At 61.9% G+C, this 115,343-nt stretch carries 90 protein-coding genes and 1 other RNA gene (2 of these 91 cut by a window edge); 42 read left to right on the forward strand and 49 right to left on the reverse strand.

The genetic code is table 11. The features are described from left to right. A protein-coding gene (locus ACY8D3_RS20590; RefSeq protein WP_462380697.1) for an alpha/beta hydrolase crosses the window boundary here: on the forward strand, positions 1-263 show its final stretch. 664 nt of this gene lie to the left of the window's left edge; only the last 263 of its 927 coding nucleotides appear in the window; its start codon lies beyond the left edge, outside the window; the stop codon is at positions 261-263. 7 nt (positions 264-270) lie between these two features. On the opposite strand, the gene ACY8D3_RS20595 is transcribed toward ACY8D3_RS20590, so the two are convergent. Further along, the gene (locus ACY8D3_RS20595; RefSeq protein ID WP_462380698.1) at positions 271-1,023 is read right to left on the reverse strand and encodes a hypothetical protein; all 753 of its coding nucleotides are present in this window, start codon (positions 1,021-1,023) and stop codon (positions 271-273) included. A 212-nt stretch (positions 1,024-1,235) separates the two neighbouring features. Here ACY8D3_RS20595 and ACY8D3_RS20600 point away from each other — a divergent pair, with 212 nt between their 5' ends. Together ACY8D3_RS20600 and ACY8D3_RS20605 are read left to right on the forward strand one after the other, a co-directional pair. Beyond that, on the forward strand, positions 1,236-1,859 hold the full coding sequence (locus ACY8D3_RS20600) for a 2OG-Fe(II) oxygenase (RefSeq protein ID WP_462384477.1): 624 nt from the start codon (positions 1,236-1,238) through the stop codon (positions 1,857-1,859). 5 nt (positions 1,860-1,864) lie between these two features. Further along, complete coding sequence (locus ACY8D3_RS20605; protein ID WP_462380699.1) at positions 1,865-2,365, forward strand: 2-thiouracil desulfurase family protein; 501 nt, start codon at positions 1,865-1,867, stop codon at positions 2,363-2,365. A 34-nt stretch (positions 2,366-2,399) separates the two neighbouring features. Here the strand turns inward: ACY8D3_RS20605 and ppx are convergent, their stop codons facing one another. Next, positions 2,400-3,905, reverse strand: a complete 1,506-nt coding sequence (ppx, locus tag ACY8D3_RS20610; protein ID WP_462380701.1) for an exopolyphosphatase — start codon at positions 3,903-3,905, stop codon at positions 2,400-2,402. Between the two features lie 255 nt (positions 3,906-4,160). On the opposite strand from ppx, the gene trxA reads away from it, so the two are divergent. From trxA to ACY8D3_RS20635, 5 genes are all read left to right on the forward strand, one after another. Then, positions 4,161-4,487 (forward strand): thioredoxin TrxA, encoded by a 327-nt coding sequence (trxA, locus tag ACY8D3_RS20615; RefSeq protein WP_462380702.1) that lies wholly within the window; start codon positions 4,161-4,163, stop codon positions 4,485-4,487. 228 nt (positions 4,488-4,715) lie between these two features. Then, positions 4,716-5,978 carry a transcription termination factor Rho gene (gene rho, locus ACY8D3_RS20620; protein WP_462380704.1) on the forward strand — a complete coding sequence of 421 codons (1,263 nt, stop codon included), beginning with the start codon at positions 4,716-4,718 and terminating at the stop codon, positions 5,976-5,978. A 130-nt stretch (positions 5,979-6,108) separates the two neighbouring features. Next, positions 6,109-7,575, forward strand: a complete 1,467-nt coding sequence (gene ubiD / locus ACY8D3_RS20625) for a 4-hydroxy-3-polyprenylbenzoate decarboxylase (RefSeq protein WP_462380705.1) — start codon at positions 6,109-6,111, stop codon at positions 7,573-7,575. Positions 7,576-7,608: 33 nt separating this feature from the next. After that, complete coding sequence (locus ACY8D3_RS20630) at positions 7,609-8,577, forward strand: CDP-6-deoxy-delta-3,4-glucoseen reductase (RefSeq protein WP_462380707.1); 969 nt, start codon at positions 7,609-7,611, stop codon at positions 8,575-8,577. A 67-nt stretch (positions 8,578-8,644) separates the two neighbouring features. After that, complete coding sequence (locus ACY8D3_RS20635; RefSeq protein ID WP_462380709.1) at positions 8,645-9,565, forward strand: LysR family transcriptional regulator; 921 nt, start codon at positions 8,645-8,647, stop codon at positions 9,563-9,565. Here ACY8D3_RS20635 and ACY8D3_RS20640 read toward each other — a convergent pair whose 3' ends face one another. The 10 genes from ACY8D3_RS20640 to mdcA all read right to left on the reverse strand — a co-directional run bounded on the left by ACY8D3_RS20640 (position 9,566) and on the right by mdcA (position 18,414). After that, positions 9,566-11,002, reverse strand: a complete 1,437-nt coding sequence (locus ACY8D3_RS20640) for a sodium:proton antiporter (protein WP_462380710.1) — start codon at positions 11,000-11,002, stop codon at positions 9,566-9,568. Positions 11,003-11,110: 108 nt separating this feature from the next. Further along, on the reverse strand, positions 11,111-11,875 hold the full coding sequence (gene madM / locus ACY8D3_RS20645; RefSeq protein WP_462380712.1) for a malonate transporter subunit MadM: 765 nt from the start codon (positions 11,873-11,875) through the stop codon (positions 11,111-11,113). A gap of 5 nt (positions 11,876-11,880) precedes the next feature. Beyond that, the gene (gene madL / locus ACY8D3_RS20650; protein WP_462380713.1) at positions 11,881-12,294 is read right to left on the reverse strand and encodes a malonate transporter subunit MadL; all 414 of its coding nucleotides are present in this window, start codon (positions 12,292-12,294) and stop codon (positions 11,881-11,883) included. A 97-nt stretch (positions 12,295-12,391) separates the two neighbouring features. Further along, positions 12,392-13,324 carry a malonate decarboxylase subunit epsilon gene (mdcH, locus tag ACY8D3_RS20655; RefSeq protein ID WP_462380714.1) on the reverse strand — a complete coding sequence of 311 codons (933 nt, stop codon included), beginning with the start codon at positions 13,322-13,324 and terminating at the stop codon, positions 12,392-12,394. Then, positions 13,321-13,944, reverse strand: coding sequence for a malonate decarboxylase holo-ACP synthase (locus ACY8D3_RS20660; RefSeq protein WP_462380715.1), 624 nt, complete (start codon positions 13,942-13,944; stop codon positions 13,321-13,323). Before ACY8D3_RS20660 ends, mdcH begins: the two co-directional genes overlap by 4 nt. An 18-nt stretch (positions 13,945-13,962) precedes the next feature. Further along, positions 13,963-14,748 (reverse strand): biotin-independent malonate decarboxylase subunit gamma, encoded by a 786-nt coding sequence (gene mdcE / locus ACY8D3_RS20665; RefSeq protein WP_462380716.1) that lies wholly within the window; start codon positions 14,746-14,748, stop codon positions 13,963-13,965. Then, positions 14,745-15,599 carry a biotin-independent malonate decarboxylase subunit beta gene (locus ACY8D3_RS20670; protein ID WP_462380718.1) on the reverse strand — a complete coding sequence of 285 codons (855 nt, stop codon included), beginning with the start codon at positions 15,597-15,599 and terminating at the stop codon, positions 14,745-14,747. Before ACY8D3_RS20670 ends, mdcE begins: the two co-directional genes overlap by 4 nt. Beyond that, the gene (locus ACY8D3_RS20675) at positions 15,592-15,891 is read right to left on the reverse strand and encodes a malonate decarboxylase subunit delta (RefSeq protein ID WP_462380720.1); all 300 of its coding nucleotides are present in this window, start codon (positions 15,889-15,891) and stop codon (positions 15,592-15,594) included. Before ACY8D3_RS20675 ends, ACY8D3_RS20670 begins: the two co-directional genes overlap by 8 nt. Before the next feature lie 4 nt (positions 15,892-15,895). Further along, positions 15,896-16,762 (reverse strand): triphosphoribosyl-dephospho-CoA synthase, encoded by an 867-nt coding sequence (locus tag ACY8D3_RS20680; RefSeq protein WP_462380721.1) that lies wholly within the window; start codon positions 16,760-16,762, stop codon positions 15,896-15,898. Continuing rightward, a complete protein-coding gene (gene mdcA, locus ACY8D3_RS20685) occupies positions 16,762-18,414 on the reverse strand; it encodes a malonate decarboxylase subunit alpha (protein ID WP_462380722.1) in 1,653 nt (550 codons plus the stop codon). The genes ACY8D3_RS20680 and mdcA overlap by 1 nt, the downstream gene beginning before the upstream one ends. A 192-nt stretch (positions 18,415-18,606) precedes the next feature. Between mdcA and ACY8D3_RS20690 the strand changes: the two genes are divergently transcribed. Beyond that, positions 18,607-19,032: a flagellar basal body-associated protein FliL gene (locus ACY8D3_RS20690; protein WP_462380723.1), complete on the forward strand. Its 426-nt coding sequence runs from the start codon at positions 18,607-18,609 to the stop codon at positions 19,030-19,032. A gap of 41 nt (positions 19,033-19,073) precedes the next feature. Here the strand turns inward: ACY8D3_RS20690 and ACY8D3_RS20695 are convergent, their stop codons facing one another. After that, positions 19,074-19,526 (reverse strand): EVE domain-containing protein, encoded by a 453-nt coding sequence (locus ACY8D3_RS20695; protein ID WP_462380724.1) that lies wholly within the window; start codon positions 19,524-19,526, stop codon positions 19,074-19,076. Between the two features lie 172 nt (positions 19,527-19,698). Here ACY8D3_RS20695 and ACY8D3_RS20700 point away from each other — a divergent pair, with 172 nt between their 5' ends. Beyond that, entirely contained in the window at positions 19,699-19,851 is a 153-nt protein-coding gene (locus tag ACY8D3_RS20700) for a hypothetical protein (protein ID WP_462380725.1), read from the forward strand. A 56-nt stretch (positions 19,852-19,907) separates the two neighbouring features. On the opposite strand, the gene ACY8D3_RS20705 is transcribed toward ACY8D3_RS20700, so the two are convergent. From ACY8D3_RS20705 to ACY8D3_RS20720, 4 genes are all read right to left on the reverse strand, one after another. Next, entirely contained in the window at positions 19,908-20,543 is a 636-nt protein-coding gene (locus ACY8D3_RS20705) for a 5-formyltetrahydrofolate cyclo-ligase (protein WP_462380726.1), read from the reverse strand. A 55-nt stretch (positions 20,544-20,598) separates the two neighbouring features. Beyond that, a non-coding RNA gene (ssrS, locus tag ACY8D3_RS20710) (6S RNA) lies at positions 20,599-20,776 on the reverse strand. Positions 20,777-20,810: 34 nt separating this feature from the next. Then, entirely contained in the window at positions 20,811-21,125 is a 315-nt protein-coding gene (locus ACY8D3_RS20715; protein ID WP_462380727.1) for a cell division protein ZapA, read from the reverse strand. Further along, a complete protein-coding gene (locus tag ACY8D3_RS20720; protein WP_462380728.1) occupies positions 21,122-21,331 on the reverse strand; it encodes a TIGR02449 family protein in 210 nt (69 codons plus the stop codon). Before ACY8D3_RS20720 ends, ACY8D3_RS20715 begins: the two co-directional genes overlap by 4 nt. Before the next feature lie 188 nt (positions 21,332-21,519). On the opposite strand from ACY8D3_RS20720, the gene ACY8D3_RS20725 reads away from it, so the two are divergent. The 9 genes from ACY8D3_RS20725 to ACY8D3_RS20765 all read left to right on the forward strand — a co-directional run bounded on the left by ACY8D3_RS20725 (position 21,520) and on the right by ACY8D3_RS20765 (position 32,194). Beyond that, positions 21,520-22,077: a YecA/YgfB family protein gene (locus tag ACY8D3_RS20725; RefSeq protein ID WP_462380729.1), complete on the forward strand. Its 558-nt coding sequence runs from the start codon at positions 21,520-21,522 to the stop codon at positions 22,075-22,077. A 42-nt stretch (positions 22,078-22,119) separates the two neighbouring features. Continuing rightward, positions 22,120-23,454 (forward strand): Xaa-Pro aminopeptidase, encoded by a 1,335-nt coding sequence (gene pepP / locus ACY8D3_RS20730; RefSeq protein ID WP_462380730.1) that lies wholly within the window; start codon positions 22,120-22,122, stop codon positions 23,452-23,454. A gap of 4 nt (positions 23,455-23,458) precedes the next feature. Continuing rightward, entirely contained in the window at positions 23,459-24,637 is a 1,179-nt protein-coding gene (gene ubiH, locus ACY8D3_RS20735; protein WP_462380731.1) for a 2-octaprenyl-6-methoxyphenyl hydroxylase, read from the forward strand. Between the two features lie 35 nt (positions 24,638-24,672). Beyond that, on the forward strand, positions 24,673-25,899 hold the full coding sequence (locus ACY8D3_RS20740; RefSeq protein WP_462380732.1) for a 2-octaprenyl-3-methyl-6-methoxy-1,4-benzoquinol hydroxylase: 1,227 nt from the start codon (positions 24,673-24,675) through the stop codon (positions 25,897-25,899). A 158-nt stretch (positions 25,900-26,057) separates the two neighbouring features. Beyond that, complete coding sequence (locus ACY8D3_RS20745) at positions 26,058-27,053, forward strand: Fe(3+) ABC transporter substrate-binding protein (RefSeq protein WP_462380733.1); 996 nt, start codon at positions 26,058-26,060, stop codon at positions 27,051-27,053. Positions 27,054-27,120: 67 nt separating this feature from the next. After that, positions 27,121-28,734 carry an ABC transporter permease gene (locus ACY8D3_RS20750; protein WP_462380734.1) on the forward strand — a complete coding sequence of 538 codons (1,614 nt, stop codon included), beginning with the start codon at positions 27,121-27,123 and terminating at the stop codon, positions 28,732-28,734. Between the two features lie 224 nt (positions 28,735-28,958). Continuing rightward, positions 28,959-30,041: a glycine cleavage system aminomethyltransferase GcvT gene (gene gcvT / locus ACY8D3_RS20755; protein WP_462380735.1), complete on the forward strand. Its 1,083-nt coding sequence runs from the start codon at positions 28,959-28,961 to the stop codon at positions 30,039-30,041. A 119-nt stretch (positions 30,042-30,160) separates the two neighbouring features. After that, positions 30,161-30,544 (forward strand): glycine cleavage system protein GcvH, encoded by a 384-nt coding sequence (gene gcvH / locus ACY8D3_RS20760; protein WP_462380736.1) that lies wholly within the window; start codon positions 30,161-30,163, stop codon positions 30,542-30,544. Between the two features lie 183 nt (positions 30,545-30,727). Next, the gene (locus ACY8D3_RS20765; RefSeq protein ID WP_462380737.1) at positions 30,728-32,194 is read left to right on the forward strand and encodes an inorganic phosphate transporter; all 1,467 of its coding nucleotides are present in this window, start codon (positions 30,728-30,730) and stop codon (positions 32,192-32,194) included. A 44-nt stretch (positions 32,195-32,238) separates the two neighbouring features. Here ACY8D3_RS20765 and ACY8D3_RS20770 read toward each other — a convergent pair whose 3' ends face one another. Both ACY8D3_RS20770 and ACY8D3_RS20775 read right to left on the reverse strand, forming a co-directional pair. After that, on the reverse strand, positions 32,239-32,541 hold the full coding sequence (locus tag ACY8D3_RS20770) for a DUF2388 domain-containing protein (RefSeq protein WP_462380738.1): 303 nt from the start codon (positions 32,539-32,541) through the stop codon (positions 32,239-32,241). 55 nt (positions 32,542-32,596) lie between these two features. Next, the gene (locus ACY8D3_RS20775; RefSeq protein WP_462380739.1) at positions 32,597-32,911 is read right to left on the reverse strand and encodes a DUF2388 domain-containing protein; all 315 of its coding nucleotides are present in this window, start codon (positions 32,909-32,911) and stop codon (positions 32,597-32,599) included. 195 nt (positions 32,912-33,106) lie between these two features. On the opposite strand from ACY8D3_RS20775, the gene ACY8D3_RS20780 reads away from it, so the two are divergent. The 3 genes from ACY8D3_RS20780 to ACY8D3_RS20790 all read left to right on the forward strand — a co-directional run bounded on the left by ACY8D3_RS20780 (position 33,107) and on the right by ACY8D3_RS20790 (position 35,320). Beyond that, the gene (locus ACY8D3_RS20780; protein ID WP_462380740.1) at positions 33,107-33,973 is read left to right on the forward strand and encodes an HDOD domain-containing protein; all 867 of its coding nucleotides are present in this window, start codon (positions 33,107-33,109) and stop codon (positions 33,971-33,973) included. A 95-nt stretch (positions 33,974-34,068) separates the two neighbouring features. Continuing rightward, complete coding sequence (gene mutM, locus ACY8D3_RS20785; RefSeq protein WP_462380741.1) at positions 34,069-34,881, forward strand: bifunctional DNA-formamidopyrimidine glycosylase/DNA-(apurinic or apyrimidinic site) lyase; 813 nt, start codon at positions 34,069-34,071, stop codon at positions 34,879-34,881. Between the two features lie 94 nt (positions 34,882-34,975). Further along, the gene (locus tag ACY8D3_RS20790) at positions 34,976-35,320 is read left to right on the forward strand and encodes a multidrug transporter (protein ID WP_462380742.1); all 345 of its coding nucleotides are present in this window, start codon (positions 34,976-34,978) and stop codon (positions 35,318-35,320) included. 18 nt (positions 35,321-35,338) lie between these two features. On the opposite strand, the gene ggt is transcribed toward ACY8D3_RS20790, so the two are convergent. The 7 genes from ggt to ACY8D3_RS20825 all read right to left on the reverse strand — a co-directional run bounded on the left by ggt (position 35,339) and on the right by ACY8D3_RS20825 (position 42,783). Next, on the reverse strand, positions 35,339-37,021 hold the full coding sequence (ggt, locus tag ACY8D3_RS20795; protein WP_462380743.1) for a gamma-glutamyltransferase: 1,683 nt from the start codon (positions 37,019-37,021) through the stop codon (positions 35,339-35,341). A gap of 73 nt (positions 37,022-37,094) precedes the next feature. Then, complete coding sequence (locus ACY8D3_RS20800) at positions 37,095-37,346, reverse strand: YfhL family 4Fe-4S dicluster ferredoxin (protein WP_462380744.1); 252 nt, start codon at positions 37,344-37,346, stop codon at positions 37,095-37,097. Between the two features lie 270 nt (positions 37,347-37,616). Then, positions 37,617-38,099, reverse strand: coding sequence for a pantetheine-phosphate adenylyltransferase (gene coaD, locus ACY8D3_RS20805; RefSeq protein ID WP_462380745.1), 483 nt, complete (start codon positions 38,097-38,099; stop codon positions 37,617-37,619). Positions 38,100-38,209: 110 nt separating this feature from the next. Beyond that, positions 38,210-39,214, reverse strand: coding sequence for a hydrolase (locus ACY8D3_RS20810; protein ID WP_462380746.1), 1,005 nt, complete (start codon positions 39,212-39,214; stop codon positions 38,210-38,212). Positions 39,215-39,220: 6 nt separating this feature from the next. Then, positions 39,221-39,835, reverse strand: a complete 615-nt coding sequence (rsmD, locus tag ACY8D3_RS20815; protein WP_462380747.1) for a 16S rRNA (guanine(966)-N(2))-methyltransferase RsmD — start codon at positions 39,833-39,835, stop codon at positions 39,221-39,223. A 79-nt stretch (positions 39,836-39,914) separates the two neighbouring features. Then, positions 39,915-41,438 carry a M16 family metallopeptidase gene (locus tag ACY8D3_RS20820; protein WP_462380748.1) on the reverse strand — a complete coding sequence of 508 codons (1,524 nt, stop codon included), beginning with the start codon at positions 41,436-41,438 and terminating at the stop codon, positions 39,915-39,917. Next, the gene (locus ACY8D3_RS20825) at positions 41,431-42,783 is read right to left on the reverse strand and encodes a M16 family metallopeptidase (protein ID WP_462380749.1); all 1,353 of its coding nucleotides are present in this window, start codon (positions 42,781-42,783) and stop codon (positions 41,431-41,433) included. The genes ACY8D3_RS20820 and ACY8D3_RS20825 overlap by 8 nt, the downstream gene beginning before the upstream one ends. 134 nt (positions 42,784-42,917) lie before the next feature. Here ACY8D3_RS20825 and ftsY point away from each other — a divergent pair, with 134 nt between their 5' ends. The 4 genes from ftsY to rpoH all read left to right on the forward strand — a co-directional run bounded on the left by ftsY (position 42,918) and on the right by rpoH (position 46,887). Next, positions 42,918-44,222, forward strand: coding sequence for a signal recognition particle-docking protein FtsY (ftsY, locus tag ACY8D3_RS20830; RefSeq protein WP_462380750.1), 1,305 nt, complete (start codon positions 42,918-42,920; stop codon positions 44,220-44,222). Beyond that, positions 44,219-44,887 carry a cell division ATP-binding protein FtsE gene (gene ftsE / locus ACY8D3_RS20835; protein ID WP_462380752.1) on the forward strand — a complete coding sequence of 223 codons (669 nt, stop codon included), beginning with the start codon at positions 44,219-44,221 and terminating at the stop codon, positions 44,885-44,887. The genes ftsY and ftsE overlap by 4 nt, the downstream gene beginning before the upstream one ends. After that, on the forward strand, positions 44,887-45,897 hold the full coding sequence (gene ftsX / locus ACY8D3_RS20840; RefSeq protein ID WP_462380753.1) for a permease-like cell division protein FtsX: 1,011 nt from the start codon (positions 44,887-44,889) through the stop codon (positions 45,895-45,897). Before ftsE ends, ftsX begins: the two co-directional genes overlap by 1 nt. A gap of 135 nt (positions 45,898-46,032) precedes the next feature. Then, entirely contained in the window at positions 46,033-46,887 is an 855-nt protein-coding gene (gene rpoH, locus ACY8D3_RS20845) for an RNA polymerase sigma factor RpoH (protein ID WP_462380754.1), read from the forward strand. Between the two features lie 50 nt (positions 46,888-46,937). On the opposite strand, the gene mtgA is transcribed toward rpoH, so the two are convergent. Continuing rightward, positions 46,938-47,663: a monofunctional biosynthetic peptidoglycan transglycosylase gene (gene mtgA, locus ACY8D3_RS20850; protein ID WP_462380755.1), complete on the reverse strand. Its 726-nt coding sequence runs from the start codon at positions 47,661-47,663 to the stop codon at positions 46,938-46,940. A gap of 36 nt (positions 47,664-47,699) precedes the next feature. Between mtgA and ACY8D3_RS20855 the strand changes: the two genes are divergently transcribed. From ACY8D3_RS20855 to trmB, 4 genes are all read left to right on the forward strand, one after another. Next, entirely contained in the window at positions 47,700-48,071 is a 372-nt protein-coding gene (locus tag ACY8D3_RS20855) for a DUF423 domain-containing protein (protein WP_462380756.1), read from the forward strand. Positions 48,072-48,145: 74 nt separating this feature from the next. Further along, complete coding sequence (gene thiS, locus ACY8D3_RS20860; RefSeq protein WP_462380757.1) at positions 48,146-48,346, forward strand: sulfur carrier protein ThiS; 201 nt, start codon at positions 48,146-48,148, stop codon at positions 48,344-48,346. A gap of 100 nt (positions 48,347-48,446) precedes the next feature. Further along, positions 48,447-49,241, forward strand: a complete 795-nt coding sequence (locus ACY8D3_RS20865) for a thiazole synthase (RefSeq protein WP_462380758.1) — start codon at positions 48,447-48,449, stop codon at positions 49,239-49,241. Positions 49,242-49,406: 165 nt separating this feature from the next. Next, positions 49,407-50,078 carry a tRNA (guanosine(46)-N7)-methyltransferase TrmB gene (trmB, locus tag ACY8D3_RS20870; RefSeq protein ID WP_462384479.1) on the forward strand — a complete coding sequence of 224 codons (672 nt, stop codon included), beginning with the start codon at positions 49,407-49,409 and terminating at the stop codon, positions 50,076-50,078. An 18-nt stretch (positions 50,079-50,096) separates the two neighbouring features. Here the strand turns inward: trmB and ACY8D3_RS20875 are convergent, their stop codons facing one another. The 10 genes from ACY8D3_RS20875 to ACY8D3_RS20920 all read right to left on the reverse strand — a co-directional run bounded on the left by ACY8D3_RS20875 (position 50,097) and on the right by ACY8D3_RS20920 (position 58,346). Further along, positions 50,097-50,420, reverse strand: a complete 324-nt coding sequence (locus ACY8D3_RS20875) for a DUF3392 domain-containing protein (protein ID WP_462380759.1) — start codon at positions 50,418-50,420, stop codon at positions 50,097-50,099. A gap of 15 nt (positions 50,421-50,435) precedes the next feature. Next, positions 50,436-51,587 (reverse strand): GGDEF domain-containing protein, encoded by a 1,152-nt coding sequence (locus ACY8D3_RS20880; protein ID WP_462380760.1) that lies wholly within the window; start codon positions 51,585-51,587, stop codon positions 50,436-50,438. A gap of 90 nt (positions 51,588-51,677) precedes the next feature. Beyond that, complete coding sequence (gene hemW, locus ACY8D3_RS20885; protein ID WP_462380761.1) at positions 51,678-52,835, reverse strand: radical SAM family heme chaperone HemW; 1,158 nt, start codon at positions 52,833-52,835, stop codon at positions 51,678-51,680. A 14-nt stretch (positions 52,836-52,849) separates the two neighbouring features. Continuing rightward, positions 52,850-53,443, reverse strand: a complete 594-nt coding sequence (gene rdgB, locus ACY8D3_RS20890; protein WP_462380762.1) for an RdgB/HAM1 family non-canonical purine NTP pyrophosphatase — start codon at positions 53,441-53,443, stop codon at positions 52,850-52,852. Positions 53,444-53,461: 18 nt separating this feature from the next. Next, positions 53,462-54,082: a methionine biosynthesis protein MetW gene (gene metW / locus ACY8D3_RS20895; protein WP_462380763.1), complete on the reverse strand. Its 621-nt coding sequence runs from the start codon at positions 54,080-54,082 to the stop codon at positions 53,462-53,464. 2 nt (positions 54,083-54,084) lie between these two features. Beyond that, positions 54,085-55,224 (reverse strand): homoserine O-succinyltransferase MetX, encoded by a 1,140-nt coding sequence (gene metX / locus ACY8D3_RS20900; RefSeq protein WP_462380764.1) that lies wholly within the window; start codon positions 55,222-55,224, stop codon positions 54,085-54,087. 136 nt (positions 55,225-55,360) lie between these two features. Then, positions 55,361-55,879 (reverse strand): Hcp family type VI secretion system effector, encoded by a 519-nt coding sequence (locus tag ACY8D3_RS20905; RefSeq protein WP_462380765.1) that lies wholly within the window; start codon positions 55,877-55,879, stop codon positions 55,361-55,363. Positions 55,880-56,203: 324 nt separating this feature from the next. Continuing rightward, complete coding sequence (locus tag ACY8D3_RS20910) at positions 56,204-56,800, reverse strand: YggT family protein (RefSeq protein ID WP_462380766.1); 597 nt, start codon at positions 56,798-56,800, stop codon at positions 56,204-56,206. Positions 56,801-56,809: 9 nt separating this feature from the next. Continuing rightward, positions 56,810-57,643: a pyrroline-5-carboxylate reductase gene (gene proC, locus ACY8D3_RS20915; RefSeq protein ID WP_462380767.1), complete on the reverse strand. Its 834-nt coding sequence runs from the start codon at positions 57,641-57,643 to the stop codon at positions 56,810-56,812. A gap of 10 nt (positions 57,644-57,653) precedes the next feature. Then, positions 57,654-58,346, reverse strand: a complete 693-nt coding sequence (locus ACY8D3_RS20920; protein ID WP_462380768.1) for a YggS family pyridoxal phosphate-dependent enzyme — start codon at positions 58,344-58,346, stop codon at positions 57,654-57,656. 136 nt (positions 58,347-58,482) lie between these two features. On the opposite strand from ACY8D3_RS20920, the gene pilT reads away from it, so the two are divergent. Further along, on the forward strand, positions 58,483-59,517 hold the full coding sequence (gene pilT / locus ACY8D3_RS20925) for a type IV pilus twitching motility protein PilT (RefSeq protein ID WP_462380769.1): 1,035 nt from the start codon (positions 58,483-58,485) through the stop codon (positions 59,515-59,517). A 171-nt stretch (positions 59,518-59,688) separates the two neighbouring features. Continuing rightward, a complete protein-coding gene (locus tag ACY8D3_RS20930) occupies positions 59,689-60,834 on the forward strand; it encodes a PilT/PilU family type 4a pilus ATPase (RefSeq protein ID WP_462380771.1) in 1,146 nt (381 codons plus the stop codon). Here the strand turns inward: ACY8D3_RS20930 and ACY8D3_RS20935 are convergent. After that, positions 60,831-62,285: a UdgX family uracil-DNA binding protein gene (locus tag ACY8D3_RS20935; RefSeq protein WP_462380773.1), complete on the reverse strand. Its 1,455-nt coding sequence runs from the start codon at positions 62,283-62,285 to the stop codon at positions 60,831-60,833. The two genes, ACY8D3_RS20930 and ACY8D3_RS20935, sit on opposite strands and share 4 nt — an antisense overlap. A gap of 2 nt (positions 62,286-62,287) precedes the next feature. Then, positions 62,288-63,496 (reverse strand): putative DNA modification/repair radical SAM protein, encoded by a 1,209-nt coding sequence (locus tag ACY8D3_RS20940; protein ID WP_462380774.1) that lies wholly within the window; start codon positions 63,494-63,496, stop codon positions 62,288-62,290. Between the two features lie 168 nt (positions 63,497-63,664). Here ACY8D3_RS20940 and ACY8D3_RS20945 point away from each other — a divergent pair, with 168 nt between their 5' ends. Then, on the forward strand, positions 63,665-64,072 hold the full coding sequence (locus ACY8D3_RS20945) for an NINE protein (RefSeq protein WP_462380775.1): 408 nt from the start codon (positions 63,665-63,667) through the stop codon (positions 64,070-64,072). Between the two features lie 8 nt (positions 64,073-64,080). On the opposite strand, the gene ACY8D3_RS20950 is transcribed toward ACY8D3_RS20945, so the two are convergent. After that, the gene (locus ACY8D3_RS20950; RefSeq protein ID WP_462380776.1) at positions 64,081-65,124 is read right to left on the reverse strand and encodes a LacI family DNA-binding transcriptional regulator; all 1,044 of its coding nucleotides are present in this window, start codon (positions 65,122-65,124) and stop codon (positions 64,081-64,083) included. 224 nt (positions 65,125-65,348) lie between these two features. On the opposite strand from ACY8D3_RS20950, the gene ACY8D3_RS20955 reads away from it, so the two are divergent. After that, positions 65,349-66,488, forward strand: coding sequence for an L-talarate/galactarate dehydratase (locus ACY8D3_RS20955; protein WP_462384481.1), 1,140 nt, complete (start codon positions 65,349-65,351; stop codon positions 66,486-66,488). A gap of 43 nt (positions 66,489-66,531) precedes the next feature. Here the strand turns inward: ACY8D3_RS20955 and ACY8D3_RS20960 are convergent, their stop codons facing one another. From ACY8D3_RS20960 to gshB, 7 genes are all read right to left on the reverse strand, one after another. Then, the gene (locus ACY8D3_RS20960; RefSeq protein WP_462380777.1) at positions 66,532-67,812 is read right to left on the reverse strand and encodes a dihydroorotase; all 1,281 of its coding nucleotides are present in this window, start codon (positions 67,810-67,812) and stop codon (positions 66,532-66,534) included. Continuing rightward, entirely contained in the window at positions 67,812-68,819 is a 1,008-nt protein-coding gene (locus ACY8D3_RS20965; protein ID WP_462380778.1) for an aspartate carbamoyltransferase catalytic subunit, read from the reverse strand. Before ACY8D3_RS20965 ends, ACY8D3_RS20960 begins: the two co-directional genes overlap by 1 nt. Positions 68,820-68,836: 17 nt before the next feature. After that, the gene (gene pyrR / locus ACY8D3_RS20970; protein ID WP_462380779.1) at positions 68,837-69,346 is read right to left on the reverse strand and encodes a bifunctional pyr operon transcriptional regulator/uracil phosphoribosyltransferase PyrR; all 510 of its coding nucleotides are present in this window, start codon (positions 69,344-69,346) and stop codon (positions 68,837-68,839) included. A 54-nt stretch (positions 69,347-69,400) separates the two neighbouring features. Further along, a complete protein-coding gene (ruvX, locus tag ACY8D3_RS20975; protein ID WP_462380780.1) occupies positions 69,401-69,832 on the reverse strand; it encodes a Holliday junction resolvase RuvX in 432 nt (143 codons plus the stop codon). Further along, positions 69,829-70,398: a YqgE/AlgH family protein gene (locus ACY8D3_RS20980; RefSeq protein ID WP_462380781.1), complete on the reverse strand. Its 570-nt coding sequence runs from the start codon at positions 70,396-70,398 to the stop codon at positions 69,829-69,831. The genes ruvX and ACY8D3_RS20980 overlap by 4 nt, the downstream gene beginning before the upstream one ends. Positions 70,399-70,469: 71 nt before the next feature. Continuing rightward, a complete protein-coding gene (locus ACY8D3_RS20985; RefSeq protein WP_462384483.1) occupies positions 70,470-71,360 on the reverse strand; it encodes an energy transducer TonB in 891 nt (296 codons plus the stop codon). 97 nt (positions 71,361-71,457) lie between these two features. Next, positions 71,458-72,408 carry a glutathione synthase gene (gene gshB, locus ACY8D3_RS20990; RefSeq protein WP_462380782.1) on the reverse strand — a complete coding sequence of 317 codons (951 nt, stop codon included), beginning with the start codon at positions 72,406-72,408 and terminating at the stop codon, positions 71,458-71,460. A gap of 221 nt (positions 72,409-72,629) precedes the next feature. On the opposite strand from gshB, the gene pilG reads away from it, so the two are divergent. The 7 genes from pilG (at position 72,630) to ACY8D3_RS21025 (ending at position 84,722) form a co-directional block, all read left to right on the forward strand. Beyond that, positions 72,630-73,037, forward strand: a complete 408-nt coding sequence (gene pilG / locus ACY8D3_RS20995) for a twitching motility response regulator PilG (RefSeq protein ID WP_462380783.1) — start codon at positions 72,630-72,632, stop codon at positions 73,035-73,037. 45 nt (positions 73,038-73,082) lie between these two features. After that, a complete protein-coding gene (gene pilH, locus ACY8D3_RS21000; protein ID WP_462380784.1) occupies positions 73,083-73,448 on the forward strand; it encodes a twitching motility response regulator PilH in 366 nt (121 codons plus the stop codon). 33 nt (positions 73,449-73,481) lie between these two features. Continuing rightward, entirely contained in the window at positions 73,482-74,021 is a 540-nt protein-coding gene (locus tag ACY8D3_RS21005; RefSeq protein WP_462380785.1) for a chemotaxis protein CheW, read from the forward strand. A 120-nt stretch (positions 74,022-74,141) separates the two neighbouring features. Continuing rightward, entirely contained in the window at positions 74,142-76,190 is a 2,049-nt protein-coding gene (locus ACY8D3_RS21010; protein ID WP_462380786.1) for a methyl-accepting chemotaxis protein, read from the forward strand. 179 nt (positions 76,191-76,369) lie between these two features. Then, positions 76,370-83,221: a hybrid sensor histidine kinase/response regulator gene (locus ACY8D3_RS21015; RefSeq protein ID WP_462380788.1), complete on the forward strand. Its 6,852-nt coding sequence runs from the start codon at positions 76,370-76,372 to the stop codon at positions 83,219-83,221. Positions 83,222-83,223: 2 nt separating this feature from the next. Beyond that, complete coding sequence (locus ACY8D3_RS21020) at positions 83,224-84,258, forward strand: chemotaxis protein CheB (RefSeq protein WP_462380789.1); 1,035 nt, start codon at positions 83,224-83,226, stop codon at positions 84,256-84,258. Then, complete coding sequence (locus ACY8D3_RS21025) at positions 84,255-84,722, forward strand: chemotaxis protein CheW (protein ID WP_462380790.1); 468 nt, start codon at positions 84,255-84,257, stop codon at positions 84,720-84,722. The genes ACY8D3_RS21020 and ACY8D3_RS21025 overlap by 4 nt, the downstream gene beginning before the upstream one ends. 37 nt (positions 84,723-84,759) lie before the next feature. On the opposite strand, the gene ACY8D3_RS21030 is transcribed toward ACY8D3_RS21025, so the two are convergent. Together ACY8D3_RS21030 and ACY8D3_RS21035 are read right to left on the reverse strand one after the other, a co-directional pair. Beyond that, positions 84,760-85,098: a tryptophan synthase subunit beta gene (locus ACY8D3_RS21030; protein WP_462380791.1), complete on the reverse strand. Its 339-nt coding sequence runs from the start codon at positions 85,096-85,098 to the stop codon at positions 84,760-84,762. Positions 85,099-85,152: 54 nt separating this feature from the next. Then, the gene (locus ACY8D3_RS21035; RefSeq protein ID WP_462380792.1) at positions 85,153-113,991 is read right to left on the reverse strand and encodes a VCBS domain-containing protein; all 28,839 of its coding nucleotides are present in this window, start codon (positions 113,989-113,991) and stop codon (positions 85,153-85,155) included. Positions 113,992-114,290: 299 nt separating this feature from the next. Between ACY8D3_RS21035 and ACY8D3_RS21040 the strand changes: the two genes are divergently transcribed. Continuing rightward, on the forward strand, positions 114,291-115,343 hold the 5' portion of the coding sequence (locus tag ACY8D3_RS21040; protein WP_462380793.1) for a TolC family outer membrane protein. The gene runs 294 nt beyond the window's last position; only the first 1,053 of its 1,347 coding nucleotides appear in the window; the start codon lies at positions 114,291-114,293; its stop codon lies off the right edge, out of view.

The raw sequence follows: 115,343 nt of genomic DNA on the forward strand, positions 1-115,343 counted from the left end.
TACTGCCGTCCGCCTGGGTCGGTGCGCTGGCGCGCTGGATTCCGCAGATCGAATCATCGGCGCCTTCACCGCGTCGGCCAATCGTCGTCCAGGGTGATGCGGATTTGACCGTGGATTGGCGCTACAACCTGAAGGTCCTGAAACAGAAATTCGATACGCCACAGACGCTGCTCATACCCGGGGCCCGGCATCACCTCGCCAATGAGCGACGGGAAACGCGGCAGCAGTATCTGGATTTCCTGAAGGTCCAGCTGGAAGAGTGAGATGGCGTCAGGTCGAGGTGCCTGACCCCCTGCTGGACGGGTTCAACGCAGCGCGCAACGCGGCAAGCGCGGCGTCGTAGTATTGCTTGCCCTCCGGCGACTGCACGAATTCGACGAACTCGGCGAGCTCCGCATCGGAGAGGTTGCGGTAGACATGCATCAGGGTGTTGTCGAGGTCTTCATTGATCTGCTCGACGATGCGCTGGCGTTGGCCTTCGACGAGACCCAGTGCGGGGTTCGCTTCGCCGAAGAGCCCCGGCAACATTGAACTCAGGCTGTCGGCCGCAACACCGGCAAGTGCCAGGCTGACCTCGGCGCCGGCCTGGCCCGCCGGTAGCGACTGGGCCAAATGCCGGATCAACAGGCGGCGAGTCGCCTCCGCCTGAGTCCGGGGCAGGCCGTCTGCATACTTGGCCAGTTGCGCAGGCGAGGTCGCCAGTGTTTCCGCCGTTACGATCTTGCGGCCTACGTCGGTCTGGAAAAATTGCAGCGGTGCGCGGGCATCCGCCAGCCGCGACCGCAGCACACCTTGTGCGCGCTGATCCATCGCATCGGGCGCGAAACGGCGGTTGCTGTTCTGTACAAGGGATTGGTAAACCGCCGGCGGCAAGGTGTTCTGATAGCGCTTCTGTGCGGCCGCCAATGCGGCGCCAAAGTGTTCACGCTGGGTGGGCCAACCCGCTGCCTGATAGAGCGCCGTGTAGTCATCCGCCAGGGACGGCAGGGGAAGCAGCAGGAGCAGGGCCAACAGCAGACGCATCTAACACTCCGGACAGGTGGAGGGCGGCGCGTCGGAGGCGCCGGGAGCAATGCGCTATTGTCGGTGGCGCGCGGCAGGCTGTCGAGGCACATGCCGTCGGAAATCGTAAGACGAAAAGGCGCTGTTTCAGCCAGCATGACCTCAGTATCCTGCAAGGTTTCAAGCACATGCCAGATGCCACCGATCTGGCGGTTCGCACAGGACGACTTCTGATGCTTTCGCTCGCGCCCGCTGACCTCACGCTTCAACGCATTGCCGACGATCTGGCCGAGCAGGGCTGGTCCGAGCAACCGGCCTTCCTGCCAGGAAGCCTCATGCATGAACTGGCAGTGGAATGTCGCCAGCGGGCTCGGGCTGGCGAGCTGGCGCCGGCTGCGATCGGGCGGGGCGCTGGCCAGCAGGTTCGCGAAGGCGTTCGCGGGGATCGGATCCTTTGGGTGGAACCCGGGCAGAGTTCGGCCTGTGATCGCTATCTGGATACGCTTGAAGGGTTGCGTGTGGTGCTCAACCAGTCGCTGTTTCTGGGGCTGGAGGACTTCGAAGGGCACTTCGCGTTGTATCCGCCGGGCGCCTTCTACGCACGCCACGTCGACCGATTCAATGACGATGATCGCCGGACGGTCTCGGTGGTGTTCTATTTAAACGAAGAGTGGCAGTCCGAAGACGGCGGTGCGCTACGTCTGCATCAGGGGGACGGCTGGCGCGATATTCCGCCCCTGGGCGGAACGCTGATGGTATTCCTCTCCGCCGGAATGTTGCATGAGGTATTGCCCGCGGCGCGTGATCGGCTGTCGTTGACCGGCTGGTTCCGTCGTCGCGCCGCGCTGCCGCTATGAGCACCATGCTCGCGAAAATACTGGTCAGCCGCTGCCTGCTGGGACAGCGTGTGCGTTACGACGGCGGCGCGCATGGTCCCTTCGATCTGCTGGCGCAGTGGCATGGACAAGGCCGCGTCGTCCCGCTTTGCCCGGAAGTATTCGGTGGCTTGCCGACGCCTCGCGCGCCAGCGGAAATCCCGGGTGGGCAAGGCGCTGACGTACTCGATGGCAAGCGGCCGGTGTTGACGGACGTGGGCGATGATGTGACCGGCGCTTTTGTCCGTGGCGCCAACGAGGCGCTGCAGTTGGTCGAGCAGTACGGGATTCGCATCGCGTTACTCAAGGCCCGCAGTCCGTCCTGTGGCAATGACGAGAATTACGACGGGACGTTCAGTGGGACACGCGTGGCCGGAGAGGGCGTGACCGCGGCTGCGTTGAAGCGTCAGGGTGTCGTCGTATTCAACGAGTCGCAGTTTGCCGAGGCGGCAGCTCTGTTGGCCCAGCTCGACAACGAGGACAGGTAGTGCCGGGCTACCTGTCCAGGCGGGGCGCCCGCACTCAGCGCGCCGTCAGGGTATAGCCGACCCGCTCGAGCCACTGGGCTTCTTGCTCGAAATCGGCTTGGGTCAGCGGGTTGGCTGCGAGCCAGCCGTCCGGGAATACCAGTTCAAGGCTGCGTGGCCCAGCCTTGAGTTGTACGCGTGGCATGTCCTGTGCGCCCCGAATGTGATGGAAGAGAATGGCGAACCGCAGGAGGATGCACAGGCGAACCAGGCGCTCGCTTTCTTCCTCGCTGAACTCGGTGAACTTGTCGAGCGGGATATTGCGACGGTGGCCGCGCACCAGCAGCGCCAGCATCTGCTGGTCCTGGCGCGAGAAGCCGGAAAGATCGGAATGCTCGATCAGGTAGGCGCCATGCTTGTGATAGTGGTAGTGCGCGATATCGAGCCCTATCTCGTGAACACGAGCGCCCCAGGTCAGCAGATCACGTTGCCATTCCTCTTCGAGCTGCCATTCGCGGGCCACCTGCGACAACGCTGACAGCGCCTTGCGCTCGACACGCGCGGCCTGCTCGGTGTCGACGTGGTAGCGTTCCATCAGCGCGCTCAAGGTGCGCTCGCGAACGTCCTCATGCTGATGGCGACCCAGCAGGTCATACAGCACGCCCTCACGCAACGCGCCATCGCAATGGGTCATTTCCTTTACATCAAACGCGTCGAAGATCGCCTCTAGAATCGCGACGCCCGCCGGGAAAATGCTACGGCGGTCTGGCTTGATCCCTTCGAAATCGATCCGAGTAATGTCGCCGAGCTTGAACAGCTTGCGCTTGAGCCATACCAGCCCTTCGTGGTTGACCTCGCCATTGCTGCGGCGCGCGCCTTTCAGCGCAAGGCCCACGGCGCGGATCGTGCCGGACGAACCGATCGCCTCGTCCCAGCCCAGTCGACAGATCGCTGTTTCGATGCCCATCAATTCAAGCCTTGCCGCCGTGTAGGCCTGGGCGTAGCGGGTCTGCGTGATCTTGCCATCACGGAAATAGCGCTGGGTGTAGCTCACGCAGCCCATCTGCAGGCTTTCGCGCAGGAGAGGTTCGAACATCTGGCCGACGATGAACTCGGTACTGCCGCCGCCGATATCGGCAACCAGGCGGCGACCGCTGGTAGCAGGCAGGGTATGTGAGACGCCCAGGTAGATCAGGCGTGCTTCCTCTCGCCCGGAAATGACATCGACTGGATGGCCGAGCAGCGCCTCGGCGCGGCGCAGGAAAACAGCACGGTTGCGCGCCTCGCGCAGGGCATTGGTGCCGACGATCCGGACCGCGCCCTGGGGCAGGCCCGCGACCAGCGGCGCGAAGCGGCGAAGGCAGTCCAGGCCGCGCTGCATGGCTTCTTCGCTCAATTGGCGGTGCTCATCGAGCCCGGCCGCGAGTTGAACCTTTTCGCCAAGGCGTTCGAGGATGCGAATTTCGCCGTGGTCCGCCTTGGCGATAACCATATGGAAACTGTTCGAGCCCAGATCGATGGCAGCGATCAGGGGAAAGGTCTCGGTCAGCTGGGCGGGCATGGAAAGCGTCTCGACTGAAAAACGTCGCCATCGTGCCACGTTAGGTAAATGACGGAAAGCTGCGCTATGCGAGAGATACACGCGGAGCCGGCCGGAAGGGTCGCTTGCCCGGCGGTTTGAACCCTCGACGTAAGCAGGAATCGATTGATAACACTAATCAACGTCATCAGCCGGACATGGGCGGCCAGCGCTTTCAGAGGGCGGCCGACCGGGCTATGATGGCGGCACTTTTGTTTCCGCTTCCGGAGAAACTCAATGAGCGAATTCATCACCCAAGTCAGCGACGCCAGCTTCGAGAAGGACGTCCTTCAAGCGGACGGTCCTGTGCTGGTCGACTACTGGGCCGAATGGTGCGGTCCGTGCAAGATGATTGCGCCGGTGCTGGACGAAGTGGCCAAGGACTATCAGGGCAAGCTTAAGATTTGCAAGCTGAACATTGACGAGAACGCCGACACTCCTCCGAAGTACGGCGTGCGCGGTATCCCGACCCTGATGCTGTTCAAGGGCGGCAATGTCGAAGCGACCAAGGTCGGCGCACTGTCAAAGTCGCAACTGATGGCGTTCCTCGACAGCAATATCTGATCGAGGTCACCGTCTGAAATAAACCCCGCCGCTCGCGGGGTTTTTTTATGGCTGGGTGCTGGACTCGCCTGGGGCTCGGTGTTACATTCGGGCTCCTGCTGCCTCCCCGGCAGCCTTTCCGCACCGCCGCCGCCAACTCATTCGAAGAATTCAGCGCATCTGTCGCTCTCCGCGGCGCGGCCATCCAAGCTATACGCTTCCATACCTTCTCTAATTACGTCCATTCCTATGAATTTGACTGAACTCAAGCAAAAGCCGATCGCCGAACTGCTGGACATGGCGGAGCAAATGGGGCTGGAGAACATGGCCCGCTCCCGCAAGCAGGACGTGATCTTCTCCCTTCTGAAAAAACATGCGAAAAGCGGTGAGGAGATCTCGGGCGACGGCGTGCTGGAGATTCTCCAGGACGGCTTCGGCTTCCTTCGTTCGGCGGATTCCTCCTACCTGGCCGGCCCCGACGACATCTATGTTTCCCCCAGCCAGATCCGCCGCTTCAACTTGCGCACCGGCGACACCATCGTCGGCAAGATCCGCCCTCCCAAGGAAGGCGAGCGCTATTTTGCGCTGCTCAAGGTCGACACGATCAATTTTGATCGTCCGGAAAACGCCAAGAGCAAGATCCTGTTCGAAAACCTGACACCGCTGTTCCCGACCAAGCGCCTGACGATGGAAGCCGGTAACGGTTCCACCGAAGACCTCACCGGCCGCGTGATCGACCTCTGCGCACCTATCGGCAAGGGCCAGCGCGCCCTGATCGTCGCACCGCCAAAGGCGGGCAAGACGATCATGCTGCAGAACATCGCCAGCAACATCACCCGTAACAACCCCGAGTGCTACCTCATCGTGTTGCTCATCGATGAGCGCCCCGAGGAAGTGACCGAGATGCAGCGCACTGTGCGCGGTGAAGTGGTTGCGTCGACGTTCGACGAGCCGCCCGTACGCCACGTGCAGGTCGCCGAGATGGTGATCGAGAAGGCCAAGCGGCTGGTCGAGCACAAGAAGGACGTGGTCATCCTGCTGGATTCCATCACCCGCCTGGCCCGTGCCTACAACACCGTCATCCCGAGCTCCGGCAAGGTACTGACCGGTGGTGTCGACGCCCATGCTCTGGAGAAGCCCAAGCGTTTCTTCGGTGCGGCCCGTAACATCGAAGAGGGCGGCAGCCTGACCATCATTGCAACCGCGCTCGTCGAGACGGGTTCGAAGATGGACGAGGTCATCTACGAGGAATTCAAGGGCACAGGTAACCTCGAGCTCCAGCTCGACCGCCGCGTGGCCGAGAAGCGCGTCTTCCCCGCAATCAACATCAACCGTTCCGGCACACGCCGCGAAGAGTTGCTGACGGGCGAGGAAGAGCTGCAGCGCATCTGGATTCTTCGCAAGATTCTCCACCCGATGGAGGAGATTGCCGCTATCGAGTTCCTGCTCGACAAGCTCAAGGACACCAAGACCAACGACGAGTTTTTCCAGTCGATGCGTCGCAGCAAGTAAACGCAAAGGTGCCAACGAGGCCGGGGAAACCCGGCCTCGTCGTTTCTGCTTACAGGCATTGGCTAGGGACAGTGCCGCAAATGCGGGCTAAACTCGGCGGCTCACCTGCAAGCCCAAACGAGGCCCATGCATGCAGTATCGCGATCTGCGCGAATTCATCGGGGCGCTGGAAAAGCGTGGCGAACTCAAGCGCGTCCAGGTTCCCGTGTCTCCCATTCTCGAAATGACCGAGATTTGCGACCGCACCTTGCGCAAGCAGGGGCCGGCGCTCCTGTTCGAGCGGCCTACCGGGTTCGACATGCGCGTGCTCGGCAATCTGTTCGGCACACCTGAGCGCGTCGCGCTGGGCATGGGGGCCGAGGATGTGTCGGAGCTACGTGAGATCGGCAAGCTCCTGGCGTTCCTCAAGGAGCCCGAGCCACCCAAGGGGCTCAAGGATGCATGGTCGAAGCTGCCGATCTACAAGAAAGTCATCAGCATGGCGCCAAAGGTGCTCAAGGACGCCCCATGTCACGAGGTTGTCGAAGAGGGCGATGACGTTGACCTCGGTCGCCTGCCTATCCAGCATTGTTGGCCGGGCGACGTCGCGCCGCTGATCACCTGGGGCCTGACCGTTACACGCGGGCCCAACAAGGAACGGCAGAATCTGGGCATCTATCGCCAGCAGGTGATTGGTCGAAACAAGCTGATCATGCGCTGGCTGAGTCATCGGGGCGGTGCGCTGGACTTCCGCGAGTGGTGCCAGAAGCATCCCAATACCCCATATCCTGTCGCGGTAGCGTTGGGCGCAGATCCTGCCACGATACTCGGCGCTGTGACGCCAGTACCCGATACCCTGTCCGAATATGCCTTCGCGGGGCTGCTGCGTGGGCACCGAACCGAGTTGATCAAATGCCGCGGCAATGACCTGCAGGTCCCGGCAAGTGCCGAGATCGTGCTTGAGGGCGTCATTCATCCAGGCGAAATGGCCGATGAAGGTCCGTATGGAGATCACACCGGCTACTACAACGAAGTCGACCGGTTCCCTGTGTTCACCGTCGAGCGCATTACGCGTCGTCGTGACCCGATTTACCACAGCACCTACACGGGGCGTCCGCCGGATGAGCCTGCCATCCTCGGTGTTGCACTAAACGAGGTCTTCGTGCCGATTCTGCAGAAGCAGTTCCCGGAGATCACTGACTTCTACCTGCCGCCAGAAGGGTGTTCGTACCGGATGGCGGTCGTCACCATGAAGAAGCAGTACCCGGGCCATGCCAAGCGCGTGATGCTTGGGGTCTGGTCGTTCCTGCGACAGTTCATGTACACCAAGTTCGTTATCGTCACCGATGACGACATCAACGCACGTGACTGGAACGATGTGATCTGGGCGATCACGACCCGGATGGACCCGAAGCGCGATACGGTCATGATCGACAATACGCCGATCGACTACCTCGACTTCGCCTCGCCGATCTCGGGCCTGGGGTCGAAGATGGGGCTGGATGCGACCCACAAATGGCCCGGCGAAACGAACCGGGAGTGGGGCCGTGCGATCGTGAAGGACGATGCCGTGGTCAAACGTGTCGACGAGCTCTGGAGCCAGTTGGGCATCGATTGAGCTTTGAATCCACCTGGATGTTGAGATAACGCATTGAGAGTGACCTTGCAGCCTTCGGGTACGGTGCTGGAGACCCTGCCCGACGAGACCCTCCTCGATGCCGCCCGCCGGTTGGGTTATGACTGCCCACACAACTGCCGGAATGGGAACTGCCACGTCTGTGCCGCCCTTCTGGTCGAGGGCCGCGTACGCCAGGGCAGCGAGGAGCGCGATCACGGCGAGATCCTGGTATGCATTGCCGTACCGCAGACCGACTGCCTGATCCAATGGGATGGCGTGCTTGCACCCGGTGAGCTCCCGGTTCGTGAAGTGGCCTGCCAGGTCGCCTCGATAGACGATCTGGGCGGCGACGTGCAGCGCGTGCGCTTGCTGACGCCAGCCGGCCGTGCGCCCCGCTATCACGCCGGCCAATACCTGATGATCCAGCGTGACGACGGCCGTCAGTCGGCGTTTTCGCTAGCGTCTTCGCCGCGACAAGGGCGTGAACTGGAGTTGCATGTCCTGGCGCGTGAAGACAGCAGTGTCGCCTTGCTCGAACAGCTTCGGCGCGAGGGTATCGCACGGGTGCAGCTGCCCTTTGGTGATGCCCACCTGGCAGAACTGCCACAGGGGCCGCTGGTTCTCATTGCGGCCGGCACCGGCATGGCGCAGATGCACAGCCTGATCGAAGACTGTCGCGCCAGAGGCTTCGCCTACCCGGTCCACCTGTATTGGGGTGTCCGTACACCTGAGGATTTCTACACCGTCGAACGATGGACCGATTGGGAGCGTGAACCCAATCTCTATCTGCACAGGGTCGTCAGTGACCTCTGCGGTTGGCAAGGCCGTTGTGGGCTCCTGCATGAGGCGGTACGCGAGGACTTTGAAGACCTCAAGCCCTTGCATGTCTATGCCAGCGGGTCGCCTGCCATGGTATACGGTACGCTCGACGCGCTGGTCGAGGCCGGCATGGATGCGCACCAAATGCGTGCCGACGTTTTCGCCTACGCCCCTAGAGGTTGAAGGGAAAGACGGCCCCAACAATAAGAATGGCGCGCGAGTTGATCGACGCGCCGCGAGAGGTCTGCGCATGTCCTTGGACGAGGAGCTGACGCTCAAGAAACTGTTGATCTTCCTGGCGTTCATGCGCAGCGGAAACCTGTCGCGCGCGGCGGCCGAGCTCGATACCAGCCATGTGAGCGTCCACCGTGCGATCCACTCGCTCGAAAATGGCCTTCGGTGCCCGCTCTTCAAGCATGAGGGGCGCAATCTCATTCCCCTGGAAAGTGCCTATGTCCTCGAAGAGCGGGCACGCAAGCTGGTCCAGGATCTTGAAGAAACCGTTCGCCTTACCCGCGAAGCCGCCGGTTTCTCAGCCGAGCGATTCAAGCTGGGCTCCCTGTATTCTTTGACGATCAAGACGGTTCCGCAGCTGATCATGGGCCTGAAGTTGCGCCGAAGCGAGCTCAACATCGACCTCACGCTTGGCTCCAATGCGGACCTGTTCTTCCGCCTGAAGAACATGGAACTCGATGCCATCCTCGTGTCGCTGGATGAAAGCGTGAGCGATGCGGATTGCATCCAGATGCCGCTCTATACCGACGACATCTTTCTCGCCGTGCCGGCGGCTTCGCCATTTTCCGGACGGGAGGACGTCGACCTTGCCGAGCTGCGCGAGTCCACCTTCATCACCCTGACCCAGGGTTTCGCAACGCATCGTGATGGCGCCCAGGTGTTTCAGCAGGCTGGCTTCGAGCCGAAGGTGGCGATGCAGGTAAACGATATCTTCACCTTGCTCAGCATGGTGAGCTCGGGCGTCGGCTACGCACTTTTGCCCGGACGGGTCGCCGCCGTCTATGAAAGCCGGGTGCGCCTCGTGTCGCTAGGCGCACGCTACCGCGTCCGGCAGCAGATCGGAGTGGTGTTTCTCAAGGCCAAGGAGCGCGACCCCAATCTGCTCGCGCTCCTGGCTGAATGCCGCATGTACGGGCTTCGGGCGTCTGCCGGTTGATCAGAGCGTGACCCAGGTCACCAGGACCAGCAGCGGCAACAGCAGGCCGCATGACCACAGCATGTACCCGAAAAAGCTCGGCATCTTCACGCCGCGCTGTTCCGCGATGGCCTTGACCATGAAGTTTGGCGCGTTGCCGATATAGGTCATTGCGCCCATGAAGACAGAGCCCATCGAAATGGCCAGCAGCGTCGTGCCCAGTGAATCCATCATGACCTGCGCATCGCCCGAGGCCATGTTGAAGAACAGCAGGTACGTGGGGGCGTTATCGAGAAAGCTGGATAACGCACCGCTCATCCAGAAATACATGATATCGATGGGCGCGCCATCGTCATTGGTTACGAGGTGAACGACCCCTGCAAGGTGGCCGTGAGTGCCAGCTTTGAGGATCGCGATTACCGGTGCAATGGTGAAGAAGATCGCGACGAACAGCTTGGCTACCTCAAGGATTGGACTCCACTCGAATTCATTGTCCTGGCGAATTGCCTTTGGCGTTATGGCCAGGGAGATCGCGGCCATTGCCAGGAGGATGACATCACGTAGGAGGTTTTGTAGCTGGATGGGCGTACCGAGCACATCGACGCTGATGCCTGGCTTCCATGTCCCGGACAGCAACACGCCGGCCACTACACCTGCCAGCAGCAGGAAATTGATCTTGCCCCGGATGCGCAGCGGCGTGTCCGGCGTTGGATCCTTTCCGGTCATTTCATCGTGACGGCGGTAGAGATAACTGTCGATCACGTAGAACACCAGCAGCAATGGCACGGCCAGCAATACGACGGGCAGCGCCATGTGCTCGAGCGTCCAGAGGAAATCAACGCCCTTCAGAAAGCCCAGGAAAAGCGGCGGGTCGCCCAGCGGGGTTAGCCCACCGCCGACATTGGCTACCAGGAAGATGAAGAACACGACGACATGTACGTTATGTCGACGGTCATCATTGGCCCTGAGGATCGGGCGGATCAGCAGCATGGCTGCACCGGTGGTACCCATCATCGACGCCAGCACCGTGCCCAGTGCGAGCAGGCTGGTGTTCAGGCGTGCCGTGCCGTGCAGGTTGCCATCGAAGAGGATGCCGCCAGAGATGGTGAACAGCGTGAAAAGCAGAATGATGAAGGGGATGTATTCAGCGATCAGGACGTGCGCGCTCAGTTCCAGCGTCGGGAGCGCACCGAACGTCGCGGCAAAGGGGATCAGGAACAGAAGCGTCCATCCGGTGACGATCTTGCCGAAATGGCGATGCCAGAAGCTCGCCGCAAGCAGTGGCATCAGCGCGATGCTAAGCAGGATGCCCGCAAACGGCACGGCCCACAGCAGGCTCATGGAGGCGCCGTCGGCATTGGCAGCCCACGCGCTCTGAGGCGTAAGTAAGAGGGTGACGAACAGTGAAAGCGAACAGCCCAGTGACGTACGGCTGATAAAGCGAGCGGAAGAGAACATCGGGCACGGCTCTGTTTCTGATTATCGTAAGAATGCGCGGCGCGGGGAGACCGCCGCGCATTTTCACATTTATTTCAGAGTGTGTAACGAGCCCATTGCCAAACCGTGTCAGCCCGTGATGCCTCGCACGATGAAAAACAGCAGCGATGGCCCGAGCAGGCAGCCAAGCGCAGTGTAGAACGCCGCTGTCAGGCAGCCATAGGGCACCAGCTTGGGATCCGTCGCAGCCAGGCCGCCCGCAACACCGCTGGATGTCCCCATCATGCCGCCGAAGATCACTGCGGTTCGGGGGTTGTTAAGGCCAATGAAGGGGGCGGCGAAGGGGGTCAGGAGCATCACCACGATGGATTTGACGAGCCCTGCAGCGATCGACAGTGCCATTACCTCCGAACTTGCACCGATAGCCGCACCTGTTACCGGGCCCACGATATAGGTGACTGCGCCCGCACCGATGGTCGTAAGGCTTACCGCGTCGGTGTAGCCGAACGCCAATGCGACCGCAACGCCCGCCACGAACGACGCCAGGATGCCCACGAACAGCGCAGCCACACCGGACGCGCCTGCTCGCTTGAGTTCCTCCGCGTTGACACCGAACGCGGTGGCGACGATGGCGAAGTCGCGTAGCATGGCGCCGCCGAGCAGGCCGATCCCCGACAGTAGCGATATATCCACAAGCCCTTTCTGGCCCCCTGTGGTCACGCCGCCGATATAGGCCAGGACCAAGCCAAGAAAGATGGCGATCGCTGATCCGTGTAGCCGCCCCTTGGTCAGTTTGGCCGACAACCAGTAGGACACCCACATCGTCACACCGATGACGGCGAAGCCGCTGACCAATCCATATCCATTGATGACCTTGAGCATCGATTCGTACATGGCGATCACCGCGGCGTGGTGGTGGCGGGTTTGGCACGCGCCGCGGGTGGCGGGGCTTCGGTTCGGCGCTGGCCAAGGCGGTCAAGCATGGGAACGAGCGCAAATCCGAGCACCACGGCAGCCAGCCCGGCCAGAATCGCCATAGGGCCGCCGCTCAAAGCGCCTGCGACGTTCTGCTGCGCCGCCATCGCAACGACGATAGGGATGTAGACCGCGCTCCAGAACTCGACACCCTGTTCAGTCTTGGCGCCCATCCAGCCGCGCTTGTTGAGGTAGCTGCCGATGAAGATCAGCAGGATCATGGCAATGCCGACACCGCCCACGTTGGCGGGAACGCCGAGCAATTTGCCCAGGATTTCTCCTATGAAGAGTCCGGCGAGCGTACACAGGGCCAGAAAGGCCACACCGTAGATGATCATTGTTGTTGTCCTCGGTTACTGGAGCGAAGTTGTTTGTTCTTGTCCTTCGTGCAGGTCCAGCGGCGCAGGTCAGGGCGCCAACCTGAGATACGGTGAGCTATTCGCTGCGGGCCACCTCCTCACGCAACAGGGCGTCGAGGGTGTCCAGGCGACTGCCCTGGAAGGCTATGGTCGATCCGGGAGCAAAGACCCGACGCGCCAAGCCCGTCAGGACATTCCCCGGGGGCATTTCGATGTGCAGACGAACACCTCTTTCGTAGGCACTGCGAAGGGTCGCGTGCCAGTGCACCGGGCGCGCCATATTGAAAGCCAGGTCTTCGCGAAGCGCGGCAGGATCCTGGATACGACGTGCAAGCGAGCCGCTGAGATAGAGACGGCTTGGGCGCTCGATGCGCACGGTCGCGAACGCCTCAGCAAGCGTGGCCGCGGGTCCGTCGAGGAGCGGGCAGTGCGAAGGTACGCTGATCGCGACTCGCTTGGCGACGCCATTGCCGTCAGCGCGAACGCGCGTTTCCAGATCGGCCAGACCGGGTTCCGCGCCTGCGACCACGATCTGATTGTCAGCATTGATGTTCGCCACGTAGAGCGGCGTGTTGCCAGGTGCGCCTTCTACCAGTGCCTCGACCGCTTGCAATTCCAGGCCAATCACAGCTGTCATGCCGTAGCCCTGCGGGTATGCGTCCTGCATCAACTGGCCTCGCAGTGCCACCAGACGAAGCGCATCCTCGAAGGTCACTGCTTCGGCCGCGACGGCTGCAGCGTAGGCGCCAATGGATAAGCCGGCCACCCAGTCGGCAGCAGGCGCGTGCGATTCGAGCAACCGCGTACTTGCAACGCCTGCGATCAACAGGCACAGCTGCACGTTACGGGTACCCGCCAGGGCATGGTCGGTGTCCAGCGATCGGACGTCTTCGCCTAGCACGTCACTTGCCTCGCTCAGGCATTCCCTGATCAGGCGGTGATCGGGCAGTGCGCCCAGCATGCCTGGCCTTTGCGAGCCTTGCCCCGGAAAAGCCAGCAGACTGCTCACGCGGCCTGCTCCTGCAACGACCATGGCGAGGACACCAGGTGTGGACCCTGCGCGGTCTTGACCATCACACGCTCCGACGATCCGGCCCATTCGCGCAGTGCCAATCCGCCCAGAGGGGTTTCAAGCTGGATATCGACGCGGTAGCAAGCCGCGGCCTCGATCTCGCCAAGCAGCGTGCGAGCCCCGTCGCGCGTAAGCGGAACAGGCGCACGTATGAGCAGGTCGAGGTCACTATCTGGCGTCAGCACCTCCAGGCCGGTCGCCAAGGCATAACCGGCACTGCCCGTAACGCCCCATGTCAGGCCGTGCGCGCCGAGGACTGGCTGAACAGCGCTGAGTGCAAGGAAGACAGGATGCATGCCTGATAGCCGAGAGGCGAGCAAGCCCTCCGGCCGAACGCGCCTCTGGATTTGAGCCACCGGCATCCAGGCTGCAAGGCGTTCGTGGCGTGCAGATCCCCGCAAACCCACGGCAATGCACTCGGCAACGTCATGGGCGCGCCGAACCACGACAGGGTGGCCGGCATTTAGCGCAGCGACCGCCCAAGCAGGTGCGTCGGGCGCCAGCATCTCGGCGCGCATGCCCCAAAGCAGATCATGCGGTAAAGGACGTTCGTTCATGGAATGCTCCAGCCCACATCACGCCCATTGCGCCCGCAGGCGCTCGCGTACTGCGGATGATGCTGCCCGATTCTTGCCGCCCAGCCGAGACGCCAGCGTGGTGTCTGCACCCATATCGGCTACTGCACGGGACAGGCAGTTGCGGACGCGGCTAATGTCGTCCGCGTTTGGCGCCTCGATACTGTCTACGCGCAAGCGCTCCCATAGAAGGCCCAGCGATGCGTAGTTATCCAGGTCATAAGCCATGGGGGGAACGGTGGCGGCCAATGTTTCAAGCTCCTCGACGGTCCTCAACGTGATGCGGGCTGCGGCAGCCTTACCCATGGCGTGCACCATGACACCAGGATCTTCGAGCGCAACCAGCCGCTGGGCCTGATAGCCGTGCGCCAGAAACGCACCTGACATTGCCTTGCCTACCAGCAGGCCGACGATGGGATGCCCCGCCAGGCGCGCACGCGCATAGCTGTCCACTGCGCCGGCGAGTGCCTGGTGGATACCGAGTGCTTCTTCGCGGCGGCCATATGCCTGACTGGGAACATCGATCACAGCGACAAGCGTGCGTTTCGCACGGTTTGCGTCGGCCCTGACGGCCTCGTCCACCGCCTGAGCAAGCGCCCAGCCTTCCAGGACCCCAACTTCGCCGTTGCGCGCGCGAGGGAAGGGGTTCTTGGGGTCTGGCACCACGGCAATGAAGCGTGCGGAATGGTTGCCAAGTTCTGCGTCGACAACGCGTACCGAAGCGGGATAGCCCTTTGATTCCCTGGCGTTGGCAAGTGCCTGTAACCACGTCAGTCCACGGCTCATTGGATGGTCTCCTTGTACAGTTCCCGGACGTTATCGGCGGTCAGCAGTGGGCTCTCGCTGCCCAGGCTTTTGAGGCGATCGAGGTAATTTGCGTACCGCTGGCTTCGCGGCGTCTCCACCACGCCCCTGGCCATGCAGCGGAGGACTTCGCTGCGTACTGCGGCAAGGTCGTCGCTCACGAATGCATCGGCAAGCCCGGTTGCGAAGCGTTGCTCGCCACCGGTCAAGCTCCAGATGAAGGGTCGGTCACGCGAATCGAATTCCTGGATGCCAGCTTCTTGCTCGATTACCTGTGGCCCGTTCAGTCCAAGGCGGGCTTCACGTGTAACGACCAGATAGCTGCACAGTCCCGCCGCGATCGACATGCCACCAAAGCAGCCGACGGTGCCGGCAATGACACCCACTACAGGTTGATAGCGACGCAGGTCGACAATGGCGGCCTGAATTTCAGCGATGGCGGCTAGGCCGAGGTTGGCTTCCTGCAGCCGTACGCCACCGGTTTCCAATAGCAGGCAGGCGCGAGTCGGGATGCCGTTGCGGTTATCCTCGGCCGCCAGTTCAAGTGCGCCGGCGATCTTGGCACCACCGACTTCGCCCATGCTGCCACCCTGGAAGGCGCCTTCGATTGCTGCGACGACGGCAGGCTGCCCGTCGAGGGTGCCCTTGGCGATAACTACGCCGTCGTCGGCCTGGGTCACGATGCCTTGGCCAGGCAGCCAGGGCGAGATGAGCCGCTCGAAGGGATCGACCAACTCGCGGAAGCTTCCCGCATCCAGCAGCGCGCGGGCTCGTGCCCGGGCGCCCAGTTCAGTGAAGGTCCGTTGGTTCAGCAGGCGAGCAGTGTCAGTCATGACGGACCTCCTCGAAGCCCTGCTCCAGGCGCAGGCGGACAACGCCCGGCGTGGCACCGAAGTCATGGATGTCGATCTGCAGGGCAGGTGGCACATGCGCGCTGAACATACGCTGGAATAGCTGCTCCCAGCGCTGGCTTGCACCGTTCACCGAGGTGACGACGCGGATCGATAATGTGCCCTCCTGGCCAGGCTCCATCAGCACTTCGAGATCGCCCGAGCCAACGCAGCCCACCAACGCGCGGGTGGCGCCGGGGCGTCCTGCTGGAAATTCAAAGGATAGGGTTTCCATGGGATCAGCTCCGAATGGCCAGGGGTGTGCGTGTAAGCGCATCGAGAAAGAGCGTTGCCGCCAACAGGTCAGCGGCGCCTCCGGGTGAGGCGTTCAATGCCAGCAAGGCACGGTCCAGCCGCTGTAGTTCTCGCCTGCCCGTGAACGTGGCGACGCCGCCGGCGGCCAGCACCTGCCGTGCGCCCGTTTGAGTGCGCTCGAGCGCTGCGGCGCCACCTCGGTGTAGCACGCAGGTATCGGTAAGGTGCGCCATGATTGCAAGCAAGGCATTCAACTGCGCGTGTGGCTCGCTACAGCCCGCACGGCGTGACGCTTTTAGCTGTGGTAGACCCTGTTCGATCACCTCTGGGAATCCCGCTTGGGCCTGTTCGCGGGCGCCGCCGACGCCATATCGGCGACTGGCAATCAGCCCGTGGCTGTTGCGGGTATCCGGTGCGCAAGGGTCTGTAATCCGAGCGATCGCGCCGGCGCGGGACGCGATTTGTTCGGCGCTGGCGGTACTGTCGAGTGCTGACGAGGCAATGAGCAGACCCATCGCCCAGATGGCGCCACGATGTGTATTGATGCCCCCAGTCGTGCGCAACATGTCCTCTTCACCGGTGCGCCCCAGTTCGCCCAATCTGGCACGCAATACACCGTCTATCGCGCCATGCTTGGCGGCGGCGTAGGCCATTGCGGCGAAGGTAGGCCAGAGGCTTCGGGCCGAGGCCAGCATCAGGCCGAGGTCCAGGTCATGGTGAGCGCCGCTGCCGCGTCGATCAACCAGCCCGGGTTTGGGCGACAGCGTGGCTTCGTCGACGAGCGCCGTCACGGCCAGGTCGGCCAGGGCATGTTCGAGAAGGTGGGGTTGAGCATAGGCATGTGGGGTCATTACCAGCTCCTGAATTTCGGTGGCGGGTTGTAAAGCCCGCCAGACCACTCGACGAGTTCGGCGATGCTCTTGGCCGCCAGCAGCTCGCGTGTCGCATCGGTGCGGCGAATACCGAGGTCTTCGGGAAGGGCAATCAGACCCTCGCGGCGCATGCGTTCAGTGGCCGAGGGGTCATGACGCAGGCCGATCGCCGTTACGCCGGCCACCGCTGCGATCATGGCCTGTCGCTCTTCCAGACTGCGCGCCTTGTAGAGGTAGGCGATGCCTTCCTCGGTCAGCAGATGCGTCACGTCGTCGCCGTAGATCATGACGGGTGCGAGCGGCATGCCGACCTTCTTCGCCATCTCGACGGCATCGAGCTGCTCTACGAAGGTGGGTTTGCCACCTTCCTGGAAGGTCTCGACCATTTGCACGACAAGCTTTTTGCCGCGCTCGAGTAATGTCACGGGCTCGGTCATGTCGAGCCAGGCCGGGGTGGCATGACGCCGCCCGCGCGGATCGTGGCCCATGTTCGGCGCACCGCCGAAGCCGGCAAGGCGGCCGCGGGTGACGGTAGAGGAATGGCCGTCCCCGTCCACTTGCAGCGTGGCGCCGATGAACAAGTCGACCGCGTACTGGCCGGCAAGCTGGCACATCATGCGGTTCGATCGCATCGAGCCGTCGCGTCCCGTGAAAAACACGTCCGGGCGCTGGCGCATGTAGTTTTCCATGCCCAGCTCGGTACCAAAGCAATGGACACTCTGGACCCAACCGGTCTCGATGGCCGGAATCAGGGTGGGGTGTGGATTCAGCGTCCAGTTGCGGCAAATCTTTCCCTTGAGCCCAAGGGATTCGCCGTAGGTAGGAAGGATCAGTTCGATCGCCGCAGTATTGAAACCGATACCGTGGTTGAGCGATTGGACGTTGTGCCGTTCGTAGATGCCGCGGATCGCCATCATCGCCATCAATACGTGGACGGGCTTGATATGGCGGGGGTCTCGGGTGAAGAGCGGCTCGATGTAGAAGGGCTTGTCCGCAACCACGATGAAATCGACCCAGGAGGCCGGGATGTCGACCCGAGGCAGTTCGTCCACCAGTTCGTTGACCTGGACGATAACGATGCCATCGGAAAACGCCGTGGGCTCGACGAGGGCGGGGGTGTCTTCGGTGCTGGGACCGGTGTAGATGTTTCCATGGCGATCCGCCTGGAACCCCGCGACCAGCGCTACATTGGGAATCAGGTCGACCAGTAGGCGGGAATAGAGCTCGATGTAGGTATGGATCGCACCGACTTCCATCTGGCCGTCTTCGAGCAGCTGACCGATCCGCAGGCTCTGTGGACCGGCAAAGGAAAAGTCCAGCCGTCGCGCAATGCCCTGCTCGAACAGATCAAGATGCTCGCTGCGGCTGACGCTCGGCATGATCATGTGCAGATCGTGAATGCGGCTCGCGTCGACGGTGGCGAGGGAGCGGGACAGAAAGTCCGCCTGCTTCTGGTTATTGCCTTCCAGTACCACGCGGTCGCCCGGGCTGATCAGGCTTTCCAGCGCTTCGACGATGCGTTCGGTCGGCAACAGGGGGCCATCGGCGAGATGCTTCACCTGGTCCAGACGCCGCGCTTTCTCGGTACGGCGACGTGACCACTCGGGCGGTGGAGAATTTGTTGTTGTCATCATGACTCCTCGAATTCCGCGGGTGTGCCGACACCTTAGGAATCTCGCGAGTCGCTATCAATAACAGCCGGGTCCGGATCGTTACGCTGAGGTTAACGGATCGCGGGATTCAAGCGCAGGGCGCCCGTGCCGATGCAGTAGAAAGTGCCATGTTAATACGCGCATTTGTTCGGGCCGTAGCAACATGGCTGAATGCCCTTTTCAGGAGTTATTGATTTGAAAGCCATCCTCCCGTTTGTCCTGGCGCTGCTCTGCGCACCGGCCTGGGCCAGCGAAGCATCAGCGCCCGAAGGCGCACCGAAGGTGAGTTACATCAACCTGTTTCCAGCCTTGGTAGGCAACTACGGAGAGGGGCCGAAGCTTCGCTACTTCAAGGCTGACGTCGCACTGCAGGTTAAAGATCCTGAAGCAGCCAAGAAGGTTGAGTATCACCAGCCGTTGATACGCAATCAGCTTGTCGCCCTGTTTTCTCAGCAGACCGATGCCACCCTGGGCTCGGTCGAGACCAAAGAACAGCTGCGTCAGGAAGCACTCAAGCAGGTGCAGGGCGTGTTGCAGCAGGAAGAAGGCGCGCCGCTGGTGGATGACCTGCTCTTCAACAACCTCATCGTGCAGTGACGGCTTCGGGCTGGCATTGCCTTTCTTTGGCAGTATCCGGCTCAGCTCGCCAGTGCACAAATGACCTGCCATTCGGCATCGCTTACTGGCATCACGGAAAGGCGACTTCCCTTTTTGACTAAGGCGAGCTCGGCGAGCCCTGTCTGGTCTCGTAGTGTTGCCAATGGGATCACCCGGCGGAACGCTCGTATGAATGCTACATCGACCGCACTCCAGGGATTGCGCTCCGACGTGGCTTTGGGGTCGTGATACGGGCTCTCTGGGTCAGTGGCGGCGGGGTCGTCATAGGCTGCGCGGACAATTTTTCCAATACCCGCAATACCCGGCTCCGGGCAGCTGGAGTGGTAGAAAAAGAACAGGTCGTCGACTGCCATGGCTCTCAGGAAGTTGCGCGCCTGGTAGTTCCGGACGCCGTCCCAGCGGGCCTCGCCGAGGCGTTGGAGATCATGAATGGAAAGCTCGTCCGGTTCCGATTTCATGAGCCAGTTGGGCATGGGTTTTGCTCCAATTTTTTGCAGGTCCCAAATGGTAGCGGCTAAGCGACAGCCGGTCATGAAATCAAATTGCAGGACCGTCACGGTTCAAACAAAATGCCGCCGCTTCGAGGGGTAGGGAGCCTTGAGAAGCGTCACACGGTGATCCAGTGCCTTAAGGGGGAGGCAATCGATGAAGAAGCGCAAACCGGATCTGCTCTGGGTATTGGTCATCATTTTTGGCCTTGGCGTTGTCACCACCGGATACACCCAAAGCCTCTGGGAACGCGGCAATAACGCGCCGGCGTCCGCCTATCTCATGCCCAAGCAGAGCATCAATCGCTGATTCGATCGATGGCCCGCTGGCGCTTCTTGCTCATCCTTCAGCCATTTCCGCGTCGGCTAAACGTCGAAACCTTTCGATGGGTCGGCGCGATACCAGCCGTCATCCGTTACCGTTGCGTCGAGCGGCACATCCCAGCTTGAAACAGGAAGACGGTCGACCCGTTGACAGCCATGGGCAACGCCCAGCAACACGGGTTTACATTGGGCCCGCCGTGCTTGCTTGAACGCCAGAGAGCGGTCGTAGAAGCCCCCGCCCATGCCCAGGCGCCCGCCGTGAGCATCGAATCCTACGAGTGGAAGTAGAATCAGGCCCAGAGCCCAGGTCTTGCGCTGCATGGCTGGCTGAGGGCGCGGTTCCTGGATCCTGAACCGGTTACGCACCATTTTCTCCCCTGGGCGGATGCGTTGAAACGCCATCCGGGTTCGAGGCCAGGCCTTGAGCACGGGAAGGTAGGTGGCCTTGCCACGGCGTTGAGCTTCGAGCAAAAGAGGGCGAATGTCGATTTCACCATCGTTTGCCAGATAGAACGCGACGTGGCGCGTCCGGCGAAACGTAGGGTGCTGGGAGAGTCTGCGATAGACCTTTTTAGATGCGTGACGTTGCGCTGCGGGGGAGAGGGCGCGACGTGCTTTTCGTAGCTGGCGTCGGAGTTCGGCACGGCTGAGGCCGGCCGGCTGCGAAAGCTTTGTCATGCCTCGCTCCGTCCAGCCCGATCGAGGGGCGGCGCGAAGCGTTGCAAGATAGAGAGGACTCCCCGAAGTGCCGCTGTCGGCTTGACCCTTGAACCCGAAAGTTCAAGGTGGGGACTACGGCCAACCATTAGGCTTTCCGTCAGGCGGACATGCACACAAGTCACACGCGTAGTCTCCGAGGTTTTGCGTATCGGGAGAGGGACGTGACCAACTGGCGCACACACCAGGGAGCAGGCGCCAGTATACCCGAAACGACTGTTTTGGCGATCAGCGTGTCTGCTCGTCCTGATCAGTGGCCAGCGCATGGTCGACTCGGTCAAGCAGGCTCCGGACCTGTTCGCGCGTGCTATTGGCCTCGCGGTCCATTCGATCCTGCTTGTGCAAAAGGTCGTGGGTAATGTTGAGGGCAGCCATGACGGCGACGCGGTCGGCGCCGATGACTTTGCCGCTGGATCGGATTTCTCGCATCTTGCCGTCCAGATAACGTGCCGCGCTTTCGAGGTTCGCGCGCTCATCGGCCGGGCAGCTGATGCAATAGTCCTTGTCGAGGATATGTACGGTGACGGTGTTCGGCTGACTCATGAGTCCTGCTCCAAGGCTTTGAGGCGCAAAATCATCGCTTCGACCTTGCTCCGGGCCAATTCGTTCTTCTCGACCAGATGAGCGCGCTCTTCACGCCAGGCACGCTCATTGGCGAGCAGGGCACGGTTATGAAGCTTGAGCTGCTCGACCCGCTGGATAAGTTGCTCCAGACGAACCGTCAGCGCTTTCAGATCGGTGTCTTCCATGGACTCCCGCTTGGCGAGGATTCAAAGTGTCTTCCGGCCGACGCAGGCTGCGCCATTACGGAAGCCCACCCTGTAAGGTGGAAAGGCAAAGGTTACCCGCCCGGGCGAGCTCGATGGCCGAGGCGTCGCGGCCGGTGCTAGGATACCCGTCTATTCTAGCCATCACCCCGCCGCCGCGCCTAGTCGATATGTCCATGCCTGAATCCCCGTACGCCGCTTTTTCCGCTCTCATCAACAGCTTTGGCCACAAGGTCTCTCCGGCAGAGCTTCATGGCTTGTTGCTGGGGCGCAGTTGCGCGGGCGCAGGCTTCGAGCCCGAGCCCTGGCTGGAGGAAGTCGCCGAGGTGCTGGGTGCACCTGTCGAGGACGCCTTCAAGCAGGCTTTGGTTGGCCTGCAGGAGATGGTAAAGGCGGAGTTGACCGGCGATGACATGGCTGTGGTGCTGCTGCTGCCGGGCGACGATGGGTCATTGAAAGACCGCGCCGTCGCGTTGTCTCAGTGGTGCCAGGGTTTTCTCGGTGGCTTTGGTGTGGCAGCAGGCGATCGCGCCCTGTCGGCTGATGCGATGGAAGTGCTCGAGGATCTGGCGGCCATTGCTCAGGTCCAGAGCGCCCTCGAGGAGTCCGAAGACGGCGAAAACGATTACATGGAAGTGATGGAGTACCTTCGGGTCGCGCCATTGCTCCTGTTCACCGAATGTAATAAGGCGCCGGCGCAGCCTGCGGGGAAACCCTCCCTGCACTGAAACACGGCCCCTTTCTCGATCCAGATTTGCCCAGGAGTGTGCATGATTCGCATCCCGAAGTCGGAATACGCCCGGCGGCGCAAGGCGCTGATGGAGCAGCTCGAGCCCAACAGCATTGCCATTCTGCCCGCCGCGCCCGTCTACATCCGTAACCGCGATGTCGAGCACGTCTACCGGCAGGACAGCGACTTCCAGTACCTGAGCGGTTTTCCCGAGCCGGAAGCGGTGCTGGTTCTCATCCCTGGGCGGGAACATGGCGAGTACATACTTTTCTGCCGTGAGCGCGACCCCGAGCGTGAGTTGTGGGACGGCTTGCGTGCAGGTCAGGAGGGGGCAATACGTGACTTTGGCGCCGACGATGCCTTCCCGATCGGGGATATCGACGAAATTCTGCCCGGCCTCATCGAAGGCCGCGACCGGGTGTACTACGCCATCGGCACAAATCCAGAGTTCGATCACCATTTGATGGAGTGGATCAACACGATCCGTTCCAAGGCGCGGCAGGGCGCGCAGCCGCCGAATGAATACGTGGCGCTCGATCACCTGCTTCATGACATGCGTCTGTACAAGTCAGCCGCCGAGATCAAGGTGATGCGCTATGCCGCCGAAATATCGGCCGCTGCCCATATCCGAGCCATGCAGGCCAGCCGGGTGGGCTTGTCGGAATACCACCTCGAAGCCGAACTGGAATACGAATTCCGCAAGGGCGGCGCCAAGATGCCCGCCTATGGTTCGATCGTGGCGGCAGGTCGGAACGCCTGCATTCTCCATTACCGCGAGAACGATGCGCCGCTCAAGGACGGCGACGTCGTCCTGATCGACGCCGGCTGTGAGATCGACTGCTATGCAAGCGATATCACCCGTACGTTCCCGGTCAATGGCACGTTCACGCCGGAACAGCGCGCCATTTACGACATCGTGCTCGAGGCCAACCTTGAAGCGTTCAAACACATCGCGCCCGGCAAGCACTGGAACGAGGCACATGAGGCGACCGTACGCGTCATCACCTCAGGCCTCGTGCGCCTTGGCCTGCTTGAAGGCGACGTGGATGCGCTGATTGAAGCGGGCGCCTACAAGGCGTTCTACATGCATCGCGCCGGGCACTGGCTGGGCATGGATGTTCATGACGTCGGAGACTACAAGGTCGGCGGCGAGTGGCGTGTGCTGGAGGCGGGCATGGTGATGACAGTCGAGCCCGGTATCTACATCGCGCCGGACAATACCCAGGTCGCCAAGAAGTGGCGGGGTATTGGCATTCGTGTCGAGGACGATGTCGTTGTCACCAAGAAAGGCTGCGAGATCATCACGGGCGGCGTCCCGAAGGCTGTCGACGAGATCGAGGCGTTGATGGCTGCCGCTCGCCAAGATGTTGCCTGACCCGATGAAGGCCGACATTGCGATCGTAGGCGGAGGGCTCGTCGGGGCGAGCTTGGCGTTGGCACTTCAGGCCGGCGCCAGGCAACGCGGATGGCGGATCGTGTTGGTCGAGCCCTATCCACCGGGCGAGGGATACCAACCCAGCTACGACGCGCGTTCCTCGGCGCTATCGTTCGGCTCCCGTCGAATCTACGAGCGGCTGGGTGTCTGGCCGGCTATCGAGCAGCGAGCACAACCCATCACCCATATCCATGTGTCCGACCGTGGTCGTTTCGGCGCGGCGCGGCTCGATGCCGCGGATGAGGGGGTGCCAGCCCTCGGTTATGTGGTGGAAAATGCCTGGATCGGCCATTGCCTCTGGCAGGCATTGGATCGAGACGTTATCCATTGGTGTGCGCCGGCCGAAGTTACGAACGCTTCGGCCACCGAATCCGGCTATACATTGGCATTGGGCGACGACACGACCCTGGATGCTTCGTTGGTGGTACTCGCGGACGGGGGGCGTTCGTCCCTGCGTGACCAGTTGGGTATCGAGGTCAAACGTACCGCTTACGATCAGCACGCGCTGATCGCCAATGTCACGACCCGCGCGTCGCACGGCGGACAGGCGTTCGAGCGGTTCAGCAAACACGGACCAATGGCATTGCTGCCGCTTGCTGATAACCGCAGTGCACTGGTCTGGACCCGCTCGCCCGCCGATACCCATCGGTTACAAGGCTGTGCTGAGCCCCTCTTCCTGAGCGAGCTGCAGCAGGCCTTTGGTTATCGGCTCGGTGCCTTTACCCAGGTCGGCACGCGCTACGTCTACCCGCTGGAGTTGGTCGAGGCCGCCGAGCAGGTGCGTGCCCACCTTGTCGTGCTAGGGAATGCAGCGCACAGCTTGCACCCTGTGGCCGGGCAGGGCTTCAATCTGTCGCTGCGTGATACCCAGGTACTGGCCGAGACGCTGCTTGAGGATGACGCTGCGCCGGGTGCGTTCGCGACGTTGCAGCGCTACTACGCCCGCCAGCGGCAGGACCAACAACTGACCGTCGGCTTTTCTCATCACCTGACGCAACTCTTCACGCGTCGAGAATCGGCGGTGATTGCCGGTCGCAATCTGGGCTTGCTGGGTTTGGACCTGCTGCCCCCCGCCAAGCACTGGTTCGCGCGACAGGCCATGGGCCTGGGGACGCGCGGTTGAAGTCGACGAGCCTGGATACCCACGGAGAAGCGCGAATGACTACGCAGGCTGACATCGTCATTGTCGGTGCTGGAATGGTGGGCAGCGCCCTGGCGCTGGCGCTGGAGGGGCAAGGCCTCGACATTGTGGTACTGGACGGTGAATCGCTTGAGGTCTTTCCGTTCGACACCTCAGAACCATTCGAGCCCCGGGTAAGTGCGTTGTCTGCGGCAAGCCAGCGGATTCTCGAGCGCCTTGATGCCTGGCCGGGGATCACGTCCCGCCGGGCTTGTCCGTATCGAGACATGCATGTCTGGGACGGCGTAGGGACGGGCCAGATTCATTTCTCCGCCGAAAGCGTTCATGCGCAGTGGCTTGGCCATATCGTCGAGAACCGCGTGGTGCGTGACGCCCTGCTCGATCGACTGGCAAAAAGCTCAGTACGGCTCGAAGGCGAGGCGCGCTTACTCCAGCTTCGCCGTTCGGGTGAGGAATGGTTGCTTACCCTCGAGGGCGGGCGGCAGATTCGAACTCCCCTGCTCATTGCGGCTGACGGCGCGCGTTCAGCCGTTCGCCAGCTAACGGGTATCGAGACACGCGAATGGGACTACCTGCACGATGCCATCGTGACGAGCGTGCGCTGTGAGCGTTCGCACGGCCATACGGCCTGGCAGCGTTTCACCGAACACGGCCCGCTGGCGTTTCTTCCTTTGAGCACGACCGAAGACACTCACTGGTGCTCGATCGTATGGTCGGTCATACCGGCTGAAGCGGATCGCCTGATGGCGCTCGACGAAGAAGCCTTCAATGCCGCATTGGGCCAGGCATTCGAGTTCAAGCTCGGCAAAATCGTCGCAGCCGACAGGCGCCTTCGCATCCCCTTGCGACAGCGTCACGCCAAGCGATACGTGGCCGAAGGCGTGGCGTTGATCGGAGATGCAGCACATACCATTCACCCGCTGGCCGGGCAGGGGGCCAACCTCGGCTTCCTGGACGCGGCCGTGTTGGCAGAAGTGCTGATCGAGGCCAGGGGTCGCGGGCAACCGCTTCGCGACCTGCGTACCCTTGGGCGCTATGAGCGACGCCGTATGCCTTATAACCTCGCGATGATGGGCGCGATGGAAGGCTTCGAGCGGTTGTTCCAGGCCGATCCGCTACCACTTCGCTGGCTACGAAACCAGGGACTGAAATGGGTCGATGGCTTGCCCGGGGCCAAAGGGTTGTTCGTTCGGCAGGCCCTTGGGCTGTCAGGTGATCTCCCGGCGCTTGCTCGTCCGCACTGACGCGTCTTCGGTTGGTTGTTGACTCCGTACGCGGCGGCCACGCCCGCTCCGAGGCCCTGTCCTGTGTCTGAGCAATATCTGGTTACCGTGCCGCGCCTCGTACTGCATTGAGATTCATTATCATCCGCGCTTCGATTCTTCGATCTCAGGATGACGCTATGCAGGCACGCACCGTACTCTTCGCCGCCTTTTCTGCCATCGCCGCTCCGGCGATTGCCGCTGATGAAGTCGTCGTTTACTCATCGCGTATCGACGAGCTGATCAAGCCCGTTTTCGACGCGTATACAGCCAAGACCGGCGTACCTGTGAAGTTCATTACCGACAACGAGGCGCCGCTCATGCAGCGCTTGAAGGCGGAAGGTCAGAATTCACCTGCCGATCTCTTCCTGACCGTTGATGGTGGCAACCTGTGGCAGGCCGAGCAGATGGGTCTTCTGCAGCCGCTGAAATCCGAAATTGTCGAACAGAACATCCCGGCCCAGTACCGATCCTCCAGCGGTGCCTGGACGGGCCTCTCCCTGCGCGCACGTACCATCGTCTACTCGCCGGAGCGGGTTAAGCCCGAATCCCTTTCAACGTACGAAGCGCTGGCCGATGACGAGTGGAAAGGTCGCCTGTGCCTGCGCTCGAGCAAGAAGGTCTATAACCAGTCGCTGACAGCCACGATGATCGAGGCCGATGGGGCGGAGAAGGCCGAGACGGTCCTGAAGGGATGGGTGGCGAACCTCGCGACTGATCCGTTCGCCAACGACAATGCGGTTATCGAAGCGGTTGCAGCCGGCCAATGCGACGTTGGTATCGTAAACACCTACTACTTTGGCCGTCTTCATCGCGCCAATCCTGATCTGAAGGCGAAGCTTTTCTGGCCTAACCAGGAAGACCGCGGCGTCCATGTGAATCTGTCGGGCATCGGGCTGACGCGGCATGCGCCCAACCCGGATGCGGCGCGCAAGCTGGTCGAGTGGATGACCTCTGCCGAGGCGCAGAACCTCTTCGCGGACCGCAACCAGGAATTCCCGGCCAATCCGAAGGTGAAGCCGTCCGAGGAAGTGGCGGCTTGGGGCGAGTTCAAGGCAGACGACGTGCCCGTCGAAGTGTCCGGCGTGCGTCAGGCCGAAGCCATTCGCATGATGGACCGAGTCGGCTGGAACTGAGGCTATCGGCAGGTCGAGCCGGTACGCGCCTATCTGCGGCACATTCGGCCTGACGTTCTGTATACCTATGCACGTTACCTATTCATGGCGCTGGTACCCCATTGCTCTCTGCAGTGCGGTACTGGTCGCCTTGCCACTGGCATTCCTGGCATCGAGCTGGCAGACAATCGATGCAGAGATATGGGGGCACCTGTGGCAGACGCAGCTGCCCCGGCTAGTCGGCAATACGCTCACGCTACTGTTCGGTGTCGGGCTCGGCGTGACGGTGCTTGGGGTGAGCCTAGCCTGGCTGACGTCCGTGTGTGAATTTCCCGGGCGCCGTTGGCTGGATTGGGCACTGATGCTGCCGTTCGCGTTACCGGCCTATGTGCTGGCGTTCGTGTTCATCGGTATGCTGGATTTCGCGGGCCCGGTGCAGTCAGCCTGGCGGGAATGGTTCGGCACAGGCTGGCGTTTCCCGCCCGTTCGCTCTACACCGGGTGTGGTTCTGGTACTGACGCTGGTGTTCTATCCCTACGTTTACCTGTTGGCTCGTTCCGCATTTCTCGTGCAGGGCCGCGATGTGCTGGATGCAGCCCGCACGCTAGGCCATACGCCGTGGCAGGCCTTCTGGCGAGTCGCGCTGCCCATGGCGCGCCCTGCGATCGGCGCAGGTGCAGCGCTGGCGCTGATGGAAACGCTGGCGGACTTCGGCGCAGTCTCCGCGTTCAATTTCGACACGTTTACCACGGCGATCTACAAGACCTGGTTCGGATTTTTCAGCCTCTCGAGTGCAGCCCAGTTGGCAAGCCTGCTCCTGTTGTTCGTAGCACTTCTGGTGTTCATGGAACGCGGGGCGCGCGGTGCATGGCGACCGTCATTGACTCGGGCGCGGCACGCCCCTCGTTATCGGTTACGCGGCTGGCGCGCCTTTGCGGCGAGCGCCTGGTGCCTGCTGATCTTCACGTTGGCCTTCGTGCTGCCCATTATTCAACTCATGGCCTGGTGCTGGCAGAGAGGGCGCCTCGACCTGGACGAGCGCTATTTCGCGCTCGTGGGCCATTCGCTGTATCTGGCCACAATGGCCGCGAGCATTACGGTCTGCGTCGCGATGCTGCTGGCGTTCGCACGCAGGCGTTCACCCACGACGCTCATGCGCAGCAGCGTTAGGTTCGCGATGCTGGGCTACGCGCTTCCTGGCTCTGTGCTTGCCGTTTCGGTGATGCTGGTCTTCGCCCACGCAGATCGATTTGTCGTGATTCCCGTATCGGCCTGGCTTGGCGGCGCCGCCAAGCCCCTGCTGGTAGGAAGTGTATCGGCACTGCTGCTGGCCTACCTTGTGAGATTCCTCGCTGTCGCGCATGGTCCGCTCGAAACGAGCCTCCACCGCGTGCGACCGGCACTGGAGGAGGCCTCCCGTAGTCTCGGTGTGGTCGGGCTTCGCCAGTTTCTTCGCCTTCACGTCCCGCTGCTGCTTCCCGGCGGACTGACGGCATTGCTGATGGTGCTGGTCGATGTGCTCAAGGAGATGCCCGCTACGCTGCTGCTCCGCCCGTTCGGCTGGGACACGCTCGCCGTACGAATCTTCGAAATGACCAATGAGGGTGAGTGGGACCGTGCCGCCTTGCCCGCGTTGACCCTGGTTGTGGTAGGGATGGTGCCGGTGGTGGTGCTGATCCGACGCTCGGTGGGCGATCGGTGATCGGCTACGTCTCGATCATGCAAAACAACGACACGGGTCTATCGCAACCGCGCCGATCGTTGGTCCCTGTCGCCGATGACGAGGGGAGCCCTTCCGGCTACAATGCGCGCCCACTCGAGGCGGGTTCCCTTCGCCCCACGTGCACGGCGGCGCCTGCCTGCCCCACATTGTCCGGCCCGGAACTCGCCGCTTCGATCGCATCGCCAAGCCCGGAAGGAGAACCCATGGGTCAGCGTACGGCTCTCTACTATCAGCATCTTGCGCTGGGAGCGCGGATGGTCGATTTCAGCGGTTGGGATTTGCCGCTGCACTACGGCTCGCAAGTAGACGAGCATCATCAGGTGCGTCGCGATTGTGGCGTTTTCGATGTGTCCCACATGTGCGTGATCGACGTGCATGGAGCGGGCGCCAAGGCCTATCTCCGCCGATTGCTGGCGAATGATGTCGAGCGACTCGCCACGCCCGGCAAGGCCCTCTACAGTGCGATGCTCAATGAGCGTGGCGGTATTGTCGACGACCTCATCGCCTACCTCATGCCCTTTGGCTACAGACTGATCGTCAACGCGGCGACCCGTACCCAGGACCTGGCGTGGATGCATAGCGTGGCCGTCGACTTTGCCGTGGAGCTGCGTGAGCGGACCGACATCGCACTGCTTGCGATCCAGGGGCCCAATGCCCGTGCGCGCACCGGTGAGCTGCTTGACCGTGCGCGCGCTGCAATCATCGCCGAGCTTTTACCTTTCCAGGGGCTGGAGGAAAACGGCTGGTTCATCGCCCGCACCGGTTATACAGGCGAAGACGGCCTGGAGATCATGTTGCCGTCCGATCAGGTTGCCGGGTTCTTCAATGACCTCGTAGGCGCCGGTATCGGTCCGGTAGGCCTGGGGGCACGTGATACGCTTCGACTGGAGGCCGGGCTCAATCTCTACGGCAATGACATGACGGACAGCGTGACGCCATTGTCGTCGAACATGGAGTCGACCATTGCCTGGGCACCCGAAGACCGCAACTTCATTGGCCGGGACGCGCTTGTCGCGCAGTGGAAGGCAGGTGGGTGGCCTCGGCTGGTTGGCGTGGTACTTGAGGACCGCGGCGTGCTTCGTCCGCACCAGACCGTACGTGTCGAATGCGACGGCGAAGGCGAGATCACCAGCGGCAGCTTCTCGCCTACGCTCGGTAAGTCGATCGCTCTGGCGCGGGTGCCTGCGGCCGCAGGTGAGCGCGGGGAGGTGGAGATCCGCGGGCGCTGGCATCCGGTTCGTTTCGTTAAGCCCACCTTCGTTCGTCATGGGCGCCCATTGATCTAGCGGTCGGGGGGCGATGTGCCCCGCATCTGCGTGCCGCCAGCCAGGCGGGGCTGTCCTGCCTGGTCTCAAGTGTTACATTTTCCAGACCAACCGTAGCCTGAACCCTGAGGATCCCCGCCATGAGCGATACGCCCGCCGATCTCCGATACGCCGCCAGCCACGAGTGGGCGCGCCTGGAAGCGGATGGAACCGTAACAGTCGGTATTTCTGATCATGCCCAGGAAGCGCTGGGCGACGTTGTGTTCGTCGAGTTGCCCGAAGTCGGCAAGCAATTCACGGCCGGACAGGAAGCCGGTGTCGTCGAATCCGTTAAAGCGGCTTCCGATATCTATGCGCCTGTTGGTGGCGAAGTGATTGCCGTGAACGAGGCCATCGTAGACAGTCCCGAGATCGTGAACAGTGACCCGTATGGCAGCTGGTTCTTCAAACTGAGGCCAAGTGACGAGGGCGAACTCAGCAAGCTGCTCGATGCAGATGCCTACGCAGCCGCGGCTGACGCGTGACCTTCTCTAGCCGGCGCGTCTGCGCCGGCCTTCTTGGCTGGGCTATATGCCAGTAAATAGCTGTTACGCTAAGGTCTCGCAGGCGGCCTAATTGGCGGCCGTCGGATAGATTGTTCCGGCTACCGCGCGTTTTGTACAAATTCTGTCATAATTTGGGCCCCTCTCTCACAGGCCCTGATCCTCATGTTGGACATGATCAGCGGACTCGACGGCTGGCTGCTGACGAGTCTGTTCCTGGCGCTGGCGTTCGTTCTCGCGTTCGAATTCATCAATGGCTTTCACGACACCGCCAACGCGGTAGCCACCGTGATTTATACCAAGGCCATGCCCCCGTATCTGGCAGTCATGGCGTCGGGCATTTTCAATTTTCTCGGTGTGTTACTCGGTGGTGTGGGTGTCGCCTACGCGATCGTTCACCTGTTGCCGGTGGACCTCTTGATCAACGTCAACACCGGGCACGGCCTGGCAATGGTGTTCTCCCTGCTAGCAGCAGCGATCACCTGGAACCTGGGGACATGGTATTTCGGCATCCCCGCTTCAAGTTCGCACACCTTGATTGGTTCGATCCTTGGGGTTGGCCTGGCCAACGCGCTGATTACCGACATACCACTGGGCAACGGCATCAACTGGCAGAAGGCGATCGACATTGGCCTGTCGCTGCTGGTGTCGCCCACCGTCGGCTTTTTCGTAGCGGCGCTCCTGTTGCTGTTACTGAAGAAGTGGCGCCCGCGCTCCAAAATGCACAAGACACCGGAGCAGCGGCCCAAGAAGAAACATCCGCCGTTCTGGAACCGCATGGTTCTGGTGCTTTCAGCGATGGCGGTCAGCTTCGTACACGGCTCAAACGATGGGCAGAAAGGCATCGGTCTGATCATGCTCGTCCTGATCGGAATCGTGCCTGCGCACTTCGTTCTGAATCTTGACAGTACGACCTACCAGATTGACCGGACACGCGACGCGGCGGCCCATCTGCAAGCCTTCTACCAACGAAACGAAGATTCGCTCGGTGAGTTCCTTGCGCTGGGAAAGGGCGAGCGAACGACGGAGCTTCCCAAGGAATTTCGGTGTGACCCCGAACAGACCGAACCCACATTGAATGCGTTGCTGGGCAGCCTTCAGGGCGTAGCGAACTACCACGACCTGACACCACAAACGCGTGTTGAGGTGCGGCGCTACTTGTTGTGCCTCGACGATACAGCGAAGAAAGTCAGTGCGTTGTCCACGCTGCCGGCGGCCAGTCGCGCCGATCTCAACAAGCTACGTGGTGACCTCACAGCGACGACCGAGTACGCACCCTTTTGGGTCATCATCGCGGTAGCGCTGGCGCTGGGTATTGGAACCATGGTCGGCTGGCGTCGCGTCGTGCACACGGTCGGCGAGAAGATTGGCAAACAGGGCATGACCTATGCGCAGGGCATGTCGGCACAAATTACCGCCGCCATGGCAATCGGTATGGCCAACGTTTTCAGCCTGCCTGTTTCGACAACGCATGTCTTGTCCTCGGGAGTCGCAGGGACAATGGTCGCCAATCGCAGTGGATTACAGGGTGGTACGGTTAGGACCATATTGCTGGCCTGGGTACTCACACTGCCGACGTCCATGGCCCTGTCCGCAGGCCTGTTCTGGCTGTCCACGCGATTCGTTGGCTGACACAAAAACAGGCCGCCATAGCGGCCTGTTTCGCAATAAACGCCTTACTGGGCGTCCGCTGTAACGATTGCCGAAGCCAACTCCATGTCGTTAGCTGTCAGCTGAGGCTGTTGCTGGCGGATTTGGCGAAGCGCGGCTTCCAGATAGGGCCCACGAATCTCGCCATCGCTGGCAACAAAACTGCCAGCATCGTCGCGTGCTGCCGCAACCAGCTTATGATCGCGGAAGGTCAGGTAAGTGGTGCCAGTGGTGATCCCGGAGGACAGGATGTCCCGGATCAGGCCATCCGCCATTGCAGTAGAGCTCGCCAACACAAGGGCGCCGCCCAGTAGGGCACGTTTGAGCATCGCTAAATCCTTACTTCAGAATTGGGTGCCGGCACAGAAGGCCGGCACGGACCGATCAGCGTTCGGCGACAGGCTCAGGCGTAGTCAGGATCGCAGTAGCGATTTCCATGTCATCGGCTGTCAGCCCGGGATGCTCACTGCGTACCTGGCTCAGCACGGATTCCAGGTAGGGCCCGCGGATTTCGCCGTTGCTCGCGATGAAGCTGCTAGCGTCGTCCTTGGCCGCATAGACGATCTTGTGGTCGCGGAACGTCGAATAAAGCGATGCAGAAATACCCGCGCTGGTAGCGAAATCACGCCAGCCGGCGGCCAGCGCCGAGGTAACGGGCAGACAAAGGGCGAGTGACGCGACAATCAGTTGCTTGCGCATGGTGTGGACTCCGTATGGTGTTCTTCTTTTTGCTGAGAGTGGCGCCTGCGGCAGGGAGTTCCGGGTAACTGTCGGGCCGCTTCGCTGCGCGGCCGTTTTAGCGCCACGTCATCCGATCGGATGGCCGTATTCCAAGTTGCCACTACCGCTATACACTGGTGGCCTTTTCTCGCCCCATTGGTCGATGGCATCGTCATGTCACAAGAGCTTTCTGCCGAACAGATACGTAAAGCGCTGCAAGGCATCAGTGTTCCTCCCCAGCCCCAGATCATGGTCGACCTGCAGATGGAGCAGGTCATGCCGGTACCGGACCTCAAGGCCATTGCGCAGCTGATCAGCCAGGATCCCGGGCTCTCCGGTTCACTGCTGAAGGTGGTCAACTCTCCGTTTTTCGGGCTGGCGAACAAGGTCAGCTCGATCCAGCGGGCCGTCAATCTGCTCGGCTGTGACAGTGTCATAAACATCATCAACGCGCAGTCCATCAAGGGCGAGATGAGCGACGAGACCATCGTGACGCTCAATCGCTTCTGGGACAGCGCTCAGGATGTGGCAATGACCTGCCTGACATTGGCCAAGCGCGTAGGGATCCAGGCGCTCGACGAGGTCTACGCGCTGGGTTTGTTCCACAATTGCGGCATTCCCCTGATGCTCAAGCGTTTCCCGGGCTATATGGAAGTCCTCGAGCAGGCGTATGCCCGTTGCGATGTGAATACACGCATCGTCGATACCGAGAACCAGTTGCTCAACACCAACCACGCGGTAATCGGTTACTACACGGCGCGCTCGTGGAACCTCACCCCGCATTTGTGCGAGGCGATCGCCAGTCACCACAATACGCTCTCATTGTTTAGCCAGGACTCCGACCGGGATTCGCAGCTGCGCAACCTTCTGGCCATCCTGAAAATGGCCGAGCATATCTGTGGCTGCTACCAGACGCTCGGCAACCAGTCCGAAGACCACGAATGGAATCTGGTTGGCCCATTGGTACTGGACTACCTGGGCCTGTCCGATTACGACTTCCAGAATCTCAAGGAAAGTATCCGGGAGCTGGGCGTCGCCTGACCGCCAGCCGCTCATTGACGAGCGGCCAGCACCTCGGCGCATGCACAGGGCGCGCGCGCCGACATCATCCTGTCCAAGAGGCCTTATTCCGACGTATGCCTGAACTGCCCGAAGTCGAAACGACCCGCCGCGGTATTGCCCCTCATCTCGAAGGCCAGCGAGTGTCGCGCGTGATCGTACGCGACCGTCGTTTGCGCTGGCCTATCCCCGAAGATCTCGATGTTCGGCTTTCCGGCCAGCGCATCACGCGTGTTGAGCGACGTGCCAAATACCTGTTGATCGAAGCCGAGGTGGGCACGTTGGTCGCTCACCTTGGAATGTCCGGAAGCCTGCGTATGGTGCCGGCCGACCAGCCGCCGGCCAAGCATGACCACGTCGATATTATCCTTGAGTCCGGCATGGCGCTGCGCTACACCGATCCCCGGCGCTTTGGAGCCATGCTATGGAGCACCTCGCCCCTGGAGCACGATCTTCTGCGCAATCTGGGGCCCGAACCGCTCACCGATGCCTTCGACGGGAAGCGGCTCTATACGCTGTCACGTGGCCGGAATATGGCGGTCAAGCCGTTCATCATGGATAACGCGGTTGTGGTCGGTGTGGGCAACATCTATGCGAGCGAAGCACTTTACGCCGCTGGGATCGATCCCAGACGCTCGGCTGGCGCCATTTCGAGAACCCGGTACGATGCCCTGGCGGTGGCCATCAAGCGCATCCTCGCCTATGCCATCGAACGTGGCGGTACTACGCTGCGCGACTTCGTTGGAGGCGACGGGAAGCCAGGCTATTTCCAGCAGGAGCTGTTCGTCTACGGTCGCGCCGGTGAGCTGTGCAAGGCATGCGGCAACACACTGCGAGAGATCCGTTTGGGCCAGCGAGCGAGTGTCTTCTGCGCGAAATGCCAACGCTAGCGATGACCGGTGCACCTTGTGCGACGAATCGCGGGCAAAAGGCCACATGGCTGTTATAGTCGCGCCATTACGAACGAGTCGAGGGACCACCGTGATGAAAGCGTTTCGCTCTTTGGCCGCCGTGTTGGCGTTGTCGTTGACCGGGCTCACGATGCCGGCCTATGCCGACCGCTCGACGGGCTCCAACAACAGCGGGGATCCGATCTATGAAGTAGAGGCCCCACCTGCCTTTGCCATGGCGGGCGACCTGCTGATCGCTCGGCCACTATTGATTGGTGCCACGGTAATCGGTGCAGGTCTATTCGTTGTGTCGTTGCCTTTCACCGCCGCTGGCGGCGGTATCAAGGAAACAGGTCAGGCATTGGTCGTCGATCCGGCCAAGGCCGCCTTCGTACGGTGCTTGGGTTGCACTCGCACGGGTTACAACAACCGCGATTGATGACTGAGCGGGCGGGGCTCAGTTCCCGCCCCTGTCTATTACGCGAGCGCTTCCAACGCCGCGAGGATCGCTTGCAGCCTGTACGCTGCGGTGTGTCTTGTCCCACCTGAACACGTGCTGATTGCCATAACGGCGGGCTACGGGCTTGAGCTGATACCCGCGGGCCTTCATTTGGTCCAGGTCATCGGAATCGAACGTCTCCGGCTCGTATTCCACCAGATCTGGCAAGTACTGGTGGTGATAGCGCGGTGTGCTGACCCAGTCGTCGACGGGTTTGCCATCAAGGTATTCAAGCGTGGCCAGCAGGACCATGCTAGGTATACGTGAGCCTCCGGGTGTTCCGAACGAAGCCAGTTCATCATCGCTTTCGATGAAGGTCGGGCTCATGCTCGATAGCGGACGCTTGCCTGCAGCGATGGCATTGGCCTGGCTGCCGGTAAGCCCGTACGTGTTTGACCCTTCGACATCGGCGGCGAAATCGTCCATTTCGTCATTGAGCAGCACGCCGGTGCCCGGCGCCGTGAAGGCAGCGCCGAAGGGAAGATTGATCGACAAGGTCGCCGACACCGCACGGCCATCTGCATCGAGCACAGTGAAGTGCGTCGTATGGTCACCTTCCCGCCAGGGAGGGCTGGGTGGGAGCGACTCGCTCGGCGTCGCATGAACCGGGTCGATGTCAGCAGCCAGGCCTGCCAGGTACTCCGAATCAAGGAGGCGCTTGCTCGGAATCGTCACGAAATCCGGATCGCCCAATTCTCCGCGATCACGATAGGCGCGCCGTAGCGCTTCGATCACGTAGTGACTGCGCTGTATGGGATTGGCACCGCGCCAGGGCAGGTGATCGAGCATGGTCAGTGTCTGCGCCAATGCGATGCCTCCGGCAGAAGGCGGTGGCGCAGTGATGAGGGTCCGCTCGCCGCTCAAGGTATGGACAAGCGGCGCCCGTTCGACCGGACGATAGAGTTCCAGATCTTCTGCTTCCCAAACTCCGCCAGCACCCTTGACGGCTTCTACCATGCGACGGGCGATGGGGCCTGCATAGAAGCCCTCGCGACCGTGTTCGGCGATTGCCATGAGGGTCTCAGCCAATTCGGGCTGGCGAATCACGTGGCCTTCGGGTGGGACTTCGCCATCGGCAAGAAACAGCCGAGCGCTTTCCGGATCATCACGCAGTGCCGCAAGGCGGCTCTCGGCCCGCTCACGATAGATGCGATCTACCGCGAAACCGTCCTGGGCAAGGCGGATGGCGGGTGCAAGGCTCGTTGCGATCGGCAGGTTGCCGTAGCGTTCACTGAGCTGTACGAGCGCGGCCGGCAGGCCTGGAATAGCGGCTGCGAGTGCACCATTGAGCGAAAGCGTCCGCACTACCTTGCCGTCACGCCTGAACAGGTCCGCATTCGCGGCGAGTGGCGCACGTTCTCGCGCATCGAGGAATTGGTAGGTCGACGGCTCACCTGGCTGCCGCAAAAGGAAGAAGCCACCGCCGCCCAATCCTGAGCTGTAGGGTTCAACCACCGCGAGTGCTGCGCTGACGGCAACGGCAGCGTCGAAGGCGTTTCCACCTTGAGCAAGAATATCCAGCCCGGCCACTGTGGCATCGGCATGGGCGCTGGCGACAGCATGGCTGCCAGGAGTTGAGGCGCTGGCATCCAGCGCCAGCAGGAGCGAAAAGAGCAGAGGAAGGATGCGAACGCACGACATCTGAGGCAATCCTGGCCGACAGGATTTTGCACCTTACCCCATGTATCGAATCGATACAGTACTTGAGGCGAAGTCAGGCTGTTCCGGTCAGCGCCTCATACTTCTTCATGAGCTGTTCGCGGCTTTCCACGTTGTTCTCATCGAGCGGAATACAGTCAACCGGGCACACCTGCTGGCATTGCGGCTCATCGTAGTGGCCAACGCATTCGGTGCAGAGGTTGGGGTTGATGACGTAGATTTCTTCGCCTTGCGAGATGGCGCCGTTTGGGCACTCTGGCTCGCATACATCGCAATTGATGCAGTCATCCGTAATTTTGAGGGACATGCAACGACTCCTGCTCGGCCCTTGGGGCCCGTAAACACTATTGCCGCGGCTGTGGGTGCATCAACAGCCAAATGAGCGATTCGTTCGATGCCAGCCTGCTGATGCTTTCGCATGCGACTGGATGCGCGTGATGCTGTTGGGGCTGCTGCGGTGGCTATCCCCTGTTCGAAAGGCCGCACCGCCTTCATTGGCCGCAGCGCATCACGAGGCCGGGCGCAATTGTGCCGCATCGGCGGCGGCGGTGCACGCCGTGACGCCAGATGGTCGGATTCAGCGGTTCTTGAAGCGCTCGGTCAGTGCTTCAGCTACGACAGGATGGACGAACTGGCTGATGTCCCCGCCCAGTCGAGCAATTTCTCGGACCAGCGTCGAGGAGATATAGGAATGCGTTTCAGGTGCGGTGAGGAAGAGACTTTCCACACCCGGCGCCAGTTGGCGATTCATGTTGGCCAGCTGAAATTCGTATTCGAAGTCCGAGACAGCGCGAAGGCCGCGCAACAGGATATTGGCCTGTTGCTCCTGTACGAAGTGCGCAAGCAAATTGGAAAAGCCGACTACTGAAACGTTGGGCAGGTGCTTGGTGACTTCCGTTGCCAATTCAACGCGCTGTTCGAGCGGAAACAGGGGATTCTTGTTTGGGCTGGCAGCAATGGCGATGACCACATGTTCGAACAGCCGGGAGGCACGTTCGATCAGGCCGCTATGACCTCGAGTAATGGGGTCGAAGGTGCCTGGATACAGCACTCGGTTCATCGCGACGTCCTTGCAGGGTCGGTGGGGAGGGCCGGATGGTAACGCAGCGCAATCCAAGGGCCAAGCTGTCGACGGAGCGTGCTGCTCAATGGCGGGCGGTGACCGGACAGTCAGCTCAACCAGGCCGGAATGCGCCGTTCGAGAAAGAAGCCGGGGTGGCGCGGGGTCCCGTCGATGAAGCCGACGTGGCCACCGGTATCGAACACTTCGAGTGTTGTGCTGGCGGAGACGTCATCACGGCCGGGGATGCAGGCAGGGAATATGAACGGATCGTCACGTGACTGAATGATCAGTGTCCTGGCCCGGATACCCTTGAGGTAGAAGGCGCTGGATGCGCGGCGGTAGTAATCGTCGGCGTCTTTGAATCCGTGCAGGGGCGCCGTGATACGGCCATCGAAGTCCCAGAATGTGCGCATGCCGTCGAGCGGGCCGAGCTTTTCGAGGACGGTAAGCCGATCAGCCATGCCCTGATGAGCGAACAGACGCTGCTTGTCACGGACGTAGGCAATCAGTCGGCGCACGAAGTAGCGCTGATAGATCTTCGACATGCCAAGCCCGATGCGATCTGCACATTGATCAAGGCGGAAGGGCACCGAAACGGCGACTGCCTTTTCGATTCCGCTCGCGTGACCAGTCTCGCCAAGGTGCTTTAGCAACACGTTGCCGCCAAGCGAGTAACCAACCGCATGAAGCGGCGCTAGCGGGCGCTTACGCTGTATGTGCTGGATGGCTTCGGCAAGGTCGTCGCTGGCGCCCGAATGATACGCCCGCGGAAGCAGGTTCGGCTCGCCTGAGCACCCCCGCCAGTTCAGGGCCACGCTGGCGGTGCCCTGTTGAGCAAGGGCGTGCTGCAGGCCGAGGATGTAATGCGAGGACGAACTTCCCGTCAGGCCGTGCAGCGCAAGTACGAGCGGCGCATGGGCGTCATGCGGGCCATGCCAGTCGAGGTCGATGAAATCGCCATCGGCCAGCCAAAGCCGCTCTCGGCTTCGCTCGAGCTTCGGCGGGCGGCGCAGTATGGGTGCCCAGAGCGTCTGAAGGTGCGGGCCGGGCAGCCACCAGGCGGCGTGGAAATCGCCGGGTGGTGTGGCTTCACTGGACGTGGACTGAAGCATGACGGCTCAGGCACTGCGCTCCCAGAGCGCATAGTGGACCTGCCCCGCCTGTTTTTCCCGGTGCAGGCGCCAATTGGCGGGCAGGCCCAGTGCTGAGGGCGCCGTTTCGCTTTCGGTATAGACCCAGGCGCGCGGCGCGAGCCAGCCGTGGGTCTCCAGTCGCTGACAGGTCTCGATTAGCAGGTTCTGGTGGAAGGGTGGGTCGAGGAACGCGATGTCGAACGGCTTGGCCGGCTGTTTTTCGAGGTAACGCAATGCATCACCGAGCACGACTTCGCCGCGCGCGCAGTTCAACGTATCAAGGTGATGGCGAAGCGAGGAGAGCGCCTCGCTGTTGAGATCGAGGGCAAGCGATTCGCCCGCGCCGCGGGAAAGCGCTTCGAGGAAAAGGGCTCCGCTGCCTACGAACGGGTCAAGCACGCGTGCGGCCTCGATGTGCATTTGAAGCCAGTTGAACAAGGTTTCTCGGACCCGATCCGGCGTAGGGCGCAGCCCGGGTGCCTCGGGAAACGTGAAGCGGCGACTGCGCCACTCGCCGCCGATGATTCGAAGCGAGCCCTGGCCACCATGTGCTTTTGGGCGTGGGGTGGCGGGCGTCTTTACTGTCTTGCCACGCGTCATGGTGAGCCTCATGGAGAAACGAACCGCGGTGTGCGGTGGTAGGCCGGCGGTGCCGACCATGTAAACGGTGTCTGCATCATCAGTGTTCAGGCACTGTACTGGCTGGCTGCGCATTCTTTTCGGTCGGCGGTGGCAGCGACTTCTGCTCGACAGTCGGACCCGCTGTAACCACGACGAAACGGTCCGGGTCGAGATGACGCGCCATGGCATCTCTGATCTGTTCGACGGTCAGCGCCTGGACCTGGTTCATGAAGCGCTCAAGGTAGTCTAGGGGCAGGTCATAGAAACCTATGGCACCCAGCTGAGCTGCAATATCCGCATTGCTGGCCGTAGACAGCGGAAAACTGCCCGCGAGCTGGCGCTTGGCATTGTCCACTTCCTTGGACGTCGGGCCTTCTGTCAGGAACGTACGAACGATATCCGTGACCAGCGCCTTCGTACCTTCGCTCTGGTCCGCACGGGTCTGCAGCGAGATGCTGAACGGGCCAGGCACAGCCATCGCGGTGAACCCCGAATACACGCCATAAGTGAGCCCGCGCTTCTCTCGCACCTCCTCCATGAGCCGTGCGCCGAATCCGCCGCCCCCAAGAATCTGGTTGCCGACGGTAAGCGCCGCCTGGTCCGGATCGCCGCGCTCGATACCCAGTTGGGCCATCAGCAAATGGGTCTGGGCCGATGGATATTCGATATGCTGGGCGCCACCTTCAGGCGGGGTCGGTTTTGGCAGAGACGCAAGCGCAGGGCCCTGGGGCAGCGCTGCGGAGACCTTTTCGGCGATGCCTTCGGCTTGTTCACGAGTCAGATCACCGACAACCGCGATTACCGCGTTGCCGGCGGTATAGGCCTTCTCATAGAAAGCGCGAAGTGCCTGCGTATCAATGCGTGCGACGCTGTCGGGTGTGCCCTCGGTCGGATGGCCATAGGGATGGCCGCCGTACAGCTTTTCGAACAGTGCAATGCTGGCAAGCTTGCCCGGATCCTGTTTCCGCTGCTCGAAGCTCGCCAGCATCTGGTTGCGGATACGGTTGAGCGAGGCCTCAGGGAATGTAGGTTCACCGATAACCTGCCCGAACAGGGCAATCGATGGCTCACGTTGTGCGGGATCGCTCAAGCTGCGCAGGGAAAGCACTGCCATATCCCGGTAGGCACCATTGCCGAACTGGGCGCCCAGCCCTTCGAAGCCTTGAGCGATAGCCGTCACGTCCTTGCCGGGAATGCCTTCATCGAACATTGCGTTGGTCATCATCGCGAGACCGGGCGTATCACCATCCTGGCTACTGCCCGCCGCGAAGGTCAGGCGTACATCCAGCATTGGAAGCTCGTGGGCTTCGACGAATAGCACGCGTGCGCCACCCTTGGTCTTCCATGCCTGGATGTCGAGTGGCCGGCGGACGGGGGCTTTGTCATCGAGTTCAGTCAGCGAAGTTAGCCTGTTGGCGTCGGCCGGGGCAGGCTGGGCGTCAGGTGTTGTCGCTGGCGCTGCAGCTGTATCCGGCGCGGCAGGCGCTTGAGCGGGTCGGCTCATGGAGTAAAGCAATACCCCGAGGATCGCAAGGATGATGAGGCCGAGCAGGCCGTAACGACGATGGCGGCGGTCAGTCATGGGAAGCCTCTTCCGGCAATACCTGCGCAATGGTGACTCGCGAACGGGTGAAATACTTGCGTGCTGCTGCCTGTAGGTCTTCTGGCGTTACCGATTCCAGCGCCTCGAGTTCCTCGTCCATCAGGCGCCAGCTAAGGCCGACCGTCTCCAACTGACCCATCGTGGTGGCTTGGCTCGAGATGGAGTCGCGTTCGTAGACGAGCCCGGAGACGACCTGCGCGCGAACGCGTGCCAGCTCTTCTGCAGAAGGGGGAGCGTTCTTGAGCTCTTCGAGCTGAGCCCAGAGGGCCTCTTCGACGTCATCCAGCGTATGACCGGCCTGGATGTTCGGTATCGCGGTGAGCATGAATTGGCTGTCGCCACGGGTAAACGCGTTGTACCAGGCCGATGCACCGCTCACCAGTTCCTGGTCACGCTCGAGGCGCGAGGGCAGGCGGGCGCTGTAGCCGCCGTCGAGCACCGCATTGAGCAGGCGCAGCGCATTGGCTTCGCGGTGTGTTTCGGCAGTAGCGATGCCCGGGACGTTGAACCCCATCAGCACTGCCGGCAACTGGGTGCGAACGTGAAGCTTCAGTCGGCGTTCGCCGGGTTCGGCAAGATCGATCGGACGCTTGATGACCGGGACTGCACGCTTCGGAATTTCGCCAAAATAGCGCTTGGCCAGCTTATGTACGTCTTCTTTGGTTACGTCGCCAACTACGACCAGCGTCGCGTTGTTGGGGGTGTACCACGTCTCGTACCACGCACGTAGTTCGTCGATGCTCATGCGCTCGAGATCAGCCATCCAGCCGATGGTGGGCGTGTGATAACCGCTGGCTGGGTAGGCGAGCGCCTTGAAGCGCTCAAGCGCCAGCGACATGGGCTGGTCTTCGACGCGCAAGCGACGCTCTTCCTTGATGACCTCGATTTCACGTGCGAACTCGTCGGCCGGAAGCCGCAGGCTTGCCATTCGGTCGGCTTCGAACTCGAACGCAACGGGCAGGCGGTCGCGGGCGAGCACTTGGTAATAGGCGGTGTAGTCGTCGCTGGTGAAGGCGTTCTCTTCGGCGCCAAGTTCGCGCAGCAGGCGCGAGGCCTCGCCTGGGCCCAGCTTGCGGCTACCCTTAAACATCATATGTTCAAGCGCGTGGGACAGGCCGGTGTTGCCGGGCGCCTCGTAGGTCGAGCCGACCTTGTACCAGACCTGTGATACCACGATTGGTGCACGATGATCTTCGCGCACGACGACCTTCAGGCCATTTTCAAGCGTGAATTCGTGTGTGGGTTGCGCCTCAGCGGCGTAGAGCGACGTTGCCATCAGCCAGACGAAAAGCAGGCCAATGCCGCGGCGAGCGGAAAGATTCATAGATACCGGACCTTTCGGGTAGTCCACCGGTCATAACGCCGGCGAGCACGGAGGTGCTAGGATACGCATCCATTTTAATGACGGCCACGCCTGGCGACCCTGCCGGGCACGGCGCTCTTGAGATACGCGACCCTATGTTTGGTTCAAACGACGACAGCAAGCCGCCGCTCGAGTCGGCGGAAAAGAAAGGGTTGTTCGGTTGGCTGCGCAAACGGCCTCAACCGACTACTGCGCCCGACGTCGAAGCGCGAAAGACCCCTGATGTCCCCCCTGTAGGCGAGGCTCAGCAGCCGCCGCCTGTCGAGCCCCCGGTCACCGAGCCGTCACCCGAGGCCGAGCCCTCTCCCGCGCCGATCGACGACCCGACGCCCGGCGATATGCCGCCGAGGGAGGAGCCCGTAGAGCCGCCGCCTGCGCAGGCCGCGCCCGTGGTAGTAGCCGAACAGCCTGCGCTTGATCCTGCGCCCGTTCCGGCCGCAGCGCCTGCTCCAGAAGCGAAGCCGGAAAAAGTCGGTTTTTTCGCTCGCCTGCGGCAGGGCCTTGCCAAGACCAGTGCCAGCATCGGCGAGGGCATGGCGACGATCTTCATGGGCGAGAAGGAGATCGACGACGACCTGATCGAGGAACTCGAAACCCGTTTGCTGATGGCGGACGTTGGCGTCGAGGCTACCGGCGTGATCATGCAGAACCTGACCCGTCGCGTCGCACGCAAGGAGCTGTCCAACAGCTCGTCGCTCTACAAGGCGCTCCAGGAAGAACTGGCAGCGCTGCTGGCACCTGTCGAGAAGCCGCTGGTCATCGATGCTACGCAGCGGCCCTATGTCATTCTGGTCGTTGGCGTAAACGGCGTTGGCAAGACGACCACCATCGGCAAGTTGGCTAAGAAGCTCCAGCTTGAGGGCAAGCGCGTGATGCTCGCGGCTGGCGACACATTCCGCGCTGCGGCCGTGGAGCAGCTCCAGGTGTGGGGTGAGCGCAACAATATTCCGGTGATTGCCCAGCATACCGGCGCCGATTCCGCGTCGGTGATCTACGATGCCGTACAGGCGGCGAAGTCCCGCAATGTCGATGTACTGATCGCCGATACTGCAGGTCGCCTCCATACCAAGGACAACCTGATGGAAGAGCTGCGCAAGGTCCGCCGCGTCATCGGGCGTCTGGACGAGACGGCGCCTCATGAAGTTTTGCTGGTGCTCGATGCAGGGACCGGCCAGAACGCCATCAACCAGGCCAAGCAGTTCGATCAGGCGGTGAGCCTGTCGGGCCTTGCGCTGACCAAGTTGGATGGCACCGCCAAGGGCGGCGTCATTTTTGCCTTGGCCAAGCAGTTCAACCTGCCCATTCGCTACATCGGGGTAGGGGAAGGTATCGATGATCTGCGCACCTTCAAGGCCAAGCCCTTTGTGCAGGCACTGTTCTCGAATAAAGAGGCGGCATGATTCGGTTCGACCAAGTCGCCAAGCGTTATCCCAATGGCCATGTCGGCCTGCATGAGCTGACGTTTCGCGTCCGCCGCGGCGAGTTTCTGTTCGTCACCGGTCATTCGGGCGCAGGCAAGAGCACCCTGCTGCGCCTGCTCCTGGCCATGGAACGCCCTACCGGCGGCAAGCTGCTCCTGGCGGGGCAGGATCTGTCGACCATAACCAATGCCCAGATTCCGTTTCTGCGTCGACAGATCGGCGTCGTGTTTCAGAATCATCAGCTGTTGTTCGATCGCAGCGTGTTCGACAACGTTGCGCTGCCCCTCCAGATCCTCGGGCTCAACAAGCGTGAGATCGGCCAGCGGGTAATGACCGCCCTTGAGCGCGTCAGTCTCAAGGACAAGGCGCTGCAATACCCGGCGGATCTCTCAACCGGGCAACAGCAACGGGTCGGTATCGCGCGCGCGGTAGTCCACAAGCCAGCCTTGCTGCTGGCGGATGAACCGACCGGGAACCTCGATCCACGTCTTGCCGCCGAAATCATGGGCGTGTTTGAAGATATCAATCGACTGGGAACGACCGTGATCATCGCAAGCCACGACCTGGCCCTGATTGCCCGCATGCGTCACCGGATGTTGACGCTGCAACGTGGCCGCCTGATTGGCGATGGGGAGGCGGGCTGATGGCAGCACCACGCGAACCCGCACCCAAGCCAGCCGAACGGGTTGGCGGCACCGGGCAGCGGCCCGAAGAGCATGACGACGGCCCTGACTTCAAGACCTTCTTCCACGCCTGGCTTGAGAGCCATCGTGCCAGCCTGATGGACAGCCTGCGTCGTTTGGCCAGGCAACCCATCGGCAGTTTCTTTACCAGCTTGGTCATGGCCGTGGCGCTTTCGCTGCCAATGGGGCTTTCGCTACTGCTGAATAACGTCGAGCGCCTGGGTGGCTCCTGGCAGCGCGCTGCGCAGATCTCGGTCTATCTCAAGCTGGATGCCACCACATCGCAGAGTCAGCAACTGCGCGATGAGATTGTATCCATGCCGGACGTTGCCGAAGCGGAATGGATCAGCCGTGAAAAGGCGCTCGAAGATTTCCAAGCCCAGACTGGACTGGGCCAAGCGCTCAAGGAATTGCCCGACAATCCGCTGCCCGGGGTCATCCTGGTCACGCCGGACTCGATCGACAAGACGCGTCTGGACGCGCTTCGACAGCAGCTCGCTGGCATGCCGCATGTCGATCAGGCACAGCTTGATCTGCTGTGGGTAGAGCGTCTTACGGCCATCCTCCACCTGGGTGATCGCTTCGTATTCGGTTTGACCGTACTGCTGGTTATGGCGCTGCTGCTGGTTGTGGGGAATACCATTCGCTTGCACATTGAAAACCGCCGAGCGGAAATCGAGGTCATCAAGCTGGTCGGTGGAACCGACGGATATGTCCGCCGTCCGTTTTTATATATGGGCGCGATCTACGGGTTGTTGGCTGGTTTTTTTGCATGGGCGCTGCTGGCGTTCGGCTTGAATTGGCTCAACGATGCAGTGGTGCGCCTCGCCGGCCTGTACGACAGTGGATTTACGCTGGATGGCGTGCCGGCAGGTGATGGACTGTCATTGGTTTGTGGTGCAGTGTTACTCGGTTATATCGGCGCATGGCTGGCCGTAGCGCGGCATCTTCGTGAGCTCGCACCGCGTTGATAGCCTGGCCCTAAACACCGCTAACCTATTGATTTCAAATATCAAAGCTATTGATGACAGGGAACTTATCCACAGGTTCCCTGTCCGATTTCGCAGTGCTAAACTTCGCGAGCTTCGTGAATCGGAGGATTCGCAATGACCAAATCTCTGCAACCTGTTTACGCGTTGGCTCCCGGTGCGAACCTGGAAGCATACGTACAGGCGGTGAACAGCATTCCGCTGCTTACCCAGGAGCAGGAGCGCGATCTGGCAGAGCGTCTCTACTTCCAACAGGACCTAGAGGCAGCTCGGCAGATGGTGATGGCGCACCTGCGCTTCGTTGTTCACATCGCCAAGAGCTATTCCGGCTATGGGTTGGCACAGTCCGACCTGATCCAGGAAGGCAACGTCGGCCTGATGAAGGCAGTCAAGCGCTTTAACCCTGAAATGGGTGTGCGCCTGGTTTCGTTCGCCGTACATTGGATTCGAGCCGAGATCCATGAATTTATTCTGCGCAACTGGCGCATCGTCAAGGTCGCAACGACCAAAGCGCAGCGCAAGCTGTTCTTCAACCTGCGTAGCCAAAAGAAGCGTCTGGCCTGGTTGAACAATGACGAGGTCCATCGCGTTGCTGAAAGCCTCGGTGTCGAGCCCCATGAGGTCCGGGAGATGGAAAGCCGTCTGACTGGTCAGGACATGGCGTTCGATCCGGCTGCCGACGCAGATGACGATAGCGCCTACCAGTCGCCTGCTCACTATCTGGAAGACCACCGCTACGATCCGGCGCGTCAGTTGGAGGATGCAGACTGGAGCGACAGCTCCACCGCCAGTCTCCACGAAGCGCTCGAAACGCTGGATGACCGCAGTCGCGACATCCTGCAGCAACGGTGGTTGGCGGAAGACAAGGCGACGCTTCACGACCTGGCTGCCAAGTACAACGTGTCTGCAGAGCGGATCCGCCAGTTGGAAAAGAACGCCATGAACAAGCTCAAGGGCTCGATTCAGGCGTAACGCCAGCGTTAATGGATACGAAAGGCCGCGCACATGCGCGGCTTTTTCGTTCAGTTCAGTTGCTGGAGGTAGCTTGCGCCACCGAGTTGCCGCATTTGCCGGCTGATCCAGCTCGCGCGCTGCAGGACATAGGCACTTGGTCGGCCAGCGCTCCAGCGGATGGGATTGGGCAGCACTGCGGCCAGCCGTGCGGCCTGCGCAGCACTGAGTTGTTCGGCATTGACGGAAAAGTGGTACTGGGCAGCCGCCTGCGCACCGAAGATGCCAGGTCCCCACTCGACGCTGTTTAGATAGACCTCGAGTATCCTCTCCTTGGACCAGAGCGTCTCGATCAGCAGCGTGAACCAGGCCTCAAAGCCCTTGCGCACCCAGCTTCGGCCTGACCACAGGAATACGTTTTTCGCGACCTGTTGGCTGATCGTGCTCGCACCTCTCACTGAGCCGCCTTGCTCGTTATGCAGCAGCGCCGCGCGTATGGCGGGGAGATCAAACCCCGAATGACTCGGGAAGTGCTGGTCTTCCCCGGCGATCACCGCGAGCTTCAGTGAGTCAGGTAACGCGTCCCAACTGCGCCATTCCCGACGCAGGTCGATTGGCTCACCCGAAATCCAGGACTGGATCTTGCGCTCTACCATTAGCGCCGTGCCGGGCGGGGGGACCCACCTGAAGATCAACACCAGGACGATGCTGGCTGCGACGGCATACAGGATGACATGGACAATACGTCGCAGGAGCAAACGCACACCTGACTTGGTCTTCCGGGTTCGACGGGCCATTATGGGAACTGCATCCTGGCGTTTGGAAGATGATCCATGGTTCGACTCTTTCTCCTGATGGCCGCATTCTTCGGCTTCACCGGTGTTGCCCTCGGCGCGTTCGCGGCCCATGGGTTGAAGACACGGCTCTCCAGCGATTACCTGGCCGTGTTTCAGACCGGGGTACATTATCAATTGATCCATGCGCTGGCCTTGCTGGGCGTGGCCTGGCTTGCGCTTCAGTTCCCTGGTCGGCTGGTAACGGTGGCAGGAAGCCTGTTCGCGCTCGGCATTGTACTTTTCTCGGGCAGCCTCTACCTGCTTACCCTCGTCGGCATCGGTCGATTCGGTATCGTTACGCCTATTGGTGGCGCTGCGTTCCTGGGCGGCTGGCTGTGCCTGGGGCTTGCGGCCTGGCGCATGGCCTGATCGACGCATTGCCTTTGTCCACCAGGGTAAACGGGCTAGAATGCCTGCCCCTGAAGACCACAGCGCTCTCGACCATGCAGATTCGATTGAATGGCGAACCGTATGAAGTGTCCGCCGAAGAGACCGTCGCAGGCCTGCTGGCCCGCCTGGACCTGGCCGGCCGGCGCGTTGCGGTAGAGCTCAATATGGACATCGTCCCGCGCAGCCAGCATGAGACGACGTCCTTGCAGGAAGGTGACCGCGTCGAAGTGGTCCATGCCATCGGCGGCGGCTAGTACCGGCCGCCACATTCCCGTTTCGTCCTGACAGGCCTCAAGATGGCTGGCGTACATACGCTGCCGAGGCCTGGTCCGCTCCCTGTCGAGGAAATCCGCGATGAACGCGCCACGCCAAGATGCTCCCTTCACGATTGCCGGTAAGACCTACAGCTCGCGTCTGCTTGTAGGTACGGGCAAATACAAGGATCTGGATGAGACCCGCGACGCGATCGAAGCCAGTGGTGCCGAGATCGTGACCGTTGCCGTGCGGCGTACGAACATTGGGCAGAACCCCGGTGAGCCGAACCTGCTCGATGTGATCTCTCCGGACCGCTACACCATCCTGCCGAACACCGCGGGTTGCTACGACGCCCAGGAGGCGGTGCGCACCTGCCGTTTGGCGCGTGAGCTGCTGGACGGACATAACCTGGTGAAGCTTGAAGTCCTTGCCGACCAGAAGACGTTGTTCCCGAACGTCATCGAAACGCTCAAGGCAGCCGAGGTGCTGATCAAGGACGGCTTCGATGTGATGGTATACACCAGTGACGACCCCATCATCGCGCGCCAGTTGGCCGACATGGGTTGCGTTGCCGTCATGCCACTCGCGGGGCTCATTGGCACGGGCCTGGGTATCTGCAACCCTTACAACCTGCAGATCATCCTGGAGGAAGCGAAGGTCCCGGTACTGGTGGATGCGGGTGTCGGCACGGCGTCGGATGCCACGATTGCGATGGAACTGGGCTGTGAGGCGGTGCTGATGAACAGCGCCATTGCGCATGCGCAGAACCCCGTCCTCATGGCACAGGCCATGAGATACGCAATCGAGGCTGGCCGCCTGGCCTACCTGGCCGGCCGCATGCCGAAGAAGCTCTATGCCAGCGCGTCTTCCCCTCTCGAAGGCATGATCCGCTAAGCGGCTGGCCTCTGCCCGGCGCACCCTTACATGCTGTCCAGCACGCCGCCGCCCCGTCATGCGGGCCGGCGGTCAAAATCTGATTCTTTCCAACGGCCTGCCTGGGCCTGATCTTCAAGCGACCTCCAGATCATGACCGAACATACCGAGAACACACCGCGCGCGATGCGTACCATCAAAAGCTTCGTCATGCGTGCGGGTCGTATGACCGAAGGGCAGCAGCGCGGGCTCGACTGCGGCTGGCCGCTGTACGGCCTCGAGTTGTCGGGCGGCATGCAGGACTTCGATCAGGTCTTTGGCCGACAGGCACCGCGCACGTTCGAGATCGGATTCGGCATGGGGCATTCCACGCTGGAGATGGCCGAACAGGCGCCCGAGCAGGACTTCATCGGCGTAGAGGTGCACAAGCCAGGTGTTGGCGCGTTGCTCAACGGAGCGCTGAGCCGCGATTTGAAGAATATCCGCGTCTACAGCTGTGACGCCTTGGAAGTGCTGCGTCAGTGCGTGAGCGATGCGTCACTGGACCGCGTCCTGCTGTTCTTTCCAGATCCCTGGCACAAGTCTCGCCACCACAAGCGCCGGATCGTCCAGCCCGCTTTTGCCGAACTGGTGCGGCAGAAGCTAAAGGTTGGCGGCGTACTGCACATGGCCACTGACTGGGCGCAATACGCCGAGCATATGCTTGAAGTGATGCGTGTCGCACCTGGCTACCGCAATCTGTCAGCAGATGGCACGTTCATTCCCCGCCCGGAAGAGCGGCCAGTCACAAAATTCGAGCGCCGTGGCGAGCGGCTCGGCCATGGCGTCTGGGATCTGAAATTCGAACGCGTCGAGTGAGTCGACACGCGGGGCCGGTCAGCTGCGATCGGCCAGCACGCCGATGACGAAGAACAGCAACACCAGCACAGGGGCGAGGGTGTAGTTGTTGAAGTACCCGAGGCCCTGGGCGACCCAGGGGGGCAGATAGATCATCGCCAGGCCATATCCCACCGCACAGACGATCACGAACAGCAGCGTTCGGAAGATGAAGTTGAGTGAGCCGATACGGCCCTGGACCCAGGCATTGATCGCTGGGCCAAACAGCACCAACAGCGTTGCCAGGATTGCGATCGAGATCTCGCTGAGATGACCGCGGCACCAGCGGGAGCCAGTGGCGATAAGGTCGAGTAGTACGTCCATCGTAATCTCCTTTATTCAGCCGTGTTCGACACGGTTCCTGCCTTCGCGCTTTGCGCGATAAAGAGCGGTATCCGCACGGTTGAGCAATGTTTCCAGGCTCTCGCCCGGCAAGGCGGACGCACAGCCAATACTCACGGTGATCGGGTAGGGCGAGCCATTGTGTGAATACGGTGTCGAACTGACGGCGCGCCTTAACCGCTCTGCGACCAGCCCGGCCTGGCGCGCATCCGCATTGCGAAGCAGGACGAGAAATTCCTCGCCTCCGTACCGCCCCAACGGCTCGTTTGGCCTCAGCGAACTGCTGAGGGTATGAACGAAGTGCTTGAGCACTTCATCCCCTGCCTGGTGGCCGAGGCTATCGTTGACGCTTTTGAAGTGATCGATGTCCAGCAGCAGCAGGGAGGCGGGCGCGCGTCCGCCGAGCTCACGCCGGGCCAGGTCCACGACCACGTGCCGGGCAAACGCGTTGGTCAGCCCGTCGTGGCTGAGCTGATGTTCAAGCAGCGCATGCAGGCGCTCGTTGGACATCAGGATGAAACCGACGGAAATACAGATGGTGACGAGGCTGTACGTCGAAAAATACACCACGTTCAGCGTGCTCGGCGCGAACAGGTCGATAGTCGTTTCTCCCGCTGCCCAGAACAAAGCCACCGCACGCAATAGTGACACCACTACATCTACTGCCACGCTACATCCGGTAAAAACGTAGGGAAACAGGGCTCTGCCCGCTGTGCGCGGTCGATAACGGATCACATCTCGACAGAACAGGTAAAGCAGCGTCGCCGATACCAATGAATAGAGCATCGAACGTAGAGCGAAGGACTCGTGGACGTACGTCAGATAATTCATGACGAGCGTCGCGATTGCGATGGTCAGCACGACCTGCTTATTGGCAGGTCGCTTGCCAAAAAAGGCCCGGCCACCCGTATAGATCAGCCCGGCGGCCGACAGCGCGGCGGTGTTGGCCAATGAGATCGAAAGCCAGTCAGGGGCAATACCACGCATGCCGAACAGAAACGCCGCGATGGACAGGGTCAGCATCCCGGCGCTCCACTGGCGCGTGCCATTTAGCCTCTCTCGAACGGACGCGGGCATGGCGAACAGCACGAAGGACATCAGGAAGCATAGTGCCGACAGGATGAAGATGATGCTGCGCGGGTCGAGCACGCGGGGCGTTTCCGTTCTGCGGGGCCGAAGGCCGAATAGGGTACCCGAAATAGCCGCGTCGATATGTGTACGGGCGCGCGGCAAGTCGCTTTACACGTCCTCTTCGAGGAATAGCTGCAGCAGGTCGTTCAGGAACAGCTGGCCTTGTTCGGTGGCGACCAAGCGATCGGGATCGTTCTCGAGAAGGCCTTTGCGCACGGCTTCGCCACGAGAGGCTGAAATGGCATTTGCGGAAAGCCCCGTGCGTTCGACGAACGAGGCAGTGGACACACCGTCGGTTAGCCGCAGCGCGTTCATCATGAATTCGAAAGGTAGCTCCGCAGGTGTCAGCACGCGTTCGCCAGCGAGGAAGGGTTTCTCCGGGGCCAGGTAATCCTTGGGCAAGCGCGTTTTCCATGTCCGCCGCAGCGTGCCGTCAGGCGAGCTGAGCTTGCCGTGGGCGCCAGCGCCGATGCCGATGAAGTCACCAAAGGTCCAGTAGTTGAGGTTATGGCGCGCACGCTGGTTGGCGCGCGCGTAGGCTGAAATCTCATATTGCGCGTAGCCTTCCGCCGCCAGATAGGCCTGGCCCGCCTCCTGGATATCCCACAGCACGTCATCTTCCGGAAGGACGGGCGGCTGGGTCCAGAAGACCGTATTGGGTTCCATGGTGAGCTGGTACCAGGACAAATGCGTAGGCGCTTGCGCAACGGCCATCTGCAGGTCTTTAAGCGCATCATCGAGCGACTGGTCCGGGAGCCCATGCATCAGGTCCAGGTTGAAGTTATCGAACCCAGCGGCGCGTGCCATGTCAGCCGCGCGAATGGCTTCGTTGCCATCATGGATGCGGCCCAGTGCAGTCAGCTTCTGTGGCTGGAAACTTTGCACGCCAATCGACAAGCGATTGATACCCAGCGCTCGGTAATCGCGGAATTTTTCCTGCTCGAACGTCCCTGGGTTGGCTTCGAGCGTGATCTCGATGTCGCTGGCAAATGGGATCCGCTGATCGACACCCTTCAGTAGCCTGTCGAGCGCGCGTGCCGAGAATAGACTTGGGGTACCGCCGCCGAAAAAGATCGATGTGAGCTCGCGGCCATGGCTGTGAACCACGTCGAGGTCCAGATCAGCCAGGAGGGCATCCACATACGCCTCTTCCGGGACCGTCGAGCCAGCGGCGTGCGAGTTGAAGTCGCAGTACGGGCATTTGCGCACGCACCATGGGATATGGATATACGCGGCAAGTGGGGGCAGGCGAAGGGTCATGGTCATGTGGCAGTCGAGGCCTATAGGCCCAGGCGCTGCTTCAGTAAAGCCATGGCACGGGCGCGATGGCTGACCTGATTCTTTTGCTCGGGCGGCAATTCGGCGGCTGAGCAATTGCCCTCCGGCACCCAGAAGAGCGGGTCATAGCCGAAGCCATGGTCACCCTGGGGTGCGAAAAGGATGCGGCCCTGCCAGAGGCCTTCGCACAGAATGGGTAGCGGATCGTCGGCATGGCGAACCAGCGCAAGGCAGCAGACGAATTGCCCGGTCCGCTCGGTCTCGGGTACGTGCTTCAGCACCTCGAGAAGCTTGGCGTTGTTCGCCGCGTCGCCCTGGCCATCCGCATAGCGCGCTGAATAGATACCTGGCGCACCACCCAGGGCGTCCACAGCCAAACCCGAATCATCGGCGAGCGCAGGCAGGCCGGAAAGACGGGCCGCATTGCGTGCCTTCAGAATGGCATTTTCCACGAAGGAAAGTCCGGTTTCATCAGGCTCGACCGCGCTGAACTCACCGATCGACCGGATCTTCACCGACTGGCCGAGCATGGCCTGGAGCTCCTTGAGCTTGCCGGCGTTGTGGCTTGCGAGGACGACTTCGTTCAGGGAAAGCACGTTTGGTTTCTCCTTGTGTCAGACCGCGACGCGGTGATCGGTGAATTCGACGCCGCTGATGCGGTAGATACCAATTTCGCCGAACAGATTTGGCCATAGGCGGCTGGCCGCGCCATGACGATGGTGCCGGTCGACGGCGAGACGATCCATTACGCGGGCGCGCAATTCGCGGCACAGGCGTTCGAAGTCTTCGAATGTGCAGAAGTGGATGTTTGGCGTGTTGTACCAGGTGTAAGGCAGAAAGTCCGACACCGGCATCCGTCCGCGGCCACCCAGGTACACGCGGCAGCGCCAGTGGCCGAAGTTCGGAAAGGTGATGATGCAATGCTTGCCTACCCGCAGCATCTCGCTCAACACCTTGTCCGGGTAGCGCAGTGCTTGCAACGATTGGGTCATTACGACCACGTCGAAGCTGTTGGAGCCGAAGTTGCCCAGGCCGTCGTCCAGGTTCTGCTCGATGACGTTCACGCCACGGTCAAGGCAACGCTCGATTTTCTCTGGGTCAATTTCCAGTCCGTACCCGCTCACGTCGCGGTGTTCGCCCAGCCAGGCCAGCAGCTCACCGTCCCCGCAACCGAGATCGAGCACGCGGCTGCCCGTAGGGATCCAGTCCTTGATGATGTCGAGGTCAGCTCGCATGGTTACACCTCGATCCGATTCATGTAGGCCGCGAACCCTCGAAGGTAGCGGGGGATGGGCATGAGGAAAGCGTCATGTCCCTGGGGGGCGTCGACCTCGAGATAGCTGACGTGCTTCCTAGCCGCAATGAGTGCCTCGACGATCTCCCGCGAGCGGGCGGGAGAGAAGCGCCAGTCCGTCGTGAACGACATCAGGCAGAAGCGTGCCTGTACGTTGGCCAGCGTTGCTGCAAGGTCCCCACCATGGGCTTGCGCAGGATCGAAGTAGTCCAGCGCCTTGGTCATGAGCAGGTAGGTGTTGGCATCGAAGCGCCCAGAGAATTCTTCGCCCTGGTAACGCAAGTAGCTTTCGACCTGAAATTCGACGCTGTGGAAATCGTAGTTGAGCTTGTCGGTCTTGAGCTCGCGACCAAACTTCTCACCCATCGCATCATCAGACAGGTAGGTGATGTGCCCGACCATGCGGGCCAGCATCAGACCTCGCTTGGGGATCACGCCTTGCGCCTGGAAGTCGCCCCCATGGAACTCGGGGTCGGAGAGAATGGCCTGACGCGCAACTTCGTTGAATGCGATGTTCTGGGCGGAGAGTTTTGGCGCAGTCGCAATTGCCAGGCAATGACGCACGCGCTCGGGATAGCTGATTGTCCATTGCAGCGCCTGCATGCCGCCGAGGCTGCCACCGACGACCGCGGCCCATTGGTCGATACCCAATACGTCCGCCAGCCGGGCCTGGCTGTTGACCCAGTCTTCGACAGTCACAACCGGGAAGTCAGCGCCGTAAGGCTTGCCGGTTGCCGGATTGACGCTCGTCGGCCCGGTGCTGCCGTTGCAGCCACCCAGATTGTTCAGTGCGACCACGAAAAACTTGCGCGTGTCGATGGGTTTGCCTGGGCCTATTGCGGAATCCCACCACCCGGGTTTGCGGTCTTCGGTGCTGTGATAGCCCGCTGCGTGGTGGTGGCCGGACAGCGCATGGCAGATGAGTACTGCATTGCTGCGGTCAGCATTGAGCTCGCCGTAGGTTTCAAAGATGAGTTCATAGCTGTTGAGGCTGCGGCCACAGGCCAGAAGCAACGGCGTTTCGAACGCTTGTACCCGAGGGGTGACGAGCCCCACGGAATCATCGGGAAAGGCAGTGGGCATGGACCCGGCTCATACAAAAGGCAGGCGCGGGATTCTACTAGGGAAGTGGAGGTGGCGCCTACCGCTGGGCGCGTGCGTGCTTTGTGTCGGACAGCAGAACGCCGACCACTGTCGGTCGGCGGTCTGCGCGGTGCGATCAGGCGGAAATCGGTGCGCGCCAGTCATCCGAGCCGGAAGTGCCGGACACTTCGTGCGTCCAGACAATCTTGCGGTAGGTGAAATAGACGTCTTCGAGGTGAGTGAAGTGCGCCATGTTCGGGTCCTGGCAGTTCGGCATGCGGGACTGCACGTCGACGATGATGGCGTCTTCCAGCTCGATGGTGAAGTAGTGCTCCTGCGTACCAGTGGCGGAGGTACGGTACCACTCCAGGCGGCATTTGCTCAGGCGCTCACCCGAGGTCAGCGAGTTGAAGATCAGCGGTGACGACTTGTCGAAGACCTTGGTGATCATCAGCGGCTTGTGGACGCGCTGGCCGGTAGGCTGGCCGGACTGCGGGTCGCGCGGAATGATGACCTGATGGTTGAAGGCCTGAACCAGGATCTGGTCTTCATGGCCTTCCTGGAAGATGTTGCCGACGGAATCTTCGGTGAAGGTGCCGGCAGTGATCAGACCTTGCTTGGTGCCTTCCAGGGTCATGTAGGCGGGTGTTGGCATGATGCGCTCCTTTGCGTGGGTTGAAGATCGTTTGATCTGCAAAGACAACAGCGAATCGCGTGCCAGATTTAAAAACCACTTATAGATCAATCGTTTATGTCGATCTAGTTTGACGCCTGAATGGGTAGTGTGAGGTGTGCCACGATGGCTTGCGCAAGAACTTGCGCACCAGTGGGGGATTACTGCGCGATGAAGCGGCAGGAGCCAGCTGGCGGGGTTTCAGGCTGCGGGTCTGCTTTGCCAGGCGGGACCCGGTGTGCAAACTTTTGCGCACCGGGCCCTTCGTTTCTAGGCGCAGAGCCGGGATAGAGATCCCGGCTGGGCTTACATGAACGGACTGAGTATCGGCGGCATACCGGTTTCCGCGGCCAGTCGCGCGATCACGAAGCGGTCGATCAGGTTGATCGCCATGAAGGCGAAGATCGGCGAAATATCCAGGCCACCCAAGTTAGGCAGGAAGCGACGGAAGGGCGCCAGGAAGGGCTCGCAGATCTGCTGGACCAGCTGGGCGGCCGGGTTGTGACTGGCCGGGGCCACCCATGACAAGATCACGCTGATGATGAGGGCGAAGAAGAAGATCTTCAGGAACAGCGAGGTGATGGCCAGGATCGACCATACGAGCATCGGCAGAAGGAATTCGGCTGGCATGGACCCGGTCATCAGGACCACGACGACCGCCATCAGCAGCAGCTGAACGATGATCGCCAGAATCAGTGAGGACAAATCCAGGCTACCCAGGCTCGGTATCACGCGGCGCATGGGCTTGAGAAGCGGATGCGTCGCCCGGACGATGAACTGGCTGAGCGGATTGTAGAAGTCGGCGCGTACAAGCTGCAGGATGAACCGCAGCAGAACGATGAGCAGGTAAAAGCTGCCCAGCGTTTGAATAACGTAGATCAGGGCTTCGTTGAGTCCGGACATTTAAGGCTCCTATTGTCCAAGCTGGGCGGCCAGTTCGGCCGAGCGATGGGCGGCTGCATCGAGCGCATCCTGCACCAGCGCTTCGAGGCCGCCAGCCTGGAAGGCTTTGATGGCGGCTTCAGTGGTTCCATTGGGCGAGGTCACGCGGCGGCGCAGCTCTGCAGCGCCGACATCGCTTTCGGTGACCATGCGTGCAGCGCCCAGCGCGGTTTGGGCCGTCAGTTTGGCAGCAACCTCCCGAGGAAGGCCGAGCTTTTCACCCGCGGCCGTCATGGCTTCGACGAGCAGGAAAAAGTAAGCAGGGCCACTTCCGGAGACAGCGGTGACGGCGTCGATCTGCGACTCGTCCTCAAGCCACATCACCAGACCTACCGCTGAAAGCAGCTGCTCCGCCTGGGTGCGCTGCGCGTCGCTCACGTGCATATTGGCGTACAAGCCGCTGGCGCCTACGCGTAGCAACGCGGGAGTGTTTGGCATGCAGCGAACGATTGGGCGTGCATCGGATGTATCGGCACCCAGCCATGCCTCCAGGCTTGCGCAGGGAATGCCGGCTGCAACCGAGACGATCAGCTGATGTGCACGAAGATGGGGAGCCAGGTCCTGGCAAACCGCTTTCATGACCTGCGGCTTGACCGCCAGCACCACGACATCGGCGTCGCGAACGGCCTCGGCATTGTCGCTGACGGCGTCCACGCCGTGCTCGCGCTGAAGCCGGCCACGATTCTCTTCGCCCGGATCGCCCGCTCGAATCTGCGAAGCCGCCAATCCTTGCGCGCGCAGCCCGCCGATCAGGCTGGCCGCCATGTTGCCCGCGCCTATGAACGCGATACGAAGGTTATCCATCGGGGGTTCCTTATGAAGTCGGCATCGAATAATCACGGGCGCCAAACAATGCAGTACCGACGCGCACCCAGGTCGCGCCTTCGGCGATAGCTGCTTCGAGGTCATGGCTCATGCCCATGGACAGGGTGTCCAGCGGCAGGTTCAGCGATGCCTGTAGTTCACGCAGCTGAGCAAACGGTTCGCGCTGGCGCGCCGGGTCGTCTTCCGGTTCCGGGATCGCCATCAGGCCCCGAAGGCGCAGCCTTGGGAGTGCATGGATGGCAGTCGCCAGGGACGGTAGCTCCTCCGGAAGGCAGCCTGATTTGGTTGCCTCGCCACTGACGTTCACCTGCAGGCAGATGTTCAGAGGCGGCAGGTCATCAGGGCGCTGAGCCGAAAGGCGCTCGGCAATCTTCAACCGATCTACGGAGTGAACCCAGTCGAAATGTGCTGCGATCGCCTTCGTCTTGTTGGACTGGATGGGGCCGATGAAATGCCAGGTGATATCCAGATCCTCAAGGTCGGCCTGTTTGTCGAGTGCCTCCTGAAGGTAGTTCTCGCCAAAGTCACGCTGGCCGCTCGCGTAAGCCTCACGCAGTGCGCTTGGCGGCTTGGTCTTGCTGACAGCCAGCAGACCGACGGCATGCTCGTTACGCCCGGCGGCTTGCGCGGCGTCACGGATACGGCGAGCTACCTTTGCAATATTTTCCGCTATCGTGGACATTAGCCTCGCTCATTGAAATGACCGTAGCGCAGCGGGTTTCGCCGGCATTCTTCATCCGTCGATTCCAGCGTCACCACCGGCCTGGCCGGCACGAATCTGCGGCATTCTACCTGCTTGTCTGTGATTGGGGAGTCCCATGGATATTACCGAGCTGCTGGCGTTCAGCGCCAAGCAGGGCGCGTCCGACCTGCACCTTTCCGCTGGACTGCCGCCGATGATCCGCGTCGATGGCGACGTGCGCCGTATCAACCTGCCGCCGTTGGATCACAAGCAGGTCCATGCACTGATCTACGACATCATGAACGACAAGCAGCGCAAGGATTTCGAGGAGTTTCTCGAGACCGACTTTTCGTTCGAGGTGCCGGGCGTCGCTCGCTTCCGCGTCAACGCGTTCAACCAGAACCGCGGCGCGGGCGCCGTGTTCCGGACGATTCCATCGAAGGTGCTGACGATGGAAGATCTGGGCATGGGCGACGTGTTTCGGAAGGTTTCCGATGTCCCTCGCGGGCTTGTCCTCGTGACCGGGCCGACCGGTTCGGGTAAGTCCACCACGCTCGCTGCGATGCTGGATTACCTCAACAGCAACAAGTACCACCATATCCTCACCATCGAAGACCCGATCGAATTCGTCCACGAGTCCAAGAAGTGTCTGGTCAACCAGCGCGAGGTTCATCGCGATACCCTCGGCTTCTCCGAAGCACTGCGCTCGGCGCTTCGCGAAGACCCGGACATCATCCTCGTGGGCGAAATGCGCGACCTCGAAACGATTCGCCTGGCGCTGACGGCAGCCGAGACAGGTCACCTGGTCTTCGGCACGCTCCACACCACCTCGGCGGCCAAGACCATCGACCGTGTGGTCGACGTGTTCCCGGCCGAGGAAAAGGCTATGGTGCGTTCCATGTTGTCCGAATCGCTGCAGGCGGTCATTTCGCAAACCTTGATCAAGAAAGTTGGCGGCGGCCGTGTCGCGGCACATGAAATCATGATTGGCACGCCGGCGATCCGAAACCTGATCCGCGAAGACAAGGTTGCCCAGATGTACTCAGCCATCCAGACGGGCGGCTCCCTGGGCATGCAGACGCTGGACATGAGCCTCAAGGCGCTGGTTGCACGTGGCCTGATTAGCCGCGAGGCCGCTCGCGAGAAGGCCAAGACCCCAGAGAACTTTTGAGTCGACTGCCACGCTTCCGTACTGCTCCCGGCCAACGGTGCGCAGCGCGCGGCAACGAAGCCGCTCCACCCTCATTTATTCCCGCTGATCGCCTCGACGCTCGCGCCCTCTGTGAGCGCGCCGGGGCGGCAGTTCTAATGTCTTACCCAACTGCGCTGGATGGTATGCGTCATGGAATTCGAGAAGCTGTTGCGACTGATGGTGGAGAAAGGTGCCTCGGACCTGTTCATCACAGCCGGGGTGCCGCCTTCTATCAAGGTCAACGGCAAGATCATGCCTGTGACGAAAACGCCCATGTCTCCGGAGCTGACACGCGAAACGGTGTACGGCGTGATGAACGATCAACAGCGCCGAGAGTTCGCTGAAAAGCACGAATGCAATTTTGCGATCAGCGCGCGTGGCATCGGGCGATTCCGGGTCAGTGCCTTCTTCCAGCGGAACTTGGCGGGCATGGTGCTGCGTCGTATCGAGACGCGGATTCCAACGCTCGAGGAGCTTCGGCTGCCGGAAGTGCTCAAGTCACTGTCCATGACCAAGCGCGGTCTTGTGCTGATGGTGGGCGCGACCGGTACGGGCAAGTCGACTTCGCTCGCGGCGATTATTGGCCATCGCAATCGCAACAGCAGCGGCCACATCATCTCGATCGAAGACCCCATCGAGTACGTTCACCAGCATCAGAGCTGCATCGTGACCCAGCGCGAGGTCGGACTCGATACGGACTCATTCGAGGTGGCGCTGAAAAATACTCTGCGCCAGGCACCTGACGTCATCATGATTGGGGAGATTCGAACGCGCGAGACAATGGACTATGCATTGGCGTTTTCCGAAACCGGGCACTTGTGTCTGGCGACCTTGCATGCCAACAACGCCAACCAGGCACTCGACCGCATCATCAACTTCTTCCCGTCCGACCGGCACAACCAGGTCTGGATGGACCTGTCGCTCAATCTCAAGGCGATTGTCGCGCAGCAGTTGGTGCCGACCGTGGACGGCAAAGGCCGCCGTGTGGCTATCGAAGTACTGCTCAATACGCCCCTCGCTGCGGATCTCATCCGCAAGGGAGAAATCCATGAACTCAAGGCGCTGATGAAGCGTTCGGGCGAGGTGGGTATGCAGACCTTCGACGAAAGCCTTTTCCAGTTGTACAACGACGGGGAGATCACCTACGAGGCTGCGCTGCAGCATGCCGACTCGGCCAATGACCTTCGCCTGATGATCAAGCTGGAGTCCGAGACCGATGGTGATCACCTGCGGTTGAAAACGGACCGCCTCAGTCTTGAGCCGGATGATAGAGGCCCAGGGCCTCGCTACTGCTAATAGGTGGCTTCGGCGGCGAGCCCGCTTGCCTCCCGTAGCGCGCCTCGTAGGTCGTCAACATACTGCTGCTGCACTGCGCCTTGGCTCCTGAGGATGGCGGCCGGGTGAGGGGCTGTCAGCAGCCAGTAATCTCTGTGGCGCAGCACGCGCCCGGCATAGTCGGAGAGCTTCACCCGCTGTGGATCGTGAAGCTCCAGTAAAGAGGCCAAGGCCGTACGGCCGAGCGCAACGACGACTGCGGGACGTACCTTTTCGAGCTCCTGGGTCAACCAGTCACGACATGCCTTGATCTCAGCCGGCTTGGGCGAGGCGTGCTTGCGCGTTGCGGCCTTGCCTCGAATGCCGGTGCGGGGCTCCCATTTGAAGTGCTTTACCGCGTTGGTTACGTATAGCGCGGTGCGGTCCAGTCCAACGTGCGCCAACGCTTCATCCAGAATCTGCCCAGCAGGCCCGATGAAAGGCCGGCCTGCCAAGTCTTCCAGGTCGCCTGGCTGTTCTCCGACCAGCATGATCCGGGCTCCCTCGACACCCATTCCAGGCACGGCACACGTTGCGTTCCGCCAGATGTCACAGCGGCGGCACTCCTCGAGTGAAGAGGGAAGAGGCCGGTTGGGTTGCGCGAGCTCCTTTGCAATCAGCACCTGGCGGCCATCACGTGCACCGACACTCGCGGCCTGCGCGAGCTTTTGCTGTCCTGCACGTGCCTTGGCGGCGAGTTCGGGGATCAGCGTGCCTTCTGGAAGGTGCTTCCAGAACCGACTGGGCATATGCCCACGCATGACCTTTTCATTCAGGCGGGCGGGATTGAAGGTGCTGCTGTAGTACGCTTGCCATAACGCGGCGCCGTCATCATGGGTTTGCTGGGCGAGGCGTTTCAAATCATCCGGGCAGGGCGTGAGGAACGAGAGGTCATTGCCGTCGCAAAGTGCAGCGCCATCCGGAGTGGCGATGGCCCAGCTAACCTGACCCATCCGATGCTGGAAATGGCTGGAGGCCCGCTCGAGCACGTCATGCGCTGGTTCGTACCAGGCGACAAAGCGGGGTGTGGCATCCTCCGAGCGCTCGCGAAACCGCAGAAAGGCGTGCATATGGTGAGCCTCGCGACGAACCGATTTCACCCGGGCGTGGAGCTCTGCCCCGTCAATATCGCCAGCCAGCATGGCGCTGCGATCACCTCGCGTCACGCGCCAAAGGACCCGGTACAACAATGCCCAACGATCCGGCGCTCGAAAGCAGGCCGCCTGATCCAATAGATCCGGCAGTTCCCGCGGAATGACGAGGGAAACCGGCTCAACAGCGTCACCCAGTTCATCGTCGCTGGCAAAGAGGTCGAGTGCAGATTCATTCGCGGCTTGCCAGGTGATCTGATCGGGGCGGACACCCTGCGCCAGAAGCGTACGCGCAAGGGGTCGCCAGACATCAAAGGCGCCGGAAAACCGGATCGTCCGCATCGCTACCAGAGCGCCATCTGCGCAGGTTGATCCGCGAGTGAACGGCGGAGCGTGTGAGATTCCCAGCCGTCACGTCGAGGGGTGTAGTCCTGCGTCACTACGAACGGCTTGAGCTTGTCCATTGAACAGCGCAAGCGAACGAGATCATCGTAACGAATGCGCCGTTCCCGTCGAAGTGTGGTCAGGCGGCGCGCGTTGAGCATGCCAATTCCAGGTACTCGGGCGATCAACAATGTATCCGCTCGATTGAGGTCGACGGGAAACTGCTCCCGATGGCTGAGTGCCCAGGCGAGCTTGGGATCGATGTCCAGCGGCAGATTGCCTGTGGCAAGCAGTTCATCCGCCTGGAAGCCATAGCCGCGCATAAGGAAATCAGCCTGATAGAGCCGGTGCTCACGCATCAGCGGCGGCGGTTGCAATGGCACCGATGTGGGACTTTTCGGGATCGGACTGAATGCCGAATAGTAGACCCGCTTGAGGCCATAGGAACCGTACAAACGCTGCGCGGTATCAAGAATCGTGCGGTCATCGGTCGCGTCCGCCCCTACGATCATCTGGGTGCTTTGGCCAGCCGGCGCGAATCGTGGTGCGCGAGCCTCGCTAGATGCCTCTTCGACACCCAACCGAATACGGCCCATCGCCTTGCGAATGCTCTGCCCATTTTTCTCGGGCGCCAAGGATTCAAGGCTAATCTCAGTTGGCAGCTCGATATTCACGCTCAGGCGATCAGCATAGAGGCCCGCTTCGGCGATCAAATCCGGATCAGCATCCGGGATCGTCTTGAGGTGAATGTAACCGCGGAACTCATGATCCTTGCGAAGCATCCGGGCAACGCGAACCAGTTGCTCCATCGTGTAATCCGAAGAGCGGATGATGCCGGAGCTGAGGAATAGGCCGCTAATGACGTTCTGCCGGTAGAAGTCGATCGTGAGCTTGACCACTTCCTCTGGCGTGAAGCGCGCTCGGGGAACATCGCTTGATCGCCTGTTGACGCAGTACTGGCAGTCATAGATGCAGAAGTTGGTCAGCAGGATTTTCAGCAACGAAACGCAGCGGCCATCTGGCGTGAAGCTATGGCAGATGCCATTCCCTGTTTCTGCACCAAGCCCGCTTTTGCCTTTTGAGCTGCGTTTTGGCGCGGCGCTGCTGGCGCAGGACACGTCGTACTTCGCGGCGTCAGCCAATACGATGAGCTTATCGGTCAGGTCCATGGTCAATCTGTCGGGCTGGCTGGATATACAGTATCCGGCTGCGCCGAAGGCGTTACAAGACCGCAGCGGCGCCGCGCGTCGGCCAGCAACGGCAGAGGGCACCGCACCGCCAGCGTTCATGATGGTCTCACGTGCACATGCAGTTGTTAGCGAAGTGAGGAATACGTCATGCAACGAGTGGACACCCACAGCAAAATCATTGGCTATCTGCTGTGGATATTCGGATTCACCGGAGCGCACCGTTTCTACTATGGCAAGCCCGTAACGGGAACGATCTGGTTCTTCACCTTCGGGCTGTTCCTGATTGGATGGATCATTGACTTCTTCCTGATCCCCGCGATGGATCGCCAAGCCGATCTGCGATTCAACCCAGGAAGGTTGGATTACAACATTGCGTGGGTACTGCTGACGTTTCTCGGGCTGTTCGGCGTCCATCGGATGTATCAGAGCAAATGGATCACCGGCATCCTTTACCTGTGTACGGGCGGGCTGTTCCTGGTCGGCGTGCTCTACGACTTTTGGACGCTGAATGAACAGGTGTCCGTAAAGAACGCTCGGGATATCCGAAGGGTATAGGACCGGGGTCAGGTGCTTTCGCGGGCGACCAGCTCGAACCCTACGTCGTCGATACAGCTTCCAGGTGCAAGCGTGCCGGCAATGCGGGCCAGTAACCGTTCAGCAGTCAATTCACCGACCTGTGCCCCATTGATCCGGATGGTCGAAAGGCGCGGGAAGGTGTGTGCGGCGAACTCGAGATCGCCGAAACCCATCACCGCGAGATCGCTCGGCACGGTCAAGCCTCGAGCCTGTGCCTCTGCCATCGCGCCCTGGGCGAGCAGGTCGATACTGCAAAGTACGGCGTGCGCGTCGCAGGCCTCGTCCAGTAGCTGCGCCATGGCGTCTCGGCCATAGCCCACGGCAACCGGAACCGGCGTGAGCTTACATGCCAGGATTTCGACACCCGCTTCGCTCAAGCGCTGCTCGCAGGCTAGTCGACGCTGTGTGGCACGCGCGTCTTCGCTCCAGATCAGCGCGACCTTCGTATAGCCCTTCGAAGCGATGTGGTCAGCCATGGCTGCGCCTGCGGCCGGATGCGAAAACCCCACTATCGTGTCGATCGGTTCTTCATGGAGCTCCCAGGCCTCGACTACCGGCGTGCCGCGTGATTGTAAGCGCGCTCGGGCTGCTGGCGTTTGCAGCGGGTGGGTGAGCACGATGCCGTCTGGTCGCCGCGCAAGGATGCTGTCGATCAGCGCCAGCTCGCCCTCTGCGCTGAGATCGGATTGAGCCAGCAGCAGCTGATAGCGCGCTGCCGCAAGGCATTGGCCAAGCCGATCGACGGTATCGACGAACACGCGGTTCGCAATGTTCGGTACGACCACGATCACAAGGCGGCTTCGCTGGGAGACAAGGCTGCCCGCCAGAAGGTTAGGGATATAGCCCGTCTGGGCAATTGCCGCTTGCACCCGCTGTATCGTCCTTTCAGAAACGATCTCAGGTTTGTTGATGACTCGGGAGACGGTAATCGGCGATACGCCAGCGACACGTGCAACGTCGTCCAACGTGGCGCTGCCGGGGCGGGGGGTGGACGTAGCAAACGGGTTCGTTGGAATGGAGGGATCAGACATCAGAGCTCGCTACGGCAGGCGCGGTTTTAGGCGATTCTAGCCTAGAAGATGCGAGCGCTTCTTCATTTGATCGTCCGGGGTTGCTCGCCAAGGGCGGTGGGTTTAATGTGCATGACAGCGCTGTCATTTTTTTCGGCAAGCACAGCGGCCCGACTCAGCCATTCCGAGGGTGCAACATGAGCATGATCGAAAGTAACGTTTACATCGACGCGAAGATCCCCGCCATGGAGGCAGGGCCGGCCACTGTTGACCGAATCGATTCGGTGAAGGTATCGCTGCTCTACCTGCCGCTGGCAGCGCCGATCAGTGATGCGAAGGTGTTGACCGGACGGCAGAAGCCGATGACGGAGATTGCTTTCGTATTCGCTGAGATTCGCACCAAGGACGGCCATGAAGGTATCGGCTTTGGCTATTCGAAGCGGGCCGGTGGCCGCGGCATGTTCGCCCATGCCAAGGAAATCGCGCCGAACCTCATTGGCGAGGACCCGAACGACATCGCCAAGATATTCAACAAGCTGCTCTGGGCTGGCGCTTCGATGGGCCGTAGCGGTATGGCGGTGCAGGCGATAGCGCCCTTCGATGTCGCGTTGTGGGATCTCAAGGCCAAGCGTGCAGGTTTGCCGCTGGCGAAGCTGCTCGGTGCGCACCGCGATTCGGTGCAGTGCTACAACACGTCTGGTGGCTTCCTGTCCACGCCACTGGACAAGGTGTTGGAAAACGTCGAAACCAGCCGCGCGGGCGGCATTGGTGGTATCAAGATAAAGGTAGGGCAGCCCGATACAGCTATCGACTATGCCCGGGTGAAGGCGGTGCGGGAAAAGCTTGGGGAGGGCTTCCCGCTGATGGTAGACGCTAACCAGCAGTGGGATCGCGTCACTGCGCAACGCTTTTGCCGCAAGCTGGAAGAGTTTGACCTGACCTGGATCGAAGAGCCGCTCGATTGCCAGGATTTCGAGGGCCATGCGGCGTTGTCAGCCTCGCTCGATACGGCGATCGCTACCGGTGAAATGCTTACCAGCTTTGAGGAGCACGCACGCTTCATTTCGATCAAGGCAGCAGATTTCGTTCAGCCGGATGCGCCGAGGGTCGGCGGCATCACTCCCTTCCTGCAGATCATGAATCTGGCCAGCTATCAGGGCTTGAAGCTTGCCCCGCACTTCGCAATGGAAATCCACCTGCACCTTGCAGCGGCATATCCACAGGAGCCGTGGTTGGAGCACTTCGAATGGCTCGAGCCGCTGTTCAACGAGCGGCTGGAGCTGCGCGATGGCCGCATGTGGGTCCCAAACCGGCCCGGCCTTGGCTTCACATTGAGCGAGCAGGCGTTGGGATGGGTCGTCGGTACCGAAACGTTCTCGGCGTAACCAGGCAGGGGCGGTGGCGGCGGATAGCCGCCACTCCGGCCGGTCAGGAGGGGTCGGCCTGATAGCTTACGCGGCCATCCACTAGGGTATAGCGCACACGGGCGGGAAGGTCTTCGCCCAGGAAGGGACTGTTGCGACCGCGCGAATGCCACGCCGCACCTGCTGTGGTCTGTGCGGCTGTGTCGAACAGAACGATATCGGCAGCAGCACCCACGGACAGGGTACCCGCGGGAATTGCAAAGGCAGAGGCTGGGCCGAAGGTCAGGCGGCTGATCAGTGTGGGCAGGTCCAACACGCCATCTTCCACCAGCGTCATGGCCAGCGGCAGCAGCAACTCGACGCTGCTGATACCGGGCTCGGTTGCCGCGAACGGCGCGAGCTTTGCGTCGGCTTCGTGGGGCTGATGATGGCTGGAAATTGCTTGGATGACGCCGTCACGAACACCTGCGCGCAGGGCGTCTCGATCCGCCATGGTACGAAGCGGCGGTTGCACGTGATAGAAGCTTGAAAAGCCTACGAGTGATTCATCGGTCAGCAACAACTGGTACAGCGCGACGTCGGCGGTAACGGGCAAGCCACGCGCCTGGGCATCCGCTATCATCTGAACGCCACGTGCGCTCGTTATCTGTGCGAAGTGCGCCCGGACGCCGCTTTGCTCGACCAGCAGCAGATTGCGCGCAAGGGATACGGTCTCTGCCGTTTCCGGAATGCCAGCCAGTCCAAGGAAGCTCGCCGTTGGGCCTTCGTGAGCCAAGCCGCCTTCGGCGAGGTCCGGGTCCTGTGAATGGAACACGACCGTCAGGTCAAACGTGGCGGCGTATTCGAGCGCGCGGCGCAAGACCCGGTTGTTGGCCAGTGGGGCCAGCCCGTTGCCGAACGCCACGCAGCCCGCATCACGAAGGGATACGAGCTCCGAAAGTTGTTCGCCTGCCAATCCCCGCGTCAGCGCGCCGATTGGATAAACCTTGGTATGGCCTGCCTCTTGGGCACGATCGAGAATCATCTCTGCAACGGCCGGGGTGTCCAGCACGGGTTTCGTCAGGGGAGGGCAGCAGAGGGATGTGACGCCACCCGCCGCAGCGGCCAGGGTTTCAGTCGCGATATTGCCCTTGCGGCTGTAGCCCGGTTCGCGCAGTGCGACAGACAGGTCGACGAGACCTGGCGCTGCGACCAGGCCCGCGGCTTCGATCGTGTAGCGTGGCTCGAAACCGGCGGGCGCCGTGCCGATAGCGACGACCTTCGCGGCATCGATGAAGATATCTGAGGTCTGGTCAACGCCGTTCTTTGGGTCCAGCAGGCGAGCGCCAAGAATCTGGGTAGGCATCAGGCTTGCTCCTCGGCGTCCTGGTTTAGCTGACGTTGTGCGGTCTGGCCGCTCATGGCCATCGACAGGACGGCCATGCGGATGGCGATTCCATAGGTGACCTGGTTCAGGATCACCGAGTGCGGCCCGTCAGCGACCGCAGATTCAATCTCGACGCCGCGATTGATGGGGCCGGGATGCATGACGATGGCATCGGGTTTGGCGTGGCGCAGCCGCTGCTCGGTCAGTCCGTACAGACGGTAGAACTCGCCTTCGCTGGGGAGTAATCCGCCCTGCATGCGTTCACGTTGCAGTCGAAGCATGATGACGACGTCGACGTCCTTGAGACCTTCGCTCAGGTCGCGGAAGACGCGTACGCCATATTGTTCAATACCAACCGGCAGGAGCGTCTTCGGGCCGATGACCCGGATGTCCTGGCAGCCCAGCGCCTTCAACGCCAGCATGTTCGACCGGGCTACGCGGGAATGAAGAATGTCACCGACGATGGCGACTGAAAGGTCTTCGAAGCGACCCTTGTGGCGGCGGATGGTGAGCATGTCGAGCATGCCCTGTGTGGGGTGCGCGTGGCGCCCGTCGCCGCCGTTGATGATTGCGACGTCCGGACACACATGTTCAGCGATGAAATGCGCCGCGCCCGAGTCGCTGTGCCGGACCACGAACATGTCTGCTGCCATCGCTTCCAGGTTGCGCAACGTATCGAACAGCGTCTCGCCCTTGCTGGTGGAAGAGGTCGATACGTTGAGGCTGATCACATCTGCCGACAAACGCTGTGCCGCGAGCTCGAAGGTGGTCCGCGTGCGCGTCGAGTTCTCGAAGAACACGTTGCAGACGGTCTTGCCGCGCAGCAAAGGCACCTTCTTGACGGCGCGTGCGCCGACCTCCAGGAACGAGTCGGCGGTGTCGAGAATCTCGGTCAGAAGCGTGCCCGGGAGGTTGTCGAGCGACAGGAAGTGACGGAGCTGGCCCTGGTCGTTGAGTTGCAGCGAGCGCATGGCGTCGAGAGGCATGGGGGCTGGCCTTGTGTTCAAGAAGCGGAGAGGGTCTGCAGTTCGAGTGCAAGCGGCGCGGGGCCGGTCAATTTTACGCGCTGATCGTCCTGTAGAGCGAGTGTCGCGCCAACGACATCCGGGCGAACGGGCAGCTCGCGGGCGTTTAGATCCAATAGGCAAACGAGCGTGACGCTCCTGGGACGACCGTAATCGAACAACTCATTTAGCGCCGCCCGAATCGTGCGCCCACTCATGAGGACGTCATCGACGAGGACGAGATCCTTACCCTCGACCTCGAATGGCAATTCGGATGGTTGCACCTGGGGATGCAGTCCGTTTTGGGTGAAGTCGTCGCGATAGAAGGAAACGTCGAGCACCCCCATAGCGTCCCCTCGCCCGAGCTGCGTCATCAACGCGCTGGCCACCCAGACCCCACCGGTACGGACGCCTATGAAATAGGGGTTGTCGATCTGGCGAGCCTTGAGATAGGTCTGGAGATCGGCCGCCATCTTTGGCAGCAGTTCGCCCGGTACAGGTAGTGTCATGTGGTCCTCCAATAGGTGCCGTATTGCGGCACCATATGTCCTTATTTGTGGTGTCTACGAGGGCTGGTTGTGCTCAAGCCAGCCCTCGAGAAGCAATGCCGCCGCGAGTGCGTCGACCGGTCGCTCCCGGTATCCACCGCGTTGCCCCTGGGCAAGGCGATGCCCTTTGGCCTCGAAGGTGGTGAGGCGCTCGTCATGGGTGAACGCGGGTAGCCCGAAGCGGCCATTGAGACGCCGCGCGAATTTTTCTGCGCGGTCGCTCATCTCGCTGCGCGTCCCGTCCATGTTCAGGGGCAGCCCTACCACGAGCGCGTCAGGTTGCCATTCCTTGATGAGTGCTTCCACGCGGTTCCAATCGGGTACACCGTTCTGAGCCTTCAGCACGCACAGTTCACGTGCCTGCCCGGTGATGGCCTGGCCGACGGCAACGCCAATCTGACGCGTGCCGTAGTCGAAACCCAGCAGCAAACGCATTGGCTCGCTCATGCGTGGCCAGCCTGTGAGGTCAGCAGGGAAAGATCGACGCCCAGTATCGCAGCGGCGGCGGCAGCCCTTGCATCGGATGGTGTCTTGAAGAGCACGTCGGTATTGGCAGGACTTGTCAGCCAGGCGTTTTCGGCAAGCTCGGCTTCAAGCTGGCCGGCGCCCCAGCCGGCATAGCCCAGTGCGATGAGTGCATGCGCCGGGCCGTTAGCATCTGCAATGGCAAAGAGCACGTCCTGAGAGGTCGTGAGCGCTAGTTCACCCAGCTCCAGCGTTGCCTGATAGGACTGGCCGCTGGGGTGCAAGACGAAGCCGCGATCAGTTTGCACAGGCCCACCTGTATAGATCGGGGTGGTGATGCTACCTGAATCGGGCGTCTGCTCGGGGCGAAGCTGCTCGAGCACATCAGCAAGGTTAAGCCCGCTGGGCTGATTGACGACGATGCCCATTGCACCCTGTTCGTTGTGCTCGACGAGGTAGATCAGGGTATGTGCGAAATTGGGATCGGCCATGTGCGGCATGGCGATCAGGAAATGATGCTTGAGGTAAAGGGTGTCTGCTTGTCTCATGGAACGGTAGTGTCGGCGTTCCCATTCGGCGCATCAAGCGGAAAAGGCCGGGTCGCTGACCGTTCGTTCGGCTACTGGCTCGAGAGGCGATTTCCGCGCTCGAAACGCCATGTTCGGATGATTTCGAGGCGGTCCACGTCGGAGAGGTCGCCGGTGAAGGGCTGGAACGGCGCCGCCAGCCTCACGATCCGTAGTGCGGCCTGGTCCAGTACCGGTTCGCCGGACGATTCGAGAATATGAACCTCGTAGAGCGTCCCGTCCCGGTTGATCGAAACGAGCAGTCGCAGACTGCCGTATATCCCTTCCTGGCGCGCTTGGCCCGGATAATTCAGGTTGCCGATGCGCTCAATTTTCTTTCGCCACTCTTCCTTGTAGCCGGCGCCCTTGTCACGCATGGTCGACGCGGCGTTGATTCGATAGATGCGCGGACGCTTGGCGTAGCGCTCCACTTCTTGCGCCAGCTCGGCCTCAAGGCTGGAAATCTCGGCGGACAACTGCGCTGTGTCGCTGGGAGGCAGCTGCGCTTCGGCGTCAGGGTTGTCCTGTTCCGGGCGCGTGGGTGCCTTCTGCTGCTGAGGCGATCGCGTAACGACGGCGGCACGAGGCGTTTGTTGCGTGGTGGAGGGTGGCGGTGCTGAAGGCGGGCTGACCTCGTTGACCTCGGTGTCCTGAAACGGGGCCTGTTGAGTCGTCTTTGGGACCGACTTTTCTTCCAGCGTACCGCTGCCTTGCTGGTTGTGCTGGGCGAGGAAATCCGCGTCGGTGGGCGCCTGGTCGCTCTTGAAGGTGGCCAGGGTCACTTCAAGCGTCCGGCTGATCTCGGATGGCGGTGACAGGGTAAAGCCGACGCCAAGGATGACCGCAACGTGAAATACCGCCGCAATGAACAGGGTAAAGCCCAGGCGATCGGAAGACCGAACGGTCTGGCTAGTCGGGCGGGGTGGCTTCACGGCGGCATTCATCGGCATTCACGGATCGGGGACTGCGCGGCAGTCTGCCCATACCCGCCAGCGCTCGCAAGGCGAGCGCGACGAGTCTGCGGACTGCTCGGCGTTCCGCTCAGCGCTTCAGCTTTCCAGCGATGGCATCCATTAGCTTGTGGCCAATGCGCGTATCGAAGGCCGCATCAATCTCGCGGATGCAGGTCGGGCTAGTGACGTTGACCTCGGTGAGATGCTCGCCAATGACGTCCAGGCCGACGAACAGCAGGCCGCGCTCGCGCAGGGCAGGGCCTACGCCACGGGCGATCTCAAGGTCCCGCTCGGTAAGCGGGCGCGCTTCACCCCGGCCTCCGGCTGCGAGGTTGCCTCGTGTCTCGCCTTGTGCGGGAATCCGCGCCAGGCAATAAGGTACGGGTTCCCCGTCGATCATTAGGATGCGTTTGTCGCCTTCCTTGATGGCTGGGAGATATCGTTGTGCCATTATCTGGCGCTGGCCATGAAGCGTGAGTGTTTCAAGGATAACGGACAGGTTCGGATCGCCATCACGATGCCGGAAGATCGAAGCGCCCCCCATTTCATCCAGCGGCTTGAGAATGACGTCGCCGTGTTCGGCCGCGAACGCCTTCAATATATCGGCGCGGCGGCTGACCAGCGTGGGCGGTGTGAACTCGGGAAACTGCGTTGCGAAGAATTTCTCGTTGCAGTCGCGCAGGCTCTGCGGCTTGTTGACGATCAGCACGCCGGCCTGCTCGGCCAGTTCGAGCAGATAGGTCGAGTAGACGTACTCGCTGTTGAAGGGCGGGTCCTTGCGCATCAGGATGACATCGAGGTCTTCCAGCGGCGCGTCCATCTCGTCACCTAGCTCGAACCAGCGGTTCGGGTCGTTGAATACCGTGAGTGAGCGCATCCGGGCACGCGCTTTGCTTTTGATTTGGTAAAGGTCGCGTTGCTCCATGTAGCAAAGGGACCATCCGCGCTCTTGCGCAGCGAGCAACATGGCCAGCGAGCTGTCCTTTTTGAAGGATATCTGCGCGATGGGATCCATCACGATCCCGAGACGAATGCTCATGGGTGGCTCCTTGAACGTGGGGAAACTGTGAAAAAAGGGCAGCTACTGACGCTTTAAGCGTGACGGCGGGTTTGCCCACCAGGCCGCGCTACTGTCACCGTCAAGGTGCCGTTGCGGGGAGTATGCTAAAAGAATTCGCCCCCTTGTGCGGCGAGTAACGGAAAATTTCCGGACCGCCTGATATAAGGCGTCGCAAGATTCACGAGGCATTAGTAAGCGAAATGGAACGACAGTCCGAAGGCTTGAAAGTGATGGTGATCGACGACTCTAAGACGATTCGTCGAACGGCAGAGACCCTCTTGAAAAAGGTCGGCTGCGACGTGATCACCGCGGTGGATGGCTTCGATGCGCTCGCCAAGATCGCTGACAACCGTCCAGATGTCATCTTCGTCGACATCATGATGCCTCGGCTGGATGGGTATCAGACCTGTGCCCTGATCAAGAACAACAGCGCGTTTCGCTCGACGCCCGTGATCATGCTGTCCTCCAAGGACGGCCTGTTCGACAAGGCCAAGGGGCGCATCGTCGGATCCGACCAGTACCTGACTAAACCGTTCAGCAAGGAAGAACTGCTGGGCGCCATCAAGACCCACGTACCGAGCTTCTCGCCGGTAGAACGGGCATCCTGATCTCTTTCGGCCTAGCGCCGCTTCGCTTTATGTATGGGGAAACACATGGCTCGCATTCTTATCGTCGATGATTCGCCGACGGAAATGTTCAAGCTCAGCGCGATGCTGGAAAAGAACGGCTACCAGGTCCTGAAGGCTGAGAACGGTGCTGACGGTGTCGCGCTGGCGCGGCAGGAAAAGCCTGATGCTGTTCTTATGGATATCGTCATGCCCGGCCTCAATGGCTTCCAGGCGACGCGCCAGCTGACCAAGGACAGCGAGACCAGCTCGATTCCGGTGATCATCGTCACGACGAAAGATCAGGAAACCGACAAGGTCTGGGGCAAGCGCCAGGGCGCTCGGGACTACCTGACGAAGCCGATCGATGAAACCACATTGGTCAACACGCTCAAATCCGTGTTGGCAGGCTGATCGTCGTAGCGCCAGGGAGCAAGGTTGAACGGCATGTCGGAAATCCAGCGGTCGCCCTTTCACGTCCTGTTCGAGATCGACCAGCGCTGCCGGATGCTCGCAGCCAGCTTGCCGGCTCAGGAGGAAACGATCCGCACCTGGAGTGGCATCGGGTTTCGGATTGGCAACGTGCATCTCGTCGCCCCCATGGGGGAAGTTGGCGAAATTCTTCACGAGCCAGGCCTCACAGCACTTCCAGGTGTGAAGCCGTGGGTGAAGGGTGTCGCGAACGTGCGGGGACGCTTGCTGCCGGTGCTGGATCTGCCCGGCTATTTCGGTCTGGTGGGTAACGGCACACGCAAGCAGCGCCGCGTCCTGGTTATCGAGCGGGGCGATATCTTCGTCGGCCTGATCGTGGACGAGGTGTTCGGGATGCAGCACTTTCCGGTCACCACCTACACGGAAAAAACGCCTGATGTGGCCGATACACTTCGGTCGTTCATCAACGGGCAGTTCAGTCGGGATCACGCCTGGCTTGTTTTCAGCCCTCATGCGCTTGCTGCGGATGAGGGCTTTCTTGCGGTTTCGGTTTAAAGCGTCCGAACGGATGTTTCGGCGGGCCTGCCAGCGGCAGGTCGGATGAGGTAGGGCTGGAAAGTCAGCTCCAAAGCATAGATGGAAAGTAGTGCTGTAGGTCCAGGCGGGGGCCAATAAATGATGAACACTGAGAAAGCCAATCCATTCAGCGGCGTACGTAGCACCACCCTCATCGGGGTGTTCTTTATCGTGCTCGTCGTGTCGATCATTCTGCTGTTCGCGAACTTTACGTACCTGAACAAGCAATCGGCGTATGACGCCGAATACATCGGCCAGGCGGGTGAACTTCGCGTTTTGTCGCAGCTGATCGCCAAGAACGCGACGGAAGCGGCCGCGGGTACGCCGGAAGCGTTTGCGCTGCTGAGCACTGCGCGCAACGAGTTCGTCCGCCGCTGGGCAATTCTGGTCGATGGCGATACCTCTACAGGTTTGCCTGCGGCGCCGGCCGACGTCCAGGACCAGATGGCTTCGGTACAGGCAAGCTGGGATGACCTGAGAAACGACACCGACGCGATCATCTCCAGTGAGCAGACCGTTCTGTCGCTGCACCAGGTCGCCGAGACACTCGCCGAAACCGTTCCGCAGCTGCAAACGGAGTACGAAGAAGTCACCAACATCCTGCTGCAAAGCAACGCGTCCCCGTCGCTGATTAACCTCTCGCAGCGCCAGGCGCTTCTTGCGGAGCGTGTACTGGGCGCTGTGAATACGGTTCTGGCAGGCGGGCAGGATGCCGTCCGCGCCGCTGATACCTTCAGTCGCGAAGCCAACCGTTTCGGTCAGGTCCTGCGGGGTATGCTCGAGGGTAGCTCCGACGTTCCTCAGGTAACCAATCCGGAAGCCGTCGCCCGCCTGCGCGAAATTTCCGAGTTGTTCGAATTCGTATCGGGCTCGGTAGATGAGATCATCGAAACCTCACCTGAGCTGTTCCAGGTCCGTGCGGGTGCAGAGCGCTCCTTCACCGTGTCGCAGCAGCTGCTGGATCAGCTGTCTGAGCTGAACCGCGGCTTCGAGGGCCTCGACGAAAACCGCAGCGCGAACACGGTCATTGGTTACCTGCTCGCAGCGCTCATTCTTATCTCGATCGTCATCATCGCGATGGTGATGACCCGTGAGACCAACCGCCGACTGGCTGAAACCGCCGAGAAGAACGACCGTAACCAGGCCGCCATTCTGCGACTGCTGGACGAGATTGCCGACCTTGCGGATGGTGACCTGACGGTAGCCGCGACAGTAACCGAGGACTTCACCGGCGCGATCGCGGACTCGATCAACTACTCGATCGACCAATTGCGCGAACTCGTCGAGACCATCAACCAGACTGCTGTCCAGGTAGCTGCAGCCGCCCAGGAAACGCAGGCGACGGCAACGCACCTTGCAGACGCGTCCGCTCACCAGGCGCAGGAAATCGCCGGCGCGTCGGCCGCTATCAACGAGATGGCCATCTCGATTGATCAGGTGTCGGCGAACGCCTCCGAATCCACCGCGGTAGCGGAGCGCTCGGTAGCCATTGCCAACAAGGGCAACGAAGTCGTACACAACACCATCAACGGCATGGATAACATCCGCGAGCAGATCCAGGACACGTCCAAGCGGATCAAGCGCCTTGGTGAGTCCTCCCAGGAAATTGGTGACATCGTAAGCCTCATCGATGACATCGCCGACCAGACCAACATCCTCGCACTTAATGCGGCTATCCAGGCATCCATGGCGGGAGACGCAGGCCGAGGCTTCGCCGTGGTAGCGGACGAAGTCCAGCGTCTTGCGGAGCGCTCCTCGGCGGCAACGAAGCAGATCGAGGCCCTGGTAAAGGCGATCCAGAGCGACACCAACGAAGCAGTTATCTCGATGGAGCAGACTACTTCCGAGGTGGTGCGAGGCGCCCGACTGGCCCAGGACGCCGGAATCGCTCTCGAGGAGATCGAGCGCGTATCCAATACCCTGGCAGCGCTCATCCAGAACATTTCCAACGCCGCCCACCAACAGGCGTCCTCGGCGGGGCAGATTTCCAACACGATGAACGTCATTCAGGAAATTACCTCGCAGACCTCCGCCGGCACCACCGCGACTGCGCGCAACATTGGTGAGCTCGCGAAGATGGCGACCGAGCTGCGGCGTTCCGTATCAGGCTTCACATTGCCGGACGGAGACGCCCAGGCCCGGGTATGACGCCAACCGTCCTTCCCGGCGATTCGGGAAGGCACGTATCTCAAGGTAACGATGACGCAGCTGATCGTCTGGTCAGGCTGCGTCTAGTTACATGAGTGTTTTGTTTCATTCAACGTTCGCCAGACCTGTCTTGCGAACGAGCCTTATCTGGCAGGGACAGCATGTTGATGGGAGTCGGTATGGGTGATCGGCACGATTATGTCGCCCTCGAGTGGGTGAAAGGCGAAATCGGCGAGACTCTCAAGCAGGCCCGACAGGCCATTGAGACCTTCGTCGAAAATCCGCGTGAGCCGGTCCCGCTCTACCTGTGCCGTGACTACGTGCATCAGGTCCACGGCACGTTGCAGATGGTCGAGTTCTATGGTGCCGCCTTGCTGGCGGAGGAAATGGAACAGCTCACGGAGGCACTCGTCGCCGGGCGGGTGACCAGCCAGCGAGAAGCGCTGGAAACCCTCATGCAGGCCATCCTGCAGCTGCCGCTTTATCTGGAGCGCGTTCAGGAGGCTCGCCGCGATTTGCCCGTGGTCGTCCTACCGCTGCTCAATGATCTGCGGACGGCCCGAGGTGAAGGGCTGATTTCCGAAACCAGCCTCTTCGCTCCCGACCTTTCAAGCATTCCTCGGGCCGATGCCGCAAACTTCGTAGCGCCGAGTGAGGAGCTTGTCGTGCACCTGCGCAAGTTCCGGCAGATGCTACAGGTTGCGCTCGCCGGCGTGGTTCGAAACCAGGACGTTGCCCAGAATCTGGGTTACATGGCCAAGGTATTCGAGCGTCTCGAGCGGCTGTGCCAGGGCATGCCGGTCGCGGCGCTCTGGGGCGCGTCCTTGGCAGTGGTCGAAGGGCTGCAGAACGGCGGCATCGCCAACGGCGCATCCGTCCGCAATCTGCTGCGTCAGGTTGACCGTGAATTCAAGGCTCTCCTGGCTGAAAGCATCGGCCTGGGTCAGTCTGCCCCTGAGGCACTGATCAAGCAATTGCTGTTCTACGTGGCGAAGTCCACCGTCGAGTCACCGAACATCCTTCGCCAGAAGCAGCAATACCGGCTTCAAGAGGCCATGCCTGACGCCGGCGTGGCTGTTGAACGTGTGCGCTTCGCGGGACCTGACCGCGATGCGATGCGCTCGGCCATCGTCGCGCTGTGCGAGGAGCTGGTTCGCGTCAAGGATAGCTTCGACCTATTCGTGCGTAGCGAAGCGCGCAGCCTGGACGCCGTTGCCGCTCTGTTGACGCCCATCAAGCAGATTGCCGACACGCTGGCGATGCTTGGGCTCGCCTCGCAACGCAAGCTGATCCAGGATCAGTACGAGCTCCTCCAGCGCATCAGCCGTGGCGAACTCGAGGCGCATGACGCCACGCTGATGGAAGTCGCTGGCGCATTGCTGTCGGTCGAGTCCAGTCTTTCAGACAGCGTTGCGCCGAAAGAAGGGGCGCGCGACGAAAGCGACCTGCTGCCCAGCACTAACGTTGGCCAAATACATCAGGTTGTCGTGAAGGAAGCCCGGAAGGGCCTGGAGCAAGCCAAGGATGCGATGATCGAATTCATCGTTTCGCAATGGGATCACGAACACCTGCGTCCTGTGCCGGCCTTGTTGAGCCAAATTCGCGGCGGCCTGGCCATGATTCCGCTCCCACGCGTCGCCGGGCTGTTGGGCGCCTGTAACCGATACATTCAGGAGCAGATGCTCGCCAACGATGCCATACCAGATTGGCAGAACCTTGATACGTTGGCCGACGCGATCACGAGCGTCGAATACTATCTGGAGCGCCTGGTCGAAGATCCGGAAAGCGAAAACGATGCGATACTCGACGTAGCGCAGGATAGCCTCCTACGCCTGGGCTACATGGCCGACGCGCATGACGAGCCCGCAGCGCCGATAACACCGGATGCTTCTAGCGTCCCGGAAGCCGCAGATGAGATCCTTGCGAGCCGGGAGGAAGAACCCGCCGCGCCGGTGGAGCCGACTGACGATGTGCTTGTGCTTGAGTCACAGGCCACCGAGGATCCTTCCGAGTTTTCATTCGAAGCCTTGGGCCTGGACGATTCGCTTGAGCAGGCGTTTGACGGGCAGGGCCAACCAGGGTGGGACGATGAAGCTGAGGCTTCGGATGACCTCTCTACGCTTGCGTTTCCCGAGGTTGAGACGCAATCCCAGGCCGACGCGAGTGCCGAGCTGTCCCAGGCAGAGGCGCTTGCCGAGGTTATGGCAAGCCCTGTGGCGCCGGTCAACCCCCCGGCGCGGGACGTTCCGCCCACCCTGTTGCCGCCCCCTGCCGACGAGGAGCCGGTCGATGAGGAGCTGCGCGAGGTTTTCATCGAGGAAGCCGAAGAAGTTCTCGAAACGCTGAACGGCCACCTCCCGGCCTGGCATTCCGATCCGAAGGACCGGGAGACGCTCGGTGAGATTCGCAGGGCTTTCCATACGCTCAAGGGAAGCGGACGCATGGTCCGTGCGCTGGTCTTGGGCGAGCTGTCCTGGTCTGTCGAAAACCTGCTTAACCGGGTGCTCGATGGAACCCGCGAGGCCAATGCCGATGTCATGACCGCTGTTGGCCGCGTCATCGCCCTCATTCCGGGACTGGTGGGCGAGTACGCCGCTAATGCTCAGCGCCAGCGCGACGATGTAGACCTGCTAGCCGCCAACGCGCACGCCCTTGCCAAAGGGCAGCCTTCTTTGCTCAACGAACCAAGCGTCGGAGACGCGGCTGTCGCGTCTTCAGAGCTTGCGTCGGAACCCGAAGCGCTTGATCCTCAATTGGTCGAGGTATTCCGCAACGAGGCCGAGACTCATCTTCAAAGCCTTGCCAACTACCTCGACGCGTGTGCGGACGCGCTGCCGCAGCCGATCACGGATGACCTGCAACGCGCCCTCCATACCCTCAAGGGCAGTGCTTCGATGGCCGGCATCGAACCCATTGCCCAGATCGCAGCGCCGCTGGAGCGTATGGCGCGCGAATACAAGTTTCAACAGGCGAGCTTCGACCTGGCCGAGGCCGACTTGCTGGCAGAAGGCCTTGGGCTGTTCAACGTTGGTCTGGAGCAACTGGAACTGTCGCCGCTCGATATCGTGCCCGGCACAGATGACTTTCAGAAACGTGTTCTTCTACAGCAGCAGGATCGCCTTGGCGGAACTTCGGCTTCCGTCGAGGCGCGCCCGGCCGCGGAAGGTAGGGCCATGCTGCCCATACTGGCTGACGGGCTGGATCAGCTCCTCGCGGCAGAAGAGCTTTTGCGACTGTGGCGTGCCGAACCAGGCGAATACAAGGACGTGGACCGGCTCCTCGCTGCACTGCGCGAAGTCGAGCAAGGTGCGCGCAAGGCTGGTGTACCGGCCATCGAATCACTATCCGTTACGCTCAGCGATGTCTACCGAGCCGTCGGTGCAGGATCGCTTGTAGTCAGCGAGCGGTTCTTCGATGAGGTCAGCCAGGCGCACGACGCGTTGGTCAGCATGATCGATCAGGTCGCGGCAGGCCTCGAGGTTCACGCCAGACCCGACCGCATTGCCGCGCTCGAATCGCTGCTCAGTGATGCTGCATTCTTTGCACAGCTGGCTCTCGATCCAGTTCCATCCTCCGCGGTTGGCGTCGAACCGACCGTGGAACTGGGTGGGCTCGAAACGGAAGAGGAAGAGGACGGCTGGCCGACTGCGGCTGATGTCTCCCAACCCTCCGACGAGCTCGCTGTGCTCGAACCTGCGGAGATCGCCTCTACTGAGCCACTTGCAAAGATAGGCACGGAGCTGGGCGATCTGCCCGATAACGACATCGAGCCTGCCTTTGTCCTCGACCAGCCTTCGTCCGCTATGAGCCTCGAAGAGGAGATGGTCGCCATTTTCCTCGAAGAGGCATCGGATATTCTCGAGAGCCTCAATCAGGCGCTTGACGGCTGGCTGGCCGATAAGTCCGATACGAATGCTCTTAATGCGCTGCAGCGTGACTTGCACACGCTTAAGGGCGGCGCGCGTATGGCGGAAGTTGAACCGATCGCGCGCTTGGCTCATGAGCTGGAAGGGGTTTACGAGAGGCTGCTGGCAGGGCGTTTCAGCCCCGTTGAGTCGATTGAGGGACTCCTCGAAGAGTGTCATGACATGCTGGCGGCTCAGCTCGACGAGCTTCAGGCTACCAGGCCGCTCCCGGACCCGGAGTTGCTCGTCGAGCGTATCCGCGCCATTCGACACGGCGGACCAGCGGCACACATCGAACGTACCCAGCCCGGCGAATCCGAGATCGCGCCTGAGGCCATTGAAAGCCTTCTGCACGAAGGCTACGAGCTGACCGAGCGCATGTCCGGCATCGTTCACCATTGGGATCAGGATCCGACTGCCGTCAATACGCTTGCTGCTCTGCAGCGCGATCTGCATTCGCTCAAGGGTAGCGCACGACAGGCGGGGGCATGGCCAATAGCGGAACTGTCCCATGAAATGGAGTCGGTCTACGACGACATCCGCGTCAAGCAGCAGCCGGTGTCGCCTGCCTTCTACGCGGTACTCCTACGCTGCCACGATTCGCTGGGCGACATGCTCGATGCGTGTCGCGGCACACGCGCATGGCCGGATGACATTTCGCTTCTCGAAGCACTGCGCAACCGCGGCGAGGCCGAAGCGGTAATCGTCCCCATGGCGCCAGTTGCAGGTGCTGCTGCGCCTGCGCACGTCGACGAAGGTGACGAAGAGATCCTGGACATCTTCCACGAGGAGGCCACCGAGCTGCTCGAGGAGATGGAGGTGGCAATTACACAGTGGGAGGGCGACCCCTCGACCACTGAGCCAGTGAGCGAGCTGTTGCGTATCCTGCATACCCTCAAGGGGGGCGCGCGGCTTGCCGGCCTTACTGCGATAGGCGACCTGGCGCATGAACTTGAGCAGTCATTCGCTGACGGTGACATACAGCCGGGTCAGCACGACGCAGGCATCCAGCAAATTCAGGCTGGCTATGAGCGGCTGTCGTCCGAGCTTGGTGCACTTCGTTCTCGCCTGGGGCGGGCCGATGGTGAACCAGCGCCGGAGTCAATCGTCTCAGAAGTTGCCGAACCGGGAGCATTCGTGCCCGTGCCTGTGGGCCCCGACGATACAGCGGATACCGGCAGCGAGATCACGCTCCCATTCATGCAGCGGGCAGCGGAGTTGGCTCAGGAAGCCGCTTCGCGGCGTACCACTCGTGAAATGGTCAAGGTACAGGCTGATCTCCTCGATGGCCTGGTGAACCTTGCGGGTGAGACGTCCATTTTCCGGGGACGCGTCGAACAGCAGGTGAGCGACTTCGCGTTCACATTGGGTGAAATGGACGCCACGATCGAGCGTGTTCGTGACCAGCTCCGCCGTCTCGATACCGAAACGCAAGCGCAAATCCTCAGCCGGCACCAGGCTGAAGGCGAGCGGGCGGGTTACGAAGACTTCGACCCGCTCGAAATGGACCGTTATTCCCAGTTGCAGCAGTTGTCGCGCTCGCTGTTTGAGTCTGCGTCTGACTTGCTTGACCTGAAGGAAACCCTGGCTGCGCGTAGCCGTGATGCCGAGACCCTCCTGCAGCAGCAGGCCTGGGTCAATACGGAGCTGCAGGAAGGCCTGATGCGCACGCGCATGGTGCCGTTCGAACGCATGGTCCCGCGTCTGCGGCGTATCGTTCGTCAGGTGTCTGCGGAGCTCGGAAAACAGGTCGAGTTCACAGTCGGTAACGCCGAAGGCGAACTCGATCGGACTGTTCTGGAGCGCATGATTGCACCGCTCGAACACATGCTCCGTAACGCCGTCGACCATGGGGTTGAGGCCGCTGATGAGCGAACGGCTGCTGGCAAGCCAGCGGCTGGCCGTATCCGGTTGACGCTCGAGCGTGAGGCCGGCGACATCCTCATTACGCTGAGTGACGACGGTCGCGGTATCTCACTCGACGCCGTCCGCCGAAAGGCGCTTGAACGCGGCCTGTTGTCCGAAGGGTCAGATCTCAGCGACCAGGAAGTGCTCCAGTTCATTCTGGAGTCCGGCTTCTCGACCGCGGACCGGGTTACGCAGATATCCGGCCGCGGCGTAGGCATGGACGTCGTCCATTCCGAGGTCAAGCAGTTGGGCGGGTCGATGAATATCGATTCGGTCCTGGGACAGGGCACGCGCTTCACGCTGCGTTTGCCTTTCACCGTATCGGTCAACCGAGCGCTGATGGTCCGCTCGGGTGATGATACGTACGCTGTCCCACTCAACACGGTGGAAGGCATCGTGCGGGTCTCCGCGTTCGAACTCGAGGCGCTGTATGCCAGCGAGTCACCCCGTTACGAATATGCCGGGGAGGCCTATGAACTCGTTTACCTGGGTGACCTCCTCGAGAACGGCCAACATCCGAAACTCGTCGGGCAAAGCCTGCCGCTGCCGATCATCCTTGTGCGCTCCAGTGAGCACGCTGTGGCGGTCCAGGTGGATGCGCTCGCAGGCTCACGAGAGATCGTCGTTAAGAGCCTCGGCCCTCAGTTCGCTGCGGTGCCTGGGTTGTCTGGCGCCACGATTCTCGGCGACGGTCGTGTCGTCGTGATTCTTGATCTGCTGGCGACCATCCGAGCGCGCCATGCGCGTGCACTTCCGCAATCCCGCGCTGCAAGGCGCGCTGTTGAGCATCGTGAGCCCGCCCTGGATCGGCCGCCGTTGGTCATGGTGGTGGATGATTCCATTACCGTGCGCAAGGTTACCGGGCGCCTTATCGAGCGAAATGGCATGAATGTCATTACCGCAAAAGACGGTGTCGACGCCATCACGCAGCTGCAAGAGCACAAGCCGGACGTCATGCTGCTCGACATCGAAATGCCGCGCATGGACGGGTTCGAGGTGGCGACACTGGTTCGCCATGACGAACAGCTCAAAGACCTGCCAATCATCATGATCACGTCCCGAACCGGTGAAAAACACCGTGAACGTGCGCTGGCGATCGGCGTAAACGAATACCTCGGCAAGCCGTATCAGGAAAGTACGTTGCTCAGCAGTATTCAAAGATTGGTGGGGCGTTACCCAGGGGTACGCCATTCGACGGATCGCCGCCCGGAACAATAAAGATGACGGAAAACAGCATGCCGCGTGTCGCAATTATCGCCGACACATCCCTGCAACGCGGTGCGTTGCAGCAAGCGTTGGTCAACAACGGCTATCAGGTGGTGCTGAATAACAGCCCGTCTCGGCTCGACGAGGCGGCGTTGGCCAGCAGTGAGGTCGACCTTTGGCTGGTCGACCTTGCCCTCTCTGAAGATTCGCCTTTGGTGGATAGGCTCCTTCAGCAAACGGATGCGCCTGTGTTGTACGGAGAAGGCCAGGCGCCGGAACGCCAGTCCGAGCAGTATCCCCTGTGGGAAAAGCGATTCTTCGGCAAGCTCAAGCAGCTCATTGGCGACTCCACGTCTTCAGTGGTTGAGAGCCTCGAGGCGCTCTACAACGATACTGATCGTGTGGCCGCGCTGCCGTTACCAGCGGAGTTGGAAGGCACAGTGTTGGCTGCGGGAACACCCGCGGAACAGGTCTGGTTGCTGGCCGGTTCGCTGGGTGCGCCGCAAGCGGTAAAGGCGTTCATCGATGCGCTGCCAACTGGGCTACCAGTAGGCTTCGTCTATGCACAGCATATCAACGATGGGCAGGAAGGCAGCCTGGCGCAGGCGGTTGGCTGCCATACGGACTGGACCGTGCGTGTGGCACAGGAAGGTGAGCCCGTGCGTTGCGGAGAGGTCGTCATCGCACCGGTTACGCGGGAGCTGAGTCTTGGCGAAGGAGGGGCCATCCGCTTGGCGGCACATGGCTGGCAGGAGCCTTACAGCCCTTCAATCGACCAGATGGTCCTGAACCTCGTGCAGCGGTATACCGCGCGCTCCGGTGTGGTGCTGTTCAGTGGTACGGGAAGCGATGGCAGTTCAGCGCTGGGATATGCGCGTCGGCATCAGGCGGAGGTCTGGGCGCAGCGAAGCGAGAGCTGTGAATGCCCAAGCCTGCCGGATAGTGCGCGCGCAACGGGCCACGTGACGTTCAGTGCGGAGCCACGCGAATTGGCGCAGGCGTTCATCATGCGACTCGTCGAGCAACGTAACCTGGCGGAGGGTGCATGAGTAATCCAGATGTCGTCACGCTGCCCTCTACCCTGATGGGCCTACTCATGCCGCTGGGCGATAGGACGCTGCTACTGCCACAGGTAGCCATGGCCGAGCTGATCGGCTACCGGCCGGCGAAAGCCGCCGAAGGGGCACCAGACTGGTATTTGGGGCAGCTCGAGTGGCGTGACCTTCGCCTACCTCTTATTGGGTTTGAAGCCACGAGCGGTGGCGAGGTCAAAGCGACCGAGCGTAGCCGGATCGCGATCATCAACGCGCAGGGCGGCCGGAGCGATGTGAAGTTTCTTGGGTTGGTACTGCAGGGCATTCCACGCTCAGTCCGGCTTGACCAATCCCTGGCCCGGGCAGACGTTGACCTGGCACCGTTCGAGCTGTCGGCTGCGACGATCTCAGGTGATGTCGCGCGTATTCCCGACCTGATTGCGCTCGAGAAGGCACTCGAAGAAGCCGGATTGATCTGACTCAAGGGCACCGCAACGGTGCCCGCAACGTGCGCCGTCAGAAAAAGCCTCGTTCTTCCTCGTTGATCAGGCGATGGATTCCGCCGAGGCTTTCGCGCGCCTGGCGGCGATTGAGCAGCTTGGTCTGTGCGGCGGGTGGCAGGTCAGTGATCATGATGACCCCCTTGCCAATCAATGTCTGGATCAAGTCTTCAAGGACCCGCACCATTTCGAGGTCGCTTTGACGCAACTTCTGCAAGCTCGACTCGGCGCTGCGGCTGGCTTGCCAAGCGGCAACCTCTTGCGAGTCGGACGCCAGGATTTCGGTCATGCCGTCGAACGGTAGGGCTTCCACGCGGACCAACTGGCCCGCGGTATCGCGCTCAACATAAAACATGAAGATGCCTCTTCGTAGATAAGTTGCCGCCGCCCCGATAGGCGGCGGTGCAAGTCAGTGGTCGGTTTTGATGACGTTCTGGTCGATCAATTTGCTGATGATTTCCGAAGAGTTCGCACCGTAGCTCGACAGATCTACGCCACTCAACGTGATCGACGCATCCGAACCGCTAGCAAGGTTGCCCGTCGTACTGATCCTTATCGTGGAGGTGCCGTTGGACGTATCGACTCTTAGGTAATTGTCGATCGTGGCGTCCTTCTCGCCGACCAACAAGTCTCTCAGGTCCAGCGTATCGCCTTCGCTCACCTTGAAGTCAGTGATGGTGTCTCTGCCGACATCGCCCCTCAGATACAAGAACGTATCGCGCCCGGTACCGCCAGTCAGAATGTCGTCGCCCAAGCCCCCGCGGAGGATGTCATCGCCTTCGCCACCGTTAAGGATGTCGTTGCCCCTTCCGCCCCACAAGACATCGTCACCTTTACCACCATTGAGCGTCGTCGCGGTGTCGTTGGCGATAAGAACATCGTTGCCCCCGGTCCCGGTCAGGGTTGTGCTGTTCACTTGGGTAACGGTAACGTCAGCCTGGTCGGTAGCGCCTGTGCTATCCGTGACCGTGTAGGTGCCATCGAGCGAAGCGTTGGCATAACCGATCCTCATCGTCAGGTTGTAGGTCCCATTCGCTTGGGTCGTGTTAGTTACCTTGATGACATAGTCGGCTTCTGCAGCGGACGTGATAGGACCGCTATAGGTGGTATAGGGGCCGCTCGCGTCGCTTGCCAGCTTATAGCTGACGCTAGCAGACGTGCTCGCCGTACCGCTCAGGGAGAGCGTTTCGCCAGCTTTGAGGCGGACAGTGAGTAGATCGGTGCTGTTACCGGTGGAATTAGTGCCAGAGATGGCGCCACTGATTGCTGCTGTCGCGGAATCCACCAGACCCGATTTGGAGAAGCTACTCCGGCTTACGGTGTACTCGTCCACCGACCGAGCATTGAGCGTTTGCTGCGTTGCCGCAGTGAAATCCGACCCTCGAGCGAGCGTCAGATTGCCGGTGGATATCGTCGTGCCGTCTTTTGCCACGTCATTTGCCATCAGGGCTGCCGCCGACAGCGTCAGGCTGGAGCCAGTGATGTTGGTGATGATGCGATCATCGACAGCCGCGCTGATGCCGCTGACTACGTTGAAGTTCAGGCTGTTGGTTGATGTATCTCCGTCATAGTCGCTGAGCGTGAACGCAATTCGATCCGTGCCAAACCCATTCGTTTTCGCCGTGTAACGATACGTTCCGTCGTCCATGTCCATCGTGAAACTGCTGCCCAGCTTCGTCGTGACGGTTAATGTGTGCTCCGTACTGTTGTAGCTGAACGCAGCCCCGCTTGATGAGGCGCTGAGAGCCCCGGTAGACGGGTTGTAGGTGTAGGTGACACCGTCCACTACAACGGACTTCACATAGCCACCGTCCCCCCCGAACGAAGAAGTGCCGGTTGCGGCTGACCCCGTGATGATGCTGTCCTGATAGAGCGGCATGGTGATCGTTCCCGCTACCACCTGCGACAAATTGTTGAGGTTGCCGACGACGATCGCGTCCAGATCCGTACCTGTTCGCCCGTCATAAGCGATCGGGTTCATGAACGTCTGTGGGACGTCTGGCCCCAAGCCCAACGCCAACGAGTCGATCTTGTTGGCAGTCAGGAACCTGACCCAAGCCGCCTCTTCAGCTGCGTCGATGCCATCACCCAACGACGGGTCCGTTGCGTTACCGGGGTTGTTCGACGGATTCGGATTCGAGCTGGATAATGTTGGCGCGCCGTCGGAAAAGAAGTACGACACGTTCTGCACATTTCCGGTCAGCTTGCCGCCCGCGTTCCATGCGGCCTGGCCGTTGCTGAGTGCGTAGTCGTAGTTGGTACCGCCCGTGGCCACCAGGTTGTTGATGACGTTCAGGGCTTCCGGGACCGACAGCCAGGCGTACTTGGGCGCCGTGTCGAGCTTGTCCGAGAAGGTTGAAATCGCCACCTTCACGTTGCCTACATCATCATAGGCATTCAGCATCTCGCGAATGGCCTTCTGCATGACCTGCAGACGCGTCATTTGCACGCCGTTGAAATACACGCCGCTGCCATCCGACATGGAGCCCGAGGTATCCAGCATCAGCAGCACGTTGGTGCCGATCGCTCCCTGTTCCATGCGGACGTTGGTGGAGTTGGCGACTGGGGAGTCATCCTCGACGCTGACGTTCACGGTAGTCGTTACCGCCACCGTGCCATCGCTCACCCGCACACCCAGCGGAATGTTCAACGCGTCTTCCACGCCAGCGATCGGATGATCGATGCCCCCCGAGAGCTTGATCGTGTAGGTTCCCGTGCCGTCGATCGTGGCGCGGAAGACTTCCTTGCCATTGGCTGAACCGACCAGGGTGTCAGTGCCGGAACCGGTCCAGATGATGGCGGTGCCGTTGGAAGTGAATGTGCCCGTGGGCGCCATGAGGCTATAGGTCAGCGTATCCCCATCAACGTCGGTGGCCACGACCCTGCCGGACGCGGTGGCCGAGTTCGTCGTATCGTTGGTCCCGCTATTGTCCGGGTTGCCACCGCTCAGCCCTTCTTCCGAGACTGCAACGGCCAGTGTCGAAGCACCTGTGTTGATCACGGGCGCATCGTTGACCGGATACACCGTGACCGGGATCGTCACGGTTGTGCTCGCCGTGTCGCCGTTACTGGCCTCCGTGGAGGTTGCAGTCGCGATCAGGTTGAACGTGCCGTTGTAGTCCGCCTTCGGTACGAGTGTGAGCTTGGTGAGGTTCCAGTTGGTGACGTCCACGCTGGTCGCGCCGGTGCGGCCCGTGAACGTATTGGTGCCGTCGGAGATCGTCGCACCCACGGGAATACTGCTCAAAACCACCCTGAGGCTTTCGGATCCATCGGTATCCGCCAACGCCGCCGTCACGTTCGCTAGGCGGATTGTCGTGTCTTCGTCACCCACGTTCACCGGATAGAGCGCGTAGTAACCGTTGCCCTGGCCGTCGCTGCCGAGCAGCGCCGAATGATTGAGCAGCGCGCTATCGAGTTCGGTAACGCTCTGGATGACGGGGAAGTTTGCGCTGGTGAAGGCCACCGGCGCGCTGCCATTAACACTGAGGTTAAGCGAATAGCTCCCGGCGCCCGCCTGGTTGTGATGGTAAAGGTCGAAGCTGTAGTAGCCATTGACGCTGGGTGTATAGGCTGTGCCCGTGATACGGCCGGATGAGCCGCCCCATGTCGCTTCACCCACCACGTTGCCGCCAATGAGTACGCGAATGCTGTCGTCGCCGACACCGCTGAACGTGTAGCTCTTGCCCGCTTCGAGATAGACCCACGCCGAGAGGTGCGTACCGATGCCTGCCGCGACGTTTCCATTGTTGGCCGTGGTCGTCGTGCCGGTGCTTGCCGGCGTTGCGGCATCGATGGCGGCCTGCATTTGCGCGGGCGGCGCGCCGCTGCCGCCGGTGCCTAGCGTGGTGATGTTGAAGGTTTCACGAACCATGGCCGAACTCACGACGCCGTATCCGCTGAGGTTGAGCATCGGGGCGTCTGCCACGGCAGCGACGTTGATCGTCGCCGTGGCGGGCGTTGCATCGCGGCCACCATTGTTGTCGATGGCTGCGTACTGAAGTGTTGTCGTGCCCGCCCAGTTTCCGGTGGGTTTGAAGTACACCGTCGCACCGTTATTGCTGGCATTCACGATCGAGTTGATCGACAGCACCTGGGTGCCGGCCGCATCACTGTAGAACGTACCGTTGGCACCCAGACCTGTCAGCACGAAGCCGGACACCGTACCGTCCACGTCGCTGCCGCTCAGTGTCACGGCGATCGTTGTGTCTTCCTTGCCCGTGACGGTGACGTCATTGGTCTCTGGCAGCTCATTCGTGCCTACAAGGGTGACGGCAATCGTCTTCGTCGTGCCGTCGACCGAGCTGACGGTGAACGTCTCGACGCGTGTCTCGCCTTCCTTGAGGTATTGAACGCGGCTGTTGTCCACCGAGTAGGTCCATGCGCCTGCAGCGGTGAGCGTCAGGCTACCCAGCGTCGTCCCGACGGGTGTTGCGGTGCCTGCGATGAAGCTGGCCTCGCCGGTATCCACATCGGTAATGGTCAGCGTGCCACTGGTGATCAGTGTGCCGGCGCTGGACACGTTGCTATCTTCGGTGACGGTGCCTGTGGTGGTGCCACCAATGACGGCCGCATCGTTGGTGCCAGTGACCGACACGGTCACCACTTTCGTGGCGGAGCCATCGGCACTCGTGACGGGGAAGCTGTCGGTGACGACCTGGCCCTGCTTGAGCGCCTGGACATTCGCGGCGCCGTTGTTCAGCGTATAGGTCCATGCGCCGTCGGCGCCCACCGTGAAGCTGCCATAGGTACCCGTCGTGCCTGTCTGCGCACGGAAGCTCGATTCACCAGCGTCGGCATCGGCGATCGTCAGGGTGCCCCGGGCGGCCAGCGCCGTGTCCTCGGTCACCGACCCGGTGGTAGCGCCGCCGATGACCGGCACGTCATTCGTACCGTTGACGGTGACGGTCACGACCCTGCTGGCACTGCCATCGGCGCTGACGACCGTGAAGGTGTCGGTGACCTGCTGGCCACCCTGGAGCGCCTGCACGTTCGCCGCGCTGTTGTTCAGCGTGTAGGTCCAGACACCACTGGCATTCACGCTGAAGCTGCCGTACGTGCCCGAGGTTCCACTCTGGGCACGGAAGGTGGACTCGCCGGTGTCGGCATCGCTGATGGTCAGCGCGCCTGTGCTGGTCTGGGTGCCATCCTCGCTGACCGAGCCGGCCATGGCGCCGCCAATAACCGGCACATCGTTCGTGCCGGTTACGGTAACGGTGACCACCTTGCTGGCAGTGCCGTCCACGCTCGTGACCGTGAAGCTGTCGGTGACGCGCTCGCCGCCACGCAGCGCCTGCACGTTCGCAGCATTGTTGTTGAGCGCATACGTCCAGGTGCCGGCGCTGTTCACGGTAAAGCTACCGTAGGTGCCGGCGACGTTGGTTTGCGGCACAACGGCTGCCTCACCGGTATCCACGTCCGCGACCGTCAGGGTGCCGGACGCGGTGGTGGCGCCGTCCTCGACGACATCACCGGTCGCGCTGCCGCTGATGGTCGCGGCATCGTTCGTGCCAGTGATGGTGACCGTGATCACCTTGGTCGTGGTGCCGTCGGCACTGACGGCCGTGAAGGTATCGGTGACGCGATCGCTGCCACGCAGGGCCTGGACGTTCGCGGCAGCATTGTTGAGCTGGTAGCTCCAGTTGCCATTGCTGTCGAGTGCGAAGGTGCCGTAGGTGCCGGCCGTGCCCGCCTGTGCGACGAAGCTCGACTCGCCTGCGTCGGCGTCCGTGATCGTCAGCGTACCGGTGGTGCGAAGCGTTGTATCCTCGGTCACCGAGCCGGTGGTCGCACCGCCGATGACCGGCACGTCGTTCGTTCCGATAATGGTGACAGCCACGACCTTGCTGGCGCTGCCGTCGGCGCTCACGACGGTAAAGCTGTCGGTCACGTGCTCGCCGCCGCGCAGAGCCTGCACGTTGGCCGCGTTGTTATTTAGCTGATAGGTCCAGGCACCGTCAGCCGCCACGGTGAAGGTGCCATAGGTGCCCGTCGCTCCGGTTTGGGGACGGAAGGTGGCCTCGCCGGCGTCGGCATCCGTGATGGTCAACTGACCCGCTGCGCGTGTGGTGCCGTCTTCCACGACATTGCCCGTCGTAGCGCCGCCGATCACCGGCACATCGTTCGTGCCGTTGAGTGTGACGGTAACGGTCTGGGTCGCCGTGCCGTCCGCACTGACGACCATGAAGGTCTCGACCTTGCTTTGGCCCGCGGCCAGGTATTGCACCTTGGCGTTGTCGACCGTGTAGGTCCAGGCACCCCCCGCCGTGATGGACAGCGTACCCAATTGGTTGCCGCCGCCGGTGTAGACGACATTACCGGTCTGGAACACGTTTTCGCCGGCGTCCACGTCGTTGACGGTGAGTGTGCCGGTCGCGACGAGGTTGCCGCGCGTGTCGACATTGGCGTCTTCCGTCACGGCGCCCGTCGCGGTACCGGTGATGGTGGCCACGTCGTTCGTGCCAACAACGGTCACCGTCACCGTGCGGCTTGCGCTGCCGTCCAGGCTGTTGACGGTGAAGGTTTCCGTGACGGTCTGGTTGGCCCGAAGCGCCTGAACGTTGGCAGCACCGTTGTTGAGGTCGTAGGTCCAGGCGCCGTCGCGCGTCACCGAGAACGTGCCGTAGTTACCGGCGACGTTACTCTGGGCAATCAGGCCTGCTTCGCCCGTATCGACATCTGCCACGGTCAGCGTGCCGCTGGTGCGCGTGATGCTGTCTTCGGTGACCGAGCCCGCGGAGGTGCCGCTGATGGTGGCGACGTCGTTGGTACCCTGGATCGTGACGGTGACGACCTGCGTCGCCGTGCCATCGAGGCTCGTGACGGTAAAGGTATCGGTGACCTGCTGGTTGCCACGCAGCGCTTGCACGTTCGCTGCGCTGTTATCCAACGTATAGACCCAATTGCCGGCCGCATCGACGGCGAAGTTGCCGTATGTACCTGTGGTATTGGCAGGCCGGAAGCTTGATTCGCCCGCATCTGCATCACTGATCGTCAACGTACCACTGGCTTTGGTCACCGAATCTTCAGTGACCCCACCGGTGGCCTGGCCGCCGATCACGGGCACGTCGTTGGTGCCATTGATGGTGATGTCGATCGTCTTGGTTGTCCCGTCGAGGGACTTCACGGTGAAGCTCTCGACCTTCGACTGGTTCGCGCCTAGATACTGCACGGCCGCGTTGGCGACGGTATAGGTCCAGGTGCCGTTCGCGGCGATGCTCAGCGAGCCAAGTGTCGCGCCGACCGGTGTGGCGGCGCCTGGCGTAAAGCTGGCTTGGCCGACGTCTGCATCACTGATGGTCAGTGCGCCGCTGGTGGTGAGATTGCCAGAGACAACGCCCGTATCCTCGGTAACGGCGCCTGTCGATACGCCACCGATCACTGCCGCATCGTTGGTGCCGTTGATGGTGACCGTGATGGTCTGCGTGGCTGTGCCGTCGACGGATTTGACCGTGAAGGTCTCAATGCGTGACTGCCCTGCACCGAGGTACTGGACGGCATTGTTGTCGACGACATAGGCCCAATTGCCCGCCGCGTTGATCGACAGACTGCCCAGCGCCGCGTTGGTGCCGTTGGTGGTTCCCGAGGCCCCAGTGAACGTCACGCTGCCGGTATTGAAGGCATTTTGGCCGACATCGACGTCGCTCACGCTCAGCGTTCCGCTCGCCGTGAGATTGCCAGCGGCATTCACGGCTGTATCTTCAGTGACGCCTGCGCTGGATTGCCCGCTGATGGTGGCGACGTCGTTCGTACCGTTGATGGTTACGGTGATGGTCTGGGACGCCGAGCCATCAAGCGACTTGACCGTGAACGCCTCAACGCGCGACTGCCCGACACCCAGGTATTGAACGGCGCCGTTGGCGACCGTATACGTCCAGGCGCCACCCGCCGTGATGGACAGGGTACCTAGCGCGCCTGCAGCGCCATTGGTGGTGCCGGTCGCACCGGCGAAGGTGACGCTACCGGTATTGAACGCACTTTGGCCTGCGTCCGCATCCGTGACAGTAAGCGCGCCGGTCGAGACGAGATTGCCGTTGGACACATTGGTGTCCTCGGTCACCCCGCCGGTGGCGACGCCCGAGATGATCGCCGTATCCGCGGTGCCGTTGAGGGTGACGGTAATGGTCTGCGTCGCCGTGCCGTCGAGGGACTTCACAGTGAATGTCTCGACGCGCGACTGGCCTGCATCGAGATACTGCACAGCGCCGTTCGGGACGCTATACGTCCAGGTACCGTTGGCGGAAATCGACAGGGTTCCAAGCGCCGCGGCATTACCGTTGGTGCTACCGCTGGCGCCGGTGTAGGTGACGCTGCCGGTATTGAAGACGTTCTGGCCGGCGTCAACGTCCGTCACCGTCAGGTTGCCGGATGCCATCAGGTTGCCGGCTGCGGTCACGTTGCTGTCTTCGGTGACTGCGCCAGCCGCCTGACCGCTGATGGTCGCGGCATCGTTGGTGCCGTTGATCGTGATGGTCACGGTCTGTGTAGCACTGCCGTCGGCGCTGACCACCGTAAAGCGATCGGTCACCTGCTGCCCGGCATTGAGCGCCTGAACATTAGCCGCGGCGTTATTGAGGTTGTAGGTCCAGACACCATTGCTATCGACGCTGAACTGGCCGTAGGTGCCAGTCACACCGGTCTGCGCCTGGAAGCTGCTCTGGCCGGTGTCGGCATCGCGGATCGTCAAGGTACCGCTGGCGATCGTGCTGACATCCTCGGTTGTCACACCGACGGTATTGCCGCCAATGACCGGCACGTCATTCGTGCCATTGATGGTGACCGAGATCGTCTGCGCCGTGCCGTCGACGCTGGTCACGGTGAACCGTTCGATGCGCGTCTCGCCAGCACCCAGATACTGGACGGCGCTGTTGTCGACCGAATAGGTCCAGCTGCCGCCTGCCGTGATGGTCAACGTACCGAGCGTGGCGCCGACAGAGGTCGCGGCACCCGGTCTGAAGCTCGCTTCGCCGGCGTCGACATCGGTGATGGTGAGCGCGCCGGATGTGATCAGCTTGCCGTTGTCTTCGACGTCCTGGTCTTCGGTTACGGAGCCTGTGGTGTTGCCGCCTATGACCGCGGCATCGTTGGTGCCGTTGATGGCCACCACGACCTGCTGGGTCGCGGTGCCATCGGCGCTGGTGACGGTGAAGCTGTCGCTGACGCGTTCGCCGGCACGCAGGGCCTGCACGTTGGCCGCGTTGTTGTTGAGCTGGTAGCTCCAGGTACCGTCCGCTGCCACGGTGAACGTGCCGTATGTGCCGCGAATCCCGGTTTGCGCGACGAAGGCCGATTCGCCCGCATCCGCATCAGTGATCGACAGGACACCGCTGGCACGCGTGGTGACGTCTTCGGTGGTCGTGCCGGTGCTGGTGCCGCCAATCACGGGCACATCATTCGTGCCATTGATGGTGACCGTCACGAGCTGGCTGGCCGAGCCGTCCAGGCTGGTCACGGTGAAGCTTTCGGTGACCGACTGACCGCCACGCAGCGCCTGCACATTGGCCGCCTCGTTGTTCAGCGTATAGGTCCAGACGCCATTGGTCGCGAGGCTGAAGTTGCCGTAGATCCCGGCGGTTGCGTTCTGCGCCGTGAAAGCCGATTCGCCCGCATCGGCATCCGCGATCGTCAGCGCGCCGCTGGTGCTGGTTACGCGATCCTCGGTAACGCTGCCGCTACTCGTGCCGCCGATGACGGGGACGTCGTTGGTGCCGGTGATGGTGACGGAGATGTCCTGTGTAGCCGTACCGTCCAGGCTCGTGACGGTAAACGTCTCGACACGGGTCTGGTTCGCGCCGAGGTATTGCACGGCGCTGTTCGCGACGGAGTAGGTCCAGCTGCCGTCGGCGGTGATGCTGAGCGAGCCGAGCGGGGCATCGCTGCCCTTGTAGGTGACGTTGCCGACCTGGAAACGGTTCTCGCCGGTATCGACATCATTGACGGTGAGCGAGCCGGTGCTCACCAGATTGCCATTGTTCGTCACGGCCGTGTCTTCGGTCACCGCGCCGGTGGCGTTACCGGTGATGGTCGCCGCGTCATTGGCGCCCGTGATCGCAACCACCACGCTACGGCTTGCCGTGCCATCGACGCTGGTCACGGTGATGCTGTCAGTGACGCGATCGCCTTCGCGCAGGGCCTGCACGTTCGCCGCCGCATTGTTGAGGGTGTACGTCCACGTCCCGTCCGCCGCGACGTTGAAGGTTCCGTAGGTGCCCGCGACATTCGTACGCGGTACAACCGCCGCTTCGCCTTCGTCCGCGTCGGTGACGATCAGCCGCCCACTCGCGGTCGTCGTCGCGTCTTCGGTCACGCGGCCGATGCGATCGCCCGTGATCGTGGCGGCGTCGTTGGTGCCGTTGATGGTAACTGTCACGGCCTGGCTGGCTGTCCCGTCACCACTGAATACAGTGAAGGTATCGGTGACCTGCTGCCCCGCGCGCAGCGCCTGCACATTCGCCGCCGCATTATTCAGGTTGTAGGTCCAGGTACCATCCGCGCCGATGCTGAAGGCGCCATAGGTGCCGGTGACGTTGGTTTGCGGCGTGAACACGGACTGGCCGGCATCCGCGTCGCTGATGGTCAGCACGCCACTGCTGGTCGTCGTGGTGTCTTCGGTGACGCTGCCAACGTTCACGCCGCCGATGGTGGGAACGTCATTGGTGCCAGTGATGGTGACCGATATCACCTGTGGTGTGCCGTCGATGGCGTTCACCGTGAACGTTTCGACGCGGTTTTCACCTGCGCCAAGGAACTGCACGGCCTCGTTGGCAACGCTGTAGGTCCATGCGCCTGCACCATTGATGACAAGCGTGCCCAGCGTGCCGGGTGCCGCTGTCGCGGTACCCGGCACGAAGCGCCCGGCTTCGCCAGCGTCGGCGTCGGTAGACGTCAGCGTACCCGTGCTGATGAGGTTGCCAATACGGTCGACATTGCTGTCCTCAGTGACCGCCCCAGTGGTGTCGCCGCGGATGACGGCGGCGTCATTGGTACCGGTGATCACGACCGTGATGGCCTGCGTCGCACTGCCGTCGAGCGATTGCACCGTGAAGGTTTCGACACGGGTCTGGCCTTCACCGAGATACTGGACAGCCGCGTTCGCGACGCTGTAGCTCCAGTTGCCGGTCGCATCGATGCTCAGGCTGCCAAGCGCGGCCGCGGCGCCATTGGTAGCGCCAGAGGCGCCGGTGAACGTCACGCTTCCGATGTTGAACAGGCTCTGGCCAGCGTCGGCGTCGCTCACGGTCAGCGTACCGGCGGTCAGCAGGTTACCGCCGGATACAGCCTGATCTTCCGTGACGGCCCCTGCTGCGTTACCCCGGATCACGGCCGCGTCGGCGGTGCCATTGATCGTCACGGTAATGGTTTGGGTTGCACTGCCGTCCACCGATTGCACGGTAAACGTCTCGACGCGCGCTTGCCCCGCGTCCAGATACTGCACGCGAGCGTTGTCGACGGTGTAGGTCCAGGCACCACCTGCGGTAATCGACAGGGTGCCGAGCGCGCCGGTGCTGCCATTCGTGACACCGGATGCCCCTGTGAACACCACACTGCCGGTGTTGAAGGCACTCTGGCCGGCGTCCGCGTCGGTGACCGTCAGGCTGCCCGCAGTAACCAGGTTGCCCCCAGAGACGTTCTGGTCTTCGGTCACCGCGCCGGTCGCGTTTCCGCTGATCACAGCAGCATCGGCGGTGCCGTTGATGGTAATCGTGATCGTCTGGGTCGCCGTGCCGTCGAGCGACTGCACGGTGTAGGTCTCGACGCGGCTTTGGCCGGCATCGAGATACTGGACGCGCGCGTTGTCGACAGCGTAGGTCCAGGTGCCGTCAGCGGTGATCGAGAGGGTGCCCAGGGCCGCGGTGTTGCCGTTAGTGGCGCCACTGGCTGCGGTAAAGGTGACGCGGCCGGTATCGAACGCGCTCTGGCCCGCATCGGCATCGGTCACTGCGAGCGATCCGGTCGACACCAGTTTGCCGTCGGCTATGGCCTGGTCTTCTGTCACGGCCCCCGCCGCGACGCCTGTAATCGCCGCTGTGTCATTTGCACCGGTAATGGTCACGGAAATCGTTTCGGCCGTGCCATCGGCCGTCGTGACGGTGAAGCGCTCGACGCGCGTCTCGCCCTCGGCCAGGAATTGCACGGCGCTGTTGGCGACGCTATAGGCCCAATTGCCATTGGCATCGATCGTCAGCGAACCGAGATTGCCGGCGTTCACCGGCGTTGCCTGGCCGGCGATAAAGCGTGCTTCGCCTGCGTCGGCATCACTCACCGCGAGTGAGCCGGTCGAGACGAGATTCCCCGCACGGTCGACGTTCGTGTCTTCCGTGACAGCTCCGGTTGTGGTGCCCGTGATAGTGGCCGCGTTGTTAGTGCCGGTGATGGCCAGCGACACCCTGGTAATCGAGCCATCGTTCAGCGTGACGGTGATGACGTCGTCGGCCTGTTGGCCGGCGGTCAGCGCATCGGCGCGGCTGTCGAGGGTGTAGGTCCAGCGACCCGCGGCATCCACAACGAGGCTGCCGTAATTGCCCGCAACGGTGCCGGCATTGAAGGCCAGTGCCGGGTTATCCACATCCGTTGCAGTGAGCTGGCCGGAGGCGGTGGGTTGGGTTTGCTCGACGACAGAGCCGGTGCCCGTACTGATGACAGGCAGGTCGTCTGTGCCGGTGACCGTGATGGTGATCGTCGCCGGCGCGCTCACGCCGCCATTGTTGTCGGTGGCGGTGTAGGTGAAGGAGACCGTGCGCTGCGCACCCGCGGGCAGGGCGTCGAAGTCAGTGCCTGGCTCGAAGCGATAGCTGCCGTCCGCATTGAAGGTCAGTGTGCCGTTGCCCGCGCCAAGGCCAGTCGCGACTTGATAGCTCGCGATGGTGTCGCCAACGTCCACATCGGTGGCTGTCGGGACGCGCGCATCGAACGCCGTATTCTCCTCGGTGGTAGCGGTGGCGTTCGTCACCACCGGCACGTCGTTTGTGCCCAACACCGTGATGGTGACCTGCTGCGGCGTACCGTCGGCACTGCGAACGGTGAAGGTTTCCTGGACGGACTGCCCCTGTGCCAGTGCCTGTACGTTTGCGGCGGCGTTGTTCAGCGCATATGTCCAACCACCCGCAGCCGTGACGCTGAACTGGCCATAAGTACCAGTGGTATTGGTTTGCGGCTGGAAGCGCGCTTCGCCTGCGTCTGCATCAGTGACGGTCAGGTTGCCGCTGGCCGTAACGACGGTGTCTTCCTGGGTTTGGCCGGTCGTATCGCCGCCGATGATGGCGGTGTTATTGGTGCCGGTCAGACCAATGGTGACGGAGGTTTGCGACCCATCATTGAGCGTGACGATAAGCGTCTCGACGGCGTTCTGGCCTTCGTTCAACGCATCAGCGCGGTTATCGAGGGTGTAGGTCCAGCGGCCTGCGGCATCGACCACGAGGCTGCCGTAGTTACCGGCTACCGTGCCGGCATTAAAGGCCAGCGCGGGGTTATCTACGTCGGTTGCCGTGAGCTGGCCGGAGGCGGTGGGCTGGGCTTGCTCGACGACAGAGCCGGTGCCCGTACTGATGACGGGCAGATCGTCCGTGCCGGTAACCGTGATGGTGACCGTCGCCGGCGCGCTCACGCCGCCATTGTTGTCGGTGGCGGTGTAGGTGAAGGAGACCGTCCGCTGCGCGCCCGCAGGCAGCGCATCGAAATCGGTGCCCGGATCGAAGCGGTAGGTGCCGTTCGGATTGAACGTCAACGTCCCGTTGTTCGGACCGACTCCGGCAACCAACTGGTAACCCACGACGGTGCCATCCACATCCGTGGCCACTGGAACGCGTGCATCGAGTACGGTGTTCTCTTCGGTCGTCGCTGTGGCGTTGCTGACCACGGGCACGTCGTTCGTACCGGTGACGGTGAACGTCGCGGTTTGCGCAACCGTACCGCCCTGGCCGTCGCTGATGGTGTAGGCAACCGTGACATCACGGCTCTGGCCAACGGCCAGATCCTGATAAGCCGCGTTGCTCGGGTCGAGCGTCAGGCGGTTGTTCGCAGCGTCGTAGGTGACACCGGCGGGCAATGTGCCCGGCAGTCCGATGACACTGAGCACATCGCCCGTATCGACGTCGTTGGCACCTTGCAGGAGATCGAGTGTGACCTGTGCGCCGTCTTCCGTTGCAGCAGCGGTTAGCGCTGATGCAACGGTCGGGGCATCGTTAGTCCCGGTAATGGTGAAGGTTGCGGTCTGGGCAGCCGTACCGCCTTGGCCATCGCTGATGGCGTAGTTAACGACCACATCACGGGTCTGGCCAACGCCCAGATTTTGGTACGCGGCATCCGCCGGGTTGATCGTGAGCGTCTGGTTGGCGGCATTGAATGTCACGCCGGCCGGCAGTGTTGTTGGAAGGTCGACAACGCGCAGCACATCGCCCGTGTCGACATCGCTGGCGCCTTGCAGGAGATCCAGCGTAACCGTTGCTCCATCTTCAGTCGCAGAAGCGGTTAGCGCGGATGCAACGGTTGGGGCGTCGTTAGTGCCGGTAACTGTAAAGGTTGCGGTTTGCGGAACGGTGGAGCCCTGGCTGTCGCTGATGAGGTAATTGACCACGACGTCGCGCGTCTGGCCGGCCGCAAGATTCTGGTACGCCGCGTTGCTTGGATCCAACGTCAGGCGGTTTGTTGCCGCGTCATAGGTAACGCCAGCCGGCAGAGTGCCGGGCAGGCCGATCACGCTCAGCGTATCGCCGGCGTCGACATCGGCTGCACCTTGCAGCAGGTCAATGCTCGCCGCAGCGCCGTCTTCCGCTGCTGCAGCAGTGAGTGCCGCCGCTACAGTTGGCGCATCGTTGGTGCCGGTAACAGTGAAGGTCGCCGTCTGCGCGACGGTGCCGCCTTGGCCGTCACTGATGGTGTAGGCAACCGTGACATCGCGGCTCTGGCCAACGGCCAGATCCTGATAAGCCGCGTTGCTCGGGTCGAGCGTCAGGCGGTTGTTCGCCGCATCGTAGGTGACCCCGGCGGGCAATGTGCCCGGCAGCCCGATGACACTGAGCACATCGCCCGTATCGACGTCGTTGGCACCTTGCAGGAGATCCAGCGTGACCTGTGCGCCGTCTTCCGTTGCAGCAGCGGTTAGCGCTGATGCAACGGTTGGGGCATCGTTAGTACCGGTGACCGTAAAGGTGGCGGTCTGCGCGACCGTGCCACCCTGGCCATCGCTAATGGTGTAGTTCACGACCACATTGCGGGTCTGGCCCACGCCCAGATTTTGGTATGCGGCGTCCGCGGGGTTGATGGTGAGCGTCTGGTTGGCGGCGTTGAATGTCACGCCGGCCGGCAGCGTGGTTGGCAAGTCGACGACGCGCAGTACATCACCTGCATCGACGTCCGTTGCGCCTTGCAGCAGATCCAGTGTGACGGCGGCACCATCTTCGGTCGCAGCCGCGGTGAGCGCTGACGCAACGGTCGGGGCGTTGTTAGTACCGGTGACGGTGAAGGTTGCCGTCTGGGCAACGGTGCCGCCCTGGCCATCGCTGATGGTGTAACTCACGACGACGTCGCGGGTCTGGCCGACACCCAGGCTCTGATACGCGGCATCCGCCGGATTGATCGTGAGCGTCTGGTTGGCGGCATTGAATGTCACGCCGGCCGGCAGCGTGGTTGGCAGGTCTACAACACGCAGTACATCACCGGTGTCGACGTCCGCTGCGCCTTGCAGAAGATCCAGAGTGACCGGGGTGCCGTCTTCGGTTGCAGCCGCAGTCAGCGCGGATGCAACAGTCGGCGCGTCGTTAGTACCGGTGACCGTAAAGGTGGCGGTCTGCGCGACCGTGCCGCCCTGGCCATCGCTGATGGTGTAGTTGACGACGACGTCGCGGGTCTGGCCGGCACCCAGGTTCTGGTACGCGGCATCGGCGGGATTGATCGTGAGCGTCTGGTTGGCGGCATTGAATGTCACGCCGGCCGGCAGCGTGGTTGGCAAATCGATGACGCGCAGTACATCACCGGTATCGATATCTGCCGCGCCTTGAAGCAGGTCCAGCGTGACCGGCGCGCCGTCTTCAGTCGCAGCCGCAGTCAGCGCAGATGCAACGGTCGGGGCATCGTTGGTGCCGGTGACCGTGAACGTAGCGGTCTGCGGAACGGTAGCGCCCTGGCCATCACTGACGAGGTAATTGACCACGACGTCGCGCGTCTGGCCGACCGCGAGATTCTGGTAGGCGGCGTTGCTCGGGTCGAGGGTCAGGCGGTTGTTCGCGGCATCGTACGTCACGCCAGCCGGCAGGGTGCCTGGCAGGCCGATCACGCTGAGCGTGTCGCCCGTATCGACATCGCTCGCACCTTGAAGCAGATCGATGCTCGTCGCAGCGCCGTCTTCGGTCGCAGCGGCAGTGAGCGAGGATGCCACAGTCGGGGCGTCATTGGTGCCGGTGATGGTCAGCGTGACGGTCGCGGGTTCGCTGACGCCGCCATTATTGTCTGTGGCGGTGTAGGTGAAGGTGACTGTGCGGGTTGCGCCGACGGGCAGGTCGTTAAAGTTCTGCGCCGGGTCGAACCGGTAGCTGCCATCGCTGTTGAAGGTCAGCGCGCCATTGCCAGCACCGACGCCCTGGGCGACGGCGTAGCTCACCACGGTGCCGTCGATATCGGCGGCTGGCGGTACGTTGCCATCGAAGGCGGTGTTCTGGTCGGTCGAGCCGGTTTGCGCGGTCACGGTCGGCACGTCGTTGGTGCCGAGCACGGTCACGGTAACTTGCTGGGCAGTGCCATCGGCGGCGCGAACGGTGAAGGTTTCCTGGACGGATTGACCTTGTGCCAGCGCCTGAACATTCGCAGCAGCGTTGTTCAGCGTGTAAGTCCAGCCGCCCGCGGCATCCACACTGAAGCGCCCGTAGGTGCCGGCGGTGTTGTCCTGCGGCTGGAAGCGCGCTTCGCCAGCGTCCGGATCGGCGATTGCCAACTGACCGCTGCTCGTGACGGTAACGTCTTCCTGCACCTCGCCGGTGCTGTCACCGGTGATGGTCGCCGCATTGTTCGTACCGGTGATGGCCAGCGACACCGTGGTGGTCGAGCCATCGTTCAGTGTGACGGTGATGACGTCATCGGCCTGTTGGCCGACGGTCAGCGCATCGGCGCGGTTGTCGAGGGTGTAGGTCCAGCGACCGGCCGCATCCACCACCAGGCTGCCATAGTTGCCGGCTACCGTGCCGGCGTTGAAGGCCAGCGCAGGGTTATCCACATCGGTTGCGGTGAGCTGGCCGGAGGCGGTGGGTTGCGTTTGCTCGACGACAGAGCCGGTGCCTGTGCTAATAACAGGCAGGTCGTCCGTGCCAGTAACGGTGATGGTGATCGTCGCCGGCGCACTCACGCCGCCGTTGTTGTCGGTCGCGGTGTAGGTGAAGGAAACCGTGCGTTCGGCTCCAGCCGGCAGTGCGTCGAAATCCGTGCCGGGGTTAAAGCGATAGGAGCCATCAGGGTTGAAGGTCAGCGTGCCGTTGCCGGTGCCCACACCGTCCGCCAATTGGTAACCCACAACGGTGCCGTCGACGTCGGTCGCGGTCGGTACTCGTCCATCAAGAACGGTGTTTTCTTCCGTGGTCGCGATGGCCGACGTGACGATGGGCACATCGTTCGTGCCAGTCACCGTAATTGAGATGCTCGCTGGCGCACTCACGCCGCCATTGTTATCGGTTGCCGTGTAGCTGAACGAGATGGTGCGCTGGGCGCCCGCAGGCAGTGCATCGAAATCAGTGCCTGGATCAAAGCGGTAAGAGCCATCCGGGTTGAATCCAAGGGTACCGTTACCGGTCCCCGGGCCATTCACCAACTGATAGCTGACGATGGTGCCGTCGACGTCGGTCGCGACCGGAACACGTGCCTCGAGAACGGTGTTTTCTTCGGTGGTTGCAGCGGCATTGCTTACAACGGGTACATCGTTCGTGCCAGTAACAGTGAAGGTCGCGGTTTGCGCGACAGTGCCGCCCTGGCCGTCGCTGATGGTGTAGCGGACGACAACGTCTCGTGTTTCGCCGACGGCCAGGTTCTGGTAAGCCGTGTCGCTGGGGTTGAGCGTCAGGCGATTATTCGTTGCATCGTAAGTGACGCCGGCGGGCAATGTGCCCGGCAGGCCAATGACACTAAGCACATCGCCCGTATCGACATCGCTGGCGCCTTGCAGCAGGTCCAGCGTGACCGGCGCGCCGTCTTCAGTCGCAGCCGCGGTGAGCGCTGATGCAACGGTAGGCGCATCGTTAGTACCGGTGACCGTGAAGGTGGCGGTCTGCCCGACCGTGCCGCCCTGGCCATCGCTGATGGTGTAGTTAACGACCACATTGCGGGTCTGGCCCGCGCCCAGATTTTGGTATGCGGCGTCCGCGGGGTTGATGGTGAGCGTCTGGTTGGCGGCGTTGAATGTCACGCCGGCCGGCAGCGTGGTTGGCAGGTCTACAACACGCAGTACATCACCTGTGTCGACGTCCGCTGCGCCTTGCAGAAGATCCAGCGTAACAGCGGCGCCGTCTTCGGTGGCAGCCGCAGTCAGCGCGGCCGCAACAGTCGGCGCATCGTTAGTACCGGTGACCGTAAAGGTGGCGGTCTGCGCGACCGTGCCGCCCTGGCCATCGCTGATGGTGTAGTTGACGACGACGTCGCGGGTCTGGCCGGCACCCAGGCTCTGATACGCGGCATCCGCCGGATTGATCGTGAGCGTCTGGTTGGCGGCATTGAATGTCACGCCGGCCGGCAGCGTGGTTGGCAGGTCTACAACACGCAGTACATCACCTGTGTCGACGTCCGCTGCGCCTTGCAGAAGATCCAGCGTAACAGCGGCGCCGTCTTCGGTGGCAGCCGCAGTCAGCGCGGCCGCAACAGTCGGCGCATCGTTAGTACCGGTGACCGTAAAGGTGGCGGTCTGCGCGACCGTGCCGCCCTGGCCATCGCTGATGGTGTAGTTGACGACGACGTCGCGGGTCTGGCCGACACCCAGGTTCTGGTACGCGGCGTCTGCCGGGTTGATTGTGAGCGTCTGGTTGGCGGCGTTGAATGTCACGCCGGCCGGCAGTGTGGTTGGCAGGTCGACGACGCGCAGCACATCACCGGTGTCGACGTCACTTGCACCTTGGAGCAGGTCCAGCGTGACAGCAGCGCCGTCTTCGGTGGCAGCCGCAGTCAGCGCAGATGCAACGGTCGGGGCATCGTTAGTGCCGGTGACCGTGAAAGTGGCGGTCTGTGCGACTGTACCGCCCTGGCCATCGCTGATGGTGTAGTTAACGACCACATCGCGGGTTTGGCCTGCACCCAGATTTTGGTACGCGGCATCCGCCGGGTTGATCGTGAGCGTCTGGTTGGCGGCATTAAATGTCACGCCGGCCGGCAGTGTTGTTGGAAGGTCGACAACACGCAGCACATCGCCGGTGTCGACGTCCGCTGCGCCTTGCAGCAGATCGATCGTGACAGGCGCGCCGTCTTCGATGGCTTGTGCAGCGAGCGCAGCCTGGACCGTCGGGGCATCGTTGGTGCCGTTGACGGTAATCTGTAGCGTTGTCGTACTGGTGGCCCCAAGCGCATCGGTTACCGTGAGCGGAATGTTCAGCAGCAGCTGAGCACCTGCCGGCAACGCGGCATAGGCCGGGTCGCGGGCGTCGAAGCTCCAGGCGCCATTGGCGGCCAGGGTGAATCCGGCTGCGGTCGACGTGGTGTTGAACAACAGCGGAGTGCCAGCCGGCTGATCGACATCGGTCGCGCTCAATTGGCCGCTGATGACCGCATCACCTTCACTGACGCGCTGCGGGTCGACCGCCGAGATAACGGGCGCATCGTTGGTGCCGGTGACGACGATGGTGATCGTCGCCGGCGCACTGACGCCGCCATTGTTGTCGGTCGCGGTATAGGTGAACGACACCGTACGCTGCGCGCCGTCAGGCAGGGCATCGAAGTCGCTGCCCGGGTCGAAGCGGTAGGTACCGTCTGGATTGAACGTGAGCGTACCGTTACCGGCACCCAGATCGTCGGCGACCTGATAACTGACGATAGTGTCACCGGCATCGATGTCGGTCGCGGCGGGTACGCGAGAGGCGAGCACGGTGTTTTCTTCCGTGGTCGCCGAGGCATCGGTTACGGACGGCAGGTCATTCGTACCGGTTATGCGAATGGTGACGGCATGCGTCGTGCCGTCCGCACTGGCTACCGGGAAGGTCTCGGTAACTGTCTGGCCAGCGCCCAGTGATTGGACGTTGGCCGCGGCATTGTTGAGCGAGTAGCTCCAGGCACCGTTGGTGGCCACGCTGAATGCACCATACACGCCGGCCGTGACGGGCTGCGCGATGAAGGTGTTCTGGCCCGCGTCAGGATCGGTGGCCACCAGCGTTCCGCTGGCGGTGCTGACCTGATCCTCGACAACGGCGCTCTGGTCGTCGCCGGTGATCACGGCGGCATTGTTAGTGCCGGTAATGTCGAGAGTGACGGTCGTGCGAGAGCCATCGTTGAGCGCCACGGTGATGACGTCCGTTGCACGCTCATCCGCGTTCAAGGCATCGGCGCGGCTGTCCAGCGTGTAGGTCCAGCGGCCTGCCGCATCGACCACAAGGCTGCCGTAGTTGCCGGCTACCGTACCGGCGTTGAAGGCCAGCGCCGCGTTGTCGACGTCAGTGGCGGTCAACTGTCCCGACGCTTGCGGGCGCGTTTGTTCGACGACAGTGCCGGTATCGGTGCTGATGACCGGCAGGTCGTCCGTGCCTGTCACCGTAATGGTAATGCTCGCCGGCGCGCTCACGCCGCCATCGTTGTCCGTGGCGGTGTAGGTGAACGACACGCTGCGCTCAGCCCCTGCCGGCAGCGCGTCGAAATCGCTGCCCGGATCGAAACGGTAAGAGCCGTCCGCGTTGAATGTCAGGGTGCCGTTACCGGCGCCGGGTGCGCTTACCAATTGGTATCCGGCGACGGTGCCGTCTACATCCGTAGCGGTCGGCACGCGGGCCTCGAGTACAACCTTTTCTTCGGTCGTGGCGGTGGCGTTTGAGACCACCGGGATGTCGTTCGTCCCGGTGACGGTAATACTGATGGTCGCTGGCGCGCTGACGCCACCATTGTTGTCGGTAGCGGTGTAGCTGAACGAGACGGTTCGGCTCTGACCGCTCGCCAACGCGTCGAAGTCCGTACCCGGCTCGAACCGGTAGCTGCCGTCTGCGTTGAAGGTGAGCGTGCCGTTGTCTGCGCCCACGCCAGTCGCGACCTGATAGCTGACGATCGTGTCGCCGGTGTCGACGTCCGTCGCCTGCGGTACACGACCTTCGAGCACAGTTTTTTCGGCGGTCGTGGCAGTGGCATTACGGACGACGGGCACATCATTGGTGCCGGTGACGACGAATGTCGCGGTCTGCGGGACGGTACCGCCCTGACCGTCGCTGATGGTGTAGGCGACGGTCACGTTTCGGGTCTGACCAACGGCCAGATCCTGATAGGCCGCGTCGCTCGGATCGAGCGTTAGTCCGTTGGTGGCCGCGTTGTAGGTAACACCGGCTGGCAGTGTTGTTGGCAGGCCAATCACACTGAGTACGTCGCCTGCGTCCGCGTCGGTCGCGCCCTGCAGCAGGTCGAGCGTTACAAGTGCGCCGTCTTCAGTGGCGGCTGCGGTGAGCGCCGACGCTACCGTCGGTGCGTCATTGGTACCCGTGACGGTGAACGTCGCGGTCTGCGAGACGGTGCCGCCCTGACCATCGCTGACGGTGTAAGTGACGGTGACGTTGCGGCTTTGGCCTGCACCCAGATTCTGGTAGGCGGCATCAGCCGGATTCAACGTGAGTGTCTGAGTGTTCGGATCGAACGTAACCCCAGCCGGCAGGGCGGCCGGCAGGTCGACCACGCGCAGCACATCGCCGGTGTCGACGTCGGTTGCGCCTTCCAGCAGGTTCAACGTAACGGGCTGGCCACCGTCGGCGGCCGTTGCAGCAAGCGCGGATGCAACGGTCGGTGCGTCGTTGGTGCCTGTGACGGTGAACGTAGCGGTTTGCGGAACGGTAGCGCCCTGGCCATCACTGACGAGGTAATTGACCACGACGTCGCGCGTCTGGCCCGCTGCGAGGTTCTGGTAGGCGGCGTTGCTCGGGTCGAGTGTCAGGCGGTTGTTCGCCGCATCGTACGTCACGCCAGCCGGCAGGGTGCCTGGCAGGCCGATCACGCTGAGCGTGTCGCCCGTATCGACATCGCTCGCACCTTGAAGCAGATCGATGCTCGTCGCAGCGCTGTCCTCAGTCGCAGCGGCAGCAAGCGCAGATGCAACGGTCGGTGCGTCGTTGGTGCCTGTGACGGTGAACGTAGCGGTTTGCGGAACGGTAGCGCCCTGGCCATCACTGACGAGGTAATTGACCACGACGTCGCGCGTCTGGCCCGCTGCGAGGTTCTGGTAGGCGGCGTTGCTCGGGTCGAGTGTCAGGCGGTTGTTCGCCGCATCGTACGTCACGCCAGCCGGCAGGGTGCCTGGCAGGCCGATCACGCTGAGCGTGTCGCCCGTATCGACATCGCTCGCACCCTGAAGCAGATCGATGCTCGTCGCAGCGCCGTCCTCAGTCGCAGCGGCAGTGAGCGCGGATGCAACGGTTGGTGCGTCGTTGGTGCCGGTGATGGTCAGTGTGACAGTCGCTGGGGCGCTTACGCCGCCGTTGTTGTCGGTGGCGGTGTAGGTGAAGAGGACTGTGCGGGTGGCGCCGACGGGCAGGTCGTTGAAGTCTCGGGCTGGATCGAAGCGGTAGCTGCCGTCGCTGTTGAAGGTCAGTGCGCCGTTGCCGGCGCCAACGCCTTGCGCAACGGCGTAGCTCACCACGGTGCCGTCGATATCAGTGGCTGACGGTACGTTGCCGTCGAACGCGGTGTTCTGGTCGGTCGAGCCGGTTTGCGCGGTCACGGTCGGCACGTCGTTGGTGCCAAGCACGGTCACGGTAACTTGCTGGGCAGTGCCATCGGCGGCGCGAACGGTAAAGGTTTCCTGGACGGATTGACCCTGTGCCAGCGCCTGAACATTCGCGGCGGCGTTGTTCAGCGTGTAGGTCCAGCTACCGGTGGCATCGACGCTGAAGCGCCCGTAGGTGCCGGCGCTGTTGTCCTGCGGCTGGAAGCGCGCTTCGCCTGCGTCCGGGTCGGTGATTGCCAGCTGACCGCTGCTGGTGACGGTAACGTCTTCCTGCACCTCGCCGCTGGTGTCGCCGGTGATGGTCGCCGCATTGTTGGTACCGGTGATGGCCAGCGACACCGTGCTGGTCGAGCCATCGTTCAGTGTGACGGTGATGACGTCATCGGCCTGTTGGCCGGCGGTCAGCGCATCGGCGCGGTTATCGAGGGTGTAGGTCCAGCGGCCTGCCGCATCGACCACCAGGCTGCCGTAGTTACCGGCTACCGTGCCGGCGTTGAAGGCCAGCGCAGGGTTATCCACATCGGTTGCGGTGAGCTGGCCGGAGGCGGTGGGCTGGGCTTGCTCGACGACGGTACCGGCGCCCGTGCTGATGACGGGCAGGTCGTCCGTGCCGGTGACTGTAATGGTGATCGTCGCCGGTGCACTGACGCCGCCGTTGTTGTCGGTGGCGGTGTAGGTGAAGGAGACCGTCCGCCCTGCGCCGGCAGGCAGCGCATCGAAATCGGTGCCCGGATCGAAGCGGTAGCTGCCGTCGGCGTTGAAGGTGAGCGTGCCGTTACCCGCGCCAAGGCCAGTCGCGACCTGATAGCTCGCAATGGTGTCGCCGGCGTCCACATCGGTGGCTGTCGGGACGCTTGCGTTGAGCACTGTGTTCTCTTCGGTCGTCGCGGTAGCGCTGCTGACGACAGGGGTGTCATTGCTGCCGTTGATGGTGACGGTAACCGCTTGCGTCGTACCGTCCACGCTGCGCACCGTGAACACATCTTGGACGGACTGCCCCTGTGCCAGGGCCTGAACATTGGGTGCCGTGTTATCAAGGGCGTAGCGCCATGCGCCAGACGCATCGAGGCTGAAGGTGCCGTAGGCCCCGACGGTGCCCGCCTGCGGCTGGAAGCTGCTCTGGCCGGCGTCTGCGTCGACTACGGTCAGCGTAGCGTTGATGGTCGTCACGCCGTCTTCGGTGACGCTCCCGGCCGTGGTGCCGCCGATCACCGCCGCATCGTCCGCGCCGTTGATCAGGATCGTGACCTGCTGATCCGTGCCATCGACACTTCGTACGGTGAATGTCTCGGAAACCTGCTGGCCAGCGATGAGTGCCTGGACGTTGGCCGCCGCGTTATTCAGTGCGTAGGTCCACGCGCCATTGGTGCCGATGGTAAAGGTGCCGTAGGTCCCAGCGGTGCCGTTCTGAGGCTGGAAGGTGTTCTGGCCGGCATCGGCATCGTTGGCCGCCAGCGCGCCTGAGGCCACGGTTACGGCATCTTCGGTGACCTCGCCCTGCGCGTCGCCGGTGATGGTGGCGGCGTTATTGGTACCTGTTATGCCCAACGAGACCGTGGTGCGGGAGCCGTCATTGAGGGTGACGGTAACGATATCGGTTGCCTGTTGGCCTTCGTTCAGCGCATCGGCGCGGTTATCGAGGGTGTAGGTCCAGCGGCCGGCCGCATCGACCACAAGGCTGCCGTAATTGCCGACGATGGTACCGGCGTTGAAGGCCAGCGCAGGGTTGTCCACATCGGTTGCGGTGAGCTGGCCGGAGGCGATGGGTTGGGTTTGCTCGACGACAGTGCCAGCGCCCGTGCTGATAACGGGTAGATCATCCGTGCCAGTGACGGTGATGGTGATCGTCGCCGGCGAACTTACGCCGCCGTTGTTGTCGGTGGCGGTGTAGGTGAAGGAGACCGTGCGTTCGGCTCCAGCCGGCAGTGCGTCGAAATCCGTGCCGGGGTTAAAGCGATAGGAGCCATCAGGGTTGAAAGTCAGCGTGCCGTTGCCTGTGCCGACGCCATCGACCAACTGATAGCCGACGACGGTGCCATCCACATCCGTGGCCGCGGGAACGCGTGCATTGAGAACGGTATTTTCTTCGGTCGCCGCCGTACCGCTGGTAACGACCGGCAAGTCGTTCGTGCCCGTGACGGTAATCGTGACGGTAGCCGGTGCGCTCACACCGCCATTGTTATCGGTCGCGGTATAGGTGAACGAAACCGTCCGCCCTGCGCCGGCAGCCAGCGCATCGAAATCGGTGCCCGGGTCGAAGCGGTAGGTGCCGTCCGGATTGAAGATCAAGGTGCCGTTGCCCGCACCAAGACCGGTTGCGACCTGGTAGCTCGCGATGGTGTCGCCGGTATCGACGTCGGTAGCGGTCGGCACCCGTGCGGTCAGCACGGTGTTCTCTTCGGTGCCTTCACGGGCGGCGGTCACGATCGGAGCGTCATTGGTGCCCAGGACCGTGATAGCGATCTGCTGAGCCGTGCCGTCCGCACTGCGTACGGTGAACGTTTCGGTGACGGATTGCCCTTGCCCGAGTGCCTGGACGTTTGCCGCGGCATTGTCGAGCGTATAGGTCCACGCGCCGCTCGCATCCACGGTGAAACGGCCATAGGCACCGGCGGTGTCGGCCTGCGGTTGGAACCGGGCTTCGCCGGCGTCGGCGTCCTGGACGGTCAGTTGGCCAGAGGCGACCAGCGTGCCGTCTTCTTCGGTCTGGCCGGTAACCGTACCGCCAATCTGAGCGATGTCATTGGTGCCGACGAGGGTGACGGTGATGTTTTGCGTTGCCGTTCCGTCCGTCGACGTCACGGTGAAGACCTCGGTGCGGGTCTGGCCATCGCCGAGATAGCGGACGGCCTCATTGGCAATCTCATAACGCCAGTTGCCAGCGGCATCGATGGTCAGCTGGCCCAGCGGGCGGTCGCTGCCTTGGTAGGTCGCATTGCCAGGACGGAACCCACTTTCGCCTGCATCTGGATCGACCGCTGTCAGGCGGCCGCTGGTGATCAGTTGGCCGTCAGGCGTTGAGCCGTCAACCACCTGCCCGGTCGAGGTGCCGGTAATGGTCGCCGCGTTATTGGTGCCTGTCAGGCTGAGCGCAACGGTCGTGGTAGAGCCATCATTCAGCGCGACAGTGATGACGTCGGTTGCCTGTTGGCCGCCGGTCAGCGCGTCGGCGCGGCCATCGAGCGCGTAGGTCCAGCGCCCGGCGGCATCGACGACCAGACTGCCGTATGCGCCCGTGAGTGTGCCCGGGTTGAAGGCAAGTGCGGGATTGTCGACGTCCGTTGCGGTCAGCTGGCCGGAGGCGGTCGGCTGTGTTTGCTCGACGACGTTCGCGGCGCCGGCGCTGATGACGGGGAGGTCGTCAGTGCCTGTCACGGTAATGGTCACCGTCGCCGGCGCGCTTACGCCACCATTGTTATCGGTGGCGGTGTAGGTGAACGAGACGGCGCGCCCTGCGCCTGCAGGCAGGGCGTCGAAATCGGTACCCGGATCGAAGCGATAGGTGCCGTCGGGATTGAACGTCAGTGTACCGTTGCCGGCGCCAAGCCCCGACGCGACCTGATAGCTCACGATGGTGTCGCCAGTATCGATGTCGGTCGCGGCCGGAACACGCGCGCCGAGTACGGTGTTTTCTTCCGTAACTGCGGCGGCCCCGCTTACCACGGGCAGATCATTTGTCCCCAGTACGGTGACCGTGAGCTGTTGGGGCGTGCCGTCCGCACTGCGCACGGTAAAGGTTTCAGTAACGGACTGACCTTGCGCCAGCGATTGAACGCCTCTCGCAGCATTGTCGAGGGTGTACGTCCAGGTGCCAGCGGCGGTCACGCTGAAGCGGCCGTAAGTGCCGGCGGTATCGGTCTGTGCCTGGAAGGTGTTCTGGCCAGCGTCGGCATCGGTCACCTGAAGGGTGCCGGTGGTGCTGAGGGTCGTGTCCTCCTGCACGGTGCCCGCCAGATCGCCGCTGATCACGGCGGCGTTGTTGGTTCCGGTAACGGTGATGCTTATATCGCGAGTAGCCGTGCCGTCCGCCGAGGTGACCTGGAAGGTTTCGACCCGCGTTTCTCCCGCGCCAAGGTACGCAATGGCCTCGTTGGGCACGCTATAGGTCCACTGGCCATCGGCGCTGATCGAAAGGTTGCCCAGGGCTTGGCCCGGACCGGTGTAGGTGCCGGGCCCGGCGCGGAAGACGTTTTCGCCGAGATCGACGTCGCTGACGGTGAGCGCGCCGCTGCTGATCAGCGTCGGCGCGGAGCCCTCGGTGACCTGTCCGTCGCTCTGTCCGCTGATGCTGGCAACATTGTTGGTGCCGGTGATGTTGACGGTCACGCTCGTAACGGAGCCGTCGTTCAGGCGGACCGATAGCGTTTCGGCCGCACGCTGGCCTTCGCTCAGTACATCGGCGCGGCCGTCGAGGCTGTAGGTCCAGTTGCCCGCAGCGTCGACCGCAAGGCTGCCGTACTGGCCAGCTACCGTCGCCGGGACGAACGCGAGATCCGGATTATCGACGTCGGTTGCGCTGAGCTGGCCTGAAATTGAAGGCTGAACCCGTTCGACCACCGCACCGGTACCGGTACTGATGACCGGTGCATTGTCGGTGCCCAACACCGTGATCGTGACCGTCGCCGGTGCGCTGACACCGCCATTGTTGTCAGTGGCGGTATAGGTGAACGTGACTGCTCGGGATTGCCCGGCTGCCAGGCTCTCGAAGTCACGACCCGGTTCGAAGCGATAGGACCCATCGGCGTTGAAGGTGAGGGTGCCATTGCCGGCGCCGAGGCCGCGCACAAGTTGATAACCCGTGATGGTGTCGCCCCTGTCGACGTCGATCGCCGCGGGTACCTGGCCATCGACGGCCGTGTTTTCGTCGGTGGAGGCAGCCGAAGCCGCCACCGTCGGCACATCGTTGGTACCCAGTACAGTGACGGTGATTGCCTGTGTCGTGCCATCCGCGCTGCGCACGGTGAAGGTTTCGCTGACCTGTTGGCCCTGGGCGAGGGATTGCACGTCATTGGCGTCATTGTTCAGCGCATAGGTCCAACGGCCATCTTCGCCAATGCTGAAGCGGCCGTAGGTGCCTACGGTCTGGTCTTGCGTCACGAAGCGCGCTTCGCCTGCGTCCGGGTCCGAAACGACCAGGGTGCCGGAGACCGTATAAACGACGTCTTCCTGAACGTTGCCGGCGGTGTCCCCCGAAATCGTGGCCGCTGTATTCCCGGGCACAGGCGTGGGGCTGACAGAGTCAGTGGGCGCGGCAGGTTGCTGCGGCTCCACTGTCTCGGGCGGCACAGCTGGGCTGGCAGGGTCAGGTTCTGTCGGTATGCCTGGTTGATCCGGGCTTTCAGGCTCTGCCGGCTGCGTTGGCTCTACAGTGGCCGGCGGAGTCGGTTCGGTAGGCTCTGCCGGCTCGGCAGGAGTCGTCGGCGTCACTGGTTCCGAAGGAGCATCCGGATCAACCGGTTCGCTTGGAGGCTGGGGTTGATCCGGCTGAGAGGGTGCGGGTGGATCCGATGGTTCAACCGGGGGCGTAGGTGTGCTGGGATCAGCGGGAGGCGTTGGTTCGGTAGATGGGACCGGCGCAGGCTGAGTGGGCGTTGTCGGGCTCGTGGGCGTTGGGGTGGTTGGTGTCGGCTGAGTAGGCGTTGGGGCCACTGGCGGCTCGGATGGAGCAGGTTCTACCGGCGTCGTAGGTCCAGGCGATGTCGGCTCAGGCGGCGTAGGAGACGTTGGATCTGGCTCAATAGGTAATGTCGGCGCCGGAGCAGGCTCGGCAGGTGCAGGTGCAGGTGCAGGTGCAGGTGCAGGCACAGGCGTGGGGCTGACAGGGTCAGTGGGCGACGCTGTCGGCGGCGGGGTCGCCGGTGTGGCCGGGGTTGGCGTGCCAGGCGCGGCATTGGCGGTTGTGTTTTGGGCGCCCCCGGTACGGTCGTCGCTGATATCACGGGATGCGGGCAACCCTTCGGTTTCATAGCCCACCGTCGGGTCGACACGGTCGGCTGTAAGCGTCAGGTCGACGATGCTGTGACTGCCACCCGCACTGCCGCCGCCCGTTTCGCCGCCTGCCGCAGTCGGGTCGAGAATCTGGGTCGGGTCCTGCCCTTCGGCAATCGCACGCTGCAGCGCCTCGATGTCCGCTGCAGGATCGACGGATGCGGTTGCGGTACTCCCCAGGCCGGAGTCGGTCGCGACCCACTGACTGTCGCGGCCCATGTCGAGCGTGCGCCCGTTCGGCAGCGTAATCGAAACGGCGCCGTTGGCACCGGTGACGATCTCTTCGCCTGCAAGAATGCGGTCCCCCTCGATCAGCTCACGGCGCACACCATCCAGGCCAATGACGAAAACCTGACCGACGATGCGAGAGACGACGCCGACAACAGTGCTCATAAGGGTACTCCGAGAGGATTGCCGCGATAGTGCGAGCGGCTAGGCGGGGCAGCGAATTGATTTCGTCTAAGGCGTGCGCCGTAGAAAATTTATCGGTTGCGGCTTGTAAATGTTGAACCAGGTCGCAAAAAATTATGTTCGAACTTCTGGATTTTTCCAGGTCGATTCTGCCTGCCGTTTGGCTAGGACGGGGATTACCGCCCGTCGTCATGAGCTACGCTTGTCTTCAAGCCGCGCGACAAGCGCGCGATAACCTTTCGCTGCCGCGAAAAAGATCCCCGTACAGAAGGTCCGTGAACATGCGTGTAAGTCTTGCCTCCGCCATTGCCCTGACGTTGACGGTAAGCTGTGCCCAGGCGCAGACGCTGCAGCAAGCTATCCAGCACACTATCGACACCCATCCCGAGCTGATGGGTTCGATCAATGGCCGTCTGTCTGCGGATCAGGATCTGCGTGCGGCTCAGGCCGGGTACCTGCCGTCGGTTGATGTGTCTGCCGGATTTGGTCGGCAGGGGTCGTACAACAACACGACTCGTGCGACCGATAACGATTGGCGCGTCCAAAACCGCAGCGAAGGCCGCATTGGTCTGACTCAGATGATCTACGACGGCGGGGCGACGAAGGGCGAAGTGGGGCGGCAGTCCGCGACCGTTAATTCCCGCGCCTATCGCGTACTGGGGACTGCCGAGCGAGTCGCGCTAAGAACCGCCGAGGTCTATATCGACGTATTGCGTCGCGAAGAGCTGGTCAGACTGGCGCAGGAAAACGTGACCAACCACGAACGTATCCTCGATCAGATCCGCCTGCGTACGGAGCGCGGGGTAGGGCGTACGGCCGATTACGACCAGGCTGAAGCGCGCATGGCGCAAGCACGCAGTAATCTGCTCACCGAACAGACGAATCTCTCCGATGCGCGTATCAATTTTCTCAGTGCCGTTGGGACGCCAGCCGATCAGCTGAGCGAGCCGGATGGGCTTCCTGGTCGATTGCCGACCTCGCTTGACGATGCTCGCCGCACGATCATCGAGAACAATCCGGTGCTAAAGTCCGCCGAAGCCGACATCGCAGCGACCGAGAAGCAGTACGAAGCCTCGCGGTCGCTGTTCATGCCGCGATTCGACGCAGAAATCTCCCGCGGTACTGACCGGAATGTCGAAGGCGTCAACGGCCGTAACGATGACTGGCAGGCCATGTTGCGCATGCGCTACAACCTGTTCGCCGGTGGTGGCAGCTCGGCCCAGCGCGAGTCGCGTGCCTACCAGATTCAGGAGGCGCTGGACATTCGCAACAATGCCCTGCGCCAACTGAACGAGGAGATCGGCCTCGCCTGGAATGCGCTCGCTACAGCCCGC

Source organism: Pseudomonas sp. Marseille-QA0892 (assembly GCF_054950135.1).

Excerpts from the sequence above, each read along its gene's own strand:
- thiS (WP_462380757.1), top strand. The coding sequence starts at position 48,146 with ATGCAGATTCGATTGAATGGCGAACCGTATGAAGTGTCCGCCGAAGAG.
- ACY8D3_RS20695 (WP_462380724.1), bottom strand. The coding sequence starts at position 19,526 with ATGCCCAACTGGCTCATGAAATCGGAACCGGACGAGCTTTCCATTCAT.
- ACY8D3_RS20670 (WP_462380718.1), bottom strand. The coding sequence starts at position 15,599 with ATGACTGACACTGCTCGCCTGCTGAACCAACGGACCTTCACTGAACTG.
- gcvT (WP_462380735.1), top strand. The coding sequence starts at position 28,959 with ATGGGTCAGCGTACGGCTCTCTACTATCAGCATCTTGCGCTGGGAGCG.
- ACY8D3_RS21015 (WP_462380788.1), top strand. The coding sequence starts at position 76,370 with ATGGGTGATCGGCACGATTATGTCGCCCTCGAGTGGGTGAAAGGCGAA.
- hemW (WP_462380761.1), bottom strand. The coding sequence starts at position 52,835 with ATGACCATGACCCTTCGCCTGCCCCCACTTGCCGCGTATATCCATATC.
- mdcE (WP_462380716.1), bottom strand. The coding sequence starts at position 14,748 with ATGAGCCGTGGACTGACGTGGTTACAGGCACTTGCCAACGCCAGGGAA.
- ACY8D3_RS21035 (WP_462380792.1), bottom strand. The coding sequence starts at position 113,991 with ATGAGCACTGTTGTCGGCGTCGTCTCTCGCATCGTCGGTCAGGTTTTC.
- ACY8D3_RS20980 (WP_462380781.1), bottom strand. The coding sequence starts at position 70,398 with ATGAGACAAGCAGACACCCTTTACCTCAAGCATCATTTCCTGATCGCC.
- ACY8D3_RS20765 (WP_462380737.1), top strand. The coding sequence starts at position 30,728 with ATGTTGGACATGATCAGCGGACTCGACGGCTGGCTGCTGACGAGTCTG.
- ppx (WP_462380701.1), bottom strand. The coding sequence starts at position 3,905 with ATGCCCGCCCAGCTGACCGAGACCTTTCCCCTGATCGCTGCCATCGAT.
- ACY8D3_RS20720 (WP_462380728.1), bottom strand. The coding sequence starts at position 21,331 with ATGGAAGACACCGATCTGAAAGCGCTGACGGTTCGTCTGGAGCAACTT.
- ACY8D3_RS20940 (WP_462380774.1), bottom strand. The coding sequence starts at position 63,496 with ATGGACCTGACCGATAAGCTCATCGTATTGGCTGACGCCGCGAAGTAC.
- metW (WP_462380763.1), bottom strand. The coding sequence starts at position 54,082 with ATGCGAGCTGACCTCGACATCATCAAGGACTGGATCCCTACGGGCAGC.
- mtgA (WP_462380755.1), bottom strand. The coding sequence starts at position 47,663 with ATGGCCCGTCGAACCCGGAAGACCAAGTCAGGTGTGCGTTTGCTCCTG.
- ACY8D3_RS20690 (WP_462380723.1), top strand. The coding sequence starts at position 18,607 with ATGCCCTTTTCAGGAGTTATTGATTTGAAAGCCATCCTCCCGTTTGTC.
- ACY8D3_RS21010 (WP_462380786.1), top strand. The coding sequence starts at position 74,142 with ATGATGAACACTGAGAAAGCCAATCCATTCAGCGGCGTACGTAGCACC.
- madL (WP_462380713.1), bottom strand. The coding sequence starts at position 12,294 with ATGATCATCTACGGTGTGGCCTTTCTGGCCCTGTGTACGCTCGCCGGA.
- ACY8D3_RS20595 (WP_462380698.1), bottom strand. The coding sequence starts at position 1,023 with ATGCGTCTGCTGTTGGCCCTGCTCCTGCTGCTTCCCCTGCCGTCCCTG.
- ACY8D3_RS20875 (WP_462380759.1), bottom strand. The coding sequence starts at position 50,420 with ATGGACGTACTACTCGACCTTATCGCCACTGGCTCCCGCTGGTGCCGC.
- ftsY (WP_462380750.1), top strand. The coding sequence starts at position 42,918 with ATGTTTGGTTCAAACGACGACAGCAAGCCGCCGCTCGAGTCGGCGGAA.
- coaD (WP_462380745.1), bottom strand. The coding sequence starts at position 38,099 with ATGAACCGAGTGCTGTATCCAGGCACCTTCGACCCCATTACTCGAGGT.
- ACY8D3_RS20605 (WP_462380699.1), top strand. The coding sequence starts at position 1,865 with ATGCTCGCGAAAATACTGGTCAGCCGCTGCCTGCTGGGACAGCGTGTG.
- ACY8D3_RS20635 (WP_462380709.1), top strand. The coding sequence starts at position 8,645 with ATGTCCTTGGACGAGGAGCTGACGCTCAAGAAACTGTTGATCTTCCTG.
- ACY8D3_RS20770 (WP_462380738.1), bottom strand. The coding sequence starts at position 32,541 with ATGCTCAAACGTGCCCTACTGGGCGGCGCCCTTGTGTTGGCGAGCTCT.
- gcvH (WP_462380736.1), top strand. The coding sequence starts at position 30,161 with ATGAGCGATACGCCCGCCGATCTCCGATACGCCGCCAGCCACGAGTGG.
- ACY8D3_RS20680 (WP_462380721.1), bottom strand. The coding sequence starts at position 16,762 with ATGACCCCACATGCCTATGCTCAACCCCACCTTCTCGAACATGCCCTG.
- ACY8D3_RS20855 (WP_462380756.1), top strand. The coding sequence starts at position 47,700 with ATGGTTCGACTCTTTCTCCTGATGGCCGCATTCTTCGGCTTCACCGGT.
- metX (WP_462380764.1), bottom strand. The coding sequence starts at position 55,224 with ATGCCCACTGCCTTTCCCGATGATTCCGTGGGGCTCGTCACCCCTCGG.
- ACY8D3_RS20790 (WP_462380742.1), top strand. The coding sequence starts at position 34,976 with ATGAAAGCGTTTCGCTCTTTGGCCGCCGTGTTGGCGTTGTCGTTGACC.
- trmB (WP_462384479.1), top strand. The coding sequence starts at position 49,407 with ATGCGTACCATCAAAAGCTTCGTCATGCGTGCGGGTCGTATGACCGAA.
- ACY8D3_RS20965 (WP_462380778.1), bottom strand. The coding sequence starts at position 68,819 with ATGCCTCTCGACGCCATGCGCTCGCTGCAACTCAACGACCAGGGCCAG.
- madM (WP_462380712.1), bottom strand. The coding sequence starts at position 11,875 with ATGTACGAATCGATGCTCAAGGTCATCAATGGATATGGATTGGTCAGC.
- ACY8D3_RS20600 (WP_462384477.1), top strand. The coding sequence starts at position 1,236 with ATGCTTTCGCTCGCGCCCGCTGACCTCACGCTTCAACGCATTGCCGAC.
- rsmD (WP_462380747.1), bottom strand. The coding sequence starts at position 39,835 with ATGACGCGTGGCAAGACAGTAAAGACGCCCGCCACCCCACGCCCAAAA.
- ACY8D3_RS21020 (WP_462380789.1), top strand. The coding sequence starts at position 83,224 with ATGACGGAAAACAGCATGCCGCGTGTCGCAATTATCGCCGACACATCC.
- pepP (WP_462380730.1), top strand. The coding sequence starts at position 22,120 with ATGATTCGCATCCCGAAGTCGGAATACGCCCGGCGGCGCAAGGCGCTG.
- ACY8D3_RS20955 (WP_462384481.1), top strand. The coding sequence starts at position 65,349 with ATGGAGGCAGGGCCGGCCACTGTTGACCGAATCGATTCGGTGAAGGTA.
- ACY8D3_RS20725 (WP_462380729.1), top strand. The coding sequence starts at position 21,520 with ATGTCCATGCCTGAATCCCCGTACGCCGCTTTTTCCGCTCTCATCAAC.
- ACY8D3_RS20905 (WP_462380765.1), bottom strand. The coding sequence starts at position 55,879 with ATGCCAACACCCGCCTACATGACCCTGGAAGGCACCAAGCAAGGTCTG.
- rpoH (WP_462380754.1), top strand. The coding sequence starts at position 46,033 with ATGACCAAATCTCTGCAACCTGTTTACGCGTTGGCTCCCGGTGCGAAC.
- pyrR (WP_462380779.1), bottom strand. The coding sequence starts at position 69,346 with ATGACACTACCTGTACCGGGCGAACTGCTGCCAAAGATGGCGGCCGAT.
- ACY8D3_RS20825 (WP_462380749.1), bottom strand. The coding sequence starts at position 42,783 with ATGAATCTTTCCGCTCGCCGCGGCATTGGCCTGCTTTTCGTCTGGCTG.
- pilG (WP_462380783.1), top strand. The coding sequence starts at position 72,630 with ATGGAACGACAGTCCGAAGGCTTGAAAGTGATGGTGATCGACGACTCT.
- ruvX (WP_462380780.1), bottom strand. The coding sequence starts at position 69,832 with ATGAGCGAGCCAATGCGTTTGCTGCTGGGTTTCGACTACGGCACGCGT.
- ubiD (WP_462380705.1), top strand. The coding sequence starts at position 6,109 with ATGCAGTATCGCGATCTGCGCGAATTCATCGGGGCGCTGGAAAAGCGT.
- ACY8D3_RS20780 (WP_462380740.1), top strand. The coding sequence starts at position 33,107 with ATGTCACAAGAGCTTTCTGCCGAACAGATACGTAAAGCGCTGCAAGGC.
- ACY8D3_RS20985 (WP_462384483.1), bottom strand. The coding sequence starts at position 71,360 with ATGAATGCCGCCGTGAAGCCACCCCGCCCGACTAGCCAGACCGTTCGG.
- ACY8D3_RS20865 (WP_462380758.1), top strand. The coding sequence starts at position 48,447 with ATGAACGCGCCACGCCAAGATGCTCCCTTCACGATTGCCGGTAAGACC.
- ftsX (WP_462380753.1), top strand. The coding sequence starts at position 44,887 with ATGGCAGCACCACGCGAACCCGCACCCAAGCCAGCCGAACGGGTTGGC.
- ACY8D3_RS20640 (WP_462380710.1), bottom strand. The coding sequence starts at position 11,002 with ATGTTCTCTTCCGCTCGCTTTATCAGCCGTACGTCACTGGGCTGTTCG.
- ACY8D3_RS20715 (WP_462380727.1), bottom strand. The coding sequence starts at position 21,125 with ATGAGTCAGCCGAACACCGTCACCGTACATATCCTCGACAAGGACTAT.
- trxA (WP_462380702.1), top strand. The coding sequence starts at position 4,161 with ATGAGCGAATTCATCACCCAAGTCAGCGACGCCAGCTTCGAGAAGGAC.
- ACY8D3_RS20960 (WP_462380777.1), bottom strand. The coding sequence starts at position 67,812 with ATGCCTACCCAGATTCTTGGCGCTCGCCTGCTGGACCCAAAGAACGGC.
- ACY8D3_RS20705 (WP_462380726.1), bottom strand. The coding sequence starts at position 20,543 with ATGACAAAGCTTTCGCAGCCGGCCGGCCTCAGCCGTGCCGAACTCCGA.
- pilT (WP_462380769.1), top strand. The coding sequence starts at position 58,483 with ATGGATATTACCGAGCTGCTGGCGTTCAGCGCCAAGCAGGGCGCGTCC.
- ACY8D3_RS20800 (WP_462380744.1), bottom strand. The coding sequence starts at position 37,346 with ATGTCCCTCAAAATTACGGATGACTGCATCAATTGCGATGTATGCGAG.
- ACY8D3_RS20920 (WP_462380768.1), bottom strand. The coding sequence starts at position 58,346 with ATGTCCACGATAGCGGAAAATATTGCAAAGGTAGCTCGCCGTATCCGT.
- gshB (WP_462380782.1), bottom strand. The coding sequence starts at position 72,408 with ATGAGCATTCGTCTCGGGATCGTGATGGATCCCATCGCGCAGATATCC.
- ggt (WP_462380743.1), bottom strand. The coding sequence starts at position 37,021 with ATGTCGTGCGTTCGCATCCTTCCTCTGCTCTTTTCGCTCCTGCTGGCG.
- ACY8D3_RS21005 (WP_462380785.1), top strand. The coding sequence starts at position 73,482 with ATGTCGGAAATCCAGCGGTCGCCCTTTCACGTCCTGTTCGAGATCGAC.
- ACY8D3_RS20950 (WP_462380776.1), bottom strand. The coding sequence starts at position 65,124 with ATGTCTGATCCCTCCATTCCAACGAACCCGTTTGCTACGTCCACCCCC.
- ACY8D3_RS20745 (WP_462380733.1), top strand. The coding sequence starts at position 26,058 with ATGCAGGCACGCACCGTACTCTTCGCCGCCTTTTCTGCCATCGCCGCT.
- ACY8D3_RS20810 (WP_462380746.1), bottom strand. The coding sequence starts at position 39,214 with ATGCTTCAGTCCACGTCCAGTGAAGCCACACCACCCGGCGATTTCCAC.
- ACY8D3_RS21030 (WP_462380791.1), bottom strand. The coding sequence starts at position 85,098 with ATGTTTTATGTTGAGCGCGATACCGCGGGCCAGTTGGTCCGCGTGGAA.
- ACY8D3_RS20675 (WP_462380720.1), bottom strand. The coding sequence starts at position 15,891 with ATGGAAACCCTATCCTTTGAATTTCCAGCAGGACGCCCCGGCGCCACC.
- ACY8D3_RS20660 (WP_462380715.1), bottom strand. The coding sequence starts at position 13,944 with ATGAACGAACGTCCTTTACCGCATGATCTGCTTTGGGGCATGCGCGCC.
- pilH (WP_462380784.1), top strand. The coding sequence starts at position 73,083 with ATGGCTCGCATTCTTATCGTCGATGATTCGCCGACGGAAATGTTCAAG.
- mutM (WP_462380741.1), top strand. The coding sequence starts at position 34,069 with ATGCCTGAACTGCCCGAAGTCGAAACGACCCGCCGCGGTATTGCCCCT.
- ACY8D3_RS20930 (WP_462380771.1), top strand. The coding sequence starts at position 59,689 with ATGGAATTCGAGAAGCTGTTGCGACTGATGGTGGAGAAAGGTGCCTCG.
- rho (WP_462380704.1), top strand. The coding sequence starts at position 4,716 with ATGAATTTGACTGAACTCAAGCAAAAGCCGATCGCCGAACTGCTGGAC.
- ACY8D3_RS20945 (WP_462380775.1), top strand. The coding sequence starts at position 63,665 with ATGCAACGAGTGGACACCCACAGCAAAATCATTGGCTATCTGCTGTGG.
- ACY8D3_RS20740 (WP_462380732.1), top strand. The coding sequence starts at position 24,673 with ATGACTACGCAGGCTGACATCGTCATTGTCGGTGCTGGAATGGTGGGC.
- ACY8D3_RS20750 (WP_462380734.1), top strand. The coding sequence starts at position 27,121 with ATGCACGTTACCTATTCATGGCGCTGGTACCCCATTGCTCTCTGCAGT.
- proC (WP_462380767.1), bottom strand. The coding sequence starts at position 57,643 with ATGGATAACCTTCGTATCGCGTTCATAGGCGCGGGCAACATGGCGGCC.
- ACY8D3_RS21025 (WP_462380790.1), top strand. The coding sequence starts at position 84,255 with ATGAGTAATCCAGATGTCGTCACGCTGCCCTCTACCCTGATGGGCCTA.
- ACY8D3_RS20775 (WP_462380739.1), bottom strand. The coding sequence starts at position 32,911 with ATGCGCAAGCAACTGATTGTCGCGTCACTCGCCCTTTGTCTGCCCGTT.
- ftsE (WP_462380752.1), top strand. The coding sequence starts at position 44,219 with ATGATTCGGTTCGACCAAGTCGCCAAGCGTTATCCCAATGGCCATGTC.
- ACY8D3_RS20820 (WP_462380748.1), bottom strand. The coding sequence starts at position 41,438 with ATGACTGACCGCCGCCATCGTCGTTACGGCCTGCTCGGCCTCATCATC.
- ubiH (WP_462380731.1), top strand. The coding sequence starts at position 23,459 with ATGAAGGCCGACATTGCGATCGTAGGCGGAGGGCTCGTCGGGGCGAGC.
- ACY8D3_RS20700 (WP_462380725.1), top strand. The coding sequence starts at position 19,699 with ATGAAGAAGCGCAAACCGGATCTGCTCTGGGTATTGGTCATCATTTTT.
- mdcA (WP_462380722.1), bottom strand. The coding sequence starts at position 18,414 with ATGACAACAACAAATTCTCCACCGCCCGAGTGGTCACGTCGCCGTACC.
- ACY8D3_RS20935 (WP_462380773.1), bottom strand. The coding sequence starts at position 62,285 with ATGCGGACGATCCGGTTTTCCGGCGCCTTTGATGTCTGGCGACCCCTT.
- ACY8D3_RS20910 (WP_462380766.1), bottom strand. The coding sequence starts at position 56,800 with ATGTCCGGACTCAACGAAGCCCTGATCTACGTTATTCAAACGCTGGGC.